The organism is Proteus sp. fly-1089 (assembly GCF_040138965.1).
Lineage (GTDB): Bacteria > Pseudomonadota > Gammaproteobacteria > Enterobacterales > Enterobacteriaceae > Proteus > Proteus vulgaris_B.
Window position 1 is genome coordinate 983,147 of sequence record NZ_JBEETS010000001.1, and the last position, 115,343, is coordinate 1,098,489.

The following is a 115,343-nucleotide window of genomic DNA, read 5'->3' on the forward strand; positions in this document are numbered from 1 at the left end:
AACCAAATAAGGAATTGGTTTGGTTAAATTGACTTGCAAAGTGTAGGGATCTATCGCTTTCACACCCAATGTTTCGGGGGATTTTTTACCACTAAGAATATCTGCAACATTTTCAACATAAGCATATTCGAGATAACTGGCATAAGGTGAACCAGTTTTAGGATCTACCAATCGACGCCAACTATAAACAAAATCTTCGGCTGTTACTGGCGTCCCATCACTCCATTTGGCATCTTCTCTCAAATAGAATGTCCACACCTTGTTATCATCAGTTTCCCAGCGCAACGCAACGCCTGGCATGCTATCGCCATTAGGCCCCACATAAGTCAGACCTTCTAATAAATTCAAAATAATATTACCTTCAGGCGCGCCTTCTACTTTATGGGGATCAAGTGACGAAACCTCAGTGCCATTATTAATAACAATATGTTGTTGTTTTGCCAGAATAGTGCCTTCAGGGGGAGTCACAGCATGAGAAAAAAAGGAGGTTAAGGCAAGTGAAATAATACCGACTGGAAACATCATCGTTAACACAGCTTTATTTTTCATGGGTACCTCTCCTAATAAACAGTAATTTATAGCGGGGTCGCTCAATTAACGATTTGCATCGCTGTTAAATTTTGATTGTAATAATGACTATTCTTAAACATTTTAAGATCTAGACAAGATAGAAAGTGATAACAACACGCTTCTTTTTTACACTTATCGTAAATTTTGTCAATTAATGCGATATTCTTATCACTTAACTTTATTTAGCCCTCAAAGGTTCTATCTTAGAAAAATAAAAAACAAATATCACAAGAGGTAAAACAACAAATAAACATTTAATTAACATCACGCAAGTTTTATAGATAGAAAACCTACGTAGCTCACAGAATTAATATAATCAGGAAGGTTTTTATCCAACTTACAGAACTTTATGGTGCGTTATAAGTAAAGAGTTTCTGTTTGAAATTAATTAAAAATAGCAATAAATTGAGCTTTAGATTGAATAATAATTCCAACCTAAAAATTACCGTAGATTATTAAACATTCACTTTTATTATTTATTTTTAATTTTTAATCTAATTGTTTAATTGAAATGAAATGAAAAAATATTTTCATATATATTTCTATGCATTAGATAAAAAACCTCTTTAATATACATATTGAATATTAAAGAGGTTTTTTTATTTTATAACGTCAACTTCAATTTTTTTCAGCTATTTAGCCGATTTTGATTGAAACCATTGTAGCTTATCATTCAACTTGACAACTTCTCCCACAATAATCAGCGCTGGACTTTCTATTGTTTCTGCCATCTGTGCTAGTTGATGTAATTGCCCAGTAATCACTTTTTGTGCTGTTAATGTTCCTTTTTCGATAATAGCAACAGGCATCGTCGCACACATGTTTTGACTGAGTAACATTTGCTGAATGTAATGGGCTTTAGTCAATCCCATATAAAAAACCAATGTTTGATTCTCTTGCGCAATACATTGCCACTGGGCTTCATTTAACCCTTTTCCATGTCCTGTAATAAAACGAACGCTTTGCGCATAATCTCGATGCGTTAAAGGAATACCCGCGTAAGTTGTACAGCCTGATGCTGCCGTAATACCAGGGATCACTGAAAATGGAATACGATGTTCAATCAAAGCTTCTAACTCTTCACTACCTCGACCAAAAATAAAAGGATCGCCTCCTTTTAATCTCACCACTCGTTTTCCCGCAGTGGCTTCTTTGATTAAAATTTGATTAATTTCGTCTTGAGGAACACAGTGAAAACCCGCTTGCTTACCAACATAAATGCGCTGCGCATCTCTACGAACAAGAGCCATAACCTCATCAGACACGAGTCTATCGTAAACCACTACATCTGCTTGCTGACACTGCTGTAAACCTTTAATGGTCATTAACCCAGCATCACCCGGCCCTGCGCCAACTAAAACAACACTGCCTTGAGGTTGCTGATTTTCAGATAACAGTGCGCTAATGCGTCGCTCAATACCATCGTCTCTTTGCGCTTCTATTTCAGCTTGTAATGATTTATCCGCAAAAAATTGCTCCCAAAAATAACGTCTTGCACTCATCGATGAAAAACGCTGTTTTATTTTATCTCGTAATTTTCCGGCAAGTTGTGCTAGCTCACCAAGATAATTAGGGAGGAGTTGTTCAATTTTTTCTCGCAAAATGCGGGCTAATACAGGTGCTTTTCCGCCCGATGAAATCGCCACCACAATGGGGGAACGATCTATGACAGACGGCATAATAAAGCTAGCTTGCTCTGGTGAATCCACCACATTACAAAATATCTGATTCTCTGTTGCTGATTGAAAAACCTGTTGATTCACTTGCTCGCTATCTGTTGCAGCAATAACAAGCCATTTACCAGATAAATGAACCTCATTAAATATTCCTGTAATACAGTTTAGTTTTTGCTCGGTATGCCATTGCATAAACTGCCTTGTAAATGAAGGGGCAATGACAGAAATAATAGCCCCTGCCTCCATAAGCAATCTGGCTTTACGTTCAGCAATCTCACCGCCTCCCACTAATAAACAAGGTTTATCTTTGAGCTGACAGAATATTGGAAAGTAATCCATATTCATTCCCCTATTTATTGAGATGATTTATTACGGCTGCGTACGCTAACAGTATTACCTTCAACCTTGACATCAAAATGTGTGATCGAAAAACGCTCATCTTCAAGGCAAAAACCATCCGTTAAACGAAAATGCTGTTTTTTTAGCGGGCTAACGATATACAACTCATTTTCATGTTCAGCAATTAATCCTCGTGATAGAACACTGGAATGTGCAAAGGGATCGATATTGCTTAATGCATATAAACGTGTATCAGAATAAGGGCGAAAAATGGCAACATGATCTTGCTCCACCAGCGCACAAACACCCGTTCCTGGTGTAATATCATCTAATTGGCAAACCGCTATCCATTGACTCATGATTGCGCCTCCTCAGTGACCAATTTGATATCAATACGTTCATGTAAACGTGCGGGACGGTGTTGGAATCGTTCTTTTACCGTTTGCACTGTCGGATCGGGCATTGGATTATTAATAAAGTGGGCAAAACGTTTTAATGCTTTTGGAGAATCAACCGTTTCTTTCCATTCACAAGCGACTCGTTCTTGTAAGGCTTTCAGTTCTTTTTCTAACTGCGTATTTAAGCCTAGCTTGTCATGAATAATAACATCACGTAAATATTCAATTCCCCCTTCTAAATTATCTAACCATACTGAGGTTCGTTGTAGCTTATCTGCGGTACGGATATAAAACATCATAAAGCGGTCGATATAATGCACTAAGGTTTCTTCATCAAGATCCGAAGCAAAGAGATCCCCATGGCGTGGCTTCATACCACCATTTCCGCCAAAATAGAGGTTCCAGCCTTTGTCGGTGGCAATAATACCGACGTCTTTTCCTTGTGCTTCAGAACATTCTCGGGTGCAACCTGATACACCAAATTTCATCTTATGAGGCGTTCTAATACCTTTATAACGATGCTCTAGCGCAACCCCCAAACCAACACTATCACCAACACCAAAACGGCACCAACTGCTACCTACACACGTTTTTACCATACGCAATGCTTTCGCGTAGGCATGGCCTGTTTCAAAACCTGCTGCAATTAATTTTTCCCAAATAGCAGGCAGATCCTGTTTATGAGCACCGAACATTGCCATTCGTTGTGAGCCAGTAATTTTGGTATACAAATTATATTCTTGAGCGATTTGCCCAATAGCTATAATACCAGCGGGCGTAATTTCACCACCGGGAGAGCGAGGAATAATGGAATAAGTCCCATCTTTTTGCATATTTGCAAGAAAATTATCATTAGTATCTTGTAGAGAAACTAAATCATCACTCAAGATGTACTCATTCCAACATGAGGCAAGCAATGACCCCACTGTAGGTTTACACACTTCACAGCCATAACCTTGACCATGTTTTGCCAGCAGTTCATCAAAACTTTTCAGACCTTCTACACGAATAAGATGATAAAGTTCTTGGCGTGAATAGTGAAAATGCTCACAAAGATGGTGATTAACTTCAATACCTTGTTTGGCTAATTCTGCATTTAAGACTTGAGTCACAAGAGGAATACAACCACCACACCCTGTACCGGCTTTAGTTTCAGCTTTAATGGCAGCAACTGTATGACAACCTCGTTCAATTGCTTGAATAATGTCGCCTTTTGTCACATCAAAACAAGAGCAGATTTGTGCTGTTTCAGGTAAGGAATCAACTCCGATTGCAGGCTTACTTCCTGCATGTGCCGGTAAAATTAAGGAATCTGGGTGCTCTGGTAATTCAATAGTATTGAGTGATAACTGTAGAAGATTGCCATAATCTTCGGTATCTCCCACTAATACAGCCCCTAATAAGTATTTATTATCTTCACTAACTATCAGACGTTTATAAATTTCTTTGCCTTCGTCCAGATAAATATAGCTACGGCACCCTACTTGATGTCCATGAGCATCACCAATACCACCGACATCGACACCGAGAAGCTTTAATTTTGCACTTAAATCAGCCCCTTGAAAGACAGAGTGATGGCCTAATAAATTATCGACGGCAACTTGTGCCATTTTGTAGCCCGGAGCCACTAATCCGAAAGTTTTATTTTGCCAAGATGCACATTCACCAATAGCATAAATATCAGGATCTGTTGTTTGGCAATAATCATTAATAACAATGCCGCCTCTTGGAGCAATATCTAAATTACATTGACGAGCCAGTTTATCTTTTGGGCGAATACCAGTGGAGAACACAATAAAGTCAACTTCAAGAAAACTACCATCTGCAAATTGCAGTGTTTTACGTGCATTTTCACCTGTCGATAATATTTCTTGTGTGTTTTTAGAGGTATGCACTTTCACACCCATACGTTCTATTTTTCGCTTAAGTTGCTCACCACCTAATGTATCAAGTTGTTCTGCCATTAAGGTTGGGGCAAATTCGATAACGTGAGTTTCAATACCTAAACTTTTTAACGCACCTGCGGCTTCTAATCCTAAAAGTCCACCGCCAATTACCGCGCCTTTACGGCTAATACGTGCGCAAGATTCGATGGCATTTAAATCTTCAATAGTACGATAAACAAAGCAATCTGGTGAGTTATTTCCCTTAATAGGGGGAACCCATGGATAAGAGCCTGTTGCCATCACTAACTTATCGTAACTGACACAACGCCCTGTATTGGTGTGTACCACTTTTTCTTCACGATTGATGGTTATCACTCGTTCACCAATTAATACTTCTATTTGGTGTTTCTCATAATATCCTTGCTTAACTAAAGAGAGCTCTTCAGCGGTGTGATGGGAGAAATAAGAGGAGAGATGGACTCTATCATATGCAACGCGAGGTTCTTCACAAAAGACGACAATATTAAATTCTTCATTGCCACCTTTATCAATCAATTCTTCGATATAACGGTGCCCCACCATACCGTTACCGATGATTGCGAGTGTTTTCTTGCTCATTTTTGCCTCAGATTTAAAGATTTCTAAGGCTAAAATACGAAACTACTCATAAGGAATATTGATGGATATCAAATACAGCTTAATCAATTCAGCTACTACAACTTAATAGTCAATCAATTACTACTAAAGGAGTATTTAGTTCTTCTCATCTTGCGGTTAATTATTCTTCTACCATAATTAATCTTAATTGCTTATAACCAAGCGTTATATGTAAGCGTAATTAAAACTTTGCGCATCGGTCACGTTTTGCCTAAGTTAATTTCACAAAGTAATAACTAATAAGTTATTAACATAACGATTTTAGCGACACCGTTTCAGGGAGCGTCTCATGAAAGCAAAATTATTATCATTATTCGTTGTGGGTGCCCTTTCCGTCCCGGCATTTGCAGCAACACCTGCTAATACATTAATTGTGGTTCAAGGGCTTGATGATATTGTCAGTCTTGATCCCGCTGAAAGTAATGAACTGTCTAGTATTCAGACTGTGCCTAGTTTGTATCAGCGTATTGTTCAACCTAATCGCGATAACCCTGAAATTAATGAACCGATTTTAGTTGAAAGTTGGCAAGCCAATCCTGAACAAAAATCTATCGTATTTAAAATTAAACCTGATGCAAAATTTGCATCAGGTAACACTGTTCGCCCTGAAGATATTATCTTCTCTTATCAGCGTGCGATCACCATGAATAAATCACCTGCCTTTATTCTAAATGTCTTAGGTTGGAAAGCAGATAACATTAATTCATTATTGAAAAAAATCAGTGATAATGAATTAGAAGTACGTTGGATAGCCGATGTCAGCCCTGATGTTGTGCTAAATATCCTCTCAACCCCAATTGCTTCTATTATTGATGAAAAGCTGGTTTCTGCTCACGTTAAAAATAATGACTTTGGGAATAGCTGGCTGAAAATGAATTCAGCAGGAAGTGGCGCATACAAAATGCGTGCTTATCAACCTCGCCAAGCGATTGTGTTAGAAGCTAACCCTCTCTCACCAACTGGTGCACCTAAAATAGAGAATATCATTATTAAAAACGTACCTGATCCAGCATCGCGTCGTTTGTTGATTGAAAAAGGTGATGCAGATATTGCTCGAGGGCTAGGTACAGACCAAACAGCAGCACTGTCTGGCAAAGCTGGTATTCAAATTTTAGATATTCCTTCCGCAGAGCAAGTTTATTTGGCTTTTAATACCGCAAGTGGAAACCCTTCGCTTAGTAACCCCGCATTTTGGGAGGCCTCTCGTTATTTAGTTGACTACAAAGGTATTACTGAAGATTTAATGCGTGGGCAGTATTTTATTCACCAAAGCTTTTTGCCTGTGGGTTTACCGGGTGCATTAAAAGATAATCCATTCACCTTTGATCCCGAAAAAGCGAAGGCAATTTTAGCCAAAGCAGGCATTACCAATGCTCGCTTTACATTAGATGTTGAGAATAAAGTCCCTTACATTACGGTGGCACAATCCATTCAGGCAAGCTTTGCTCAAGCAGGTGTACAAGTAGACTTATTACCAGCGGCTGGTAGCCAAGTGTATAGCCGTGTGCGCGCGAAACAACACCAAGCCGCGATTCGTTTTTGGATCCCAGACTATTTTGATGCACATTCTAATGCGAGTGCCTTTGCTTATAACGACGGGCAATCCAATACTGTTGCTTGGTTAAATGGTTGGAAAATCCCTGAACTAAGCCAAAAAACATTAGTGGCGCTGAATGAGGCAGACAAGACAAAGCGTCAATCACTCTATACTGAAATGCAAAAAGAGTTACAACGTAGTTCACCTTATGTCTTTATCGATCAAGGTAAAAACCAAATCGTCATGCGCGATAATGTTAAAGGTTATGCCCAAGGTCTAAATGCAGATATGGTTTATTATGACAAAGTAACTAAGTAACTAAGTAACTAAGTAACTAAGTAACTAAGTAATATTTTTTCCTAAAACCATCCACAGTCATGTTATTGTGGATGGTCTATTTTTTGCCATTTCACTAGGCTATTGCTGTATGAACACTGCTATGACGTTACCTATTCGTCTAAAAAGCCAGTTAATTACTTTTGCTCAAGGAATATTGACATTAGTACTTACGCTTTTTGGGCTTCTTGTAATTACTTTCACACTTTCTGCACTTTCCCCTGTTGATCCTGTTCTGCAAATTGTCGGTGATCATGCAAGCCTCGAAACATATAACCAAGTCAAACATGAATTGGGGCTGGATTTACCTCTCTATATGCAGTTTTTTCACTATGTAGAAGCATTATTAGAAGGACATTTGGGTACAGCGACATCAACGGGTCAACCCGTTCTTGATGATTTATTATTGACTTTCCCAGCCACTTTAGAGTTAGCAACAGTCGCATTGGTTATTGGTGCCAGTTTGGGCATTTTATTTGGTGTATTATGTGCTCGTTTTGTCGGTACACCTCTCGATTTTGTTTTACGCATTTTGACGCTATTAGGTAGCTCTGTTCCTATTTTCTGGTTAGGCTTAATTTTGTTATTAATTTTCTATGCCACACTGCAATGGACCGCAGGCCCCGGACGATTAGACGATATATATCAATTTACAATTGAACCTGTAACAGGCTTTGCGTTAATCGATACCTTATTAGCCGGTGATAAAGACGCTTTTTTTAACGCGTTATCACACCTTATTTTGCCCGTTTCTCTATTAGCTTATTTTGCCCTTGCCTCTATTACTCGCTTAACACGTTCGGCCTGTTTAAACGAAATGAATAAAGAGTATGTCACCTTAGCGAGAGCAAAAGGTATTGGCGAGTTACGTATTCTCTTTTATCACGTATTACCCAATATTCGTGGTGTATTAATGACCATTATCGCCTTGTCTTATACCGGTATGTTAGAAGGTGCGGTATTAACAGAAACGGTCTTTTCTTGGCCGGGAATTGGTCGATATCTTACAACCGCACTTTTTGCGGGTGATACCACAGCCATTATGGGCGGTACTTTAATTATCGGTTTATGCTTTGTCTTTATTAATAATATGACCGATATCGTTATTCGTTTGACTGATCCGAGGCTCCGCTAATGTCACCTTCATTTTTAAGAAAAATAGCGCGTTCGCCTTCCGCATTTATCGGTTTATCATTGCTTATTTTACTGTTAATTATTGCTATTTTTGCACCTTGGTTAGCCCCTTACGATCCCAATTGGCAACATGCGGCTCAACGCTTATTAGCACCCAACGCTGAACACTGGTTAGGCACAGATAATTATGGACGAGATATCCTTTCTCGTATTATTTATGGCACACGCCCAATGCTTGGTTTGGTGGGATTGGTGGCTATTATCACCTTACCATTAGGATTGTTGGTCGGGATTTTATCGGGTTATTACGGTGGATGGACTGAACGTATTTTAATGCGATTCACTGACGTTATAATGTCAATGCCTTCATTGATCCTAGCTTTTGCCTTTGTAGCAATGTTAGGCCCCGGTCTTCTTAATGGAGCATTGGCATTGGCTTTAACAGCATGGCCTGCTTATGCACGTCAATCTCGCAGTGAAATTCAACATTTGCGCAATAGTGATTACCTTGCTGCTGCTGAAATGATGGGAATAAAAGGTGTTCGTCTTTTATGGGGGCATATTTTACCGCTATGTTTACCGTCAGCCATTGTGCGTTTAGCGCTTAATTTAGCGGTGATTATTCTTGCTGCTGCCGGTTTGGGCTTTCTTGGATTAGGTGCTCGCCCTCCTATGGCGGAATGGGGAGCAATGATAGCAGAAGGTATGCCTGTTATTTTTGACCAATGGTGGGTAGCTGCTATTCCAGGGACAGCAATTTTGATCAGTAGTCTCGCCTTTAATTTATTAGGTGATGGGCTTCGGGATATATTGGGAGATACCCATGAATAAAACACCTTTAATTGAAGTGAAAAAACTCTGTATTGATTATCCAACGGCAAGAGTGGTTAATAACGTCTCTTTTACTTTAGGCCAAGAGCGTTTAGCTGTAGTGGGTGAATCAGGCTCAGGTAAATCAATGACAGCACGCGCATTAATGGGACTCGTGCGTCAACCAGGAAAAGTTAGTGCAGAGCAGCTCAATTTAATGGGAAATAATCTATTGAATTTTTCATCGAGCCAATGGAATAACACTCGAGGAAATACTATTTCGATGGTATTGCAAGATCCCCGTTATGCATTAAATCCGGTAAAAACCATTTATCAACAAGTGGAAGAGTCGGTAAAACGCCATCAAACACTTTCACGCCAAGATAGGCGACAATTGATTATCGAAATGCTGTTATCTGTTGGCTTTCCTGAGCAGAGTATTTACCGCTATCCCGGTGAATTATCAGGAGGAATGGGGCAACGGGCAATGATTGCTATTGCGCTAATTAATAACCCAACAATTCTAATTGCTGATGAACCAACATCAGCGCTTGATGCCCAATTACGCCATCAAATTCTTGAACTGATTACCACCCAATGTGAGCAGCGCAAGATGGGTTTACTACTCATTAGTCATGATTTACCTCTGGTTGCTGAATACTGCGAACGTGTAATGGTGATGTACCAAGGCGAACAAGTGGATGAACTCAATGCGAAAGCATTACCGACAGCCTCACATCCTTATACGCGGACACTTTGGACATGTAGACCTAATGCAAGTACTTATGGCACGCAATTGCCAGTATTAGATAGGACGCTTAATTTCAAGGGGCAACATCATGCTAATTGATATTCATGATTTACACGTTCAATTTGAGCAAGGCAAACAAGCAAAGCATGTTGTAAAAGGGATCAACTTACATGTCCAACAAGGTGAAACCTTCAGCTTAATAGGTCGTTCTGGTTGTGGAAAATCAACCGTTTTACGTGTCATTGCTGGATTATTGCCCCATTGGCAAGGTAGCATGTCACTTTTAGGGCAAACCATTAAACCACAACAACGTTTTCAAGGCGCATTGCGCCGTAATATACAAATGGTATTTCAAGATCCCTATGCCTCTTTACACCCCCAACACCGTATTGAGCGTGCTTTTTCTGAACCTTTGAAAATTCATCAAATTCCTTTTGATAACAGCACAATTGAACAGGCATTAGCTCAAGTCGGCTTATCTGCGGATGTAGCAAGCCGTTATCCTCACCAACTCTCTGGTGGACAACGCCAACGAGTTGCTATTGCAAGAGCCCTTTTGCTACAACCTCAATTGTTATTATTAGATGAGCCAACTTCAGCATTGGATATGTCAGTGCAAGCCGAGATCTTAAATCTGCTTAACACCCTAAAAAAACAGCATAATATGACTTATTTATTAGTGAGTCATGATGCCGATGTAATTGCTCATATGTCTGATAGAGCCGCATTAATGGAAAATGGCGAATTGACTCAACACTATGATAGAGAAGCGTTATCAAAAGGAATACATCGTCTTGATTAGCATGGAAGAAGTGATGCAATAAATAAAAAATCGCAGTATTAAAAAACACTGCGATTTTTAAAAATGCTACTGTGTTAACGATATTTAAACTAATAAGCCCGGAAAAATAGAACGCAAACCGGTCACAATAAACTCAATACCTAAAGACATTAATAATAAGCCCATTATACGGGTTACCACGTTAATTCCCGTTTGCCCTAAGTATTTCACTAATAGTGTTGCACTACGAAAAAGCAACCAACAGCAGAATGCAAAAAAGATACTGGTTGCGGCTAATCCCAAAAAGTTAGTAAAACCTTCCCAACGAGAACTCCATACAATACAAGAACTAATTGCCCCAGGCCCTGCCATTAATGGTAACGCCAAAGGTACAACAGCAACACTATTACGTACGGCAGATTCGTTTCGTTCTTGATTGTTTTGTTTATCTTCCCCTAAACGCCCATTTATCATGGTCATGGCAATTGTAACAATCAGCATCCCTCCCGCTATACGAAACGAGTCGATAGAAATACCGAAAATATTCAGTATAGAATCGCCGATTAACAGAGATGAAACCAAAATAATTGCAACGGAGCCATTTGCAATTAAATTTGTTTTGTTTCGCCCTGCATCCGTTTGATAACTCGTCATACTAATAAAAACAGGCAAAATACCAATTGGGTTTACAATCGCAAAAAGACCCACAAAAAATTTAATATAACCGGATAAATCCAGCAGTGCCCCCATGAAAAGCCCCTTCTTGGCTAATAAACATGCGAATTATTCTATAAAAGATAGAGTAACTCTAAAAAATCCGCGTTACTTTAAATCAATAAACCAGTTAATTCTATTAGTTAACAAGTTTTTACCTAAAATATTCTCTTGTAAACCGATAAAAACCTAGTGGTTTAATTTTATATCGAAATATGAGATACGACAAAAAAATCGTTGATGATTTTTCGCATATGATTATTATTCTCATTAACGGTCGTGCTGAAAGGTGTCAGCTTGTCAATTTTGTGATTAAGATCACGTTAATTAATTAGAAAGATGGTAAGCTGTTATCATTCGGAAAAAGAGGATAATTTTAAAAATATATTTATGTTTATTGTTGTTTTTTTTAAGTTTTTTAAGCAAATTAGGGCTTCTAATTATTATTACTGAAATAAGCACGATGTCATCTATCTAGACTATTCTTATTAATGATGATCAAAACGGCTAATTTGCTTAAAAAATTTAACATTTTATCAGGAGTCTCTTTATGTCTGTAACTAACGTTACTGAACTCAATGATTTGGTTGCTCGTGTAAAAAAAGCTCAGCGTGAATTTGCTAACTTCTCTCAAGAACAAGTTGATGCAATTTTCCGTGCTGCTGCATTAGCTGCCGCTGACGCCCGTATTCCTCTGGCAAAATTGGCTGTGAAAGAATCTGGCATGGGTATCGTTGAAGATAAAGTAATTAAAAACCACTTTGCCTCCGAATATATCTACAATGCATATAAAGATGAAAAAACCTGCGGGATCTTATCAGAAGATCTGACTTACGGCACAATGACTATCGCTGAACCTATTGGTATCATTTGCGGTATCGTACCGACCACTAACCCAACATCTACTGCGATTTTTAAAGCATTAATTAGCTTAAAAACACGTAATGGTATTATTTTCTCGCCACACCCACGCGCTAAAGAAGCAACAAATCGCGCTGCAGAAATCGTTTTAAATGCGGCGATCGCTGCAGGTGCGCCAAAAGACATAATTGGTTGGATTGATGAGCCATCAGTCGCCCTCTCTAACGCATTAATGCACCATGAAGATATCAACCTGATCTTAGCAACAGGTGGTCCAGGCATGGTTAAAGCTGCATATAGTTCAGGTAAACCTGCTATCGGTGTTGGTGCGGGCAATACTCCAGTTGTTATTGATGACTCAGCAGATATTAAACGTGCTGTAGCATCAATCTTAATGTCTAAAACCTTCGATAACGGCGTAATTTGTGCGTCAGAACAATCAGTAATCGTTGTTGATAGCATCTATAAACAAGTTCGTGAGCGTTTCTCTACTCACGGCGGTTATATGCTAACAGGTAAAGAATTAAAAGCTGTTCAAGATATCATCTTAAAAGACGGTAACTTAAATGCGGCTATCGTAGGTCAACCAGCAACAAAAATCGCTGAAATGGCCGGCATTGAAGTACCTGTAAACACCAAAATTTTAATTGGTGAAGTAAAAGAAACAACCGAAGCAGAACCATTTGCTCACGAGAAATTATCTCCATTATTAGCAATGTACCACGCTCAAACTTTTGAAGATGCGGTACATAAAGCAGAAAAATTAGTTGAAATGGGCGGTATCGGTCATACATCTTGCTTATATACAGACCAAGATAATTGTCCTGAACATGTTGCCTATTTCGGCGATAAAATGAAAACATCTCGTATCTTAATCAATACTCCAGCATCTCAAGGTGGTATTGGTGACTTATACAACTTTAAGCTTGCTCCTTCTCTAACCTTAGGTTGTGGGTCATGGGGTGGTAACTCCATTTCAGAAAACGTAGGGCCAAAACACCTTATCAACACTAAAACCGTGGCGAAAAGAGCAGAAAATATGTTGTGGCATAAGCTTCCTAAATCTATTTACTTCCGCCGTGGTTGCTTACCTATTGCACTGGAAGAAATTGCGACTGATGGTAAAAAACGTGCCTTTATCGTAACCGATAGTTTCTTATTCAATAACGGTTATGTCGATGAAGTTACTCGTGTACTGAAAAAATTTGGTGTTGAAACAGAAGTCTTCTTTGAAGTTGAAGCCGATCCAACATTGAGTGTTGTGCGCAAAGGTGCAGAACAGATGAACAGCTTTAAACCTGACGTGATCATCGCATTAGGTGGTGGTTCACCAATGGATGCTGCAAAAATTATGTGGGTTATGTATGAGCACCCAGAAACTCACTTCGAAGAATTAGCACTACGCTTTATGGATATCCGTAAACGTATTTATAAATTCCCGAAAATGGGTGTAAAAGCACAAATGGTTGCTATCACTACAACATCAGGTACTGGCTCTGAAGTAACACCTTTTGCGGTAGTTACTGATGACGAAACAGGTCAGAAATACCCATTAGCAGACTATGCATTAACACCTGATATGGCTATTGTTGATGCAAACCTTGTTATGAATATGCCTAAATCACTGTGTGCATTTGGTGGTTTAGACGCAGTGACTCACGCATTAGAAGCTTATGTTTCTGTATTAGCTAACGAATATTCTGACGGACAAGCACTACAAGCATTGAAATTACTGAAAGAATATCTGCCAGCAAGTTATCATGAGGGGGCTAAAAACCCAGTTGCTCGTGAACGTGTTCATAATGCGGCAACTATTGCTGGTATTGCTTTTGCTAACGCATTCTTGGGTGTTTGTCACTCAATGGCGCATAAATTAGGCTCTGAGTTCCATATTCCTCATGGTTTAGCTAATGCGTTATTAATTTCAAACGTTATTCGTTATAACGCAAATGATAACCCAACAAAACAGACTGCATTTAGCCAATACGACCGCCCTCAAGCTCGCCGTCGCTATGCAGAAATTGCTGACCACTTAGAGCTTTCAGCACCGGGTGATCGTACTGCGGCTAAGATTGAGAAATTATTAGCATGGTTAGAAGAAATGAAATCTTCATTAGGTATTCCATCTTCTATTCGTGAAGCTGGCGTTCAAGAAAGTGATTTCTTAGCAAGAATTGATAAGTTATCTGAAGATGCGTTTGATGATCAGTGTACTGGTGCTAACCCACGTTACCCACTGATCTCTGAACTGAAACAACTATTATTAGATTCTTACTACGGTCGTGAATTTAATGAACATCCCGTTGTGGAAGTAAAAGAAGAATCAAAACCAACTAAAAAAAGCAGTAAAAAATAATCGAGACACGCTGTGTTAGTCTGATCCTCAAATAATCGATTATTTATTGTTAATAAAAATCTGCTAATGAAGTGCCCTATAAATTTGGGCACTTTTAGTAATGCGATATGTAAGGCCTGATTTCGATATTTAACCGGAGTCAGGCCTTTTCATTTTGTTTTACCACTAAATCGTGGCTCAGCGATTTTTTAACCAGAAAATATAAATAATTACACTTAGCAACCATCTATCATTTTTTTATTAAGAATGAGGTTTAGAATATTTAAGCCTATATAGCTTTAAATGAGGCGCTAAGCCATTTTCTTTTTCAGCCACCCTGTTGCATTAACTACCCTAAAAAAAGTTGTCTGTGTAAATTACAGCGCTTGTCTAACTCACCACCTTTTTCATTAGTTAGTTAGCATAATTATTTTATTTTGAACCAATTATCTTTATTCGATGGTTCTAAAAAGGTATTAGGTATTTTTAAAACCAAGATCACCATTTTTTCGTTCATAGTGAGTTTTATTCTCATTAGGAAAGAAGAAAAATGAACATTTCGATCTATTTAGCTTTTAAATAACGAGCAAAATATATTGATGTGAAATATTTCCACATCAACGTTATTAATAATATTCACTTTATAAAGCACATAATTTCAATAAAATATTATCAAAATACTATATGCGTATTGATAAAGTAATACCTAACAAAAGGTCGTTATTTGTGCATTTGACGGTTCAACTTACTCCTTTAGGAGTATAAAAAGTGCGGTCTTTTTCTTGTATTAAAATTCATAGAGTAAGACATGCTATTTATTAGGTAATAATTCATGCAAACCAATAAGCATCATCAATAAGACTCGATATAAATATTTCATTATGTTAAGCATAGATAAAATAAATAGATTTATAGCCCATTACGACGATCTTTATTCAATTTCATTAAACTATGAATAATATTAGTGTATCAAATGTTTTTGCGTCTTATCATTTGTAAAAAACAATATCAGCATCACAAATTAGATACCCTACGTATATTTGATTATGTTTTTTTTGATTAATGATAATGAAATCTATGAAATGAATAATATTTCTCTTAAAAAAAGAATATTTCTTTACATAAGGACATCAGAAAGTCCAACTTTTGATATAAAAAAAGCCAATAAATTGGCTGAATTTAAAAAATCGATAAATATTTTTTAGTATTAAGTAATATAAACTTTTATTTGGACACTTATTTTAATCCCTCTTTCATCATTATAAATACACAAAAGAGGGAAAAGGAAAAGATTACTCTTGCTCGATACTCCCTTTTAGCGTTGCCTGAGTATAATGCTTACGGCAAACTGAAACATATTTTTCATTTCCGCCAATTTCAACTTGAGCACCATCGCTCAGCACATTTCCTTTATCATCTAAGCGTAATACTTTATTTGCTTTTCTACCACAGTAACAAACTGTTTTAAGCTCTACTAATTTATCTGCCCACGCTAATAAATAAGCACTACCCGTAAATAGCTCGCCTCTAAAGTCTGTTCTTAAACCATAAGTAAGAACCGGAATATCATAGGTGTCCGTTATTTCACAAAGTTGTTCTACATGAGCCTTACTTAAAAATTGGCATTCATCAATTAATACGCAATGAATAGGTTGTTTGTTATGCTCAGCAACAATAACATCGCGAATATTCATATCATCACTGAAGAGCAATGCATCGGCACTTAAACCGATTCTTGAACTAATTTTTCCCTTTGCAAAGCGTGTATCAATAGCCGCTGTGAAAATCAATGTACGCATTCCTCGCTCATTATAGTTATAAGAGGATTGCAATAGCGATGTTGATTTTCCAGCATTCATAGCTGAATAATAAAAGTAAAGCTGAGCCATCAGCTCTCTCCTTAAATAGTGTTTATTTTCACGGGCGACAGTCTAACATAAACAGTCTACAAGTTATCAATAACAAGTATTTATTACCTTTATTTCTATTCTAGATATACCATTCAAAGATGAGAGTCATTGCTAATGCTAATTTTTGCTTAAAAAATAAATAGCTTTAATAAGTACTTAACATATTAAAACACGCATTGATATACGTTTATTAAAGTATGAAAGTTAACCCCAACTCATTTTTTGAAAAAAGTCCGTTATTATAAAAAAATGAACAAAGCTTTCTATTCTTTTACATTAGCGCTATCATCAGTTAAAAGATGCATTTCCTTACTCATATTTCCTTTATTGACTAAAGATACCTCAATATTTATTATTTTTTTCGTTGAGATAATAGTTTAAAAAAAAGAAATTTTACGTAAGGTTTGTATTTAGGTATTGCAGAAATTTAAATAGCAATCTATTATTAGTATTACATCAGCCAACAACATTTATTTGAGACCAGGAAAATGAGCGAATCTTTAAAAATATTAAATAACATCCGTACTCTCCGCGCACAAGCAAGAGAAACTTCTTTAGAAACTTTAGAAGAAATGCTGGAAAAGCTCGAAGTTGTCGTTAATGAGCGTCGTGAAGAATTCTCATTAGAAAAAGCAGCTGAAGAAGAGCGTGTTCAGAAATTACAAAAATACCGTGAAATGTTAGAAGAAGCCGGTATTGACCCAACAGACTTACTTGAAGCAAGTGCTGTTAATAAAACTGGCCGTGCTAAACGTGCAGCTCGCCCAGCTAAATATTCTTACGTTGATGAAAATGGTGAAACTAAAACTTGGACAGGCCAAGGTCGTACACCAGCTGTAATCAAGCGTGCAATTGACGAAGAAGGCAAATCATTAGAAGATTTCCTTATCTAATTTAAGTCAATATTCTATTTGAAATACCCTTTTAATTATTTAAAAGGGTATTTTCTTGTTTACCCCTTATATTAAACAAGCGTTTAATTTTAATATGTGCTGATGTTGTTTGTATATAAGGTTGGGAGACAAAAATAAAGAGTGTAAAAATCACACCATTGACTTTTATTTATAATGAAAAAGGAGCTTTTATAGCTCCTTTTTTATTCGCTTCAATTAAGCCAACAGTTTTAGTTTCTATAATAACTTAAATACCAATCAACAAACTGTTTTACACCGTATTCTACATTTGTATTTGGTGAGAAACCGGTGGCCTGAGATAAATCTTGGCAATCGGCACAGGTAGAAAGGACATCACCATCTTGCATCGGCATTAAATTTAGTTTTGCTTTAATATTTAATGATTTTTCAATTGCCTTAATAAAATCCATCAGTTTTGTTGGTTGCCCATTACCTACATTATAGATTTTATAAGGTGCAGAACTGGATGATGTCTCGCCCTTCTCTACCGTCCAGCTTTCATCCGCTTTGGGAACAATATCAATTAAACGAACAACTGACTCTACGATATCAGCCACATAAGTGAAATCGCGTGTCATATTTCCGCCGTTATAAACATCAATAGGCTCACCAGCAAGCATTGCTTTTGTGAATTTAAATAATGCCATATCTGGACGGCCCCAAGGACCATATACAGTAAAGAATCGTAATCCAGTTGTAGGTAATTGATATAAATGCGAGTAACTATGAGACATTAGCTCATTAGCTTTTTTAGTTGCTGCATATAATGAAACAGGATGATCAACACTATCTTCCGTTGAGAACGGTTGCTTTTGATTTAAACCATATACAGAGCTTGAAGAAGAATAGATAAGATGTCCTACTTTATTATGACGGCATCCTTCTAATATATTAATGTGACCGACAATATTTGCATCAATATAGGCCATTGGATTTTCAATTGAATAGCGGACTCCCGGCTGAGCCGCTAGATGAATAACACGATCAAACTGATGAGTTACAAATAATTGAGCCACTTTTGTTGAATCAACAATATCAATTTTCTCAAATTGAAACTTTTCTAACTGTTGTAATTTAGCTAATCGAGCTTCTTTTAAGCGTACATCATAATAATCATTGAGATTATCTATTCCAACAACATGGTAACCCATTTCAATTAAACGCTGACTTAAATGAGAGCCAATAAACCCCGCAGCACCTGTTACTAATATTTTCATATTATCACTCAAATAACCCAATTAATTATTATTCACGTAAACGTTATCATGCTTAATATCACCTTGATTAAACATCATAACGCTTAACATCATCATACTTTACAAAAATCAGTATGGCTCAATACATGGTTGCATTGAGCCATACCTTAATCTCTTGTGATCACTTTATCTAGCATTTCTCACAAAATCATTTGTCTATAACACAATGTATTCGCAAGAACCATACAATAAAAACCGCTATACAAAATGATTATTACTCAGTGCCATTTCACTCTACTTTCAATGATTTTATCCATTGTGCGAAATCTTCACCAAACTCTTCGTGCTGTATACCGTATTCTACGAATGCTTTCATATACCCTAATTTATTACCACAATCGTGGCTTTTCCCTTGTAGGTGATAAGCCTCAACGTCTTCTTTTTCAATCAGCATCGCAATCGCATCTGTTAACTGAATTTCATCGCCCGCACCTGGCGCTGTTTTTGCCAATAATGGCCAAATACTTTCAGATAAGACATAACGACCCACGATAGATAAATTCGAAGGTGCTTCTTCTTTTTTCGGTTTTTCAACAACACGAGTAATTGGTTTGCTATCACCTGGGCATAAATGTTCTCCCATGCAATCAACAATACCATAGTTAGAAACTTCATCTTCGGGTACAGGTTCAACTAAAATTTGGCTTGCGCCAGAGCGCTCAAAATGGGAAAGCATCTCTTTCAGGTTAACTTTAGTTAAATCTGCACTATATCTATCTAAAATGACATCGGGCAGAATAACCGCAAAAGGCTCATCACCGATTAAAGGTTTTGCACATAAAATAGCATGACCTAATCCTTTTGCGATCCCTTGACGAGTTTGCATGATAGTGACATGACTTGGGCAAATACCTTGTACTTCTTCTAGTAACTGGCGTTTAACTCGTTTTTCTAAAATAGCTTCTAATTCAAAACTGGTATCGAAATGGTTTTCAATGGAGTTTTTAGAAGAATGTGTGACAAGAACAATTTCATTAATACCCGCCGCAATACATTCATTAACCACATATTGAATAAGTGGTTTATCAACCACAGGCAACATTTCTTTCGGAATTGCCTTAGTTGCAGGTAACATTCTTGTTCCTAATCCAGCAACAGGGATCACCGCTTTTCTAACTTTACGCACTGCTGATGACATTATATTTCTCCTGCAATTCGTACCGTTCTATTTTCAAATATGAATGGGTACATTAAAAAATAATCGCCAGAGTATACCAGCTAATATCTAAGGATAAACAGAGCCCTACCGCTTAATTGAGATAGTTCTTCATTTATGTTTAATATATGCACGATATTCTGTATTTCTTTAATCTAAATTTAACTTTTATAGATAGGGGAAAACATTAATTTAATCTGATTTGTATTATCCCAAATCTTACATTGCCAATTTGTTCCTTCACATTTTATTTGGTTAATATATAAAAGTTGCAAAGTACCTAAGGGAACACCGCTATTCAATTCGAATTTTTTACTCTCTGTTTTTATTTCAGCTCGTAATCCTGCTGATGCCAATAATATATTTTTTTTCTGTGTATGATAATACCCTAAAGTGATAGGAAACTGCCCTTTTACACCTATTTCATTCAGCATCTTATTAAGCTTATTCAACATGTTATACATGCTTGGAAGCGAACGATTTTTTTCTGATGATTTTAATACATCATTAAATACAACTCGTAAGAGTAAAGCGACCAAAAGCCCATTTTCGTCGTCCCGTGATATATCAACACAATAAAAAATAATTTGATCTTCTGATAAGGCGGCAATATCAAATAACAATCCCATTTTAGCAATATCATTTAGCTGACGATAATTAACACAATATCCCGCTACAACTTGTTTAACCTGAGGTTGCATCTGTTTTATGAACGACTGAATATAATGTGTATCTTTTCGCAAGCTATTCCAAAGAGGTTCTAAATGTATACCTTCTATTAATACTGATTCAAAAAAACCTGGGCATAATACTTCAATAACTTTTTGTTTTAATTTATCGAGATGTGTTATTGGCTTAAGAAAAATTTCTTGTGCCCCTAAACGCAACATATCATCTACTTCAGACATATTATCTGTACATGAAATAGCAATAACAGGAATAGCAAGTTTACGTTGTTCAAGGTGACATAAAAACGTAGGGCCATTCATAACCGGCATACGAATGTCACATAAAATAAGGTCGGGTAATAATCCCTTATCTAATAAAGATAACGCTTGGCTACCATTATCTGTTGTATAGACACACGCTTTTTCATGTGAGAAATATTCCGTCAGCATAGTGCGAAAAACAACCTCATCATCAATTATCAAGATTTTTTTACCCACTAAGGCTTTATTCATTGGTTACTCCAGTAACTATCGTTTCACATGCCGATTAATTAGCGATACATTACTAGTTTAGTTCAACATTGACGTTAATTATTCTCAATCATTACTTTTTTCAATCTATGGGAAATCGTCATACTAATAACGTGAGTTAGGACATTATTTTGTCGAATTTATGCCCCTGTAATAGCCAATTATTCTACTCTGATTGCTGTGAGCCTTACCATTTGGAGCAGAAAAATGCCCCAACAGCAGAAGCATTAATGCGGTCGCGTTATAGCGCGTTCGTTAAACATAATGCTAATTACTTAATAAAAACGTGGCACCCCTCTTGCCGTATTGCATCCTTGCATGATGAATTAACTTCAGGCTTCCCAAATACACAATGGCTTGGACTTAATATTATCTCATCGCAAGCAAGCACAAATAAAAATGAGGCATACGTTGAATTCTCGGCTTGCTTTATTGAAAGAAATGCCGATGATAAACAGTACTTACATGAACGATCCCGTTTTCTAAAAATAGATAACTGTTGGTTTTATATTGACGGTGTGAAACCAAAAGTAGGACGAAACGATCCCTGCCCTTGTGGTTCAGGGCGTAAATACAAAAAATGTTGTGAAAATAACATCAAATAATTGCAAACACAGAAGTAAAAGAAAGGATTTATCCATACATGCAACACCAAAATACTCAAAAAAAAATACTCCGTACTATTTGCCCTGATGCAAAAGGCCTAATCGCAAAAATCACCAATATTTGCTACAAACATCAATTAAATATTGTTCAAAATAGTGAATTTGTTGATCATCGTACTGGTCGCTTTTTTATGCGCACTGAGCTTGAAGGCATCTTTAATGATGAAACTTTTCTTGCTGATTTAGATGATGCATTACCGCAAGGTTCTCAACGTGAATTGAATACCGCAGGTCGCCGTCGCATTGTAGTTATGGTGACAAAAGAAGCACATTGCCTTGGCGATTTGTTAATGAAGAGCGCATTCGGTGATCTAGATGTAGAAATTGCCGCTGTTATTGGTAATCATGACACGTTAAAACATTTAGTAGAACAATTTGGTATTCCTTTCCATCTTGTTAGTCATGAAGGATTAACTCGTGATCAACATGATGAAAAGTTAATTGCACAAATTAATCAATACAAACCTGATTACGTTGTACTCGCAAAATACATGCGTGTATTAACACCTGCATTTGTACAAAACTTCCCAAATCAAATTATCAATATTCACCACTCCTTCTTGCCTGCCTTTATTGGTGCTCGCCCTTACCATCAGGCTTACGAACGCGGAGTCAAGATCATTGGTGCTACTGCTCACTACGTAAATGATAATTTAGATGAAGGCCCAATCATCACACAGAACGTAATTAACGTTGACCACACATTTTCTGCAGAAGATATGATGAGAGCTGGTCGTGATGTTGAAAAAAATGTACTTAGCCATGCTTTATATTGGGTACTTTCACAACGTGTCTTCGTTTATGGTAACAGAACGATTATTTTATAAGTTCTCAAACCATTAATATTGAATACATTATGATTATCTAAAAATAAACCGCGATACAAAACATATCGCGGTTTATTTTATCTTCTATTAACTTTCACGTTTTTACTTAAAATCAATACGATAGAGCATGAAAGCTGAACAAAATGAGCATTTTTACAGCAAACGATCTACTTTTAGTAAAATAGCGCTTTACAGATCTTCGGTATTTGGTATTATTGCGCCCGCTGTCACGGACAGCAAAACAATTTAATGTTGGTGGGATACCCAAGCGGCCAAAGGGAGCAGACTGTAAATCTGCCGTCACAGACTTCGAAGGTTCGAATCCTTCTCCCACCACCATCTCTTCTTAGCTTCATCCTAATAGACTTTTTATTCCATTTTTCCAATCAAATCAATAAAACGATTCAACACACTTGAGTGATACTTAGATTTATAAATATAACAGTTGTACAGCAGTGTAGGCTGAGTTAAAGGGATAAAACAGAGCTCTCCGTCATACTCATCTTTCAATGGGTTTTCATCTGTAACTAACAGAGAATGGTGCGTTTGAATAAAACGTAAACAACAATTAAGATCGTCCATCATTCTAACGCAAACAGGTTTCCCCCCATTTCTTATTTCACTCTCTAATTTTTTTATTTTAGCTGTTTTATATAATGCAGGATCACATAACCAAATATTTTCACTTAAGAGTTTATCAATATTTTTATTAACGCTATTAGCAATCTCTCGCTGACAACAAATCCCCAAATACTTATTGTCTATTTTATGAATAAGACTAAATTTTTCACTAATAATTTTTTCTGAACTTAATATTAATGTATTTCCATCATAGTCAGGTATTTCATCAAAGTTTTCTTTTGAGAATCGCATTATATTTATATGAGAATAATTTTTATTAGCTGCCTGATAAAGTTGTGTTAAATACTGGCTTTTCCCCCAATCATAATAAACATGAATACTATTATTAATAATACCTGAGGTATGTTTTTTTGTTATCTCTTTTTCCTGAAGATAAAGTGATTTTAAATCATTATAAAGCTCAAGCCCTTCTTGCGTTAAGCTCATACCGAACTTCTCTCGCTTAAATAGACGCTTTCCCAATACTGCCTCAAAGTCCTTTATAGACTTAGCGACTGGAGGTGTCGTTCGATTCATAACACGAGCAGCTTTACTTAATGAACCATTTTCAACTACGGCCATAAAGGCTTCTAATTTACGAGAAAAAAACATAATTCACCATTCCTTTGCTGTGTTGAACAAATAATTTCATTAATTCATTTAATGTAAATAGAATATAGATTAATTAATTTAAAAATTAATTTTATATAAATATAGTTTTATATAAATATCTCCTTACCTCCTTTTAATGAATACAATTTATAACTGCAATGCTATTTTTATTATGTCATTATTCTTCACATATAAAGAATAATAATACTTATATTCTTCTATCAAAGATTAGTTTATGTTTCCACTTTGTTTAATTAATAATTTTTATTATGCAATTAACTATTTTTATTAATTTATCGTATTTTCTTTGTTCCCTCTTTATTTTATCTAGCTTTATTTTTCTATTGATAAGCCGTGCCATGATTTAAGTGATTTACTTACATTCATTTTATGATCCTGATAGTATAAGGCATCCTATTATTCAATATATAAATGGTTACAGTCACATGAAATTTGTCTCTTTCAATATTAATGGTTTACGTGCTCGCCCTCACCAACTTGAAGCCATCATAGAAAAACACCAACCTGATGTTATCGGACTTCAAGAAACGAAAGTTCATGATGATATGTTCCCATTAGAAAGTGTGGGATCTTTGGGCTACCATGTCTTTTATCATGGACAAAAAGGACATTATGGCGTTGCCTTATTAACAAAAGCAAAACCTATTGCAGTACGTAAAGGCTTTCCAGGTGATGATGATGATGCTCAACGCCGGATGATCATGGCTGATATTGAAACACCAGCAGGATTACTCACTGTAATGAATGGATACTTTCCTCAAGGTGAAAGCCGTGATCATGAAACAAAATTCCCAGCAAAAGAAAAATTCTATGCTGATTTACAAAACTACTTAGCAACCAGTTTAAAACCAACCTCTCCCGTCCTTATTATGGGTGATTTAAATATTAGCCCAACAGATAAAGATATTGGTATTGGCGAAAATAATATGAAACGCTGGTTAAAAACAGGAAAATGCTCTTTCCTACCTGAAGAACGTGAATGGCTGGCAACATTGATGGGCTGGGGGTTAACAGATACTTTCCGCCAACAACATCCTCAAATAGATGATAAATTTTCATGGTTTGATTATCGTTCTAAAGGATTTGATGACAACCGTGGACTACGTATCGATTTACTCTTAGCCAGTCGTTGTTTAGCGGATAATTGTATTTCAACAGGAATTGATTACGATATTCGAGGAATGGAAAAACCATCCGATCATGCCCCTGTATGGGCTGAATTTAAAATCTAATCGTCTTTAATCATTATTCAAAAAAACACTTCCTTATTATTTAAGGAAGTGTTTTTTATTTATGCCTTAATTATCAGTCGTTGCAGCTTTACTCTGCGCTTTATTTTTTGTGCTGCTTGCTTTGTTACTTCCTTTAGTTACTGTCTTACGCTTTTTATTATGCACTGGCGTAGGAAGATTTCTGAAAGCTTGAATATTAGGGCGACGTTTTGCCTGAGTAATTAGCTCTACCAATGTATTATTTAATGGCATCATGAAATCTTGATATTTAAACTGCTTCTCACTAATTTGTGTGAGTATCAATTCCCAATGTGCAGTCATATCCGGTAAGGTTGCCATATCTGGCAATACATGAATTAATGCTCTACCCGCTGGCGTTGAATTAATGGCTCGTCCTTTTTTTTGCAAAAAACCACGTTTAAACAGTAATTCAATGATACCCGCTCTTGTCGCTTCAGTACCTAATCCATCCGTCGCTCTTAGGATTTTCTTAAGTTCTTTATCTTGAACAAAGCGCGCAATACCTGTCATGGCTGAAAGTAATGTTGCATCTGTAAAAGGCCTTGGAGGTTGCGTTTGTTTTTCAACAATCTCACCTTTTTCACACAACAGTTCATCACCTTTTTTTACTATAGGTAATGCAGAACCATCATTTTCTGAATCTTGCTCTTTGGCACCTAATAACACACGCCAACCTGCTTGAGCTAAAAATCGAGCTTTAGCAATAAATTTACCGTTTTCAATATCAAGTTCAATCACGCATTTGCGATAAACCGCATCAGGCATAAATTGCATTAAATATTGGCGAGCAACAAGATAATAAATATTTTTTTCGTTTTCATTTAATGAAATATTACCCGTTTTTGCAGTTGGAATAATAGCATGGTGCGCATCCACTTTCTTGTCATCCCAACAACGATTCTTTTTATCAATATCTAAGGTTTCTTGCGGTAATAAACTTCCATCATGCACGCTAATGGCATTAATCACCGCATGACGGCCTGCAAAATGTTCATCTGGGAGATAACGACTGTCAGAACGGGGATATGTGATTAATTTATGTGTTTCATATAATCGCTGACAGGTATCTAAGACTTGTTGTGCGCTTAAACCAAATCGTTTTGCGGCTTCAATTTGTAATGCTGAGAGCGAGAACGGTAACGGTGCGATTTCAGATTCTTGTTTATCTTGATAATCCGTAACATTGGCTGGCTTGTCTTTAATTCTATCAACAACATGCTCTGCCAGTTTTCGGTTTAATAATCGCCCCTCTTCATCTTGCCAAGGTTCACAATGCTCACTAGGCTGCCAAATTGCAGTAAAGCGTTCATCCGCGGGAGTCACAACATGCGCTCTTACTTCAAAGAAATCTTTAGGAACAAAATTTTCAATTTCTTCATCACGGCGAACCACTAAACCAAGCACAGGGGTCTGCACTCGCCCTACAGATAATACACCTTGATAACCATTGCGCTGACCTAAGAGCGTATATGCTCGAGTCATATTTATTCCATAAAGCCAGTCAGCTCTTGCCCTTGCTAAAGCGGATACACACAATGGAATAAATTCATGGTTATAACGTAGCTTATCAATAGCGCGCGTCACTGCTGCGGGGTTTAAATCATTAATTAAGCAACGACGCGCCTGTTTCCTTTGGTCTTCGCTGATATTTAAATAGTTAAGCACTTCATCAACTAATAACTGACCTTCACGATCGGGGTCACCCGCGTGGATCACTTCTTTTGCCTGCTTAAGTAGTGTCTTGATTGTTTCTAACTGCTTTTTTGCATCAGCTCGGGGCTTGAGTTGCCATTTTTCTGGAATAATAGGCAAATCATCTAACGACCAGCGGGCGTACCGCGGGTCGTATGCATCCGGCTCAGCTTGCTCAAGCAAGTGACCAACACACCATGTCACATACTGGTTATCACCACAAAGAATAAAGCCATCACCCCGTTTATGAGGTTTTGGCAATACATCAGCGATAGCGCGAGCAAGGCTGGGTTTTTCTGCAATAAATAATCTCATTACGTTAGTTAATCACTTCAATCAACGCTTTTCCTGCCACTGGCTCAGTTAACTCGCCGATAGAGGTTAGTTCTATATCAAAACGAGCAGCGACGTCTTTAACTTGTTCTACAGCTTCAGGTAATACAGCTAATAATAACCCACCTGAGGTTTGTGGATCGCAAAGTAATTTGCGTTGCATTTCAGTAACTTCACCAATCAAGTGGCCATAACTTTCGAAATTACGCCCTGTACCGCCTGGTACACAACCTTTTTCAATATATGATTCAACTTCTGGCAATCTTGGCACTTGTGAAAAATGAATGGTCGCTTGCACACCAGAGCCATCACAAATCTCACTCAAATGACCTAATAAACCGAATCCTGTAACATCGGTCATTGCAGTAACACCTTCGATATTAGAAAAATCAGCACCGGCTTTGTTCATACGACACATAATTTCTGTTGCTAAACCTTGGTGTTCTGGTTTTAACAAACCTTTTTTCTCAGCCGTTGTTAACACACCAATACCTAAAGGTTTTGTTAAAAATAACTGAGATCCTGCTTTTGCTTCACTGTTTTTCTTTACTTTGCTCACAGGTACGACACCCGTTACAGCAAGCCCGAAAATAGGCTCTGGTGCATCAATAGAATGTCCACCAGCCAGTGAAATTCCAGCCTCTTGACAAGCGGCTCGCCCACCTTCAATCACTTCACGTGCAATTTCGGGTGCTAATTTATCAATAGGCCAACCTAAAATAGCAATTGCCATGATAGGTTTTCCGCCCATAGCAAAGATATCACTGATAGCATTCGTTGCAGCAATGCGCCCAAAATCATAAGGGTTATCAACGATAGGCATAAAGAAATCAGTGGTGCTAATAATACCTGTACCATTTCCTAAATCATAAACAGCGGCATCATCTTTGGTTTCATTACCCACGAGTAAATGAGGATCATGAAATTTAGCTTGCTCACTGTGCAAAATAGTTTCTAAAACTTTTGGCGAGATTTTACAACCACAGCCTGCACCATGACTGTATTGTGTTAAACGAATTGCTTCAGACATAACATGCCATCCTTTTTAAAAATAAGTCACAAAATCAGTTAAGTCAGCAGGAGAAACCGTATTTGGCGCTTTTAAGGCTGGTGTACCTAAATACAGAAAGCCAATAATTTGCTCATGTTCACCACAGCCAAGTCCTTCTCTTACGACTGCATCATGAGTCCAAGAGCCTGAACGCCAAATTCCCCCAAATCCTTGTGCAACAGCGGCCATTTGCATTGCTTGTACACTACAACCAGCAGCAACCACTTGTTCCCATTCAGGCACTTTCGGATGATCTTTCACTTTTGCAATAACTGTGATGATCAAAGGGGCACGAAAAGGTGCATTTTTTGCTTTTTCTTCAACTTCTGGCCCTAAATTACTCACAACAGCCGCTTTATGTAGCAATTGGCTAAAACGCTCAATACCTTCGTTTTGCATCACAATAAAGTGCCAAGGCTTAAGTGCGCCGTGATCAGGCGCGCGCATGCCCGCTTGTAAAATAGTATTGAGGGCTTCACTATCGGGGGCTGGAGTAGTCAGTCGAGAAGCTGAACGGCGGTTCAAAAGCAGCGTTAATGCATCCATTTTTATTCTCCTGTCAGCATTTTATTTTAGCAAGATCCCATTCTTATGGGGATGGACAGTTCTTATCAATTCGCAGTATAACAAACTGTTATATTACCACCATCCACAGATTTAGGCGGGAATTTTTCCAAAAATCAGTTGTGTGGTTATTTAATCGTAATTTATTGTTCATAAAATGATTAATCTTAACTTACCTAAGTTAATTTAAGCTTATTTTGATCCTACTTTTCTTTTTAATTCGACTATTTCCTATATTACATTGATACCTTTTTATGTGACCTTTTTTAGTTATTTTCACGTAAGATAAATGTTTACTTAATAACACCTTAACCAAAAGGTTATCATTAATCGTTTCCTAAAAATCAATGACAGACATTCAATAAGAGCTATATTAGAATATTCCTTCATTGTTATTGCTATTCCCTCTATTGCTAACAACATATTTTGTTTTAATAGTATGAGATTATGTGGATGTAGCCTGCTTACCAATAATTCTAGCATGACTGTTTAGGATTAAAATTTAGCTTTACATGATGTGGAGATAATATGAATAAAATTATGGAGTTAATCGGCGCAATATTAAAGTTTAGTTGGCAAGCCATTAACTTTATCAGGAAATTAATCTTAAACGTTATTTTCTTTTTCCTTCTTTTTATGGTCTTTGGTATTTTCTTAATCACCAAAGAGGCACAAAAGCCGGTTGATTATGAAGGCGCCCTTCTTGTTGATCTTAAAGGTGTGATTGTTGACCAAACCGCAACACAAAATCCTTTAGGTGAAGTTGGACGTGAGCTTTTAGGTGTATCAAGTAGTCAACTTCAAGAAAATTCCTTATTTGACGTTGTTGATACGTTACGCCTAGCTTCTCAAGATCCGAAAATTAAAGGAATGGTATTAAAACTTGATGAATTCGCAGGTGCTGATCAACCATCACTAAATTATATTGGTAAAGCGCTTAATGAGTTTAAAAAGACGGGTAAACCTATTTTTGCAGTAAGTGGTTATTACAGCCAGCCTCAATATTACCTCGCCTCTTATGCCGATAAAGTATATCTCACGCCTCAAGGTGCCGTGGGTGTTTATGGTTTTGGTTTTCAAAACCTCTATTACAAAACGCTGCTAGAAAACTTAAAAGTCAGTACCCATATTTTCCGCGTAGGCACCTATAAATCTGCGGTTGAGCCATTAATGCGCAATGATATGTCAGCAGAGTCTCGTGAAGCTTCATTACGTTTAGTTCACGCACTGTGGTCTACTTATTTAACCCAAGTTGCAGAAAACCGTAGCATTACCAAAGACGATGTTTTCCCAGGTGCAAAAGAGATGATTGCACAGCTACGTAATGCTGATGGTGATAACGCCACTTATGCACTAAATCGTAAATTGGTAGATTCTGTCAGCTCATATGCCCAATTTGAAGCAGATATGACAGAAACCTTCCAGTGGGATAAAGAGAACAAGCAATTTAACAATATCAGCATTTATGATTATGCTGACACGCTAACCTCATCATTGCCTGCAAGTGATGAAGGAAATATTGCCGTAGTGGTTGTTCAAGGTGCCATTATTGATGGTGAAAGTATCCCCGGCTCTGCGGGTGGTTCAACTATTGCAAATCAAATTCGCCAAGCTCGTTTAGATCCGAACATTAAAGCGCTTGTATTACGCGTAAATAGCCCTGGTGGTAGTGTTTCAGCTTCAGAGCAAATACGCAGTGAAGTAGCTGCTTTTAAACAACAGAAAAAACATGTGGTTGTATCAATGGGTGGCATGGCGGCATCAGGTGGATATTGGATCTCAACCCCTGCAAATAAGATTATTGCCAGCCCTTCAACATTAACAGGTTCTATTGGTATTTTTGGCGTTATTAATACGTTTGAAAATAGCTTAGAGTCTATTGGTGTTTATACCGACGGTGTAACAACTTCATCCTTAGCCGGATTATCTGTCACTAATAAACTACCGGAAGAGTTTGCAGAGCTTTTACAGCTAAATATTGAAAGTGGTTATAAAACATTTCTTAATTTAGTGGCTGAATCACGCAAGAAAACACCGGCTCAAATTGATCGGATTGCTCAAGGTCGGGTATGGGTAGGAATAGATGCAAAAAATGTCGGTTTAGTCGATGAATTTGGTGATTTTGATGATGCTATTGATACAGTTGCTAAAATGGCAAAAATCGACCAACCGGTTATTGATTGGATGAAACCAGAATTAAGTCTGTCAGAACAGATCATAATGAGTTTATCCTCTAATACAAAAGCGCTTATTCCTGATCCATTACAAGCTTATTTGCCGGCACCTGTTTTAAAAGAAGTTAAAACACAAACAGAGTTTTATCGCAATATGAACGATCCGCTAAATCGCTATGCGTATTGTTTATCATGTGGTGATATTCAATAATCTTTTCAATCTATACACCTGCTCAGTTAGAGTAGGTGTATTCTTCTATTTTTTCCGACTTTTGATAGAATGATATTCTGATGAGTACTTTTTGTTCGTTTGTATTCAAGCTATTTTTAACACAATGATTTAAAGCAGATATTAGATAACCTCTATTTTCTTTTTTTTAGCACCCTTTCCTTTTTTTATTCTACAAACTCCCTATAATCAGGTATTTCTCACAGCTTAATAAGAGTGCTTGTCTGATGCAAAAGAAATCAATCTACGTTGTTTATACTGGCGGTACTATTGGTATGCAACATTCTGAACATGGCTATATTCCTGTATCAGGACATTTACAACGCCAATTAGCTAAAATGCCAGAATTCCATCGTGAAGAGATGCCTGATTTTACAATCAAAGAGCATCTTCCTTTAATTGATTCTTCAAATATCACACCTGAAGACTGGCAATCTATCGCTGACGATATTAACGAAAATTATCATAATTATGACGGATTCGTTATTCTTCATGGTACTGATACCATGGCATTTACGGCCTCAGCACTCTCTTTTATGTTTGAGAACCTCAGTAAACCCATTATCGTCACTGGCTCTCAAATTCCTTTAGAAGCGTTGCGCTCTGACGGACAAACGAATCTATTAAATGCGCTCTATTTAGCTGCACATCACCCAATTAATGAAGTCGCGCTTTTCTTTAATAACACACTGTATCGTGGTAACCGTACAGTAAAAGCACATGCAGATGGTTTTAATGCGTTTGCATCGCCGAATAGCGCCCCTCTTTTAGAAGCAGGGATTAATATTAAGCAATTTAAAATTAATTCATTTCCAAAAGGAAAAGGGGAATTTATTGCACATAATATTACACCTCAACCCATCGGGGTTGTCACAATTTACCCAGGCCTTTCAGATGAGATCGTTAAAAATATTCTGATGCAACCAGTGAAAGCATTAATATTACGTTCTTATGGCGTAGGTAATGCACCGTCACACCCAGCTTTACTTTCTACACTACGCGAAGCAACAGAGCGTGGCATTGTCGTTATTAATCTTACACAATGTATTTCTGGTCGAGTGAATATGGAAGGTTATGCAACAGGCCAAGCCTTAGCTGAAGTCGGCGTTATTAGTGGTTACGATATGACATTTGAGGCGACATTAACTAAATTGCATTATCTCCTTAGCCAACAATATGATTACACTGAAATTTGTCGCTTAATGCAACAAAACCTTCGCGGTGAAATGACATTAAACGATAACGACTAAGCTTAATAAAAGGGCAAATTTAGTGAAAAACTCTGCGCTATTACTGGTTGATATACAAAACGATTTTTGTACAGGGGGCGCTTTAGCTGTTAACGAAAGTGAGATAGTTATTCAAACAGCTAATCAGCTCATTAATGGTTTCAAGCAAACTAAAAGCCCAATTATTGCAAGTTTAGATTGGCATCCAGCCGATCATCTTAGCTTTGCTGAAAACTCAGGTACCGTTGTGGGTGAAATTGGTAAACTAAACGGGTTACCGCAAGTTTGGTGGCCAGTTCATTGCGTGCAAAACTCTCACGGCGCGGCATTCCACCCAGAACTCAATTACACACTGATTAACCATATTATTTACAAAGGCCAAAACCGCCTTATTGACAGCTATAGTGCTTTTTTTGATAACGACCATGAATATCAAACAGGCTTACATACCCTTTTGCAAACGCTTAATATAAAACATCTTTATATTCTTGGTATTGCTACTGATTACTGCGTTAAATTTACAGTACTGGATGCTTTACAGCTAGGTTATCAAGTATCTGTTATTACTGATGGTTGCCGTGGTGTCAATATTCAAGGTAACGACAGCCAAGTAGCGCTAGAAGAGATGCAAGCGAAGGGAGCGATATTAATAGATTCAGCACATTGGCTTAATCGTAACAATCAATAGGTTCGTAATAATTTGACCGTAAAAAACAGCAATAAATCATTAATTGATTTGTTGCTGTATGACTTTATCCGCAACTTTGCCAAAAAACTGTTTAGTTAAAGAATAGAATGGCGACAGACCATTTTGGTTATCACAAGAAACCAACTCTAAATAGCATAACTGCTCAAGATCCCAATTTTTCTCCAAATGCTCTTCATATAATTCGTCTAAATCATCCCAATGTTGTTTTCGTAAATTTATTAAAAAGTGGCAGTTTAGATTCAATAAATTAATTGTATATTCTGCTTTGTCTTTTTTATTTGGATCTAAATTTTTTTTGGGAACAATTCTACCATCAGATAAAAAAGCAAAGTAATGCTCACAATCATTCTGATAGCAAGATACAAAACGTGTTATATCAACACTTGTTTGCTTTGCAAGAGTATGCCCACCAAATATGTCCTCTTTTTGTAATTTTTTGAGGCAGTCGCTACTAAATACACTTGCTGCAAGATTTGATTCATCAAATGTGCGAGTTGGATTCTGACTTTTATTTTCAATATGTTCGATATGATATTCCAATCCGAGTTTATCCGCTCTTACCTCACTATAACAACATAATTGACATTGTTGCCTACATAATCTTTGTAAAACTTCCGTTTTATAGCTAAAAGATGACCAACGGCTTGTTGACTCTGCTTGTATAGTCGGTGGATTTTCATTTGCTTGCGTTAATCCATATACATTCAATGGTGACTGTTTGATGAATCTCATTGCTTCCCTTCTAAATCAGAGAAATGCTTCTGCCTACGAATACTTCTTTGTAGGCGTTGCAGTTGAGGATGGGATTTACCTAAAAGAAACGTTAACTCATTCAGCAATGATTGAACTAATTCAGTATGACTTTCTCCTTGATCGATCAGCTCAGTCAGTTTATTTAACATCTCTTTTTCTTTAATGGGTGGCTGAGGATCAACATGCATAACACTTTCAAGAACTTGATTGCTTGGATTACCATATGTATTAGCAAGTGGTTTTGATGCGATCGCTTCACCTTTATGATCCTCACCAATCACTCGGATACAATCCGAATGAACGGTACTAATAACTTGTGGGCTATGAGTTGTCACAATAAACTGAATATTGGGGAATGCTTCCATTAACGATGATAGTACCGTTTGCTGCCAAGTAGGATGGAGAAACATATCCACTTCATCAATGAGCACGATACCTGAAGTTTTAACTGCCGCCATCTCACCAAGGTGTGGGTTTAATTTAATACAGCGAAATGCAATATCCGAGATCATTGCTACCATATTACGTAAACCATCACTTAATAAAGAAAGCGGTATGTAACCTTGCTCGGGATGCAACATAACAAGTTGTTGCCCCATACTGGCTCTATATTGTAAATCATGCCAGCCTGTCAGCTTTTGAGTTAACTTATTAATAGAAGTTTGCACAACTTTAATTGCAGCAGAAAAATTTTTTTGGGCGACTTCATCTTGTGGTGTTAATTGGCTCTCTAATTGTGTTATTTGTAGCTCTCTGTGACTACGATAGACCCAACTATACCAAGTCAGAAACTGCTTATAACTTGATGTGGCAGTTAAACAGTTTTGATATCCCCAAAAACGAGAGTGAACACTGTTATCCAGTTTTTTATCTTGTGTTTCTGAACTGTATCGTCCTTGATACCATAATCGCCCAGTCCCTAAATACACGATCAGAGGCAAGTTAGTATTTTCTTGAGTAAGAGACTCTTTAACAATTTTAGAAGATTTATAAATCTCACTTTGATACTTTTTAGCGATATTAGTCAGGACTGTAGTAAGTTTGTCCCCTTTAGTCCCTGTTTTCGGCGTTACCTTTTCGCGAAACTGTAACCAAGATGCAGGTAATATATCGTCTTTTTGATTAGAAAATGCCTCTATTTCTGAAGGTAAGGCAGGTTCCATGTTTTGATCAAGGCGCCTTAATCGGACATCATCAATTTGTATTGTTGCAGCTTTACCTGTTTGACTGCCTAAATCAAAACCTTTAACAAAAGGCCACAGCGCAATACGAACAGCATCAAGAATTGTTGTTTTTCCAGCACCATTAGGTGCTATAAGGACGGTCATTTGAGGATGAAAAGTGACTTCAAGTTGCTCAAAACAACGAAAGTTTTTTATTATTACTTTATCAATTTTCATTTCATCCCCTCTCAATTTATCGTTTCTTATTCTCCCACAGATAAGAACTATTAAAAATACTCTTACCTATAATATAAAGGTCTACAACAATCTTATTTATACTATAAGAATTTAATCATCATCCATTGGCGTTAGCGTTGCTAAACGTTCAGATTGAAACTGAGCTTTTAATTCTTGTTTGCTCTTCATGGTAATTTGTCCATTAGTGCCTACTGTCATATGCTCAGGTGTGTGGTTATTTTTTGCTTGCCATAATAAAACAATCTGCATGCAATGTTCTTTTTGTTCATCAGTCAATGCAACGCCGTCAGGCCATTTGCCTAATTCAACTGCGGTTGAAATACGCTGATAAATTTCAGGGGTCACCATCGAAATAAGTTCATTAACTTCCATTGATTGCTCCATAAGCTAAATAATCACTTAAAATAGCTGAATCGTTTTTTCATTTGTTATTATTTTGTTAATTTAATAGCTATCAACCTTTCTGCTCTTCACCTGTCTCACTGTTTGTAAATGACAGTGAAGCTGAATTAACACAATAACGCTCCCCTGTAGGGGCTGGACCATCATTAAAAACATGACCTAAATGTGCATCACACTGCTGGCAACGTATTTCCGTTCTTTTCATATTATGAGAAAAATCATCAATATAGCGGATCGCATCACTATTAACAGGTTGGTAAAAACTAGGCCAGCCACATCCTGCATCAAATTTTGTATCTGAATAAAATAAGGGAGCAGAACAACATAAACAGTGATAAATCCCAGTTTGACGATTATGTAATAACTTACCACTAAACGGAGGTTCTGTGCCGTGTTGTTGCGTCACATAACGTTGCATTTCATTGAGTGTTGATAAATCAAGGTGATTGTTATTACTTGAAATATTCACTTTCTTTTCATTATCTGCCATATCGACCTCGTGCTCAGAAAAATGCTTTTTAAAACAACAGTGAATAATAACAAAGATTTAACAACAAATCTGGAAAATATAGTCTAAAATCATCAAGAGTAATCTTTAGTTTTTGAAATGTGATGAATTTCACATAACGGAGCAAAGGTAACTTCATTTATCGGCGTTGATCCCGATAATACACAGCGTAACATTTAGCTAAAACGACCAATCTTTAAGCGAAAAGTGTTTTTTTAATTGATTTTTTGCAATTATTGACACGATTCCGCTTGACGATTGGCGCGGTTTTGGTAACTTTAGAAGCAACTTTTTAATTCACTAAATTAAAGCTGGTGGAATACATATGACTATCAAAGTAGGTATTAATGGTTTTGGTCGTATCGGCCGCATCGTTTTCCGTGCTGCTCAAGAACGTTCAGATATCGAAATCGTAGGTATTAACGATCTGTTAGACGCAGACTACATGGCATACATGCTGAAATACGATTCAACTCATGGCCGTTTCAACGGTACTGTTGAAGTAAAAGATGGCCACCTCGTTGTTAATGGTAAAACCATCCGCGTAACTTCAGAAAGAGATCCAGCAAATCTGAAATGGAACGAAGTCGGTGCTGACGTTGTTGCAGAAGCAACTGGCCTGTTCTTAACTGACGAAACTGCTCGTAAACACATCCAAGCTGGCGCGAAAAAAGTTGTTCTGACTGGTCCTTCAAAAGACAACACTCCTATGTTCGTAATGGGCGTAAACCATAAATCATACGCAGGCCAAGATATCGTTTCTAACGCATCTTGTACTACTAACTGTTTAGCGCCTTTAGCTAAAGTTATCAACGATAACTTCGGTATCGTTGAAGGTCTGATGACGACTGTTCACGCAACAACTGCAACTCAACGTACTGTTGATGGTCCTTCTGCAAAAGACTGGCGTGGTGGTCGTGGTGCTTCTCAAAACATCATCCCATCATCAACTGGTGCTGCTAAAGCTGTAGGTAAAGTTATTCCTGAACTGAACGGCAAACTGACTGGTATGTCTTTCCGTGTTCCTACTCCTAACGTTTCTGTTGTTGACCTGACTGCACGTCTGGAAAAACCAGCTTCTTACGCGCAAATCTGTGATGCTATCAAAGCAGCAGCTGAAGGCGAACTGAAAGGCGTTCTGGGTTACACTGAAGATGCAGTTGTTTCAACTGACTTCAATGGCGAAGTTCTGACTTCAGTATTTGATGCTAAAGCAGGTATCGCTCTGAACGACAACTTTGTTAAATTAGTTGCTTGGTACGATAACGAAGTTGGTTATTCAAACAAAGTTCTGGATCTGATTTCTCATATCTCTAAATAATTAGAGCTTATAAAATCAAGATTTTGCTTAGAGCCACCTTTTAGGTGGCTCTTTTATTTTCCAGCCAGTCAGTTTATTGTATTGAAATAGTCAGTGACAGAAGGCCCAAAGATAATGAACGAGAAAATTTTTTCATTGCCGATTATTGAACAAATATCACCTTATTTAAGTCGTCGGCAATTAGGTGAACTTCCTATCCTTGTTATTTCACATCCTAAAGTTCGAGCAGCTATTAGCCTTCAAGGTGCACATTTAATTGCTTGGCAACCCGCACAAGAACACCCTGTCTTTTGGCTCAGTGAGGCATCACTCTTCACTCCCGGTGTTGCCATTCGTGGTGGCATCCCTATTTGCTGGCCTTGGTTCGCTTCAGCAGGTACACCAAGTCACGGATTTGCACGTATTCTACCTTGGGAATTTAGCGCCCACACAGAACAAGATGACGGCGTGCTTATTACAATGACACTAAAAGAGAACCAACAAACACAAAAATATTGGCCTCATCCGTTTACTCTAATTGCTCGTTTTAAGTTAGGGACAACTTGTGAAGTAGAATTAGAATCTTATGGTGATTATGACGCGACAGCCGCCCTTCACTCTTATTTTAATGTGAGTGATATTGATAATGTCTCTGTCACCGGCTTAGGAAGCCACTACATTGACACTGTGGCAGACAAAGAAGTCTATACTGATGAAACCGCATTACGTTTTAATGGACGCACTGACAGGCTTTATACAGAGCCTGACGATTTTAATCTTATTCATGATGATGGTTGGGATCGCACAATTGAAGTTCATCATTATCACCATAGTGATGTGGTATGTTGGAATCCCGGCGCAGAGCTTGCAAGTTCAATGAAAGATATGAGTGCAGGTGGCTATCGTAAAATGGCTTGTGTAGAAACTGCACGTATCCATCAACCGTTAAAACCAGATAATGTGCATCCTGGTCGTTTATCTCTAGTAGTGCGTGTTCGTAAAAATATTGCTGAAAAATAAATATTACTCACGTATTACACAAATAAAAAAGCTTCGAGGTTTAAATCGAAGCTTTTTTGTCATAAATGACCTATTTAAATATCTATAGCGTTATACAGTCATTAATTAGAATGTATAAGTCACACCAGTCCACACAATCGCAGTTACAGACTTATTCACCATTGGGCTGTCTTTGACTTCGCTTGGTAAATGGTCAACACGCCCCATAGCAAAGAAGTTCCATTTTTCAGCAAATTTGTAGTTAGCTGAAATCTCGAAATAAGGTCTCCAGCTATCATTTGGCGTGTATTCAGCTAAACCACTACGCTGTGATTCTGCATGAGTAATACCATACGCATAACGATTTTGCTTTTTGTTTTCCCAAACAATACCCGCACCCGGTTGGAAAGACCAATTACCTAATTCGAAAGGATATAAATAGGCGGCATCAGCGATAATACCGTTACTTTTACCCAGCATATCACCAGAAACAATCGCTCTTAAGCTACCCCATGATTCATGGTGTTTATAAGTAAAACCCCCCATCATAGTATCACGACGACGATTCAATTTTTTCATTTGCTCGTCATCACTATCACTTGGCTTATAAGCTTGAGGATAATAGTGTAAATCAACAGAAAGTTGATCTTTAGGGGTGTTCCACAAGTAATACCCCGCAGCTAACGTTGCGAAATAGAAGTTTTCTGATTGGTAGTTAACTTGTGGCACTGGTAATAAATAATCTTTTGATTTAGCCCCTTTATAGGGAGTGACTTGTGCTAAGACCGAGCCACCAATTGACCATTCTCCAGCAAATGCTGCTGGTGTGCTAAGTCCTGCAATAACGGCTAAAGAAATGATAATCTTCTTATTACTCACGATGATTTTCCATATTGTCATTAATAAAGTAGCAACCAAAAACCAATTTCAGTCACAATTAACTAATACTGATATTATTTTACCTATAATTATTTTTGTTTTGCATTAAATGTGTAGCAATCAGTGCTTGCCCTAATGCAATACCACCGTCTCCGGCTGGTAACATCATAGGGGCGAGTACTTTTTTATTGTTTAATTTTTTCTGAAACATATGTTTGAGCAATGTATTATTTAATACACCACCCGTAAGTACAATGGTGTCAATCTGATATTTATCTGCATATTGCAATGCAATATCGCCTAAACCTTCAGCTAATAGATAATGAAATAACCATGCTTTTTCACTGACATTAAGTTTTACACCTTCCCACTGCGACCAAAAAACCGACAAATCAAGCATACTGTTTTTTACCGGCATTAAATGCCCATATTGCTTAATGATTTCTGCCTGTTTTTCCTGATGGCACGCTAATGCTGCTGTTTGTAGATAACAAGCCGCTTCACCTTCCCAACTTATCTCTTTAGGGGCTAATCCTAATGATGCTGAAACCGCATCAAATAAACGCCCACAAGAAGAGGCTTTAGGTGAATTGAAACCACGTTCTACTGCCTTACTTAATATTTGCAAATCATTACTAGGTATCAATTGGGTGATAACACTACCTTGCCAATTCTTAGAAAAAGTAGCTAAATGTGCGAACCAGTTTCGCCAAGGTTGAATCGAGGCAAGATTACCTCCGGGCATCGCAACAGCCGGAAGCCCACCTATTCGTTCTGATTTTTGATAATCCACCCGTAGACACTCCCCTCCCCATAAAGAACCATCTTGCCCGAAGCCTAAACCATCAAGTGCAATACCTACTACAGCACCTTGCTGATGGGTATGACCATGTTCAGCAAGGCAAGAAACAATATGTGCATGATGGTGAAAAACTTCAATGACAGGGATATTTTGCGCTTGGGCGAATTGTTTACCCAGTTGATGGCTAATGTAATTCGGGTGTGCATCGATCGCAATTGCTTTAGGCGTAAAGCGATAAATTTGCTGAAAAAGATCTAATGATTTCATCAGTTGTTGACGCACACTTAAATCATCAAGATCCCCTAAATGAGGCCCCATAATGGCTTGATGTTGACGTAATAAACAAAATACATTTTTGAGATCACCCCCCATTGCAAGCACTGAGGGTTGTGGCTCAAAATCGTCAGGTAATGAAATAGCATCAGGAACATAGCCACGAGAACGGCGGATCATAACACTCTGCTTATCTTCAATACGCACTAATGAATCGTCAGCTCGCTGTATAATCTCTCTATTATGCATCAAGAATAGATCAGCAATCTCACACAGTTGCATTAAAGCATCTTCGTTACTTAACGCAGGAGTGTGACCAGATGCATTTCCTGATGTCATAACCAGTGGAATATTCGTGCCACGCGCTAATAAATGTTGCAATGGATTGGCTGGCAACATAACACCAATTTCAGTTAATCCCGGTGCAATAAGCTCCGAAAGCTTAGACACAGCAGTTTTAGGGACTAATACAATTGGAGCCGCAGTGCTTTGCAAAGTTTGGATAGCTGTTGGAAGAAAATCAGGATCTTGCTTATCTTCTTTAATTTGATCAATTCCAGTGATCATCACAGCTAACGGCTTCGCAGGTCGGTATTTGCGTTTTCGTAATAATGCAACGCTTTTATTATTACGTGCATCACATACTAAATGAAAACCACCAACACCTTTAACAGCAACAATTTTTCCAGCATGTAACGCTTCACAGGCTTGAGTTAATGCAAACTCTTTAATTGCTAACTCTTCACCCTGCTTATCTGCAAGCCAAATATAAGGCCCACACACAGGGCATGCATTAGGCTGAGCATGGAATCGTCTGTCTGCAGGATCTTCATATTCACGTTTACATTCAGGACAGAATGGAAATTCAGACATCGAGGTAAATGGCCTATCATAAGGCATTTTTTTTATGATAGTAAAACGAGGTCCACAGTGTGTGCAGTTAATAAAAGGGTAATGAAAACGACGGTTTTGGGGATCAAACAGTTCATCAATACATGCTTGGCAAGTCGTGGCATCAGGTACCACTTGTGTATCCATTTCGCCACCACCACTTTTTACAATAATAAAGTCAGTCGGTAACTGTTCCCATTGATAGGGTGATTCTTCTATACGTTCAATGCGCGCTAATGGGGGGCATTCGGCTTTTAATGCTTCGATAAACAATGTATTTTTAGGTGAGGGTGTTAAGTGCACTAATACACCTAAGCTGTCGTTACTCACTTGCCCTAATAAACCAAAACGATGGGCTAATTGCCAAACAAATGGACGAAAACCAACGCCTTGAACCTTACCTTTCACACGCAATGCAATGCCGTTACTCATAGGATCACCAAATCAAAATAAATTTAAGCTTATTCTAGTTTAGTGATTATCAACAACTTTCATTTAGATCAGAAAAAGTGGAATTAGGTAGATTTATCATCACTTCAACTGTAACTCTAGGAGCTATTGCACACAGTAATTCATAACCAATAGTGCCACAGGCTGTTGCAACATCGTCAACTGGGAGCTGTTCACCCCATAATTCAACGGGGTTACCATAAGTGACATCAGGGAAATCCGTAACATCAACGGTTAACATATCCATCGAAATACGCCCTACCAATTGTGTTCGATGCCCATTAACAATAACTGGTGTACCATCTGGTGCATGTCTTGGGTAACCATCTGCATAACCACAAGCAACAACCCCTATTCGCATATCACGCTCAGCAATATATCGACTGCCATAACCTATCTGCTCACCTTTTTTCACTTGTTGAATGGCTAATATCTCACTATTAAATGTCATTACGGGTTGTAAATCGAAATCAGCAATATCTTGCCAAATCCCCGAAGGCGAAACACCATATAAAATAATGCCTGGTCGCACCCAATCTTGATATGTTTCAGGGTAAAACAATGTTGCTGCCGAATTTGCTAAACATCGAGGTAATTCTTTGACCATTGCTTGATTAATTACCGCTTTTTGCGCATCCATATTCAGCCCTGTATCTGCATTAGCAAAATGCGACATTTGAATAATAGAACCGATGTTATTGATACTTTTAGCCCGGGCGATAGCTTGTTGATAAACATCAGAACGATAACCTAATCTATTCATTCCACTATTAAGTTTAAGATAGATATTAATGGGGCGATCTAATTGTGCTTTTTCTATGGCATCAAATTGCCAATCGGAATGCACTGTTGTTGTCAGAGAATAACGTTCTAATAAATAGACATCTTCAGGTTTAAAAAAACCTTCAAGTAAAAGAATGGGTCCAACCCATCCTTGCTCTCTTAGCATAATGGCTTTGTCTAATTCAATTAATGCAAAGCCATCTGTATGACTCAATGCTGGCCAAACACAGGATAATCCATGCCCATAAGCATCTGCTTTCACAACAGACCACACTTTGCTGCCCTTCACTCTCTCTTTGATAACAGACAAATTATGGCTTAAAGCATCGAGGTTAATGGTTACTTTTGTGGGTCTGGACATGTTTTTTCCTCAATTAATAAGCAGCATCAAGCTTTTGCCCTGGTAAGAGCAATTTAGTATTAAAGCCATCGATATAACGAAACACTGATAAATCATCAGCAGCAATCGCAGGTTTATTCCCTGAAATTAAATCAGCCAATAATTGCCCTGAGCCACATGCCATCGTCCAACCTAATGTGCCATGCCCCGTATTTAAAGATAAATTACGATAAGCCGTTGGCCCGACAATAGGCGTACCATCTGGTGTCATGGGTCTTAGTCCTGTCCAGAATGTGGCTTTTTCTATATCACCGCCACCTTGATAGAGATCTTGTACAACCATTTTTAATGTTTCACAGCGTGATTTTAAAACATCCAAATTAAAACCAACGACCTCTGCCATTCCACCAACACGAATTCGCTCATCAAAACGTGTTACCGCAATTTTATAGGTTTCATCGAGAATAGTTGATGTAGGTGCTCTTGAAGCATCAATAATCGGCATCGTGAGTGAATAACCTTTAAGCGGATAAACAGGAATGGCGACTTTATTTTTCAAAAATTCCGTCGAATAAGAACCCATAGCAACAACGTAATGATCCGCGGTAAGTAATCCATCATGGCATTGAACGCCCGCTACTTTATCACCATCAAACAATAAATGTTTGATTTCTTTATTAAATAAGAATGTAACACCAGCGTCTTCTGCCATTTTAGCGAGCTTTTTCGTAAAAATTTGGCAGTCACCTGTTTCATCATTTGGTAAACGCAAACCACCGGTGAGTTTATGACTAACATGCTCTAATGCAGGCTCTGCGAATTTAAGTTGCTCTGCCGTCAATAATTCATAAGCAACACCCTCTTGCTTTAAGATAGCAATATCATTGGCGGCATTATCAAATTGTTTTTGATCACGAAAAAGTTGAAGAGTTCCCCCTTGGCGCCCTTCATATTCAATTCCTGTATCTTGACGCAATTGACGGATACAATCACGACTATATTCAGCAATGCGCACCATGCGACTTTTATTCATAGTGTAATGTGACGCGTCACAATTACGTAACATTTGCCACATCCAGCGTAATTGGAAAAGTGAACCGTCCGGTTTAATGGCTAAGGGCGCATGTTTCTGGAACATCCATTTTACTGCTTTTAATGGAATGCCCGGAGCACCCCAGGGGGTTGCATATCCTGGCGATATCTGACCAGCATTGCCCGCACTAGTTTCTTCTGCTGCACTACTTTGTCTGTCAACAACAATGACTTCATGCCCTTGCTGCACAAGATACCACGCACTCGTTACACCAATAACGCCGCCACCTAAGATGATCACTTTCATGGCAAGACTCCAATAATTTACATTGATATAACATAAGAATAATATTCCATACACAAAAAGCCAATATAGAATAATCATCTAGGCGAATAAAAAAGCAAATTTTAGAGTTAAGTCACACTTGGCTATTGTTGAATAAGTTTTTTTCAACGAGAAATCGCTGAATTAACAATTAAAATCAACAAGATATGTATTTATCAATAAATTATAAGAATATTTATTAATAATTTAATTTATTTAAAAGAGAATTTTATCCGTAGAAAACCCGAACGCGGTTTTTATTAAAAACTAAACATAGGCGAAATATTAGATTATAATTTTTTAATTAACTAACTTTGGTAACTCTTTTTACTAAAATTAGCCTATTTAAAGCATTGCCTAAAATATGGCACTTTATTTTTTTAAAACATAAAAAAACCAGCATCACAAATCAATGAGGATACTGGCCTTTTCTATTATGACAAAAATTACAAAAAATTAGCGTTTAACTTCTTCCAAATCACTAGGAAGTGGTGATTGTAAGCTTTGCCAGATAATTCCACTATCTTTACCATATTGACGAACGCATTCCATTACATGCTCAACATCTTTCTGTTCACACAATGCAGCTAATTTTTTATAGAATGCTAAAGCAAGTTCTTTGGCTTGAATATTTGAAAAATAGTAACGACCAACACGCGTATATAGACCTTTCAAACCATTGAGGATAAGACCATAAATTGGATTACCTGATGCGAAAGCTAAGCCACGAAAAATGTTGTAATCTAATTCACTAAATTCATCAGCACTATTTTCTGTCGTTAGCTGATGATTTAAAACCTCAATACATTTTTCAGGATTGCTTCTAAATGCAGTGCGGATAAAAATAGCTGAAATATTGGTTCTTACCGCCAATAAATTATCAATTAATTGCGGTACGCGATCATGATCAAGACGAGCTACAGTTTCAAGAATATTAAGGCCAGATGTTTCCCAGAAATTGTTTACCTTTGTTGGCTTTCCATGTTGGATAGTTAACCATCCATCACGAGCAAGGCGCTGTAATACTTCTCTTAATGTGGTTCTTGTTACACCAATTAATTCAGACAGTTCACGTTCCGCTGGTAGGATAGATCCAGGGGGAAATCGATTATTCCAGATGCTTTCAACAATATACTCTTCCGCGAAACCTGCGGGGCTTTGAGCCTTAATAACCATATTTTTATTTCTTCCGAAGCGATTTTTCTGCTAATAATGAAAAAGATAATATCAGAATGCGTAATTTTGATATAGCTCAACCATCATTAAATAGTGAGTGGCATCATAAAACCTGATGTAGTTTTATCAATTTATTATTACTAACGCGCTTAATTTCACAGCAATTAACGCGTACTATGGTTAGATCGCGCGTGATTGCGCTTAAAATCTCTGTTTGGAGGATGAGAAACCTAATGGATATGAGTATAAGACAAGCACTACTGAAGAACTTTATGGGAAATTCTCCCGATTGGTATAAGCTTGCTATTCTTACTTTTTTAATTATCAACCCACTGATTTTTTTCTTTGTTGACCCTTTTGTCGCCGGTTGGCTATTAGTTGTAGAATTTATTTTTACACTGGCTATGGCGTTAAAGTGTTACCCATTACAACCCGGAGGACTACTTGCCATTGAGGCTGTCATTATTGGAATGACTAGCCCAAAACAGATTGGTCATGAAATTGCCAACAACCTTGAAGTTATTTTACTTTTAGTCTTCATGGTTGCGGGTATCTATTTTATGAAGCAATTATTGCTTTTTGCTTTTACCAAATTGCTTTTATCCATTCGTTCTAAACGAATGTTATCTATCGCTTTTTGCTTTGCAAGTGCCTTTTTATCTGCCTTTTTAGATGCTTTAACCGTTATCGCTGTTGTGATCAGTGTTTCTCTCGGTTTCTACTCTATTTATCATAATTTCGCCTCTAACCAAGCAGGAACAGAGCTAAATAATGATGGATTTATTGATACCGCAGAGAAAAAACAAACATTAGAACAATTCCGTGCTTTCTTACGTAGCTTAATGATGCATGCTGGTGTAGGTACTGCATTAGGTGGCGTAATGACCATGGTAGGTGAACCGCAAAACCTGATCATTGCAAAACATTTAGAATGGGATTTTGTGACCTTCTTTATTCGAATGTCACCTGTAACAATCCCTGTTTTCTTTGCAGGCCTTGCTGTGTGCTATTTGGTAGAGCGCTTTAAAATTTTTGGTTATGGCGCTGAATTACCTGATTTAGTTCGTAAAGTTTTAACTGAGTACGATAAGAAAAACAGTGAAAAACGCACTTCTCAAGAAAAAGCACAATTGATGGTTCAAGCATTAATTGGGATCTGGTTAATTGTTGCTTTAGCTCTTCATTTAGCAGAAGTCGGTATTATTGGTTTATCTGTTATCATTCTTGCAACTGCATTTTGTGGTATTACAGAAGAGCATGCGCTCGGTAAAGCATTTGAAGAAGCCTTACCTTTCACTGCGCTATTGACCGTTTTCTTCTCTATTGTTGCTGTTATTATTGACCAACAATTATTCGGTCCAATTATTCAGTTTGTACTCCAAGCTTCAGAGTCCTCACAGCTCTCTCTCTTCTATCTGTTTAATGGTCTATTGTCTGCTATTTCAGATAACGTTTTTGTGGGTACTGTATATATCAGCGAAGCCTTAACAGCGTTACAAGATGGATTAATTAGTCAATCACAATATGAACATATTGGTGTTGCTATTAATACAGGTACAAACTTACCTTCTGTTGCCACACCTAATGGCCAAGCAGCATTCCTATTTTTATTAACCTCTGCGCTATCTCCGCTTATTCGTTTATCGTATGGACGAATGGTAATAATGGCTCTGCCATATACTATTGTAATGACATTATTTGGTTTACTGGCAGTTGAATTCTGGCTAGTTCCTACAACACATTGGTTTTATGAAATAGGCTTAGTTGCTATTCCATAACAATAGTTCTACAGTTACACCACATAAATAGGACTTTTACTTGATAAAAGTCCTATTTTTTTCATTAAAAGAAGGTTGAATGTAAATATTTGTGAAATAACAAGTTTTAACTTTTTTTGCGCTTGATTTTTGGGCAAAATAGACACTTATTTTAATATTTAAATGGACATTATTATGCTGACTGCTCTTCGTCACTGGTCACAACGCCGTTTTTCATGGCTATTGCTTGCATTAACGGCAATAGGTCTTGAAGGTGCTGCATTGTATTTTCAGTACGGAATGGAATTAATGCCTTGTGTGATGTGCGTTTATCAACGCATCGCAGTATTAGGAATATTAGTTGCCGCATTCATTGGTGCAAGCGCACCCAAAATGGCACTCATGCGTATGGCAGGTAGTTTTTTATGGCTTTATTCAGCTTATCGAGGCATTGAGCTGGCTTGGGAGCATACGCAACTTATTCTTAATCCATCACCTTTTGCAACATGTGATTTCTTTGTCACATTACCTTCTTGGTTTGCATTACAAAATTGGTTCCCTGCTGTATTCCAAGCAACGGGTGACTGCTCTGTCAGCCAATGGCAATTCTTAACATTAGAAATGCCACAGTGGATGCTAATTATTTTCTCTGCTTACTTTGTTGTGGGTCTATTGGTCTTAATGAGCCAAATCACCAGTTCTTTTAAATCAAAAGAATAAAAAAACAGCCCTTAGTGTGTCGCTAAGGGCTATTTATCTTCGTAAAATAAGGCTTAAACATTAACTAAATAATATGTTTTAATTCAGTTTTAACCTGGAATACACGCACCGTCAATCAATGCCTGTTCACTACAGCGTTTACCATTAGCAAATTGACACACTGGTGTTTGCCCACCATGTAATTCATAGTTTAAAGAAGGTATCCCTCCTGAAAAAACACATGTTGCCTTAGCCGATTCATCTAAAGGAACACTAAGACTTGTTGCCGGTATTGTTCTGCTTTTATTCACTGCTTGTGTTGATGAATATTGTGTCTGAGTTGAACTACTGCATCCTGTAATAAAACCCAAGCCAGCTAACATAAACAGATAACATGTTGTTTTAAATTTTTTTTGCATCAAAGACACCCTAATGTCTGCTGTTATTCACTATTAGTGTGAAGCACTTTTTGAAAGTAAGTTTATGACTAAAACACCAGCAATAATCAATCCCATACCAATAATGGCTGGTAAATCAAGTTTTTGTTGATAAATAAAAACAGCCGCAACAGAAACTAGCACTATTCCTAAACCACTCCATATTGCATAAGCAATACCCAATGGCATAACCCTTACCACTTGAGAAAGTGCCCAAAAAGAAAAACAATAGCCAATGACAACAACAATTGATGGATATAATCGACTAAAGCCTTCAGAAGCTTTTAACATTGTTGTCGCAATTACTTCCGATATAATCGCCAATATTAGGTAAGTTAATCCATTCATTTTTTCGCCTTAATCTTATACAAAGTCAATTTTGTGAATTCTATCACAAGCCATATTAAGGATATTCATCTACAACAAATAAAAAAGGCATCTTTCATATTGAATAGACGCCTTTTAAAATAAAAATACTTATTTAGTGTTTGTGAAGCTGATTCTTTTTACGAGGTTTTCCCCCCATAGAAACGCGATAATGACTAAAAATAAAGCCACACAAAATAACAGCAATAATGCTTAATATCATGCCTGCATACCCCATGTTTGGCATACCCGCATGTAAGATAACTTGATTACCAATCAAAGCCCCAGCACCAATACCAATATTAAAAATACCGGAGTAAATAGACATCGCAATATCTGTTGCATCTGGAGCTAAATCAATCACTTTAACTTGCATACCAAGGCCGATACACATAAAGCCAATCCCCCAAAATATAATCAACACAATAAATGTCGTTAAATTTTGGCTGCTTATCATTAATAAGCTTAAGCAAGCAGTAAGTAAAATGAGTGCAAAGAATAAAAAAGATGTTGGCATTTTGGCGCTGTAACGACTAAATAGCACACTACCAATAATGCCAGCACCACCAAAAATAAGTAAAACTAACGTAGCAAAGTTTTGATCTAATTTTGCAATATCAATAACAAAAGGCTCGATATAACTATAAGCCGTAAAATGTGCAGTAACAGCAATAACTGTTAACAGGAAAATCCCCATTAATGGCCCACGTTTTAATAATACAGGTACACTTTTTAATGATCCTGAATGCTCGCTGGGTAATAAAGGCAAATAACGCATTAACGCAAACATGGTAATTAAAGCTAAAACACCAATTCCCATAAATGTTGCACGCCATCCTAACCATTGCCCAACAACACGCCCAATAGGTAACCCAAGAACCGTAGCTAATGCTGTTCCTGTTGCTAATAAACCTAATGCTTGTGCTCGCTTACCAGGAGGCGCTACTCTAATTGCCAATGAGGCAGTAATAGACCAAAAAACTGCATGAGAAAAAGCAACGCCTATACGCCCTGCAATCAACGATTTAAAATCCCATGCAATACCAGACAAAATATGACTTAAAATAAAAAGAATAAATAATATAATAAGTAACTTACGGCGTTCAATTTTACTTGTCATTATCATTAATGGTAATGACATTAAAGCAACCACCCAAGCATATATGGTGATCATTAAACCTGTTTGAGCTGGGATCATTCCAAAGCTTTCAGAAATATCACTTAACAGAGCAACCGGAACAAATTCTGTTGTATTAAAAACGAAAGCTGCAAACGACAATATTATTACCCTAATCCACGCTGTTTGGCGGCTTACTTCATTTATGTTTGGTGTTGTGATATTCATAATTAATCGATGTTTTCTTAAATAATATTGATGTATATATCATTGTTTTATAATATAAGCCTTCATATAACTCGCTTTGCCCACTTACTCTAAAGAGCTTAAATTTATTGGTAATAAAAAATGGCATAAATACAAAAAATGCGTTTTTTAAAAACAAAAAACAAACCAAGTTATAACTAAATTTGATAGCTAAAGCGAATCAGCTATCAATTTTAGCATATTCATCTTATGACTTTAAATCCCTAGTACAACTTCTTTTTAACGTTAACATATTCTCAGGATATTAAATTGTAGATATAAATATCTCATTCGCAATCTGATTAAAATAATAAAAATAAACAAATTCGAGTAAAAATAAGCAGGCTATTCATTGAATTATGATAAGAAATATTAATTTATTTATTCAAAATATTCTTATATTGAGATAAAAAACGAATAAAAACAGGAAGGATATATCAATTACTGGCTTAAATTATCAATAACTTGAATTGCTTGCTCGCAAGCTATATTTCTTGTGGGTGAAGTTGATTCATCAAAAGCATTTTTAATAGTAGCAATTTGTTCAACAGCCGTTCGAGGCAAAATTAAACGCCCATTAGAAAGCGCGCTATCAACCTCATTTAACTTTTGAGCTAATTGCTGACAACTACCATTATTCTCTTTTGATTTATAGACAGCCATAAGCGTATCGCGTTTTGCTTCTACAGTAGAAATTGTTTCGCTCATTTTTGATGATGAATTTTCAATGACTTCACGACCTTCATTCCAAATTTCAGCCGTTGTTTCTTTAAAAACAGACACCATTAAAATAGCAATAAAAATAGCCAACATGATTGTCAGTGATAAAAGTCCTCCTGCAATAATGAGTATCTGTTTCATCTTTAACTCCATATATTAGTTATCTCTGTTTTTAATATATATAGTTTAAATAAATCAGGTTCAATCTGGATTACGATTCTTTTTATTTTTTACATTTTATTACCGAGATATACAGTTCTAATTACTCTTATTTTTATAAAAAATAAGCACCTAATTGTAGGTGCTTATAATCAATATATAAATTTATCTTAATAAAAATTATTTCTTAGAACAACACGCAATATAATTTAAATGATGCCGATTTTCTCTAAAAAAACGAAACATGGATAAAAACCTTTCTCTATTCTGTTTATTTTTCAACCCATTTTTAATTATTTTTGCTGTTCTAAGTAAACCTTCATCACGGATTAAACCTGTAGGTGACATTAAACTCATATTGCCCGATTTTATTTTTACTTCTGAAAACCCAATATTAATAAACAAGTCATGCCACTCTTGCTTAAACATAGGAGCCACGTTCGATTTCACTACCCCAATTAAATTATCTTTATCTACGTCATTATTTTTTTTCATAATATCATGTGTTAATAACAAACCACCGGGTTTTAAAACACGATAATATTCTTTTACTAATTTAGCTTTAGCTTTATCCGCATACATTGTCAACATCGCTTCATTTAAAACAACATCAAAGCTATTGTCGGGAAAAGGCAGAGATAAGGCATTGGCTTTCGTTAGCTGAATCAGATGTGATAACTTCGCATTTTCAACATTACGTTGTGCATTAGCTAATGCTTTTTCATCCATGTCTATAGCAATAATATGACAACCATATTTTTGCGCTATTTCAATTGACGTTGTCGCCATATTACATGCAATTTCTAAAACATAGCTTGAGGATGTAAAATGCCCGTTATTAATTAACCAATCAGAAGCCTCTACGCCCCCCGGTCTTAAGCGTGTTTTTCCTAAACTAGCTAAAAAAGTATGACCTGCTTTTGGCTGCTCTTGAGATATAGATTGTGTTGTTGTTTGAGTTTCCATATTGCCACCATAAAGTTGCATTAATAATACAACTTTATAATAAAAAACATTTGATGGGAATAGTTATCATTACTTTTATCTTTTTTTATAAAGAAAATCTTAAAGGACACAATAAATAAATTTTTAACTGTAAGATGAAATTTATTGAAATAGAAAGAGTTAAACAAATTACTCTGTAATTGCGTCATTAAAAGTAAAGAATATTAAACTTTGGATAACAACATTGACCTTCCCCTAAGGGGAATCTTTAAAGTGATAACAATTTCACGATAAAGTAAAGGAAACTGTTATGAAAAAGATTTTACCTGCCACTATTATTTTAATGAGTGCTATTTCTTTTGGTGCAATGGCAAACAATACACATATGAATATGGATGCATCGCATAATAGCTCTCCAATGCAAAAAGAGCTCAATGAATCTATGAATAAAATGCATGCTGATATGGCAAAAGGAATGAACACTGATAATGCAGACGTTGCTTTTGCTGATGGCATGATTGCACACCATTTAGGTGCCATTGATATGGCTAAAATTGAATTAAAATATGGTACAGATCCTGAGATGCGCAAGCTAGCTCAAGCCATTATTGATGCTCAAGGCCCTGAAATTGAACAAATGCAAAAATGGTTAGAAAAAAATAAAACTAATAAATAATAGATTTATATGGGCTATGATCTTTCGGGTCATAGTCCATTTTATTTTTAACATTTCCTGCCAAATTTCCTATTCAAGCTAAATCAAATAATTGTCTAATATTCATCTCATACATTATAATTTTATTATTAGAGTAATATTCTTGGCTTTACCCTGTATGGAGTCTACATGAATAATAGAGAAAACATGGCGTTATTAACCCAAAAACTTGCCATGCAAATTGCAAAGTGGACTCACAATACGCATTATTTTGATACCCAAATTCCAGGATTAGCATTAACGCACTGGACTTCCCCTACCTCTATTACCAGTCATACACATAAATCAGGTATATGCTTAATTGCTCAAGGTGAAAAAAGAGTGATTTTAGGGGAAGAAAGTTTTATTTATGATGCCAACCATTTTTTAATTTCTTCCATCGAGCTTCCTGTAATGGCAAATATTATGAAAGCCAGTGAGGATAAACCTTTTTTAGGGCTTGTAATGGAATTAGATCTACAAGAAATATCTCAACTGATCGTTGATAGTGAATTAATATTTAATTTAAATTCAAGTGCTCAAAAAGGAATTGCGATTGGTGAATTATCAGAACCTCTATTAAATGCATTTATTCGCTTGCTCGATCTTCTGAATACCCCTGATAGTATTAAAATTCTTGCTCCAGGTATAAAACGTGAGATTTTTTATCGTTTGCTGATCACAGAGCAAGGTGAGCGATTAAATCAAATCGTTACAGCAGGTAGTCATAGCCATCAAATATCAAAAGCCGTTGATTGGTTAAAAAATAACTTTATAAAACCACTAAATATTAATGAATTAGCGTCATACACAGGAATGAGTAAATCTGCTTTTTATACTCATTTTCGGACAATGACATCAATGACACCACTTCAATTTCAAAAAAAACTTCGCCTCAACGAAGCTCGACGATTAATGTTAACTGAAAACTTAGGTGCAATAACAACAACATTTCGTGTCGGCTATGAAAGCCCGTCTCAATTCAGTCGTGAATATAGTCGATTGTTTGGAGCTCCACCTGCAACTGATATTAAAATGCTCAAAGAATCTAATAATGTTTGAATATAATCACTTTTCATAAGCTCAATCGTTTTATCTTTATTGCCTATTTATATTATTTATTATCACTTTTTTAGTTTTTTGGAAAATTAGGCAAGAGACTAAGAAGATCGGACATTCATATCTAAATGCGAAAACGATAGCATTTATATCAACAGAAAGAGACTATATCTCTTGAGGTTAAAAAAAGACTATACTTCAATGGGATAGCTATCAACTTAATATTGCAATAGGATATCAAAATGCAACTCGATTTCACTTACTACAATCCGACAACCATTCATTTTGGTAAGAACTCTCTTGCTAAATTAAATGATGAGTTATCACATTATGGCGAAACCATCATGCTGATGTATGGCCGTAATGCTATCAAATCTAATGGCCTTTATGACGAAGTCATGGCAATACTTAAACATGCAGGAAAAAAAGTAGTTGAGTTATCTGGTGTTATGCCCAATCCAACCTATGCGAAAATGATGGAAGGTGCTCAATTAGTACGTGAACATAATGTCAGCTTAATTTTAGCTGTGGGTGGAGGTTCCGTTATTGATTGTGCTAAAGGTATCTCTGTTTCTGCTTATTGTGAAAATGAAGATCCTTTCCAAAAGTATTGGGTTGAATATCAAGAAATTGAAAATAAAATTGTTCCTGTTGCATCAATTCTTACTATGGTAGGAACAGGCTCTGAAATGAATGGCGGTTCAGTCATTACGCATGAAGAAACAAAATATAAAATTGGCCGTGTTTTTCCTGCCAATGTATTTCCTAAGTTCTCAATTTTAGATCCAGAATATACCTTTACGGTTTCTCAATATCAAATGGTGAGTGGTGTATACGACACAATGTCCCATCTGATGGAACAATATTTTTCAGATCAAGGCGCAAATACAACCGATTATTTAATTGAAGGTTTATTAAAATCTTCTATTGATAATTTGCGTATCGCACTTAAAAATCCAACTGATTATGAAGCAAGAAGTAACCTAATGTGGAATGCAACTCTAGCATTAAACACTTTGACAGGGCTTTCAAAAACACAAGATTGGCAAGTTCATATGATTGAACATCAATTGGGGGCTTATACCGATTGCGCCCATGGAATGGGGCTTGCTGCAATTTCTCTACCTTATTATCGTTTTATCTATAAATTCGGCATTGAAAAATTTGTACGCTTTGCCACTCAAGTGTGGGGGATTTCTACTGAAGGTAAAACTCAAGATCAAATTGCACTTGAAGGTATTGATGCACTTGAACGTTTCATAAAAGAGTGCGGTATTGTAACTTCATTAGAAGCACTAGGTGCAACAAAAGAGATGCTACCAATAATTGCTCAATCCACAACAATTATTGGCAAAGGTTATAAAAAGTTAACAACTAATGATGTACTTACTATCTTGGAAGACTGTTTTTAATACGATTTAAATAAGCAAAAAAACGGACCTCATCGAGGTCCGTTTTTTATATGGTGCCCAGGGCGGGACTTGAACCCGCACAGCCTTACAGCCGAGGGATTTTAAATCCCTTGTGTCTACCGATTTCACCACCTGGGCTAAATTGTATTTACTCGTTACGAATAATATTGCTAATAAAACAAGGTAACAAATAAATTTAAAACATTTACATCTAAAACAACTAACTTAATATGTTTTCTTTCACTAAATGTGCAGTGGAAGAAAAAACGGACCTAAATTAAGGTCCGCATTTTATATGGTGCCCAGGGCGGGACTTGAACCCGCACAGCCTTACAGCCGAGGGATTTTAAATCCCTTGTGTCTACCGATTTCACCACCTGGGCTAAATTCTGTGGTGCGCCCGTAAATTCTTATTACTAAGATAAATACTGGTATGGACGACTTAACTACTACACAATGCCATTCATTAATGGACTTTTCTTTTGCACCAAACTCTTTATCTAAAAGAGATGGTGCCCAGGGCGGGACTTGAACCCGCACAGCCTTACAGCCGAGGGATTTTAAATCCCTTGTGTCTACCGATTTCACCACCTGGGCATTAATGGAGGCGCGTCCCGGAATCGAACCGAGGTACACGGATTTGCAATCCGCTGCATGACCACTCTGCCAACGCGCCTCAACTGCTCAATCTCATGAGAGATTGGAGCGGGAAACGAGACTCGAACTCGCGACCCCAACCTTGGCAAGGTTGTGCTCTACCAACTGAGCTATTCCCGCTTTACCGAACTTGCTGATTTACTTATTTATTTCTGTAAACCGTTGTGCCTTTCGATGCGTTGCATTCTACTGATTTCCTGAATCTAGTCAACACTATATTTGCATCTTTTTGACTGTTCGGTGAATTTTCAGTCATTTCGATCAAGCTTCACGCAAATCTGACCATGCAGCGCTCAAATATTGAAACATTGACCAAAAAGTCAACACGGTTGCGACATACAATAATGCAAATCCAAACCATTCTGCTTCAACCGTAGGACGCCATAATAACACAACTAACGATCCCATTTGTGCGGTTGTCTTCACTTTTCCAATCCAAGAAACAGCAACACTGTTGCGTTTCCCTAATTCTGCCATCCACTCTCTTAATGAAGAGATAATTATCTCACGAGCGATCATGGTTGCTGCTGGTAAAGTTATCCACCATTCATGATAATACTCTGTAATTAAAACAAGTGCAGTTGCAACCATTACTTTATCTGCCACTGGGTCAAGAAAAGCCCCAAAGCGAGTAGTTTGTTTCAATCTACGTGCTAAAAACCCATCAAACCAATCAGTTGCAGCGGCTACCATAAAAATAATAGCACATACTAATGGCGCATCTTTGAATGGTAAATAGAACACCAAAACAAAGAATGGGATTAAAGCGACACGAAATAGAGTTAGCCAAGTTGGGATATTTAGTTGCATAGCGTTCTACACGACCTAGAAAAGTGAGAGTTATTAATATGGTGCATCAATACACTTAGTGTTTCAACGCATTAAATATTTTTTCTGCTAATGCTGTCGAAATTGTGGGGACTTTCGCAATTTCTTCTACACTTGCATCTCGTAAAGCTTGTAGCCCCCCCATATATTTCAATAGCATTTGACGACGTTTAGGCCCTACACCTTCAATAGACTCTAATGAGCTAGTATTTTTCACTTTCGCTCTACGCTGACGATGCCCAGTTATTGCATGACGATGCGATTCATCACGTATATGTTGGATCAAATGCAACGCCGGTGAATCCGAAGGTAATGCCATACCTCCACCTTCAGGGACAAAAAACAAGGTTTCAAGTCCTGCTTTACGATCACTCCCTTTTGCAACACCAATTAATTTAGGGTGTGACTTATCCCAATCAACATCCAGAGAATCAAATACCTCTATTGCTTGTGCTAATTGCCCTTTACCACCATCAATAAAGATAATATCAGGAACTTTATTTTCTTCTAATGATTTACCATAACGTCGAGTGAGTACTTGATTCATCGCCGCATAATCATCACCAGGAGTAATACCACTAATATTATAACGCCTATATTCCGATTTTAATGGGCCATTCATGTCAAATACTACACATGAAGCCACAGTTTGTTCTCCCATAGTGTGACTAATATCAAAACATTCCATTCGTTTTATCTCTTTCATATCAAGAAGAGACATCAATGAGGCATAGCGTTGTGAAATTGTCGATTGTTCGACTTGTTTTGAAGCTAATGCTGTTGCTGCATTCGTTCTAGCTAATTTCAAATAACGCGCTCTATCACCACGAGGTTTAGTTTGAATTTGAATTTTTCGCCCTGCAATAGATGAGATAGATTCAGAAAGGATCGCTTTATCTTCCAAATTAAAATCGAGCAGAATTTCAGTCGGCAAGGTTCTAATAGCACTTCCTTGCAAATAAAATTGACCAATAAAAGTTTGAACTACCTCATCAAGGGAAGTATTTGCTGGAATTTTAGGAAAATAACTTCGGCTTCCCAATACTTTACCTTGTCGGAAAAAGAGAACATACACACAAGCAATTGCACCATTAAAAGCAACACTAATCACATCAAGATCATCACCAATATTGGCAACAAATTGTTTTTCCGTTACTTGTCTTACTGCTTGAATTTGATCACGAATACGTGCAGCTTCTTCAAAGCGTAAATCTTGGCTTGCTTCTTCCATACGAGTCACAAGGCCTTCAATCACTTGTGTATCATCACCAGAAAGGAAAAGCCTTACATAATTAACTTGTTGAGCATATTCTTCGTCTGAAACATAACCTTTCACACAAGGTGCCAGGCAGCGACCAATTTGATACTGTAAACAAGGCCTTGAACGATTGCGATACACACTATCTTCACATTGACGAATAGGAAATAGTTTTTGCATCAATGCTAAGGTTTCTCTTACTGCAAAAGAGTTAGGAAAAGGCCCAAAATATTCCCCTTTTGCATGCTTTGCACCACGGTAGCTAGCTAGTCTTGGGTGTTTATCCCCACTTAAATAAATATAAGGGTAAGATTTATCATCTCGTAATAACACATTATAACGAGGTTGATAGCGCTGAATGTAACTATGCTCTAACAACAATGCTTCTGTTTCTGTATGTGTAATAGTCACATCAATATTTGCAATACACTTAACCAATGCCTCGGTTTTACGGCTATTTACTTGCGCACGAAAATAACTCGAAAGCCTCTTTTTCAGATCTTTGGCTTTACCGACATAAATTACAGTATCTGTTGCATCATACATTCGATAAACACCTGGTTTATCAGTGACTCGACTTAAGAATGCTTTGGCGTCAAATTTGTCTTCCACTTTGTAAATGACTCTCTATCTCAATTAACCCATAACGTATTGCTATATGAGTTAATTCTACATCACCTGAGATTTTAAGTTTACTAAACATTCGATAACGGTAACTATTTACTGTTTTTGTATTGAGATTTAACTCATCTGCAATTTGTGTGATTTTTTTTCCTCTAATTATCATAGACATTACTTGCAGCTCTCTTTCAGATAAATGATGTAATGGATTCAAATTTTTTTGTAATTTAGCCAGTGCAATATCCATAGCAAACTCTTGGCTTAAATAACGCTGGCCAATGCATACTTGTCGAATGGCTTGAAGAATATTTTCACTCGAGGCATCTATGACCACAAAGCCTTCAATTCCTAATTGAAGAAGTGGTATAGATAAAATGGAATCAGTACTAGGTGAAATAACAATAATTTTAATTGATAAGAATGAACGTTTAATCCTTTTTATTGAATTAATTAATGAAACTGAAGGAGATGAGTAGATAATAATAAGATTAACAGAAAACTGACGACAATAGCGGAATGCTTCTGTCTCATCAGTCATGATTTTTCTAATATTGATTTTTTTGATTTGACTAAGAAGTGTTTTTATCCCCAAGCTAAATAACTCAGCCTGACTTATTATTATTGTGTTTATCAATAATTTTTCCTTTTTAGTTAAGGTGTTAAAAAATCTGTGTTTATTTAAAACTCAATTATCATATTGCATTGCTCATTAACATTCTAGTTTTTTACCAACCTTATCTTATTTTCATTAAATTAATATCATTAACTGTTCAGATATAAATAAAGACCCGTATAAACGAGCCTTTATTGCAATCAAAAATTTAAATACAAAAAATCAATAAATAGCACCAAGATTATTTATTAATCATATCCATAATATCTTTTTCTGTAAGCATCGGCGTTTTTTCTACAAAATTATAATAGTGAGGTTTATTATCTATATAAATTTGTAGAGTAAGCTTGCTTTCTTTTGTTTCAGAAAACAATCCTGCTGATACATAATAAATGTTGGCTTCTTTCAGATGATAAAAAAGATGAGAACCGCAATGCTTGCAAAATGCCCTCTCACCCCATAATGATGAATCATAACGTATGATATTTTCTTCACCTTCGATATTCAAATCTGACTGACAATCAATAGAAAATCCTGGGCCACCATTCCAACGTAAACACATACTGCAATGGCAAACACTGAGCTCAGAGATATTTCGTGTGGTTGACAATTTAACACCACCACACAGACATTGGCCTTGATGCATTGATACTTTCCTCTTCTTTTTAAATCATGCATAAATTTTTTAAGATTATATGCATGATTTAGTTCCCCAAATAAGTATTTTTAAACGCAAATATTCCTACGCTTTTGTCTTCTGATTTTGCTTTTTAGGCGGTAATGGTGAGAAATAACCGATTAACAAAATCAGTATAGCAACACCAATGAAGGCCAATGCTCTAAGTAATCCACTACTTAACGATGTATCAATTAAGAAGAGTTTAGCGATGACAACTGCTAATAACCCACCTCCAATAAACCAACTTGAACGTGATTTTTTGCGTGTTGCCATCATCATCGTCACTACTGCAGTAATTGCCCAGATAATAGCTAATACTGTTTGGATCACTTTAGAGTTAATGATCTCATACATTGTCCAGTCAATATCAGTAATAAAGGCTAATCCTCTTAATAAAATTCCATTAGCCCACCAGAAAATCATCGCGGGAATAATATAATTGTATAATGGAAAATTATTTTGTAATAGCTGTTGATATTTAGGAGACTGTTTCATTACTAAAATAAATTTATAGCCAACCCATATTCCAACAATTCCCATGAGATCCATCAAATTTAAAAGTGGTATAAATTTAACACCACTTTCAGTACCATTATTCATATTGGCAAAAATTAAAGAAAGAGCTAGTAAAGCTAAAACAGGTACTGTTATTACTAAATAAGTATTTAGATACGCTTTAATCCAATTAACTTTCATAACAAGTATAGTGCTTATTGCTATATATAAGCTTATGGAAAAAATAACACTGGCAAAATGCAGGCTTACATAAAGATAAGTAGTATCAATTAGCCAAATTATTTCAGTGAATAAGAACAAACCAATAAAAACAAGATGCATAACATGAATTAATGCTTTATTTAACCTTTGTGTAGGCAATAATGTATTAACCTTAAGTAAATAGAAGCCACTCGCAAATATTGCTATCCATACAATGGTACTTAACCAATTGTCAATTAATGATCCAGCTTGGAAAATGTACACTAACATAATCAGTGCTGACATTGGCCACAATAAAACAGAGCAACTCGCTAATTCAGAGAATTGTGTTTTTTTACCTACAAAATACATTCCCCAGCAACTAATAAGAATAAAAGCAAAAGTAATGGCTTTCGCACTCGGAGAGAACCAATATTCGCCATACTCTTGTAAAGTAAATACGCAATATCCCCAACTCACCGCAGCAATAAATAGAGTTACATATCCAATAGTACGGTTATCGATATTAATAAATTTAGCTCGATACCACAGTATCGCCACTGCAAATACAACAATCATTTGTGTTATAAACATTAGCCAATCACTTAACGAAATAACACGCATGTTAAATAGTAGAACAAAGGAAATAGCAACTAAAATAGTCCCGGCAATAGCTGGTTTCTTTTGTTGCTGTAAAACAGAAAACGCAAGGATCATAACGCCTTCAATTGCCCATACCATAGATGTCCATTCAGCAGAGAAAGCAAATGGTACGGCTAAAGTAGCAAATGTGGCTGATAGCATAAAGAAAGCAATAGCCAGTAATTTACCCTCTTCGCGATAGCGTTTAAGGACAAACCAACTCAATGCAAAATAGGCTAATCCATAAAGAGATGAAGCAATAGCAACACCGTATTCCCAATCTGATGCTAATCGGTGTTGGAAGATAAAACCAATTAATGGTGTACCGAATAATAATGTGGCATCAAAAGAAATATTGAGTCTCAGCTTATTTTTTAATGTTGAAAGTTCCGTTGCAACACCAAAAATCAACCAATTTGCAATTAAAAATAGCTGGCAAGGTAAATAATCGGCATGAGCGTAATTTGGTATTGCCCATATAAAACCGATACCAAAAGTAAAAACAAAACCAATAAGATTTAATAAACGCCAAACTTGCCAATGGCTAATAATAAGAATGCCAATGGAAAGAATAAGATAATAGCTAAACAATGCAATATAATTACCACTACCTGTAGACAATAAAACAGGTGCTAAATAACCACCTAATGAAGCTAATACCGCTAAACTAATTGCTCGATGAAGAACAGCTAAAATAACACTGACTATACAAATAAACACCATAATGGCTAACGCGATGCCAATAGGAATAAAATCATAAATTTTGGTCGCTGCAAAAATTGTGATATACAGCCCACCAATTCCGCCTCCTTGCAAAATAAGTGCATACATCAGATTTTTCTTTCTAAGCCACCAGCCGAGACCTAATAAGACCAAGCATCCTGTTCCAGCCATCATTAAACGTGTTGATGCTGAGACAAGCTCATTTTCAATACTGTATTTAAGTAAATAAGATAGACCAAAAAAGAGTAATAACATCCCTATTTTAGCTAACGGATTTCCTGTTACTACCCAATTCCAAATAAGTCCCAAAATCGATTTTTGTTGACGTTTTGGGCGAGGATTTAAAGCGGGTCTATATTGTGATGCGGGTCTGGCTTGAGCTATTGTTGTACCTAAATTATCAGTTTGAGCGCCAGATTGATTAGATCTCGCTACATTCACACTATTCTCTGGTAGTGGGGTGGGCGATATTTCATTTGGTGTGTTTTTTGGCTCGTTTTGATAACGATGGGCAAAACGACTCGTTGAAATTTTAGGTTGGTAAGGTTTTGGTTCCGGCTTAGAGCAGGTTGACTTATTGGTGTGTGGATCTTCCACATTAAGTGCTTTGCTAATAGAAGCATCTGCGATCGGGGGGTGTTCTTTAGGAGAAACTTTATCAAATGTCGTTTCTCTTGATACTTGTGCTTGTTGATAAACAGCTGGCTCTTTATTTTCAACCTTATTTTGTATTTCTTCTGTTTTGTTAATGAATGTACTTGTTTTAGGCTGATAATTTGATGCAGTTGATTTTGGCTCCCTTTTTATTTCACACGATAAATCGCCTATTTCATTTTTATTATCATCAAGCTCTGCACTCTCATTTGCAGAGCTATTTTTATTTAAAAACTTAAGTAATTTAGCTTGTTGTTCGGTAAGCTTTTCTTCAAGTTGCTTAATTCGATACAACAATGAATGAGTGTTTGTATAGGTATGATATTGCCAATACAAAGATACCACGACAAATATCGTAACAATGAGCGTCAGAAAATCATCCATCAACCTAATCCTTTTGCATAATACACCATGTAATTTAGTCTCTTAACCTTAGTTATACTTTAATTTTCACAGATTTATCTTAGTTTATTCCTAAATAATCAAATTCAAGAACTCTTGATTTAAACCTAGCACACAATTTCAAAAAAAAGGTATGATCTATCAACTCCCTTAATCTTCCATTTGTACTAAAAAACACACTCATAATATGAAATTAAATGACGAATTAACTAACGCAATTGCTTCTGTAACAGAAGCAGCGGCCATTGCAGCCATGCCTTGGATCGGAAAACAAAATAAAAACGCAGCAGATGATGCCGCCGTAAGTGCCATGAGAGCACGTTTAAATAGCTTAAATATCAATGGTGAAATCGTTATTGGTGAAGGCGAAATAGATGAAGCACCGATGCTTTATATCGGTGAACAAGTCGGTAATGGAAAAGGTGAAAAAATAGAAATTGCTGTTGATCCTATTGATGGTACTCGCATGGTAGCAACGGGTGAAAACAATTCTCTAGCTATTTTAGCTGCAGGTTTTGAAGGCAGTTTTCTACAAGCTCCCGATATGTATATGGAAAAATTAATTGTCGGTAAACAAGCTGCTGGTGTCATTGATCTGAACCACTGCCTAGAATATAACCTTGATGCTATTGCACAAACACTAAATAAATCACTTGAGCGACTTACGTTAGCTATTTTAGACAAACCTCGCCACCACGATATTATTAACGACCTTCGTTCCAAAGGGATCAATGTGATTACACTACCTGATGGTGATGTTCTTGCTTCTTTATATGCCACAATGCCAAATAATAGTATTGATGTTATGTACGGTATTGGCGGAGCTCCTGAAGGTGTTATTAGTGCTGCGATAGCTAAAGCACTTGGTGGTGATATGCAAGCTCGTCTGATTACACGTGACATCGCAAAAGGAAATACTGCAGAAAATAGAGAGTTTGCTGTCAGTGAAATTGCTCGCTGTCATAAAATGGGAACCGATGTAAATATCAAATTATCACTAGATACATTAGTTCGTAATCAAGATGTGATGTTTGCAGCAACCGCCATTACGGCAGGTGATCTTTTATCTGGTGTTAACCAACAATCCCAATATCTACAAACACATTCTTTAGTGATTAATGGTTCAACACATTCACTACGTTATATTGAAAATTACCATTTACGTTAATTTTTCAGTTTATCTCCTGCTCCTTGAGACATAAAAATGCGGCACTCGATTAAGGTGCCGCTAAATACTTCAAGGGGTATGTTTATTGTTATTTATTCGAACTCAGATTTAAGCCAATAAATTTGCTGGATTATCAACACATAACTTTTTGATAATAGAGTTATCAATGCCACGTTGAGCTAATAATGAAAGGAAGACATTCGGAACAAATCCCCAGCCATTCCCCCCATTTTTTGCCCACATTTGTTTTAAAAACACATCATGGCTTAATACAATTTGGCTACCATAACCTCTTTCAATTAAGGTTGCGACAGCTTCAACAGTATCCATAACACTTGGCGCAGCCCCTTCTTTAGGGAAAGAGATATCAAGGCCAATCATATCAAACTCAAGCCAAACACCGCGATCAAGCATTTTGCATTGATAATCAATATCTTTACCCGATGGATCAGAATGTGCTAATGAAATTTTTGCAGGGTTACAGCCCATTTCAGATAACAGAATATCTAAAACTTCATCACCACGACGTTGCCAGCCTGGCATATGAATATTCATAGAAGCATAAGGATTATTATTTTGAGCAATTGCCGCTGCACGTAAGCTATTTTTCTCACCGTCAGTAAAGAAAGGAGAAACCCCAATCTCACCAATCATTCCTGCTCGAATATCTGTACCATCAATGCCTACATTTAACTCGTCATCAATAATCTTTGCCATTGCCTCGATATCATCAGCAAGACGTTGACCTTCAAACTTTTCAATATAAAGCCCTGAAGAAGCAACAACATTGATCCCTGTTATTTCTGCAACTTGTCTTAGCTTTCTAATATCACGCCCAATAGATGAAGATCCCGTTGCATCAACGATCGTTCTGCCACCTAATTCTTTAAAGTTATTTAATTCAAAAATAACATCATCAATTGGTTTTTTATCCATATTATCGCAACAACAATAAGGATCGTATTTAAGCCCCCATTGAATATCGGCACTGACTTTTTTATCAACTAATACATGTGAGAATTCATAAAAAGGTTCATCAACAACACCAGAGAGATCATTAAACAGGTGTTCATGAGGTAATGTCAGTCCCATATCTTCTTTTTTAACTGGGCCTGTTACAGTTTGAATATAACCTTTCATCATGTTACTCCTATGCTTTCGCTGGCTTAGCGGCTCTGAATTCTGGGATTGTGGTTACAATCGCGCCCACTAACGCAAATAATGTACCGATGATTGTCACTAAATAAACGGTATTACCTAATGATGGTAATAACAGATCAATTAAGACAGAACCTAATAACTGACCCGCTGTAGATGCGACACCTAACATCAACAAGCCTAAACCGCGAACTAAAATAGCCATTAACGCGATAGACATCAGTCCTAAAGGACCGCCTAAATACATCCACCATGTTCCTGGTAATTCAAGTGTGATATGACCTAATGCCATACGAACAATTAAAGCAATCGTTAAAACAGTAAAGCCAACAATAAAGTTCCAAGTGATAGACACCATCATAGAACCTGTTGCTTCTGCGACTTTAGAGTTACCTGCTGGCTGCCAACCGGCTAATAGACCTGCAAGGAAAGGTAAGATTGCTAAATAAATGAATGAAGTTGAATGCCATTGCGGAGAAACAACAAATAGAGTTGCAACAACGGCTAACACTGCACCTAATACACGATATGGCGTGAAATATTTTTTCTCATCCACACCCACACCAAAACGGTCACATAACAAGCCAGATAATAACAGTGCTGAAATTAATGCTGTTTGGAAAGTAGCAATCCCCAATGCACTTGCAGAAGCGCCTTCAGAGAAAACAACCATCGCCCCACAAAGACCCGCAAACCAGTTCCATAATGGGATTTTGCGTGTTTTAATTAAACTTGGAATTGATGCGAATTGCTGACGGTACTGTTTTTTCGACATTATGATAAAAAACATTACCACTAAACCACTAGCAAAAGAGATAACCGCACTGGCGTTACCATCTTTTAAAACGTGTCCTAGCTGCCCATTCACCGCAGATTGCATTGGTGATAGCATACCTGCTAACACGGTTGCTAACATCAGCAAGGGTGTTGATAAATTTTTTGTACTCATAAGATGTTCCTTTTGGATTATTGGCTATGAGTGATTTCTTTTTTTATTTTTCAAGTAATCGGTTTTTTTATTAGCACAGAGCCGCAACCCTGCGCCTTTTTACTTTTTATGACAGTTATTCTGAATTCAAATTAACGTGCAATTTGCTTAAGAATATTGACCCACATATCCGCATAATGAGGCCATGCTAAAAACTCTTTACTTCCCCAGTGAGGAGAGCAGTCACTCATAAAGCAACCTGTTTTTCCTTTTTCGAATTGACCAAATACCAGCAATGGATCTTCACCAATATTTAATACGGTTTCTGTGTTTTCTTTAGCTGATACTTTGTTATAGCCAAGGAACATCGGCCATTCACCAAAGCCTTTTACCGATGCATGTGCTGCATTTACTGCATTTGCAAATACGCCTTCAGGTGCTTCAACACGATCGTCACCATCTAGCATTTCAACAGGCAGAACTTCTGCAAGTAATGTATTTTTGTAGTTTGCTTTAGCTTCAATACCCATAAATGACAAGTAACCACCAATCATTAATAAGCCACCGCCATTCGCTACAAACTCTTTAATTAATCCCAATGCATTAGGAATAACTTTCATGTTGTAGAAAGTATCGTTTTGCAGAAGGAACGTATTTGCACCAATATCACTTATGACAATGACATCGTATTTAGCCAATGCTTCTGCTGTTTGTGGAAAAGCAACCTGAACGGTATGAGCAGGCATATAATCGACTTCAACACCTTTCTCTCTTAAGCAACTTAATAAGAACGTAGAGCCTTCTTCATATTTGCTGGAAGTAAAGCTGTCGTAGCCTTTAGAGTGGATCATATGAATGTGCCATGACTCACCAATAAATAAGATTTTCATTTTTATTCCTCTTTCAAAAAAGATTATTTATTCAGGGGATTGGGTGACAATCTGTGAATATGTTGTTTGATTGATGCGATGCATGACATTAATATCTTCAGGCATTTCTGAAGCATTACTCGTCTCAACAGCTAATGATGAAAAAGCTGATGCATAGCGTAACGCATAAGAAAACTGCTTTCCTTTTGCCAATGAGGCCGCGAGCGCGCCATTAAAAGCGTCACCTGCCCCTGCGGTATTCTTTACCACTGCCGGATATGCCGGAGAGTAAATATACTTATATCCGTCATAAGCTAACGAACCTTTACTACCTAGCGTAATAACCACCTTATTTACGCCTTGTTGATAAATAGAAACTGCCGCATTTTTTGCAGATCCTAAGTCTAGAACTTCTATTCCAGATAATAAACTCGCTTCCGTTTCATTAGGTGTTAATACATCTATCATAGGAAGTAATTCATTAACTATTTTGTTATAAGGCGCTGGATTAAGAATAATAGGAATATTATTTTCATTTCCAATAGCAATGATTTCTTTTAATGCTTCAATGTTTGTTTCTAACTGTAATAAAATAATATCTGCATCAATAATTTTATCTTTCTGTATTTTTACTTCATCTGCAGAGATATCCATGTTAGCACCAGAATAAATAGAAATAATATTCTCTCCACTCTCTTCCGAAACAAAAATAGACGCAGTTCCTGTTTGGTAATTTTCAGTTTGATATATCGTTGATGTTTTTATTCTTGATGACGATATAAAATTAACTGCATAATCACTAAATTGATCAGTACCAATCTTCGTAATAAAATGTACTTGTGCATCGGCATAACTCGCTGCCAATGCTTGGTTACAGCCTTTGCCTCCTGGTGAGAAGATAAATTTATTTGATAATAAGGATTCCCCGGCTTCTGGCAATCTAGGCAAATAGCTAATCATATCAACATTAAATGAACCCAGTACGCACACCTTATTTATTGCTGTTTTATTTGCTAAATCGTTTTTGTCAATTTGATCATTACATTCTAGAAATTGTATAATTTCTTTCTTAGCGACTTTATCTAATGTCTCAAATTCTATAAAAGCGCCACCATGGCATCTTTTTATAATTCCTTTTTCAGCTAATGTATTTAAATCTGATCGTATTGTTTCTTTGGTAACATCAAGTTCTTTAGCCAAAACAGAAACTTTTACTGCACCATTACCTTTTATCAGATTAATTATTTTTTTATGACGCTCTGCTTTCATTTAATGTTACCTCTATGGCAACAACTTTAGTTTATTAGTTGTTATGGGATTGTGATTACAATCATATGTTATTTATTAAAAGCAAAAAAAAGCAGAAATACAAAAATAAAAAGCAAAAAGAAACAGAAATAAATAACGATAAACGTAAGATTATTTAATAAATAAATTAATATCTTGTTTCTTTTTAAGAAAAAACAAATGCGACAAATAATTCATTTTTAATTTATCTATCATAAGTAAATTTAATACTATATTTTTCTTATTGGCTATGGATGGTAATATGAATTAAAATAGAAAAATAAAAATTACTTTTTAAGATAAGTAGTTACGAAAAATTAATTTTATCTTTATACAAAAAAACAGTAATAATGCTTAAATTAAATACAATTTAATTGAATCGAGCAATGCATTAATTATTTTTATCATCATTATTTTCACAACATTCTTATAATAAAGAAAACTTAATCATTACATAGGCTGAAAAACCGTACTCTCTCTATAAGTTAGCGTCATTTAGTTAAGAAATACAAAAGCAATGCCCAAAACACGCTCAATATTCATCTTTCATTTTTGTGATCTTGATTACATTAAGTCAGATAACGAAGTTCTTTTTTAGGGGAAATAAAACTCATTTTTTGAATTTATCTTTTTTCTAGCGATTTTTATCAAAAAAATCCATTATGCTTTGTCTATTTAATACATCATTTAGTCAAACTTTAATTTTGTTTTGTAAATCAAAAAGAAATTTTATTTTTTTCATTAACTATCAATGAAGACTATTTGTTTTTTACACGCTCATTTTAAAGTGATTATCACTAGAATAAGAATAAAAGTAGATAATAAGATTAAAAAAATAAATAATCACAATATTTATTGCTGATTAATTTTGTCAGTTAACCTTTTCATCAGAAACATTTTGTCATACTTCTTTCCTCGCACTTCATCTATTTTATGCCTAAATTTATACATACAGTCAGACACAACATAAACTCCTGACAAAAAGTACAACGTAAAATAAGGATATATAAATGAAAATAAAATCACTTATCGCAATCTCATTATTAAGCGCTAGCTTTTCTCTTTTTGCCGCTGAGAATTCAACATCATCCACAAATATGGAAGCTCAAGGTGTTATTCAAGCTCAAAAAGAACTGAATAACTATGAGAAACTCATGATAGAAAAAGTCTGGGTAACGACTGATGCAATTGATGAAAAAGGCAATAAAACAGACGCAGATAATGCCCAAGTAAGTAATTATTTTGGCCTTGCTGAATATTATCCTAATGGTACTTTTATTATGTTTACACCGGAAGGTAAACAGAAAATGCAAGGTGATTGGTCTATGTCAGATGATGGCAAGATACGTACCTTAGTTGCTAAAGACACTGAAGGTAAGACGTTGTTTACCCGTGATGTAGAAAATATCACGATTAAAAATGATGAATATACTTATCGTATTTATCCAAATGCAGAAGATCGCAACACCTATTTCGATATTGTACATCATATTAAAAAATAAATTTAATACGTTGTTTTGCCTGCCAACAAATCCCTCATAAACAAGAAAAGGGCTATTTTGTAGAAACAAAGTAGCCCTTATTTTATGGTTATAGCTTACATCTCAAGTAACTACTTGAATAATGCTAAACACCAAAATTAACCAACTAAATTAAAGCAATGTTTGTGATTTCCCTTCAACCCAATAGATTACTTTATGTGCTTCTTCTGGTGTTGGAACTTCCAATTTACTTAACATACGATCCATTACTTTAATAGGTACAACTTCATTCCTTGCATTATTTTGCTTTTGCCATTGAGTATAAGGCACTTCAATGTAAACCAGTGTTATTTTTGCATTATAACGATAAAACAAAGAGATCAGCTGATCCCGCATTTTTCTTGTAATATTAGTAGCATTCCAAACAAAAGTTTTATGCTCTCGTAAATAAACTCGAGCTTGCTCTTTTGCTTGTTGTGCTATCCAACCATTAGCATCTCGATTATCAGGTTTAATATTATGTTGGCGACGTAGTTCATCTAGACTCACGATAGGAATATCTGCACAATATTGGCGAATATAGGTATCTTTTCCCATCCCAGGTAACCCACAAAGTACAGTGACATCACTTCCTTTTTCAGGATAAGGCTCATAATTAAAATCAGCACTATTCTCTGTATGAAAATAATGAAAACAGGCTTTATTTGAAGAGAACGGAGCAGGTTTGCGCCAACAATTTAACTCTTCACAATAAAGTGTAAATAACGTAATTTTGTCAAAAAGTCCCTCTTTATCATCACAATCTCGTCCTAAAACATCCGCCTTAGCCAGTAAGGCTAGCAAATAACAATCCACTCTTAACGATGCTGCAAGTAATGCTTTTTTAGGATCGGGCTTATCCATTACCCACAAAGGCAATCCATGAAAGCGAACTAAAGCTGCAATTTGCTCTCTATCAGCAAAATTTAACGGTACTTTCTCAAAAAGAAAACGACGAGTTGTTAATTCACCTTTACGCGCATGACCTGGAGAAATAATACGCCCTTCTTCTTCTCGTGTTGTAGAACGTTTTTCTACATCATGAAGGAGTGCCGAGATCCATAAAATTTGTTGTTCTCTTTCTGTCAGAGTTCCATATTCAGGTAATGATTTAACTGAATTGATTACTCTTTGTGTATGTATCGCCACATCACCTTCTGCATGATGAATGGGGTCCTGTATAACCCCCGCCATATCACTAATTTCATCATACAGTTCACAAAGGTGCTCCCATGACATCTCAGTGTGTAATTTCTTATGAAGCATCATTGAAATCCCTGTATTTTTTCCCAGATTAACGGAGCACGTCGCCAGTTTTTTTTCCAATGGGCATCCGTTTTTACATGATCTTTTCTGACATATTTAAAAACACGATGAGAGAAATCATTTAAAGAAAATGACTGTATATCTCGTGTCACAATACCTTCCATTGGGCTTGGTTTTTGCGTTAAAACATCTTGAGATTGAAAAAAACTTGCCTGTTTGGCTTGTGAAACAATCATATTTTCAAACTCTGTTTTATCCTGACATTCAGGCAGTTTAATCTCTGGCACAGTAGGAAGATCAAATAAAGAAGCATAAAACTGCACTTCTTCCCAACTTAGCCATTTATCTTTATAACGAACTGCAAACACATAGAAATATTCTTCTAAGTGTGCATATTCAATAGAATGAATGGCATATAGATTTTCACCAAAAATATCTAATTCACCTAAATCGTTTTTCATCATTTGCCAACGTTGACGCAATTGAGATGTCCATGCCGATTGCGTTGGTGTGGCATGAGACCGCGCAAAAACCCCCATTTTATTTAGGCAATTATTTTCTCCATCCAACTTTTCTGTATGGATAAGATGTTTTATTTGGCAAATATCCTGCCACCATTGCGCATTTATACGATCGTCGTTTGTTGTGCCTGGTGAAAAAGGATAGTGATAGGTTCTATCATATTTTTGTGATTGATTATTCATTATTTTGTACTCATTAAGTAACAGAGGTTCTACCAAATTTAAATAGTTATTCGGTAAGTGAATTTTCTGTTTCTGCACCATGACTTCAGTGCCTTAATGTGTATTACATAACTACAACCTAAATAATCAAAAGTGAGAGGAAATAAATCTAGAGGGATATTACCTGTAAGTTTAAAAAAGAGCTAGATATTTAATCTTCAAATTTATTTGTCTTTCTGTATTAGTAAAGACTTGAAAAGAGGCTAATCATAACGTTTATTGAGGATAAAGAATTACATTTTCAGAATTAATTAAATTTTCAGGAAAAATAAGTGGAATATCTGAAATAAACGGCATATCTAATATTTGAGTTCCAGTTGAAATAGATACCCCCGCCTTTAGCCATGCATCAGCAACTAATTCTGTACAATAAACGCCTTGCTTAGGATAAATACTAAAGTTCTCCCCCACGCGATTTAATGCAATTTTTACGGCATTGCTTCTAGCTTCTTCGCTTCCTTTTACTTGATAAAAGCGAACAGTGTTAGGTTTTGCTCGACTAATAAAGAAGTCTATATTATCAATGGTAACTCCATCTTTTATATCCATATTCTCACTTGGTGTTGAATGGATCACTTTAATACCATTATCCGAAATCCATACCATTCCTACGTGACTAAATCCACTTCTATCGACTTGCTTAATTATTTCACTAATCGCTTCATCACCTTCTCGAAAAATTAAATCACCATTTTTTAAATCAAGAGGCAAAGCGAGCGCATAAAATGAACTCGCTAAAAATAAAGATAAAATAGTAAAGGCACGGATCATCACTTGAAATTAACTTTCCATTTACCATCAACATTAATCATCTCTTGTGCTTGAGTTTTTTCCACACCATCTTTTAATGTAGTTTTTAATGTCACAATTGCACTATTTTTATCTTCACTATATTCAACGCTGATAATTTCAACTTTGCTCAGGCCACCTTGCTTTTTAACTTGCTTACCGGTTTCCTCTACAATCATTTTAAACTTATTATTAAATTGTTCAGCTCTTGGATCTCCTTGCATTTCGCTTAAATGAATTAATGAAATAACTTTATCACCATTCCCTGCAGCAACCGCTTCAACAAATGCAACGGCCGCCTGCCCCGGATCATCTGTTTTATCACTACATGCTGATAGTGTTATTATTACAAATATTAAAAATAGGGATCCCATGACTTTTTTTAACATAATTTATCCTTACCTTAGCATGCCATTTTTCAACCAATGAAACTTATACAAAATATATCTAATATTAAGATATAAGATAGTTAATATATTACTTAATAATTAACTCAATAATGAACAATATTTTAACTTTTCCTCTGATAAATTATACGTGATAAAAATAAATTTCGGCATATTTTTATGTCATTATTTACTTTAAAAAAGAAAGTAATTTAAAATACTTTTAACTATTCATAAAAGGAGTATTTTAAACTCTTACAAATAACTGGCTAGTTATAGCATAAAACAACTTATCTTTATTATAAATCAATAAATTAAATTGACATCATTCTATCCATCTATCTAATTTTATTTTCTTTTTAATGACACTATTAAGAATAGAGATTAGAATACTAAGCATCATTATTTTGGAGAGTTCTTAAAAAGAAAATTATTCTCTATTTACTATGGTAATTACTTTAATTAGAACTAAATGTAATTCTCCCTAATTTATCCACTTAACCAGCATCATTTATATTAATATTTTATGAAGTGCATCAATCAATACAATAATAACAATATTACAACATTAGGTTATGTTAAAAAACAATTCTATTTGTTTTCACTCTATATTTCCTCGTATTAGTCCCTATTGTTTGAGCTAATTGCCTATAACACATCACTCATAAATACAAACAAACACTAGAAAAATTGTGATCAATTACACCTTTTTGCATCATTAATCCTATTTAAGACAAATAGAAACTGCTTTTTTATCAACAAATAGGTAATCTAGCTGTCTGATTTTGATGACCAAACATGAATAGTTAAAAGGATATTTTATGTTTACTTCACAGCTCATGCTGGTCGGTTACGTGTTATTGGTAAGCCCTTGTGGAAATGATTCTTGCGATGCCGTTCCTGTTACAGAAACTATTTATACTAAAGATGAATGCACCACTCGGCTTAACTACTTAAAACAAAAAAGACCTGACCTTATTATTTTCTGTGGAGAAGTCTTAAGAGATCCTGATGTTACTGATGAAAATCCTTATCTCACACCACCAAACAGTACAGATGATGTTTTCCAAATTAAGTAGTTAACCTATTCTTAATTTTATTATCAAGATAAAATACAATTTAATTTGTTTTCTTTTTACGATATACTCTTTGTACTTGAATATGTAAGGACACGTATTAGGAGTCACTAATGTCTATTGCGAAACGTACCAAAGACAAGCGCATTGCGTTAGGTTTAACACAATCAGAACTTGCTACTTTAGCAAATACAACACAACAATCTATCGAACAACTAGAAAGTGGTAAAACTAAACGCCCTCGTTTTTTACCTGAATTAGCAAAAGCATTAAATTGTGATTTAGCTTGGCTATTAGAAGGTGAAGAGCAACCTGATATTACTTCTGAAATTCCACCTGAAAATGAATGGCAACCTGTTAGTGAATGGGATAGCAATACCCCTTTAGATGCTGATGAAGTAGAAATCCCCTACTTTAAAAGTATTGAACTTGCAGCTGGTGATGGTTGTTGTACTAACGAAGATCATAACGGATATAAATTGAGATTTTCAAAAAGTACATTACGCCGTTATGGCGCTTCCTCTCAAAATGTCATTTGTTTTTCTGTTTATGGGGATAGCATGTCACCCGTTATCCCAAATGGATCAACGGTCACTGTTGATACAGGCAACACACGCATTGTTGATGGTGGTATTTATGCTATCGAACAAGATGCCTTATTCAGAATAAAACTGCTTTATCGTCAACCAGGCGGCAAATTAATTATACGTAGCTATAATAAAGACGAATTCCCTGACGAATCAGCAGAAACTGATTCTGTAAAAATTATGGGGCGTATTATCCATTGGTCAGTAATGGCTTGGTAATCAATAATCAAGGCAATAAATTTAACATATTGAATTTTCAGTAATAACTTGTCCTTTAGACAATAAAACCGTTTTATCTGCTAGTGCTCTGATTTCTCGAGGTTCATGAGTAACCATGATCATCGTTATTTCCTTAGATTTTAAGGAATCAATTAAATCCCAAAGCTGATAACGCGTTTCCCAATCCAAACTCGAAAAAGGTTCATCCAGTAGTAAAAGTTTGGGTTGGCTAATAAGAGCTCTTGCCAATGCCACGCGTTGTTGTTCCCCTCCTGAAATTTGATGAGGATAACGTGTAGCAAGACGTTCAATTCCCATCAGATCTAATATCGACCTTTCTCTCTCCTTGCTTCGCTTCTGTTTTGCACCATATTGTGCTAGCCATAAATTTTGGGTTACAGTCATAAATGGAAATAAATAAAGCCGTTGATTTAAATATCGACAAGAACGCAACCACACTGGCTGTGTATTAATATTTTTATTTGCAAGATAGATATCTCCAGAGTACGAAGTGTATCCCGCTATTGCATTTAAAAGTGTTGTTTTACCACTTCCAGATGTACCACTTATTCCTAAGCAAGTTCCTTTCTCTACCTTTAACGAGACGTCTTTTAATATACCCGATGTTAATGAACGAATTTCTAACATGATGTCTTCCTTTCTCGCTGTAAACGGTGCAACGCAAATAATAACGTAATCGCGATAGCGATAAGAACGAGTGCACAACCTATTGCCAAAGTGAAGTCTCCACTGGCGATATTTAGATAAATAGCCATGGGTAACGTCTCTGTTTTTAATCTTGTTGCGCCAGCTAACATTAATGTAGCGCCAAATTCACCTAAGGCTCTAGAAAATGCAATGATGCTTCCACTCATTAAAGCTGGCCAACATAATGGTATTTCAATCAAGAAAAATGTTTTTGTTGGCGTTAATCCTAAATTTTGCGCCGTTTGAATATAAGCGGGATCAACAGACTTAAAGGCAGAAAGGCTATTTCTCATAATAATCGCACTAGCGACATAAGTTTGAGCAATAATAATACCTATAGGTGAAAAAAGAGAACGAGATAATTCAGGAAAAACCCCCGTTAAAGGCCCCTGGTTTCCTAACAATAATAATAATCCGATACCGATAACTAATGGAGGAGTAACCAAAGGTAAATCTAATAACGCATCAATAAAACGATGTCCTTTAAAAGGAATTCTTGCCATTGCCCATGCAGCAGGTACACCTAAGATAATTGCTAAGCATAAAGACGTTAATGCCGTACTAAGTGACATACCAATAGCAAAATGAAATTCAGGATCAGTAATGACTTGTATAAGCTCAACATATGAAAGTTGGCATATTAATGCGATTAGTGATCCTAAGATCAGAAATAACAATAAAAAAAGTGGAATTAATGCCCAACGAAACACGTTATTTCCTTTTTTAAAAATAAAACTTATTTTGCTGTAATAATGAAAAAAGCCACCAGTGAGTTGGTGGCGAAAAAACACAATTTATGTGAGAAAAAATCTATGGTTTCGAAATTACAGGAAGAAAACCATAATCAGTAAAAGCTTTTATTCCCTCTGCGCGTGTAAAATAATCAGCAAGTAATTGAGCTTCTTTGGGATTTGCTGATGTTTTTAAAACCGCCAAAGTTGCTACTTCTTCAGGGTTACCTTCAGGCACTGGAAGTAAAATCAATTTATCTTGGTTTTTCATTGCATCTGCGTATCCAATAATGGCGGCATCCACTTCGCCATTAAGTAAATACATTAATAATTGTTTAATCGTTGCTGTGCGTACAATTACTTTGTCGCGTAATTTATCACCTTGACCTGATGCATCAATAAGTTGTTCACCACTTTTTCCTAATGCTATAGCTTTAGCATCACCCATACCTAGCTTTAATGAACTATTCGCAAGATCTTCTAGCGTTTTAATATCGCCCACTTTATCTTTGCGTACAGCAATTACGGGAATATGGCGAACAATAGAATATTGGTTAACAACCTGCCCTTCTTTATCTAACTTTTCCACGTAATCTTGTGAGCCAGGAAAAAATAAATCTCCCTGCTTAGTTAAATTAAAACGTGTTAATATTTGACCTGAACCGCCATATTCAATAGTGACTTTATTTCCAGTTTCTTTTTCAAATACAGTAACAACTTGTTCTACTGGTTGTTTTAAACCAGCACCAGCATAAAGATGAAGTTCAGTTGCCAGTGTATTATGACAAATTAATCCTAGTGCTAGCCCTAAACTAGCGAGTAATTGGCGTTTCATAAAATAGGTAACCCTAACCATCGTTATATAATTTTTTATATAATGAATGATATAAGAGTTTAAGGCAAGAGGCTCATATAAAAAAAGAGAAAAATGTTAACAACTTATCATTTCTACCTTTTTATTTATCTGTGAGTTTTACAAAAGAAGCTGATCAAAATGAACACTTTAATATATTCATTTTTATCAGAAATAAGTAGATTATAAAATGGTAACTCGCCAACAAATCCCCGTCTTCACGAGGATTTAATTATTAGCTTTCCAACTCTAATAGTGCCAAGGCGGTCACTTCATCAATGACAATATCAGTAGCGTAACCTCCTTTTATCACCCCTATTGTTGCTTGAATATTTTCCACACCTCCGGCGATAAAGAGTCGCTGCGGTATTTGTCTTAACTGAGCTAAGCTTATTCCCATTATCCTAAGGTCAATATCAGAAACCAAAGGATTGCCTTGCGCATCATAAAAGCGTCCGCAAATCACCCCTACAGCACCCAAATCACGGTATTGCGCCATTTCACCACTGGTTAACACACCAGTTGTCACAAGAGGATTATCATCCAATGTATTACCCACAACAAAAAGTGCCTTATTACATTGATTTAGCGCTGAAAAATTACGTCTAATAATAGGCTCCGCTTGAAGCTCCATTGCTAAACGAGCACTCGAAACGACAGCAGGTACATGTAAATTAATACTGCACCCTGATAATTTATTTGCAATTAACGCAGCCGCTTCTGCCGTTTTAAAATCAGGTTGTGGCGCGACAGCCCCTATCATTTGTAGTACGGTGACATTCTTTAGTGATTTGGGTGGAAGATAATTACCTAACTTATAAATTGTTCGTCCCCAAGCGACACCTAAAATATCATCATCACCCATTATTTGAGAAAGATACATCGCCCCTGCTTTCGCTAGTCTTTCTCTGTTCATATTTAATGTATGTTGCGATTTATTTTTTTCTTCATCAGGTAAAATAAGCACATTATTCAGATCGAATTTTGCTTTTATTCTAATTGCATAATCAATCGTAGAAAATACTGATGAATCTAAGCTAATATTTACGAATCCTTTTTCTCTAGCTAAATGCAAATATTTCACGACTGTGACTCGGGAAACACCCATAATATTTGCAACTTCACTTTGACTGAGTCCGTCCTGATAGTAAAGCCACGCAGCATAGAGAACGGGATCATTATCAAATAAACTCGCGTTCTTTAGCGAATTATTATCCATTTTAAACCCCACAAATTTTTATAAATCTTTTGACTAATTAATTTATTTTATATTAGAGATATTATTGAAGATAAAAATATCTTTGCTTAAATTAAGCCTTATAACACAAATAGATACATTCTATTAATCTACTAATAATATCGGCACCCTGATATTTTTCTTTACTACAAGAACCTCATAATACGTAAAAAGCCCTTAATAATGCCGTAAACGGTTCATAACGAGAAAGTTTTTTTTGAAAATACCGTTTTATTTCGAGAAAAATAAAAATATTAGCTTTAAGTTTTAAAAAGTTTTATTTTGGTAAAATTAAAATCACCCAAACCTTATCATCAATGTTAATAAATAGATTAATATCAAAAGGAAAAGTAATGATAATCGCATACTCAACCGCACCAAATGAAATGATTGCTAATGAAATCGCTCACTATCTCATCAATGCAAAACTGGCTGCCTGTGTAAATCTGATACCCCATGTAAAATCGATTTATCGTTGGAATAACGAAGTTATTGAAGATAGTGAAGTGCTTATGATGATTAAATCCGAAAAAAGCAAACAACACGTTTTAATTGATGCGCTTGCCGAAATACATCCTTATGACACTCCTGAGGTTATTATAATACCGATTGAAAATGGTTTTAAAGGTTATCTTAATTGGATATACCAATCGTTGAATTAAAATAACATTAGCTTTCATAGCAATTTTTTAAATTATTTTTACGGGGGTGATAATAATTTGTAAATAAAAACACATTAGCATCTCAATTCTTAGACAAGTGTAGTCACGTTAATATTAAATATATTTTCTTATTATCAATGAGCATCTTTAAATATTTACATATAAGTAATTATATGCATTCAATCTTTTATAGAAACAATCTTGAATATTATCTTGTTTATAAAAAATCATGAAAAATAACTATTTTATATTTTCATTCTCTATTTTTTAAAAACAGAAGATAAACAGTCTTAAATTCTAATTTAATAAATTTACCAACATCTTATTCTCGTTGTTATCTGCTATACTCAATACGCTTTCTCTAAATTACACATGAAAAGGAGTGAGTTGTGAAAACAAACAGAGTCGCAAGACGTATTTTAGGTTTACCTTATAATTTAAGTCGGTCTAAAAAGAAAGTGCGTTTTTCCATTATTGCCTCTACTGATGCGGAGAACTTACCTACTGAGCTAAAAAATATGGCTCTAGTCTGTTTAAAGCAAGATTTTAGAAAAAAAGCAGAGAATAAACGTATATATATGAAGCTGACAGATGCTTACCCAGAGTATCTTGCGACTAATTAAATTTTTATACGTTAACGCTATTTTATAAATAGTTATTAGACTAATTTATAACTAAATTATTAATAAATAGCATATCCCTTACATTATGTAAGGGATATTAATCTCTTGATTAATTTATTCATCTATAGTTTATAAAGTTCTTTTCTGATATTTATCAGTGCTGATTTTGCTAATTGGAAATTAATTTCTTCAGGTAAACAACTTAATTTAAATGCATTTTGAATATCTCTTATCAGAATTTCGCTACGCCGTAACAATTCATCATAACTAAATTGACCGGATTTAATTGCTAATAATTCATCTCTATTATCACACCAAACTTTTACTTTATTTTCTTGTGCAATACCTAATGCAACATACAACAATCTAAATGTATGCATCATATTTTTACTATCGTAACTTCGACCGTGATCAATATTTTGCTGGTAACGTGCATCATTACGTTGCTCAACCCACCGCCAGTAATCGTTGTATTGCTTACGATATGCGCTATACCCTTCCTTATTAAAACTCAGATAACCCTGTACTTTAGCTTCTTTTGGAATACTGCTTAACAATACATCATTGCTATTCTCTTTTTTAATGATCCCCTGAAAAAGAGAAGTATTATCATAATACATTGCATATAAATCTTGAGCATGAGCCAATTTAGCTAACCCCAGTTGCTCTTGTTTCCAGTGACGGCGATCTAACCAAGAATTAACTTGTATTGTTTTTCCATCTTCAATCACATAACAAAAATCTAGAATAGACTTTAATTGCTTTTCGACTGGATTGACGATCTTTTTATTTAATCCTTGAGATTTCTTAATTTGTCCTTCAGCATAATGAACAAATGTTTGAATGCAGGTTTTAGATAAAAACCACTCTGGCTTTATTAATGACATTAATGGGTGTCGATAAATAATGACTTGTTCTGGTGAATTCAATAATTCTAAAATATTTGGATTCGAAGCACATAACAGTTCAATAAATCGACCAAGTTCATAATAGACTATATCATTGGTTTTATTGCTAACTTGTGGTGTGTACTCCAATCCATAGAAAAGATCTTTAGGGAGGTAAAACACGCCTTTAATATCTGTATCCGATGTTTCTGTCGCAAGATTATGCGAACGGCTTCCTGCAATGCTTTCAAATAAAAGGTAAGGCTTTATGTCTTCAATTGTCAGTTTCATCTAATTTTTTCCTAAACCAATTATTTAAAACATCATTGTCTGGTATTTCTCGCTTTGCTAATTGCACATCTGTTGCCTGCCATAAAAAAAGGATTAGATGTTGCATCGTTTCCGTTGGTATCCAAGTAAAATGCTCATCTTTGTCTGATTTAAACTCCACTAATTCTTTGATAGCTTTTTGTTCTTCGATAGTTAAAATTTTTATCAGCTTATCCAATTCCATAGGCGGAATGTTGCTCGTTTTCACTGTCCAATAAGCGGATAAAAGAGAGCGTAGCATATAGAACCATTTTTTTAATTTTATTGGTTTTGCACTAATCTCATTTTTAGCGTTATTTTCAGGAGAATATCCACTCACAACTTTAGCAATTCCTCTGTAATGATGAACAATCACTTTTGGTTGATAATAGAGTTTTGCAAACTCAAATAACTCTTTTTGAACATTAGGATATTGTTGATAAATTATTGGCGATTGGAGCCACTCTAATAATATACAATTCGATTTACGTAATAAATGTAGAGCTTTAGTAATATCCCAAGCGCCTACATCAAACCAGCTATTTTCTATCCATTCGAAGGTTTCTTTAGGTTTATCAATAGAAAGATAAGCATTGCGAGGCTGTATAAAAATACCTCGTACATCATAATCACTATCTGTTGAGGCAAATCCCCAAGCTCGACTACCACTTTCAGCAACATAGAGTAGTTTTACCTGATACTCTTGCTCTATCTGTGGAAGTTTTTTTAAAATCTCATTATGCATGATGTCCTTATCTCCTATTTGTATTTTTATTTGAATTCTATTATTAACATACTTATGTTAGATTAGACAATCTGTATGAAATTTAATTATGTATTTAGCATGATATACGAATAAATACTTGCTTAATTTTCATAACATATGTAAAAACAATACGACTAAACTTTTACCATTAAGTAATATATTATGCCTATTCTTTATTCATCAGGATTAAGTAATCTAGAAATTTCCATATTAGAATCAAATTATTCAATATCACTCCCTCATGATTATAAATTATTTTTAACAACTTATAATGGTTATAGGATCTCATCACCTGATTATTGTGATTTGCCTTACGATAACGTGGATGATGGCTTTATTACTTTTGATGTTCTTTTCGGTTCAAAGATATTAAGCTTATCTTTATGATTTTTTTATTAATAGATTAAAACTGTCATTAAAATTAACACTTTTACTGAAAAATATATTATTACAAGATTTAAAATTCAAATAATTTTTTTATAAATATACTTTTAGCTAAAAAATATATCACTTCTCCATACTTATTAATAATAAAATAAAGCATAACAACTCAAATAAAAAACATCATACATTGTTATGGTTATTGTCAATATTATAATCATTTATTGTTTGACATTACCCTAAGGTTAAGCCTGACAATACATATTATTATTTGGTTTTTCGTTTAATAAAGCAAAAGTGTAATACGTCAAATTTTAAGGGATTTACTATGCAACACGTCACATTGACTCAACGTCAATCTGTATTATCTTATACACTTGCATTTATATTTATAATAGCAATGATTGCAATAGCGTCATTTTTTGACGATCGTGAAATTATTTTACCCGAGATTGCAGCAATGGCCGTTGCTTTATGGGTGTATCGTGAACAAAACTGGATGCGTCATCCTGAAAAAATCTTTATTTGGCCAACAATTACGGCTTTATTAGGTTTTGGTATTAACTTACTATCAATCCCTTTTACGACAAAATTAATTCTCATCCTTGCAAGTATGTTACTTTTTTTCTTATTATTTCGTTATAGTCTAGCACCTGCATTAGCCACGGGTTTTTACCTATTGTAACTAACGCTACCGAAATATCTTTTATTATCTCTATATTAGTCACAACATTTATTTTAATGTTTCTTGTTATATTTGCTAAATTTAAAATAACACCTGATCGCAATGTCACTCTTCAACCTAAATTAATGGGAATATATGCAGTTATTGTATTAATTAGTATTGGAGTAGCATCTATATTTAATTATGCACATTTAGCCGTTTTACCGCCCATTGCTGTTGTTATATATGAATCGCTATATATGAAAATGTATTCTTTACGTATATTACTAAAACAAACAATAGTATTGACACTACCAGCAACAATTGGAGTACTTCTATATTTCTATGTCGTCAATTGGATTGCCGTTATTTTGCTTACTATGCCTTTAATGTGGTTATTACTTCGTCTTTTTAATATGAGAATTCCGGCTGTCTATGCATTCCCGCTATTAGCTTATGTTTTCTCACAAGAAGCATTACCATTATTGCCCATCGCATCCTTATTAGTTTCATTATTATCACTAGGATTAGTGTTAGGTTATAGAAAAATGCAAGGTACTACGATGCCCATTATGCAACAAAAATAACTGATATCGATTTTGATACTATTTGATAAACAAAAAAGCCACCAGTAACATACTGATGGCTCTTGGTTTTTTAACCTTTATCAACTATTGCTGATAAACGGTATTTTATTCCCACTCAATCGTTGCTGGTGGCTTACCACTGATATCATAGACAACACGGGAAATTCCACCTACTTCATTGATAATGCGATTAGATACACGACCTAGGAAGTCATACGGCAAATGTGCCCAATGCGCAGTCATAAAGTCCACGGTTTCAACCGCACGTAATGAAACAACCCAGTCATATTTACGACCATCACCCATTACACCAACTGAACGCACAGGTAAGAAAACGGTAAATGCTTGGCTTACTTTGTTATATAAGTCAGCTTTATGTAGTTCTTCAATAAAGATAGCATCAGCACGACGCAATAAATCACAGTACTCTTTTTTGATCTCACCTAAAACACGAACCCCTAAACCCGGACCTGGGAATGGATGACGATAAAGCATATCGTAAGGTAAACCTAACTCTAGGCCAATTTTACGCACTTCATCTTTAAACAGCTCTTTTAATGGTTCAACTAAACCCAGTTTCATGTCATCCGGTAAACCACCCACATTATGGTGTGATTTAATCACATGGGCTTTACCTGTTGCTGATGCTGCTGATTCAATAACATCTGGGTAAATAGTACCTTGTGCTAACCATTTAACTTGTGGCTGTTTGAGTGCCTCTTCATCGAAAATCTCAATAAAAGAATGGCCAATGATTTTACGTTTTTTCTCTGGATCACTTTCGCCTTTCAATGCAGTCAAGAAGCGATCTTCTGCTTCAACATGGATAATATTAAGGTCAAATTTGCCTTTAAACATTTCCATCACTTGTTCTGCTTCATTCAGACGCAGTAACCCATTATCAACAAATACGCAGGTTAAACGTTTACCAATTGCACGATTTAATAGTAATGCGGTAACAGAGGAATCAACACCACCTGATAACGCTAAAATAACGTGATCATCACCAATTTGCTCTTTTAAACGAGCAACGGTGTCTTCAATAATTGCAGCCGAAGTCCACAAAGCATCACAGCCACAGATATCTAGCACAAAACGTTTTAAAATCGCTAAACCTTGGTGTGTATGGGTCACTTCTGGGTGGAATTGAACACCATAAAAGCGTTTTTCTTCATTGGCCATAATAGCAAACGGGCAGGTTTCAGTGCTTGCTATTGTGATAAAATCTGAAGGAATAGCAGTGACTTTGTCGCCGTGACTCATCCATACATCTAATAATGGTTTGCCATCTTCACTTACTGAATCTTGAATATCGCGGAATAACGCGCAAGTCTCACGAATTTCAACTTGTGAATAACCAAATTCACGCTCACCAGAAACTTCGACATCGCCACCTAATTGCATCGACATCGTTTGCATACCATAACAAATACCTAATACAGGAACACCGGCATTAAATACGTATTCTGGTGCACGAGGGCTGTTATCTTCTGTCGTACTTTCAGGACCACCAGACAAAATAATACCATTAGGATTAAATTCACGAATTTGCTCTTCGGTTACATCCCATGCCCAGAGTTCACAATAAACACCGATTTCACGAATACGACGAGCAATAAGCTGCGTATACTGTGAACCGAAATCAAGGATAAGAATGCGATGATTATGGATATTTGCTGTCATTTGTGGTGAATTCCAAAACAGATAAAGTCATAAAGTTGAAAGGCTTGCTCAGTATTATTACAACAAGCCTTTCTCGGAATAAATTACATACCTAAGCGATAATTAGGTGATTCTTTTGTGATAGTAACATCATGAACATGGCTTTCCTGAATACCCGCACCACTGATGCGAACGAATTCAGCTTTAGTATTTAATTCTTTAATGGTTGCGCAACCTGTTAAGCCCATGCATGAACGTAAGCCACCCATTTGCTGATGAACGATAGTTTTCAATAAGCCTTTATAAGCAACACGGCCTTCAATACCTTCTGGTACTAATTTGTCTGCGGCATTATCAGTTTGGAAGTAACGGTCTGATGAACCTTTAGACATTGCACCTAATGAACCCATACCACGGTATGATTTATAAGATCGTCCTTGGAACAGTTCAATTTCACCTGGAGATTCTTCAGTACCTGCAAACATTGAACCAACCATAACGCAAGCCGCGCCCGCAGCTAATGCTTTCGCGATATCACCAGAGAAACGAATGCCACCATCAGCAATAACAGGAATGTTGCGATCTTTTAGTGCTTCTACCGCATCTGCAATAGCAGTAATTTGCGGTACACCAACGCCTGTTACGATACGTGTTGTACAAATTGAGCCTGGGCCGATACCAACTTTAACCGCACTTACACCAGCATCCGCTAATGCTAAAGCACCTTCTGCAGTTGCAACATTGCCACCAATAATAGGTAAGTTAGGATATAAAGCACGAGTATCGCGAATACGTTGTAGTACACCTTCAGAATGACCGTGAGAAGAGTCAATAAGTAAAACATCAACGCCAGCAGCAACTAATGCAGCCACGCGCTCTTCATTACCGGCACCCGCACCAACAGCTGCACCAACACGTAAACGGCCATGCTCGTCTTTACAAGCATTAGGTTTACGTTCTGCTTTTTTGAAATCTTTTACAGTGATCATACCTTTCAGGTGGAAGTGGCTATCAACCACTAACGCTTTTTCTACACGTTTCTCATGCATTTTTTGCATAACGATATCGCGTGCTTCACCTTCTTGTACTGTCACTAAGCGTTCTTTTGGCGTCATTACCGCAGTAACAGGTTGGTCTAAATCAGTTACAAAACGAACATCACGGCCAGTAATAATACCGACTAATTCGTTATCATTAGTCACAACAGGATAACCCGCAAAGCCATTGCGTTCTGTCATTGCTTGAACTTCACGCAGAGAAGTTTCTGGTGTTACGGTGATAGGATCAGTGACAACACCACTTTCATGTTTTTTCACGCGACGCACTTCTTCAGCTTGGCGTTCAATAGACATATTTTTGTGGATAAAACCAATTCCACCTTCTTGAGCTAATGCGATAGCTAAAGGCGCTTCAGTCACAGTATCCATTGCAGCAGAAAGCATAGGAACATTTAGGCGGATTGTTTCAGTCAGTTGAGTAGACAAGTCGGCAGTATTAGGAAGAACAGTGGAGTGTGCAGGAACTAACAAAACATCATCAAATGTAAGTGCTTCTTTTTTAATTCGTAACATAGCAATATCTCACCAAGGCGGCTTTTAGGAAATAGAAAATATTGCCGCGGAATTATACACACCGTAATCGGTTGCTTCTAGCTTTTTTTCAAAATTTTTATTGATCCTGCCGCGAACTTAGGTAGTATCAATCAATTAAGTCTTTGTTTTAAAATTTGATCTGGCTCACATGACACTATCAATAAACAATAATATTTTTACTGTTAGCCGTCTAAATAAGACCGTTCGCCAATTATTAGAAATGGAAATGGGTCGCATTTGGATCAGCGCTGAAATTTCTAATTTTACTCAACCCTCTTCTGGTCACTGGTATTTTACGCTAAAAGATACTAACGCCCAAATTAGAGCTGCGATGTTTCGTGGTCAAAATAGCAAAGTCACTTTCCGACCTCAACATGGTCAGCAAGTCTTAGTGCGAGCAACAATCACATTGTATGAACCTCGTGGTGATTACCAACTGATTGTTGAGAGTATGCAACCTGCTGGTGACGGGCTTTTACAACAGCAGTTTGAGCTATTAAAACAAAAACTCAGTGCAGAAGGTTTATTTGATGCTATCCATAAAAACCCCCTACCATCACCTGCAAAACAAATTGGTGTTATCACTTCATCAACAGGCGCTGCACTACACGACATTTTAAATATTCTTCGCCGTCGTGATCCATCTTTACCTGTGCTTATCTATCCAACGGCAGTCCAAGGTGCTGAAGCACCTATGCAAATTGTTCGTGCTATTGAACTTGCTAACCGTCGTAAAGAGTGCGACGTCTTAATTGTTGGCCGTGGCGGTGGTTCATTAGAAGATCTCTGGGCATTTAATGATGAACGCGTCGCTCGCGCTATTTTTGCCAGTAAAATTCCTATTGTAAGTGCTGTTGGTCATGAAACGGATGTGACCATCGCTGATTTTATTGCTGACCTTAGGGCGCCAACACCTTCTGCAGCAGCAGAACTCATCAGCCGTAACAAGCTTGAGCTATTGCGCCAATTGCAATCACAACAACAACGCCTTGAAATGGCAATGGATTATTACTTAGCGAAAAAATTACGCGCAATAACACAACTTCATCATCGCTTACAGCAACAGCATCCTCATTTACGTCTTGCCCGTCAGCAAAATGTATTGTCTTCAACACAACAGCGTTTAGTTTCTAGTTTTCAGCGACTATTACAAGCCAAACAACATCAACAAATACAACTACAAAAACGCCTTAATTACCAAGAGCCTAGTTCCCAAATTCAAGCATTACTTCGTCAACAACAACTGTTGATTTACCGTATGCGAGAAAGTATTGCACAGCAACTATCCCGTCAACGTGAACAGTTCGCTATTAGTTGTTCTCGCTTAGAAAGTGTGAGTCCTCTCGCAACACTTTCTCGCGGTTACAGTATTAGTGAAACAGAATCTGGAGAAGTGCTGAAAAACACCAAACAAGTGAAAGTGGGTGACCCATTAAAAACGCGTGTTGAAGATGGTTGGATCACCAGTGAAGTAGTGAAAACACAAAAAATTAGAGCAAAACGTAAAATAACTGCTAAAAATAACGATTAAGTTAAACCAAGTAATTTAAGCTTTATATAAATATAAAAGAAAAACGGCATCAAAATAATATTGGTGCCGTTTTTTATTATCTATATTTTAAGATAATCATTACGTTATATTAAAAACGCACTTCTCCTGCAAAAAGGTAGCTTCGTCCTCGAGCAGTTTGAGTATTACTTCCAGGCTCTTGCATCATTGGCGCTGAATTACTTCTATCAAGCGCATTAGAATAGTTTTTATTCATTAAGTTATGCACTGCAAATTTCAAAGAAATATTCTTATTAATTTTGTAATTACTATAAAGATCAATAACCGTTGGAATATTATCTTGTTGCACCATAGGGACTTTACCCGTATCAAAATCAACACCTTCAGGTGAAGATTTACGTGATTTCCCTGTGATTTGGATCACAGTACCTAGTTCTAATGACTGGTCATCAAAGAAGCGAACACCGGTATCAATAGAGGCATAATATTTAGGTAACTCAGAGGCGGGAGTTTGCCCAAAATCGGTGCTGGCAATCGAAGTCGGTTGAGATGTGCGCTGATCGCTATAAGAAAGGTTTGTGTAAAATATCCCTGCATCATAATTTGCTTGAAGTTCATAACCACGTAAAGTTACAGGCTCAAGGCTATTGGTATACAAGAAAATATTGCCATCATATTCAATTCCCGCGTAATCCTCATCCGTTAAAGAGCCGTCATTTTTACAACGTACACCGCCTTTACATACAAAATAAGAATCACTAGAGATGTAATCTTTAATTTTTGTGTGATACCACAATCCTTTAAATCGTAAACTATCACCTTCAATAATTAAATCTGGACGATAGCTATTAAAACCAATTTGAACAGTATCGGCCTTTTCACTTTTCAAAAATGGATTCATTGAAGCGCCACCTTCATTGGCAAAAAAGATCTCTTGTGAGGTAGGTGCTCTCATTGTTTGTGCATAACTGACAAACGGCTGAAATTCAGGAATAATTTCAGCGGAAAGTAACATGCCTGGATCCCAATTTCTATCATGACGATTAATATTCATTTCACCTTCAGGGAAACAGGCAGCAGTTGGATCACAAGCAGGTTTACGCCCTTTAATATGATAATCCACATAATTTAAATTGAGATCTAACGTATAAATGTCATATTCAAATTTCATTTGTGAGAAGAAACTGGTTAAATCATTTTTTCCTTTAGGTGCAAAGGAGTTATATTCAATCATATTTTGTGATTGCCATGGATCACTAGAAGGTGCAGTAACATTACGTTTGTATTCTGTTGACATTAATTTAGAGCCCAGCGTTAATGCCATATCTAATTCACCATAATTAAAGCGACTGGTATTTTTCGCCACTAATGAATCAGATATATTTTTAGCATTTGCTTCTCGCAAACTTACAAGAGAATCGCCCTCAAACTTTTGTGATGCTTGGCTATGGCTAAGCAGAATTTCACTATCAAATAAATCATTTAAAGGTGTATAGCGATATTTTGCATAGTAATCTTTGGCATCAATTTTGCGACGATTAAAATTGTTGTTATAAAAACGACCACTTAATTCTATTTCATGAGAATCATTCGGCTTTATATTTATTTTAGTGAGTTCTGAGTGTGGTCTCTGATTAAATTCTTTACTTGTCGCAAATTCTTCACTATTAAAACCCGCACCATTTTTATAAGACGATTCTATTTTGTGCCCACTCAATGCAAGCATTGCACCAATAGTACCATTATCATTAAATAAAGAGCGTTGTCCGGCAAAAGCGACCATGCCGTTATAACCTAATCCATTCGTACCACCAGCTGCTTTACTTCTTACACCCCATGAATTCCCTTTAAATAAGATATCCTCGACACCAATTGTTTTAAAATTGGCACTACCTGCTAAAGCATTGATACTATTTTCACCATCTTGTTGACCACGAGAAATATCAATTTTAATAATAAAATTCGGATCAATCATCGTATTAAATTGATTATAGGGTTGTGCACCATGAGCATATTGACTAGGTGATGTGCTATACATCGTTTGCGTGACACCATCCACCATCATATTAACGCGACCAAAACCACTAAGTCCGCGAATATTGACACTAACACCAGGTTGGCTTACATCCATTTGAGTATACGTACCTGGCGTTGAGCGTAATGTTTGTTCAACAGATTCGAGATTGTTAATTTCACCAATAGAGCTATAAGCACCAGGTTTTCCCAATGCTTTTTGTTCTGGTGTCTCTTTTTGTGCTGATGAAACTTTTAAACTACTAAATTGAACTGCTTTATCTGTTTCAGATGCGAGGACAAGATGATTAACACCCGAAAATAATATAAGAGTGCCAAGTATTTTCCTTGTAAATTTCATAATAAACCTATTCTTTATTTTTATTTAAATAGGCTCACGTTGCTTTATATAAAAATTAAAATAAGAAAAAACATAATTATTGTTATATAAAATTTAAATAATAGCGCTGCCTCTCTTAAAGAGAGACAGGCTAATTTTATTAAATTTATTTATTATTACTTATTAATCTAATTAATATTTTGATCTTTAAAATAGACTTTCGGTTGTTCTAACATCAGAATAAAAGCATATTCTTTTGCAGTATCACGTAAACGATTAAAACGTCCTGATTTACCACCGTGTCCTGCACTCATATTAGTATCAAGTAATAATAAATTATTATCTGTTTTTAATTCACGTAATTTAGCAACCCACTTTGCAGGCTCCCAATATTGTACTTGTGAATCATGTAATCCTGTAGTGACTAATAAATGAGGATACGCTTTCGCAACCACATTGTCGTATGGACTATAGGATTTTAAGCGGAAATAAACGTCTTTATCCGCAGGATTTCCCCACTCTTCATATTCCCCTGTCGTTAATGGAATTGAAGCATCGAGCATTGTTGTCACAACATCAACAAATGGAACTTGTGATACGACGCCACGGTATAACTCTGGCGCCATATTCACAACGGCCCCCATTAATAATCCACCCGCACTGCCGCCCATGGCATAAACGTGTTTAGGCGCTCCGTAACCTTCAGCAATTAGATATTTAGTAGCATCAATAAAGTCAGTAAAAGTATTAACTTTATGCTCCATTTTACCTTGGTTATACCAACGCTTGCCTAGTTCACCACCCCCACGCACATGCACAATTGCGTAGACAAAACCTCTGTCTAATAAACTTAAACGAGGTGAACTAAATGATGGATCAATGCTACTACCGTAAGAGCCATAACCATAAATTAAGATAGGATTTTCACCTTTCTTAAATAAGTCTTTGCGATAAACCAATGATACAGGCACTTCAACACCGTCTTTTGCTTTTACCCAAATGCGCTCACTTTCATACAAATCACGTTCAAAGCCTTTTACTTCTTGCTGTTTGAGCAGTTGCTTTTGATGTGTTTGCATATTCCATTGATAAGTTGAAGATGGTGTTGTCATGGATGTATAACCAAAGCGAAGCTCTTCACTATCTGCTTGAGGGTTAAATCCTAACCATGCCATATAAACAGGATCGTCAAATGTGACATTAGTTGATTGACCTGTTTTCCAATCAATCTGGCGCAATGATACTAGGCCTTGTTTTCTTTCTTCTACAACTAACCAGCGATTAAACAGATCAAAACCTTCTAAATCGACATCTTTTTGTGGTGCAATGACGGTTTCCCAAGGCTTATCAATTGATGCAGTTTTATAAAGACCAAACAATTCACTTTCATGATTCGAACGAATATAGAATTCGCCATTAAAATGGTCGATATCATATTCTCGGCCTTCTTGCCGCGCAGAAAAAATCACCATTGGTTTTTCTGGTGCATTCGCATCAATTAAGCGAGACTCTGACGTTGTTGAGCTTTCAATTGACACCAAAATGTAATCTTCAGATTTGCTTTTACCCATCCATGTATAAAAGCGATCGTCGTTTTCTTCAAAGATTTTAACGTCTTGTTGACGATCAGTGCCATATTGATGGCGATAGATTTGATAAGGCAGTAGCGTTTGTGGATCTTTATCAACATAAAATAGTGTTTTGCTATCATTTGCCCACACTAAATTTGCCGAGATATTCGTTAACACATTCTCTTTCCATGCGTTATCCGATAACTCTTTATAAGCTACATTATAGTTTCTTCGCCCTTCTTTATCTTCAGCAATCGCTATACGTTTATTATCTGGGCTGATAGTCAGATCACCTAATTGATAGAACTCATGCCCTTTAGCACGTTCGTTTCCATCAACAAGAACTTCCCATTCACCCTCGCTATTAACTGGTTTACGCTGATAAATAGGGAAATCTTTACCTTCTTGGTAAATAGTACGATAAGTATAGCCATTATAAATATAAGGCACAGACTCATCATTTTGAGCCATGCGGCTCACCATTTCATTAAAGAGTGTTTCTTCTAATGCCTTACCTTCTTTCATTACGGATTCGGTATAGGCATTTTCAGCATTAAGATAATCAAGCACTTTAGGATCTTTGCGTGAATCATCTCTTAGCCAATAATAATTATCGGTACGTGCATCGCCATGTTCTGTCATCACATGAGGCACTTTATTCGCTTTTGGTGGCGTCACTAGGGAGTCCTTTTGATTTTGAGCCAATGCAGGTGTTGCTGAAATTAACAAAGCCATGATCGCACTCGTTAATTGCAACGTCATCCGTTTTTTTGTTGCGACTAGCATAACGTTTTATTTCCTTTTTAACCTGTCGTTAGAACGTTAGTGTAGAAAACTCAATTGGCATTTCAACCATTATTTTACCTTTCGACAATAACTCTATAGGCGGTATCGGTAAGGGCTCAGCACGTTTGAGTACTCTTTGTGCTTCTCTATCTAAAGAACGCACGCCACTACTAAGAATTAATTCACTCGATATGACATAACCTTGTTCATCAACAATAAAGCGCACTTTAGAAATACCCGTTCTGCCTTTGCTTTTTGCCTCTTCAGGATAGGCTTTATAGCGATTAAGATGCCCTTTTGTTTTAGCTTGCCATAATGCTAATGCGCTTTCTGAGCTGTCTGAATCACTGTCATAATTTGCACTAACATCATTGGATTGCTGTCTCGCCGCGGAGCGACTACTTGAAGGTGCTGATTGGCTAGACACATTTTCACTAATAATAGGTGCTGGTTTTACTGGTGATGTAACAGGTGTGACTTTAGCTGTTTGCTCTACATTGACCCTTTTCTTAGGTTTTTCGATAAGAATATCAGCATTTTCACTCACAATCAGATCAGGTTGTTTTTCAGCAATATCTTGCTCTACCTTTTTATGACTTGCCACCGCAAGTTGTTGATCCATTCCAACAACCTGTTTTTCATCACTGAGCGCTTGTACATTTTCACTCAAACTCATCATCACAGCGAGTTCAGGCTCTTGTATTAATACCGTATTCTCTTTATTGAAATAAAAATAAGCCATGACAAAAACAGCATGTACACCGATAGCAAAAATTAAAGCTTTAGAACTACAAAGCTGGAATTTTGGCATTTGATCCATACAAGAGGAAATAAGCATAATCGTGTTATCAATAAATTAAGGTAATGCAACAGGTGTTATCCAAAGATAATCGGCATGAACTGAAGTGACATCACTTCCCTCTTCCGTCATTATCACGACAATCACGTGTTCATTCGGTGCTAAATCAGCAACATGCAAAGGAACACCCATTACCTTTGTGGCATGGAAAGAGCCTGCAATTAAAAGCGCAGGAGTAGGAGCGTTTAATAAACTTTGTGCCATTGCGCGATCTCGCAATTGCTGAATAATCGTCATTTTTTCTGCTTGCGTTTTATCAAGCGCGCCACCATGAGAAAGTTCGATGGTTTTTTGAATAAGTTGGCGAACGGATGCATCAGTTGAATGTACCCCCTCAATAATAGGTGGTTTTTTATATGCACTAGATATTTCACTACGGTCGATATTGGCAGCTAATAAAGGATAATCTGCACTTAGCCCTGCTTTAACAATATCGCCATACCATTTCCAAGGCCAACCGGAATTCCATTTTAATGCCGCCATTAGACGTTCATCCCGTAGATATTCAGAACCTGAATAACGTTTTTTCGTACTATCAACTAAGGATTGCTGACTTGGCGTTAGCATCTCTAGTAAAACCGATCCTTGAGGACGTTTTTTAGCTAATTCAGTCATTAACCAATATTCAATATCATGATGATAAGCATTGTCATGTTTCTCACCAATGATCACACGAGGTTGATTTGCTAATCGAGCTAGCAGAGTATCTGACGTAATAGATTGCCCAGTCTGAGTATCAATGATGTTTGCCGACTGAATAATTGTCAGATCTACAGTTGATACAGGTTGCTTTTCTATCGAATGACATGCTGAAAGACTTATTAATGAAACTAGTAGTAAGATCCTTTTTGATATTGAGAAAAACATAATCATCCTATTAGTTATATATACTTATTTCACTTGGATGCATAGGTTAATATTATTGCTAATAATTATCAATATCATTATTATATTAATTTGCATTTAGTGCTTTATGTGAATTTCGTGAATATAAAAAAAGCGCCTCAAAAAGGCGCCTTCTATATATAATTCAGCTAATTATAAGAATTAATTTTGAGATTGGGCTTGAGCCTCAACAACAGCTAATGCCACCATATTTACGATACGACGTACTGATGCAATTGGCGTTAAAATATGAGCCGGTTTAGCGACCCCCATTAAAACTGGCCCCACTGTCACACCATCAGAACTCGTTACTCGTAATAAATTATAGCTAATACGTGCCGCTTCCATCATTGGCATAATAAGTAAATTCGCAGAACCTTTTAATGGACTATCAGGCATCACATCACGGCGAATAGACTCTACTAATGCAGCATCGGCATGCATTTCACCATCAATTTCTAATTCAGGTGCGCGTTGTTTGATAATTTCTAACGCTTTTCTAAGTTTGATTGATGATGGACTATCAAAGGAGCCAAAACTTGAGCGAGAAACTAGCGCAGCTTTTGGTTCAATACCAAAACGGCGAATGGTATCCGCTGCCATCAGAGTAATATCCGCCAGTTGTTCGGCAGTTGGATCTTCATTAACGTAAGTATCTGTAATGAAAGTATTACCACTTGGTAATAACAGTGCATTCATTGCTCCTGCCGTTTCCATACCTTCACGTAAACCAAATACATTTTTATAGATTTCGAAGTGCTCTGCATAGCTCCCTACTGTACCGCAAATCAAGCCATCAGCTTCACCTCTACGTACCATAATGGCACCTATAAGCGTTGGATTACCAATCATTGTGCGACGAGCTTGTTCTTGAGAGACACCTCGACGTTTCATAATTTGGTGATATTCTTGCCAATATTCTTTGAAACGTGGGTCGTTTTCATTGTTCACTACTTCAAAATCTTTGCCAGCTTGAATATGTAAACCCAGTTTTTGAATACGCATTTCAATAACACTAGGCCGACCAATTAAGATTGGAGTTGCTAAACCTAATGTAACGAGTTCTTGTGTGGCATGTAATACGCGGTTTTCTTCACCTTCAGCTAAAACAATGCGTTTTTTCTCTTTTTTCGCTTGAGAGAAAATAGGCTTCATAAATAAGTTAGTTTTATAAACAAACTCATTAAGATGTTCGATATAAACCGAGAAATCTTCAATTGGACGTGTTGCAACACCTGAATCCATGGCTGCTTTTGCAACTGCAGGTGCAATTTTTACAATCAAGCGTGGATCAAACGGTTTTGGAATAATATATTCTGGACCAAAAGAGAGCTCTTGATCACCATACGCTGAAGCGACCTCTTCGTTTTGCTCAGCCAGTGCAAGCTCTGCGATAGCATGCACACATGCGAGTTTCATCTCTTCATTAATCGCAGTCGCGCCAACGTCTAATGCACCACGGAAAATGAATGGAAAACACAATACGTTATTAACCTGATTTGGATAATCTGAACGACCCGTACAGATAATCGCGTCAGAACGCACTGCTTTTGCTAATGGCGGTAAAATTTCAGGCTCGGGATTTGCAAGCGCAAGAATAAGTGGATCGCGCGCCATTTTTTTAACCATTTCTTGTGTTAATACACCAGGCCCTGAACAACCTAAGAAAATATCGGCATTATTAATAACATCATCTAATGTACGCGTACCATTGTCTTCAATCGCATAGGCGGCTTTGGTTTCTGCCATATTAGCTTCACGACCACGGTAGATAACGCCTTTTGAGTCACATACTGTGATATTTTCACGTGTTAGTCCTAAAGCGACTAATAGATTCATACACGCGATAGAAGCTGCACCCGCCCCTGATACCACTAATTTTACTTTGCTAATATCTTTTCGAATAATACGTAAACCATTGAGGATCGCGGCAGTTGAGATAATCGCTGTACCATGTTGATCATCATGGAAAACAGGGATATTCATTCTCTCACGCAATTTTTGCTCAATATAAAAACACTCTGGTGCTTTAATATCTTCGAGGTTAATACCACCAAAAGTAGGTTCTAATGAAGCAATAATATCAACAAGTTTATCAGGGTCCGTTTCATTAACTTCAATGTCAAAAACATCAACACCAGAAAACTTCTTAAACAAAACGCCCTTACCTTCCATTACAGGCTTACCAGCTAAGGCTCCAATATTTCCAAGTCCAAGCACTGCTGTACCATTTGAAATCACCCCAACAAGGTTACCTTTAGCGGTATAGCGATAAGCAGCTAGAGGATCGGCTGCAATTTCTAAACAAGGTGCTGCAACACCCGGCGAATAAGCTAATGCCAGATCACGTTGGGTAATTAACGGTTTTGTAGGTGTTACTGTGATTTTGCCTGGTACGGGAAATTCATGAAAATCTAGAGCGCTTTGTTTTAATTTGTCTTCCATCTTCATATCCTTTGTATCAATAGGGTAAGGGCTTCGTTAGTATAATGGTAATGGAGCGTTAAATCATGACGGCTACGACACTTTTTTCAATTTAATAAACTAGAACGCACTGATCTTTTTTGCTTATTTTTATCGCAACAAAAGCTTATAAAACAACCTACTCAGCTATTTTAGGTATTGAATGATATTAATAGTGATCACTTAAAATAAAAACAGCTATTAAAAACAGCCCCTTGGGTTCGATTAAAAGACGTTTTAGTCATTTGAATACGAATGAAAATGACCATCTAAGATCAATACACTCTAGATTTATTATATACAATTAATACCTAGTTATAGGTATATTATTAACGTCATTTAATTTTCCCTACTGTAATAAACTCGAACAGAAAAAAGACAATGTTTGTTTATTATTTATCAGATATTAAATTAACATTTAAAATAATTAAATTTTTTATATTATTTAAAAAAACAATAACTATTTTCGCTTGTTGATTATTTTTCAAATAGGCACATCTCCATACAACTCATTGTAACGATAAAGATTTTATAGAATTAGGTTTTTTGTTAAGCGTTTTGGTTATTTTCTTTTTTACCCGTAACAATAATTGGTGTAATATTGCCAACCGTCAATTTTATTTTCTTATTGTTTTAATAAGATGTCTGATTCTAATTTTTATTCCTCATTTGGAATTTACTTTTTTATTTTCTACTTTTGGAAAGATTACGCACATTATTATTTTTTTTTAGGGAGAGGGGTTATGCCTAGCTACTCAATTATGATAGTGGATGATCACCCTATCATGAGATATGGATTACGGCTATTGTTAGAAAAAGACAAGGATTTTGTCGTAGTAAGCGAAAGTGGCAATGCTCAAGAGGCTGTAACCGCTGCAAAACAATTAAATCCAGATTTAATTATGATGGATTTAAATCTACAAGGGCGTTCAGGTATTGATACTATTCGAACACTTCGACGTTCTGGTTTAACATCTTACGTTCTTGTTTTATCCGTTTCTGATTCACGCAACGATGTTTATGCCGCATTGGATGCAGGCGCAAACGGTTATCTTTTAAAAGAATGTGAATTAGATATGCTGTTACTAAGCTTGCGTAAAGCGGCTGTTGGGCATCCTGTTTATAGCGAGCGTGTTTGGCAATATATTCAACTTAGACAAAACTATTCTGATCCACTTTCAGCTCTTACGAAAAGGGAGCTTGATGTCCTTCATGAAGTGTCAGTTGGTATGAAAAACAAACAAATTGCTGAAAACTTATTTATTTCTGAAGAAACAGTGAAAGTTCATATTCGTAACATTTTAAAGAAACTGCAAGTTACTTCTCGTTTAGCTGCCAGTCTTATTCTTATTAAGCACCAGTATTAAACGTTTTACCCCGACACAGGGTCGGGGTAATCAGAGTTATTATTGAATATTTTGCTTAAGTGTGTATTGAATCATTAATTACTCAATGGGAACAGGATAACTTAATACTTTAAAATGGTTATCTGGCATTTTTTCAATATTTAACTGATAAAGCTCTCGATTAATTCCATTTATGACAATATCAAGTTCACTAAAAGCTGATTGTATTTCTTCATTAGTTGCCCACGAAGGAATACCTTTTACACCATAATAGAAATAAATTTTACTTTTCCCTGATCCTATCGGTTGGATCTCTTTTATTTGGCTAATAAACAGATGGCCATAGCAGAAGTCTTGGTAAGGTTGCCACGCTTTGCGTCCTTTTTCACTGAGATTGAACACCCATTCTTCTCCATTTGCTGTTTGTTCAATCAATCCCGCCTCAACTAATGCATGCATTCTTTCTAACACCCAAGGTGCATCATCTTCATTGCTATATACAGGCCATTTCCCTTCGCCCAAACACAATAAATAATCACTGTTAAAAAAAGCTTCTAAGGCTATTCTATACTCATCAACTTTTTGACTGTCATTTTCTTCATCTGCCCAGCTAAAAGAAGAAAGTAAAAGTAATATAAGACTCAGTGAAATACTTTTCATATTCTCTTTTACCAACGGAAATCTTTATTCGTATTTGTATTACTCTACGCTACACAATTCGTTACACTAACGTGACAGTTTAATATCCGATATATTTTATAATGTAAATAGGATTTTTCACTACAACAAAAGCTGTTACTTTGGAATTGTATAACACTCATTCTCATCAATACTAATATTACGTATTGTCATATAAGGAAAATATCATGTCCACGACAAACCTGACATATACCATGTACGGCATAAAAAATTGCGATACAATCAAAAAAGCACGTAAATGGCTAGATGATAATCATGTTCCTTACGCGTTTCATGATTACCGCAAAGAGGGTTTGACGGAAGCATTATTACGCACCTTTACAGAAAATTTAGATTGGCAGACACTTGTGAATAAAAGAGGAACAACTTGGCGTCAATTATCTGATGAAGAAAAAAATGCAATCACGGATGTTACCTCCGCTATTTCACTGATGTTAGATAAACCCGCTATCATTAAGCGCCCTATTCTTGTCTCATCAGATAACCGCTTTATTGTCGGTTTTAATACCAATGACTATTTAACCTTTACAGGAGCCTAATATTTATGTCCTGTCCTGTTATTGAACTTGCACAACAATTAATTTCACGTCCTTCGATAAGCCCTGACGATCAAGGTTGTCAACAATTGATTATTGATAGGCTAGCTCCTCTTGGTTTTACTATTGAAAGAATGCCTTTTGGTGAAACAGAAAATTTATGGGCTTGTCGTGGAGGTGAGGGAGAGACTCTAGCCTTTGCTGGTCATACAGATGTGGTTCCTACTGGTGATCCAGCATTATGGGAACAACCACCGTTTGAACCGTCAATACGTGATGGCATGCTTTATGGTCGCGGTGCTGCTGATATGAAAGGTTCTCTTGCAGCAATGATTATCGCAGCAGAACGTTTTGTACGTTCTTATCCCGATCATCGTGGACGACTGGCTTTTTTAATTACCTCTGATGAAGAAGCAAAAGCAGCTGATGGTACGGTAAAAGTTGTGCAATCTTTAATGTCACGAGGCGAACGGCTTGATTATTGCCTTGTCGGTGAACCCTCGAGCCAACATCAATTAGGTGATATGGTAAAAAATGGCCGCCGAGGTTCAATAACAGCGAATTTATTAATTCAAGGTGTACAAGGGCATGTTGCTTACCCTCACCTTGCAGAAAATCCTATTCATACTGCGTCCCCTTTTATTCAAGAATTAGTCAATACGGTTTGGGATGAAGGCAACGAATTTTTCCCAGCGACAACCATGCAAATTGCTAATATTCATGCGGGTACTGGCAGTAATAATGTTATTCCTGGTGAGTTGTTTATCCAATTTAATTTCCGTTTTAGCACCGCAATTACTGATGAAGAAATTCGTCAACGTACAGAGGCTTTGTTGCAAAAACACCAACTTCGTTACCATTTAGAATGGTCTTTATCTGGTCAACCTTTTATTACTGGTCAAGGTAAATTGCTTGAAGCGGTTCGTTATTCTGTCAAACATTATACCAATTTAGATCCAGAGCTCTCCACCAGCGGAGGCACTTCTGATGGACGATTTATAGCTCAAATGGGAGCGCAAGTTGTTGAGTTAGGCCCTGTAAATGCAACTATTCACAAAGTGAATGAATGTGTTAATGCAGCAGATCTACAGCAACTTAGTCGAATTTATCAGCGAGTGATGGAGCAACTTATTTTATGATAACGCCTTTAATGCTAACAGGTCGCTCTACTGAGCATTTAGTCACTTTATCCGGTCAACACCGTTTACAATTTAATGCAGCAAAAGCCTTTTTAGCCTTGCAACAACAGGCAACAAAAGCCGGCTTTAAATTAATGCCAGCCAGTTCTTTTCGCGATTTTAATCGCCAACTAGCAATATGGAATGGTAAATTTGAAGGCACTCGTCCTGTTTTAGATGCACAAAGCAAACCAATAGATATTCATTCATTATCAGAAGGCGAACGCTGTACCGCGATTTTAAAATGGTCAGCGTTACCTGGTGCAAGTCGCCACCATTGGGGAACCGAAATTGATATTTATGATCCCTTTCGCTTGCCTGAAGGACAATCGTTACAGTTAGAACCTTGGGAGTATGAGGACGGAGGCTATTTTGCAGAGCTTAATGAGTGGTTAACGGAGAATATGTCAGCATATGATTTTTATCGCCCTTTTACTCATAAAGAGAGCTATATTGCTTACGAACCTTGGCATATCAGTTATTGGCCTCTATCTCATGAAGCCTCACTTGCTTACACGCCTGAAATTCTTAAATCAGTGCTAGAGGAAGAAGATATTCATGGTAAACAATGGTTATTAGCGGATCTTGACGAGATATTTTCACGTTATATTGTTTTGCCTGAATAAAATTATTTCTCACATGGGGCTTCTTGTTGATCGTTTACAGGAAGTCTCCACATAAAAATTAACAAACAAGCTAGGATTATGAGTAATAATATTCTGACCCATAGCATCGATACTAACCACAGTGAAATCGCAAAAGTAATTAAAATCACTAAAATAGCTTTAGGTTTCGCCCCTTTAGGCATAGCGCGATAAGCTTGCCAATAACGTAAATAAGAGCCAAACCAAGAACGGTAAAGTAGCCAATGATGAAAGCGTGTTGATGAGCGTGAAAAACACCATGCAGCAAGTAATAAAAAAGGTGTTGTGGGTAATACAGGTAAAATAACACCCAGCGTGGCTAATCCAACACATAACCAACCTGCTATAATCAATAATATCCGTTTCATACTGTACTTTTCCAACTTATGCTGTATCTGGTTATTTTATAGCGTTAAATAAAAAAGATCCTCATTCTCAATAACGATTTTAAAACAGAAGGTTTATTTATGCACTGGTTTGCTGACTATTGGTGGATTATTTTAATTCTTTTAGTGGGAATTATTATTAACGCAATTAAAGATATGAACAAAATCGATCCTAAACAATTTCTTAAAAATAAGCGGAAATTGCCCCCACACCGTGATTTTAATGATAAATGGGATGATGAAGATGATTGGCCTAAACAAAATCAAAACAAGAAGGATGAGAACAAGTAGCTAACCACTGTTGATAATGCGATGTTAATTGAGGATCTTTTTCAGTCATTAATTTCGCGCATTGTTCTCTTAGTTGCTTAGTTAAGACTTTTTTTCCTGATAAAGAAAATTCAGCCACACACTGCTCAACTGTTTTATTTTCTACAAAAAAAGCCACTAATAACGGGTAGTGTTGCTCATAACCTACCAAAAAGTTGGCAACACTCTCATAAACAGTAAGTACCGGACGATGAGCAAATGCAAAACCTGCCATCATTAACCAAGTGTCTTGTGATGTAGCAATATGATGGGGTAGCAATTTCGTTGATAAACAGATACCTGTTTGCTTTTTTATCTGCTGATATTGCAAAGCAAAAGCGCTTAAAGACGAGTGCAATAACTGTTCACCTTTTTCTGTTAGTGGATAAATGGCCATTGCTGCATAACATCCACTACTAGCCTCTTTATGCACCCCTAATCGTACTATTTGAAAGCCACATTTCATCCAAAACTGTGCTAAAACTTCGGTGTAACCAAAGCTCACTGAAAGGTAATCAATAGCCTGTTTTTGACTCTCGATTACAATATTAGTCATTAAAGTTGCAGCAATTTTTTGGCGCTGATATTGAGGTAAAACGGCGATTCGACTAATGCGCAATGAGGTTAAACACACCGCATCTGGTGTTAAACCATAGGTGACTAATGATTGAGCAAGTAGATTACCTCTAGGCCTACGAGTACCTAGCCATACATCATAAGCAAGTTCGAAAGGTAATCCCCCTTCTTCAATACACCACACGGCACCCACGATTTTTTTATTGATTGTCGCTGACCAATAATGCTGTTTTTGACCATCAAGTAAACGCCGTAGATCCAACGGTGTTGTTCGATAATGCGCACTAGTAAGTAGTTGATAAAACCCATGTAGCTGTGGAGTATTATTATGCCAATTTCCTTGAAGCTTCTGGATATCGACTTCACCTTGTTGCTGACGTTCAAAATCATGCTCAGGCTCATCAAGTAATAACAACTGATTAAGCCAATTTTCTAATGGACAATCTTTAGCCCAGCGGATTGGTGTTTGTAATTGATAAGTGCGTAAATGAGGAATATTGCCTCCTAATTTAAGCATAAAACCACGCCCTGTCCCCTCATAACCTTGTACTGTGGTTGTCATTAACACATTAGGAAAATAACCACATAGCACTTCTAATTGTGCAATTGGTAGAGAAGCAGCTTCATCAATAATCAACCAATCACTTTGAATTTCATTATTTTTGCACAGTGCTAATAAATTATCAGGAGAGTAATATGAAATAGCTTTGTTGGTATGGGAAGATAAAACATCAGTGCTATTCTTAGCAGGTGCACAAACTATCACATTACCTTGATATTGCTCGATAAACATACCAGCAAGCGCAGATTTTCCACGCCCTCGTGGTGCAATAACACTCCAAACACCAGATGTCGATATAAGCAAATTATCTAAAATCACTTGCTGTTCTGTGGTTGGTTCACCCTGTGGAAGTACCCAAGGTTTAGCTTTTTCAATCATTGTAGGCAACTTTAATACTGTTGATTGTTGCCACACAATCACTTGCTCATCACCTAATGTGATATCTTTTAGCCATACCATAAAGTTCGGTGTTGAAAGTGCACCTTGAGCATCATTCCAGCGCTGACTATCGTTATCTATGTAGCTATCCCAACTTTCAATATTGGGTAAACACAGGATCAATAAACTACCGGCTTTTAATGTGCCCGTTAACATGGCTAAAGCATCAGTATTAAATCCCTCATTAGCATCAAAAACAGCATGTAGAAACTCTCGTCCTAACAGACGAATAGCGTGCTCTGGTAAAATAGCATTAGGCTGGCAAGATGAAATCGTTATCCAATCACCTTGGCATAACTGGGTAATTTGCTGGATCTGTTCTGTTTGCCATGTAGGTTCGCCCGCTAATAGCAGTAATTGACGCAGCCCAAATCGCGCTAACTTTTGCTGGTATTGATGCAAATGAGAGAATGACACCGCTAGGATTTGCCAATTAATAATGAAAGAATACCAGCTGCAATTAATGGCCCAACTGGAACACCACGGAAAAGCGCTACTCCAATAACCGTTCCCACTAATAAGCCGGCAACCGTTGACGGCTGGTTATTCATTAAAGAAACGCCTCTAGCCCCCAGCCAAGAAACAGCGATACCAATAGCAATCGCTAATAGTGATTTCCAGTTTAAGAATGAATTAAGAACTTCTTGTCCTGATATACGCCCTGTTGCAATGGGAGTCATTACGCCGATGGTAAGAATTAAGATCCCTATGGTCATACCATATTTTTCAACAACAGGAAAATATTGATTTAATGGTGTTATTTTAATGACTAACAAAGCCAGCATGGCTAACGTCACAGTCATATTATGACTAATAATGCCGAGCCCAGCGAGAACCAGCAAAATTAATAATGAGGGATCAACATTGCTCATGTTTGTTCCTAACCCTTTCTCTTTATAGTGTTAATTGTCTTTTATTTACCAAAGAATGGTATTAGTTCAAAGACGAAGAAGCAAATGTATCGCAAGATTTAATATTGCCACTGTTATACCCACGCATAAACCAAGTTTTACGCTGTTCTGCTGTACCATGTGTAAAACTGTCAGGTACAGCATAACCTTGCTGTTGTTGCTGTAATTTATCATCGCCGATAGCTTGCGCTGTTTTAATTGCCGTTAATAAATCACTTTCATCAATACGGCCCTCACCTGCAATAAAATGCCCCCACATTCCAGCAAAACAGTCAGCTTGTAGTTCTAATTTTACAGATAAACGATTTGCTTCTGCTTTTGAGCGAGCCATTTGTTGTTTTTCACGCATTTGGGTTGTAATACCTAGCAAATGCTGAACATGATGACCAACTTCATGAGATATAACATAGCCTTGGGCAAATTCACCACCACCACCTAAGCTATTTTTCATTTCATTATAAAAGGAGAGATCAAGATAGATTTTTCGATCCGCGGGACAATAAAATGGCCCCATTATTTTTGTGCCCGTTCCACATTGTGTTGTCGTACTATTGCTATATAGCACAAGTTTAGGATCACTATATTGTTTTCCGGCTTGTGCAAAAATTGTTCGCCAGAAATCTTCTGTACTGGCTAAAATAACACTACTAAAATCAGCTGCTTCATTATAGAGTGCGGTTTGTTGCTCATTACGTTGTGGTGCTTGATTATTGCCACCTGTTAACGTGTTAAAATCAAATCCCATAAAGCTAGCGATAACTAAAACAATAATTATTACAAAACCATATTTAGTACGCAGTAAAAGTGCAATTAATCCTAATGGGAGATTGCCACCACCAGATGCAGAGGAAAGTTGCCCTCTTCTGTCTTCTACATTATTACTTTTTCGGCGATCATTCCAACGCATAACATATCCCCACGGTTTTAATAGGCCAATTTATCTTTATTATGAGTAAATTTATCACTTGATTTGAGATAATAACAAAAAATTGTCACCTCTATTCTCTATTTTTTGAGAGCAAGGTAATAGAGACTATTAGAGAAAATAACTCAACACACTTTAGTCATTTCATAATAGAATTCTTATTCCTAATCATCATATTTTTTGTTAACACATTGAGATCTTAATGACTCGGACCCAGCGCTTACTCACTTTATTACAAATTCTAAAAGAAAACCGTTATCCGATAACTGCTGAGGCACTCGCTAATAAATTACACATAAGTGTACGGTCGATTTATCGTGATATTGAATCTCTACGTGATCAAGGTGCTGAAATTACGGGCGAAGCGGGTATAGGTTATCAATTGAGATCAGGATTATTACTTCCTCCATTAACCTTTGATATCAATGAATTGGAAGCCCTTATCTTAGGATTGCGTTGGGTTGAAAATAATACAGATAATGAATTAAGCTACTCGGCATTACGTGCGATTAATAAAATTAATGCCGTAGTCACAACACAGCATCAAACATTACTGGAGCAAAACACATTATTTGTACCTACAAATCGAATTATTGAAGTTAACCACACTATTGCTAAAGATTTACGCTTAAGTTTGCGTGAAGAGAAAAAAGCGAAAATTGATTATAAAGACGCTCAAAAACAATTAAGTCATCGTATTATTTGGCCGATTGCGGTTGGCTATTTTCAAGACTCGCAAGTCATTGCTGCATGGTGTGAATTACGCCAAAGTTATCGCCATTTTAGACTCGATAGGATTATTTCTTATGATGTATTAAGTGATAATTTGCCTTATCCAAAAAGTTATTTGCTCGATAGATGGAAAAAAGAGATCCTCAAAGATGCTCCTGACAATAACTGACACTCAACTTCCGTAATATCTTCCTTGCTGTTCCTCGTTTAGCGATTTCAGTTTAAACAAACATTATGTCAATCAACACAGTAAGGAAACATCATGAGTGAACTTATCCTTTATACTAATACAATGTCTCGCGGCAACACAGTTGAGCTTTTCTTAAAGATATTAAATGTACCATATCAGCGCATTGAATTAGCTTATGGCGAACCAATGCATAGTCCTGAATACCTTGCAATTAATCCGATGGCGAAGGTTCCAGCATTAGTTGATGGCGAATATATTGTCACAGAAACTTCCGCAATTTGTGCTTATTTAGCGGATAAGTTTATTGAGAAAGGATTTGCACCTGCACTAAATTCTCCAGAAAGAGCTGTCTATTATCGTTGGTTCTTTTTTACCGCGGGCCCTATTGAAGCAGCATTTACAGTCAAAGATCTCGGTGTAGAGTTGAATGAAGAACAACAAAAGTCCTCTGGTTTTGGTTCATTTGAACGTGCCTTTCATTGTTTAGAAACGGGGCTAGCCAGTGCCAATCCTTATATTTGTGGCAAAAATCTGACTGCGGTTGATGTGTATGTGGGCTATTTCCTAATTTTCTTATGCAAATATGCACTCATTGAACCAACACCATTAATTAATCAATATATTGATAACCTTGCACTTAATAATGAAATTAAACAATTATTAGCTAACTTAGGATTACGATGAGTATTCTTATTATTAAACGTAATTTTATCAATATAACTGCTTAATCATGTTCTTTTAATACTCTTTTTGCAATTTTGAAAAAACAAAAGGTCAGTTTTTAAGCTGACCTTTTTTATTATATTGTTTTTTCTTTACGTAATCGTTTGCGTATTTAGTCTAAAGAAACACCAATTCGGCGTGCAACTTCTTCGTATGCTTCAATTAATCCGCCTAAACTTTGACGGAAACGGTCTTTATCCATTTTATCTAAGGTATTTTTATCCCATAGACGGCTACCATCAGGAGAGAATTCATCACCCAATACAACTTTACCGTGGAATAGACCAAATTCGAGTTTAAAATCGACTAAAATAAGCCCTGCTTTATCAAACAATTCGCTAAGGACATCGTTTGCTTTATAGCTAAGACGTTTCATTTCTGCGAGGTTTTCTTTAGATACCCAATTAAAGGTTTCACAATAAGATTCATTCACCATAGGATCATGACGCGCATCATCTTTTAAGAATAAATCAAAAATAGGTGGGTTTAAAAGCATACCTTCTTCAACGCCTAAACGTTTAACTAATGAGCCAGCCGCACGATTGCGGATAACACATTCAACAGGCACCATATCGAGTTTTTTGACTAGCACTTCATTATCAGAAAGCAAACGTTCCATCTGCGTTGGGATACCCGCTTCTTCCAGTTTATTCATAATGAAATGGTTAAATTTATTATTTACCATGCCTTTACGATCAAACTGTTCAATACGTTGGCCATCTAACGCTGATGTATCATTTCTGAATTCAAGGATAAGAAAATCAGAAGATTCAGTGGTATAGACTGTCTTGGCCTTTCCACGATACAACTCAGCTTTTTTCTGCATCTGACACACTCCAAAGATGTGATAGGTTTAACAAGAAATTTGCTTCCCATACTCTACTCTAGATTAGATAAAAAAGCTTTTAAAACGTGAGAGCTATCACTAAAAAATCTTGAAGATAACACATTGATAACAGCACTATTTATAGAGAATAAAAGTGCATTATTATCTTTCATATTTAAAACAATAACAATTAACCATTAAAAGTAATAAAGAGAAATTCTATAATAAGGTAAGAATATAGCGGATATAAAAAATCAAAATAAGAATATTTTTAGTTTATATCACTGTATCATCTCCTTTTTAGAGTTATATTATTTTCAATAATTAATTCATTTTTTATTACACCTATATTGAGTTGTTTTGAATAAAAAAACCAAATTAATTTCTTTTTTATTAGAAACTAATTTGGTTATATTTCTTATTACTAAGTTTCAACAAGATATTTTTATTCATTTAACTTTGTATTTTTTAAATATACCTACGAATAAAAATGGTATAAATTTTTTATTACATAATGAGACAATAGATTTCATAAGCAAACCAACCTAATAAGGCGCCTGCTGGTAAATCAATTAAATAGTGTTGTTTGGTAAACATACAAGATAAAGCAATAAATAATGGGAATAAGAAAACCCAAGGCCCTAATGTTGCATATGCAAGACAAGCAGTAAGTGTTGCAACTGAAACGTGCATACTAGGGAAGCAGTTTGATGAGTCATCAAAGTGTTGAACAAACTTAAGAAATTTCTCTGATGCTGTTTTTCCTGGGTTAATGGTTCGCCAATGTGCAGGGGTTGCAACAGGAAATACTACAAAGAAAAACATTTGCATGACTAACAGCACTATATAACTAAAAACAATCATAATAAATTGTCTTGAGTCTTGAATAATCCAGTTAAGATATAGAATTGCGGGATAATATAAGAAACTATAAATCCATGACCACCAAGGCCAGAAAGGAATTTTTTCATCAACAGGTGAATTAATTACTTTCACTTCTCTCAATGTATATCGTTGAGTAAAAAAATAAAATTGATAAACACCTACAATAAGTATCCCACTTAATATCAAGTGAATAATCATATCACCCGCACTCATAAATACTCCTTCATATAGTTAGAGAATGCTTTGTTATTTTTATTAAGAACAAGAATTGACGCAATATTACATAAATTTAAGAGCATTGCATTAAGATTAATATTATTAACAACACCAAATTAAACACTATCATTAAAAGAGCATTCAATTAATGACGAATTTAATAATGAATTTCTATTTAAATCTCCAAAAATAAAAATAAGTAGAGATTTCTGCCGATTAAAAACACAAAAAAAACCGCACAATTAATGTTGTGCGGCTTCTCTTTATTTTATAAAGCGGAATACCTATTTCACAGGTTTACTGAAAGCGGCTTTCAACGCTGCAACCATTTGATCATTCTGTGATTGTGTTAATGGTTTACCTTTATCACTGATAAATTGTAGGCTACTACGGTTATTTAAATCACCCACTTGTAATTTATAATCCGCTTCTTCTACAGTTGGTCTATCAACACCTAACGAGCTCCAGTTTGCGCTACTCATTCCTTTATAGGTCACTTCAACTGAACCTTTAGAACGAGTGCGGTCGCCCATTTTCATTCCCACGCTTTCTAATACGATTGGTAATCTATCCCAAACAACATCGAATGGCGCACGTACAATAATCACTGGAAGCCCTGCATTATCACTGCCACTCTGGACATCAATAATACCTTGAAGATTACTTGTAGCTGTATTTTCGCTTAAATTACGCATACGGTTTAAACCATCAACCAGCTCATTAAGCATTAAAATATTATAACGTTTTACTTCAGCTGGATCAGTAACGTCTGTTTCGCCTTGGCGTAAACCTTCGTTAGTCACTGTTAATGAAATTACATTACCCGCTTGAGCTATGACTAAGCGTTGACGTGTTTGGAAAGGCACGTTTTCATCTGCACGTAGCCATGTTATCCAATCAGTATGAATTTCTTTTTGCCCTGCATCACTTTTTACAATAGCAACGCCTTTATCCTTTAAGATAGCCGTTACTTGCTCATACAGTGTTGTATTTTCAGGAGTGCTAGGTAAGAACAGTTTGCTGTTATCTGCATTATTTTCACTACGTGAACCACTTAATAAGTTCAGAGCTTGAGTCGGTGGACGAATATCAAGCGCTAAGCCTACTGGCTCAGTTTTTTTAGGGGTTGGAATATCATATTCCCCATTTTGCAAAGGCAACACCATACCCGCCGGAATAGCTAAATTCTTTAGCCCTGCCGTCTCTAAATAAGACTCATCACCACTGACCTGACGTTTATAGCGCTGATCACTTGAACAGGCTGCCAGTAGAACCACCAGCGACAGACCCGCGACTTTCATAATCTTTGATTTATGCAATAGTGTTGCCATTAAAATTCCCTAAGTTTTACAGTATTCCCGCTGTTAACAGCGCTTTCTCGACAATTTGCTGACCTGATGATGTCAACGGAGTCATAGGTAAGCGCAATGTGGCGTCTTCAATCAATCCAATACGTTGACACGCCCATTTAGCTGGGATTGGATTAGGTTCAACAAATAACTGATGATGCAAGTCCATCAGCCGTCGATTAAGTTCACGTGCTTTTGCAAACTCACCCGCATTTGCTAATCGACATAATTCTACCATCTCTGACGCAGCAACGTTAGCAGTAACCGAAATAACACCATGGCCGCCAAGTTGCATAAAGTCTAATGATGATGCGTCATCTCCGCTTAATAAGATAAAACTATCATCATTAACCAACTCTTGGATTTGACTAACCCTACTTAAGTTCCCTGTCGCCTCTTTAATTGCCACAATATTATCCAACTTGGCTAAACGTGCAACTGTTACTGGCAATAAATCGCATCCCGTGCGTCCTGGCACATTATACAGGATTTGTGGTAGTGCGGTGCTTTCAGAAATCGCTTTAAAGTGCTGATACAAGCCTTCTTGTGAAGGTTTATTATAATATGGCGTCACACTTAAACAACCTGCAATACCTTTGTTTTCAAATTGTTGTGTAAACCAAACAGCTTCAGATGTTGCATTAGCACCCGTACCTGCAATCACAGGAATACGTCCATCTGCCATATCTAATGTCATTAAAACAACATCAACATGTTCGTCATGACTTAATGTTGCAGACTCACCAGTTGTACCGACAGAAACAATGGCAGCACTGCCTGCATTAACATGATAGTCAACTAATTTACGTAAACTAACCCGGTCAACATTGCCTTTTGCGTCCATTGGTGTAACCAATGCCACCATACTGCCTGTAAAATTAAATTCGTTATTCACCATAATCATTGCTCCGAGATAGACGTATACTCAATGGTACTCATTCATTGCTCTATTGAAAACTACTTAACTCTAGGTTTCTAATGAAATTTGCTAATATTCTTTGATATGAATTAAAGAGATATAATAATTGAAGATAGTGAGCAAGGGATCTTGGCAGAAATCAAAATTTGTGTTTACCTGTTAAGAATAAACTGAAAGTCAAAAGGAACCTCATTTTGCCCATACCTGATAAACATTTTCTCGTCATTACTGCATTAGGCGCTGATCGCCCAGGTATTGTTGATACCATTACACAATTAGTCAGCCAATGTGGATGTAATATCGAGGACAGCCGACTTGCGATGTTTGGTCAAGAGTTTACGTTTATCATGCTACTCTCAGGTGGCTGGAACGCTATCGCACAGCTAGAAGCGTTGTTGCCGATTAAAAGTGCGGAACTTGATTTATTGACCGTCATGAAAAGAACCAAAAATGGGGCTCCCATTACCTATCCTTCAACCATTGCAGCGAAGGTTGATATTGAAGATGCGCCCGGTATTGTAGAACGCTTTACTAATTTGTTTAGCCAGCATAATTTTAATCTTGCTGAATTAATTTCTAAAACGCACCCGTCAGAAGATGGCACACCTGCCCGTTTAGAAATACAAATCACGGCGCATAACCCATTAGATGATCACGGTCTTGTTATTAATGAGAAATTCAATCAGTTATGTACAGAGCTAAATGCTCAAGGCACAATAAGTATCGTAAATAGTCTGATGATGAAACAGTAAAAAATGGAGAATGACCAAATGAACCCATTAAAAGCCGGTGAAAAGGCGCCTCAATTCAGTCTGCCCGACCAAGATGGAGAAATAATTAATTTATCTGATTTCGCTGGTCAACGCGTGCTCGTTTATTTTTATCCTAAAGCAATGACACCAGGCTGTACGACACAAGCTTGTGGCTTACGTGATGAAATGGATACATTAAAAAAGGCCAAAGTCGAAGTATTGGGTATTAGCACAGATAAATCAGAAAAACTTTCCCGTTTCGCTGAAAAAGAGATGTTAAACTTCACATTACTTTCAGATGAAGATCATAAAGTTGCAGAAGAATTTGGTATTTGGGGAGAAAAGCAATTTATGGGAAAAACTTACGATGGTATTCATCGTACTTCTTTCTTAATTGATAAAAATGGCGTTATTGAACACGTTTTTGATAGCTTTAAAACGACTAATCACCATCAAATCGTTCTCGAGTATCTCGCCCAGCATCCGTAAATAAATACCTATATTGATTAGACAACAGACAGTTTTCACTGTCTGTTTTTTTGCTAACTCAATACTATCTTTAACTTTTCTTTATATTTTGCTCATTTGCAATTTCATCGGGTAATGCATGCAATACTGCTTTTATCAATGTTGCTAATGGGATAGCGAAGAAAACTCCCCAAAATCCCCACATACCACCAAATATAATCACGGATAAGATAATAACTAAAGGATGCATGTTTACTGCTTCAGAGTACAAAATCGGTACTAATAAGTTGCTATCTAATCCTTGAACAACAAGATAAGCGATAAATAACGCCCAAAAATCAGAGCCTAATCCCCATTGAGAAAGTGCAATAACAATCACAGGGATCGTCGCTAAAACAGCACCAACATAAGGCACTAAAACAGAGATACCAACAATAACAGCAAGCAGTACGGAATAACGTAGATCGAAGAAGGCAAAAACAAAATAAGTAAAGATGCCAACAATAACCATTTCTGTCACTTTACCGCGAATATAGTTGGTTATTTGCTGATTCACTTCAATCCAAACTTGTGCTGCCAGTATTCTATTTTTTGGTAACACACGACGTACGGCATTAAGCATTTGTTGCTTATCTTTAAGCAAAAAGAACGTCATTAAAGGAACAAGAATAAGATAAATAGAAAGTGTGATAACGCCAATTAATGAAGCTAAAGACACCTTTAAGACAGATTCAGCGACTGTTGAGAACTTACTACGTAAGTTTTCTGCCATCATATCAACAATACCCGCATCCATTAATGCGGGGAAACGATCAGGCAATTCATGTGCAAATGCATTGAACTTGTTGATCATATTTGGGATATCAGAAACTAGCGTCATCCCTTGTTGCCAAACTGTGGGTGCTAAAATCAAAATAACGATGGCACTAATACCAACAAAGAGTGTCAGAATGATTGATACCGCCAATATACGAGCGCATCCTAATTTCTCAAGTAAATGAGTTGGCCACTCTAAAAGATAGGCAAGTACAATTGCCACTAACAAAGGAGCGAGTATGCCACTGAAGAAGTACAGAATTAAAAAGCCTGCAATTAAGATAACTACAAGGGCGATAACTTGTGGATCAGCAAATCGGCGTTTGTACCATTGAACAAGCAAGTCCAGCATGAAAATAAAGATCCTTTATAATAATCAGAACAATAGAGTTATACGCATTCATTCATATAAACAATAATATTTTGACAGATTTTACGTTAGGTTTTGCTATCATACACATTAATTATTAATTTTTCGTTAAGATAGCCATCAGGATATAGTTGTATGAAACTCAGACTTAAAAAACCATTAGTCGCGCTTCTTGTTTCTGCGTTGCTATCAACATCAGTATTGCCAACACATGCTGCGATTGATATTGAAGACTCTTTGCCTGATATGGGAACCACTGCAGGTTCAACGCTAAGTATTAACCAAGAAATTGCTATGGGAGATTACTATACTCGCCAACTGCGAAATAGTGCACCATTAGTTTTTGACCCTCTGCTTTCTAACTACATTAATAATTTGGGGCAAAAGCTGGTTTCTAATGCTAGCTCAGTCAAAACACCCTTTCATTTTTACTTAGTCAATAATCCCAATATTAACGCCTTCGCTTATTTTGGGGGAAACATTGTTTTACATTCCGCACTCTTTCGCTATAGCCGAAATGAAAGTGAGTTAGCCTCTGTTATGGCTCACGAAATCACGCATGTTACTCAGCGTCATTTAGCACGAATGCTGGAAGACCAAGCAAAAACAACCCCTCTTGCACTTGCTGGGGTATTAGGTTCTATCCTGATATTTATGGCAAATCCCAATGCAGGTCTTGCAACCTTTACGGGAAGTTTAGCGGGGATGCAGCAGAATATGATCACGTTTACGCAAATGAACGAGCAAGAGGCTGATCGTATTGGAATTCAAACACTCTATCGAGCCGGATTTGACCCCAAAGGAATGCCTGATTTTATGCAAATTCTTGCTGATCAAGTTCGCTATAGTTCTAAACCGCCTGAAATGTTATTAACACACCCCTTACCGGATAGCCGATTATCTGATGCAAGAAGCCGAGCTAGCCAATATCCGGCACGCCAACTTCCTCAGTCAGCAGATTTTCTGTTCGCTAAAATGCGTGTGTTAGCCATGCTAAATAAAAATCCCACTGCGGATAATGCATTTCAAACCACGCTTGATCAGTTTAAGCAAGGTACTGCGATTGAAAAATTAGCCGCTAATTATGCGCAAATACTCATTTACTCTCGTGATCGTAAATTTGATGACGCAAGAAAATTACTCACTCCAATGTTAGAAAAAGAACCTAATAATATTTGGCTTATCGATGCAATGACAGATATCGATTTAGAGCAAAATCGGGCAAGTGATGCTGTCGCAAGATTGCAATTGGCATTAAAACAAAACCCTAATAACAACGTTATTATTGCCAACTTGGCTAATTCTTATATACATAATAAACAATATAACGAAGCTAATCGTCTGCTTTATCGTTATACCTTTGATAATCCAAATGATCCTATTGGCTGGCAGTTAATGGCAGAAAACTCAGCTAAACAAGGTGATAGAGCCCATGAATTAGCGGCTTATGCTGAAGATTTAGCACTCCGAGGTGACTTTGAAACAGCGATCCGTTATTTAGGTGATGCAAGCAGACAAGTTAAACTGGGCAGTAACGACCAAGCACGCTTTGATGCGCGTATTGACCAGTTAAGAAAAATACAG

Annotated in this window: 102 protein-coding genes and 6 tRNA genes (2 of these 108 running past the window's edge); 40 read left to right on the forward strand and 68 right to left on the reverse strand. The window is 36.4% G+C overall.

The window, feature by feature from the left end; all coding sequences use genetic code 11:
- The 4 genes from ABN080_RS04600 to nirB all read right to left on the reverse strand — a co-directional run.
- Positions 1-549: the 5' end (the start) of an ABC transporter substrate-binding protein gene (locus ABN080_RS04600; RefSeq protein WP_197269110.1), read on the reverse strand. Its footprint begins 1,089 nt before the window's first position; the window shows 549 of its 1,638 coding nt (coding positions 1-549); its start codon is at positions 547-549; its stop codon lies off the left edge, out of view.
- A 653-nt stretch (positions 550-1,202) separates the two neighbouring features.
- Positions 1,203-2,585: a siroheme synthase CysG gene (gene cysG, locus ABN080_RS04605; RefSeq protein ID WP_349440483.1), complete on the reverse strand. Its 1,383-nt coding sequence runs from the start codon at positions 2,583-2,585 to the stop codon at positions 1,203-1,205.
- Positions 2,586-2,599: 14 nt separating this feature from the next.
- Entirely contained in the window at positions 2,600-2,944 is a 345-nt protein-coding gene (nirD, locus tag ABN080_RS04610) for a nitrite reductase small subunit NirD (protein ID WP_349439083.1), read from the reverse strand.
- Positions 2,941-5,487, reverse strand: coding sequence for a nitrite reductase large subunit NirB (gene nirB / locus ABN080_RS04615; RefSeq protein ID WP_349440484.1), 2,547 nt, complete (start codon positions 5,485-5,487; stop codon positions 2,941-2,943). Before nirB ends, nirD begins: the two co-directional genes overlap by 4 nt.
- Before the next feature lie 328 nt (positions 5,488-5,815).
- On the opposite strand from nirB, the gene ABN080_RS04620 reads away from it, so the two are divergent.
- From ABN080_RS04620 to ABN080_RS04640, 5 genes are all read left to right on the forward strand, one after another.
- Entirely contained in the window at positions 5,816-7,381 is a 1,566-nt protein-coding gene (locus tag ABN080_RS04620; protein WP_349440485.1) for an ABC transporter substrate-binding protein, read from the forward strand.
- Positions 7,382-7,490: 109 nt separating this feature from the next.
- Positions 7,491-8,534 carry an ABC transporter permease gene (locus ABN080_RS04625; RefSeq protein ID WP_349439088.1) on the forward strand — a complete coding sequence of 348 codons (1,044 nt, stop codon included), beginning with the start codon at positions 7,491-7,493 and terminating at the stop codon, positions 8,532-8,534.
- Positions 8,534-9,364, forward strand: coding sequence for an ABC transporter permease (locus ABN080_RS04630; protein ID WP_349440486.1), 831 nt, complete (start codon positions 8,534-8,536; stop codon positions 9,362-9,364). Before ABN080_RS04625 ends, ABN080_RS04630 begins: the two co-directional genes overlap by 1 nt.
- Positions 9,357-10,193, forward strand: a complete 837-nt coding sequence (locus ABN080_RS04635; RefSeq protein ID WP_349440487.1) for an ABC transporter ATP-binding protein — start codon at positions 9,357-9,359, stop codon at positions 10,191-10,193. The genes ABN080_RS04630 and ABN080_RS04635 overlap by 8 nt, the downstream gene beginning before the upstream one ends.
- The gene (locus ABN080_RS04640; protein WP_371032474.1) at positions 10,180-10,896 is read left to right on the forward strand and encodes an ABC transporter ATP-binding protein; all 717 of its coding nucleotides are present in this window, start codon (positions 10,180-10,182) and stop codon (positions 10,894-10,896) included. Before ABN080_RS04635 ends, ABN080_RS04640 begins: the two co-directional genes overlap by 14 nt.
- A gap of 84 nt (positions 10,897-10,980) precedes the next feature.
- Here the strand turns inward: ABN080_RS04640 and ABN080_RS04645 are convergent, their stop codons facing one another.
- On the reverse strand, positions 10,981-11,625 hold the full coding sequence (locus ABN080_RS04645; protein ID WP_072068299.1) for a YchE family NAAT transporter: 645 nt from the start codon (positions 11,623-11,625) through the stop codon (positions 10,981-10,983).
- A gap of 514 nt (positions 11,626-12,139) precedes the next feature.
- Between ABN080_RS04645 and adhE the strand changes: the two genes are divergently transcribed.
- Positions 12,140-14,806, forward strand: coding sequence for a bifunctional acetaldehyde-CoA/alcohol dehydrogenase (gene adhE, locus ABN080_RS04650; protein ID WP_349440488.1), 2,667 nt, complete (start codon positions 12,140-12,142; stop codon positions 14,804-14,806).
- Between the two features lie 1,271 nt (positions 14,807-16,077).
- Here adhE and ABN080_RS04655 read toward each other — a convergent pair.
- Positions 16,078-16,674: a thymidine kinase gene (locus tag ABN080_RS04655; RefSeq protein WP_072068301.1), complete on the reverse strand. Its 597-nt coding sequence runs from the start codon at positions 16,672-16,674 to the stop codon at positions 16,078-16,080.
- Between the two features lie 509 nt (positions 16,675-17,183).
- Between ABN080_RS04655 and hns the strand changes: the two genes are divergently transcribed.
- Entirely contained in the window at positions 17,184-17,588 is a 405-nt protein-coding gene (gene hns, locus ABN080_RS04660) for a histone-like nucleoid-structuring protein H-NS (protein ID WP_072068302.1), read from the forward strand.
- A 230-nt stretch (positions 17,589-17,818) separates the two neighbouring features.
- On the opposite strand, the gene ABN080_RS04665 is transcribed toward hns, so the two are convergent.
- The 3 genes from ABN080_RS04665 to rssB all read right to left on the reverse strand — a co-directional run bounded on the left by ABN080_RS04665 (position 17,819) and on the right by rssB (position 21,202).
- Positions 17,819-18,826, reverse strand: coding sequence for an NAD-dependent epimerase (locus ABN080_RS04665; RefSeq protein ID WP_196554114.1), 1,008 nt, complete (start codon positions 18,824-18,826; stop codon positions 17,819-17,821).
- Between the two features lie 268 nt (positions 18,827-19,094).
- Complete coding sequence (gene galU / locus ABN080_RS04670) at positions 19,095-20,003, reverse strand: UTP--glucose-1-phosphate uridylyltransferase GalU (RefSeq protein WP_349440489.1); 909 nt, start codon at positions 20,001-20,003, stop codon at positions 19,095-19,097.
- Positions 20,004-20,182: 179 nt separating this feature from the next.
- Positions 20,183-21,202 carry a two-component system response regulator RssB gene (gene rssB, locus ABN080_RS04675; protein ID WP_109407653.1) on the reverse strand — a complete coding sequence of 340 codons (1,020 nt, stop codon included), beginning with the start codon at positions 21,200-21,202 and terminating at the stop codon, positions 20,183-20,185.
- A gap of 149 nt (positions 21,203-21,351) precedes the next feature.
- Between rssB and ABN080_RS04680 the strand changes: the two genes are divergently transcribed.
- The 3 genes from ABN080_RS04680 (at position 21,352) to ABN080_RS04690 (ending at position 23,051) form a co-directional block, all read left to right on the forward strand.
- Positions 21,352-21,825, forward strand: a complete 474-nt coding sequence (locus ABN080_RS04680) for a YchJ family protein (RefSeq protein WP_340893176.1) — start codon at positions 21,352-21,354, stop codon at positions 21,823-21,825.
- A gap of 38 nt (positions 21,826-21,863) precedes the next feature.
- The gene (gene purU / locus ABN080_RS04685) at positions 21,864-22,712 is read left to right on the forward strand and encodes a formyltetrahydrofolate deformylase (RefSeq protein WP_198624260.1); all 849 of its coding nucleotides are present in this window, start codon (positions 21,864-21,866) and stop codon (positions 22,710-22,712) included.
- Between the two features lie 254 nt (positions 22,713-22,966).
- Positions 22,967-23,051: transfer RNA gene (locus tag ABN080_RS04690), tRNA-Tyr, on the forward strand.
- A 30-nt stretch (positions 23,052-23,081) separates the two neighbouring features.
- Here the strand turns inward: ABN080_RS04690 and ABN080_RS04695 are convergent.
- Entirely contained in the window at positions 23,082-23,945 is an 864-nt protein-coding gene (locus ABN080_RS04695) for a LysR family transcriptional regulator (protein WP_349440490.1), read from the reverse strand.
- Between the two features lie 446 nt (positions 23,946-24,391).
- Here ABN080_RS04695 and xthA point away from each other — a divergent pair, with 446 nt between their 5' ends.
- The gene (xthA, locus tag ABN080_RS04700) at positions 24,392-25,198 is read left to right on the forward strand and encodes an exodeoxyribonuclease III (RefSeq protein ID WP_349440491.1); all 807 of its coding nucleotides are present in this window, start codon (positions 24,392-24,394) and stop codon (positions 25,196-25,198) included.
- A 66-nt stretch (positions 25,199-25,264) separates the two neighbouring features.
- Here xthA and ABN080_RS04705 read toward each other — a convergent pair whose 3' ends face one another.
- Genes ABN080_RS04705 through ABN080_RS04715 form a run of 3 tightly spaced genes read right to left on the reverse strand, consistent with a single transcriptional unit; the run spans position 25,265 to position 28,841 of the window.
- Positions 25,265-27,226, reverse strand: a complete 1,962-nt coding sequence (locus ABN080_RS04705; protein ID WP_349440492.1) for a DNA topoisomerase III — start codon at positions 27,224-27,226, stop codon at positions 25,265-25,267.
- Between the two features lie 4 nt (positions 27,227-27,230).
- Complete coding sequence (selD, locus tag ABN080_RS04710) at positions 27,231-28,274, reverse strand: selenide, water dikinase SelD (protein WP_197269103.1); 1,044 nt, start codon at positions 28,272-28,274, stop codon at positions 27,231-27,233.
- A gap of 15 nt (positions 28,275-28,289) precedes the next feature.
- Entirely contained in the window at positions 28,290-28,841 is a 552-nt protein-coding gene (locus ABN080_RS04715; protein WP_197269102.1) for an NAD(P)H nitroreductase, read from the reverse strand.
- Between the two features lie 546 nt (positions 28,842-29,387).
- Between ABN080_RS04715 and sppA the strand changes: the two genes are divergently transcribed.
- The 3 genes from sppA to pncA all read left to right on the forward strand — a co-directional run bounded on the left by sppA (position 29,388) and on the right by pncA (position 33,179).
- Positions 29,388-31,244, forward strand: a complete 1,857-nt coding sequence (gene sppA / locus ABN080_RS04720; RefSeq protein WP_349440493.1) for a signal peptide peptidase SppA — start codon at positions 29,388-29,390, stop codon at positions 31,242-31,244.
- A gap of 245 nt (positions 31,245-31,489) precedes the next feature.
- Positions 31,490-32,512, forward strand: coding sequence for an asparaginase (gene ansA, locus ABN080_RS04725; RefSeq protein ID WP_196554107.1), 1,023 nt, complete (start codon positions 31,490-31,492; stop codon positions 32,510-32,512).
- A 22-nt stretch (positions 32,513-32,534) separates the two neighbouring features.
- Positions 32,535-33,179 carry a bifunctional nicotinamidase/pyrazinamidase gene (pncA, locus tag ABN080_RS04730; RefSeq protein WP_349440494.1) on the forward strand — a complete coding sequence of 215 codons (645 nt, stop codon included), beginning with the start codon at positions 32,535-32,537 and terminating at the stop codon, positions 33,177-33,179.
- Between the two features lie 39 nt (positions 33,180-33,218).
- Here pncA and ABN080_RS04735 read toward each other — a convergent pair whose 3' ends face one another.
- The 4 genes from ABN080_RS04735 to msrB form a co-directional block, all read right to left on the reverse strand.
- Entirely contained in the window at positions 33,219-33,932 is a 714-nt protein-coding gene (locus ABN080_RS04735; RefSeq protein WP_196554105.1) for a retron system putative HNH endonuclease, read from the reverse strand.
- Positions 33,929-35,353, reverse strand: a complete 1,425-nt coding sequence (locus ABN080_RS04740) for an AAA family ATPase (protein WP_196554104.1) — start codon at positions 35,351-35,353, stop codon at positions 33,929-33,931. The genes ABN080_RS04735 and ABN080_RS04740 overlap by 4 nt, the downstream gene beginning before the upstream one ends.
- Before the next feature lie 111 nt (positions 35,354-35,464).
- Positions 35,465-35,746, reverse strand: coding sequence for a YeaC family protein (locus tag ABN080_RS04745; protein WP_036912841.1), 282 nt, complete (start codon positions 35,744-35,746; stop codon positions 35,465-35,467).
- A gap of 82 nt (positions 35,747-35,828) precedes the next feature.
- Entirely contained in the window at positions 35,829-36,266 is a 438-nt protein-coding gene (gene msrB / locus ABN080_RS04750) for a peptide-methionine (R)-S-oxide reductase MsrB (RefSeq protein WP_072068316.1), read from the reverse strand.
- A gap of 343 nt (positions 36,267-36,609) precedes the next feature.
- Between msrB and gapA the strand changes: the two genes are divergently transcribed.
- A complete protein-coding gene (gapA, locus tag ABN080_RS04755; protein ID WP_072068317.1) occupies positions 36,610-37,605 on the forward strand; it encodes a glyceraldehyde-3-phosphate dehydrogenase in 996 nt (331 codons plus the stop codon).
- A 114-nt stretch (positions 37,606-37,719) separates the two neighbouring features.
- Complete coding sequence (locus tag ABN080_RS04760; RefSeq protein ID WP_197269098.1) at positions 37,720-38,604, forward strand: D-hexose-6-phosphate mutarotase; 885 nt, start codon at positions 37,720-37,722, stop codon at positions 38,602-38,604.
- Between the two features lie 105 nt (positions 38,605-38,709).
- On the opposite strand, the gene ABN080_RS04765 is transcribed toward ABN080_RS04760, so the two are convergent.
- The 5 genes from ABN080_RS04765 to fadR form a co-directional block, all read right to left on the reverse strand.
- Entirely contained in the window at positions 38,710-39,462 is a 753-nt protein-coding gene (locus ABN080_RS04765) for a MipA/OmpV family protein (RefSeq protein ID WP_109407664.1), read from the reverse strand.
- A gap of 79 nt (positions 39,463-39,541) precedes the next feature.
- A complete protein-coding gene (hypF, locus tag ABN080_RS04770) occupies positions 39,542-41,860 on the reverse strand; it encodes a carbamoyltransferase HypF (RefSeq protein WP_349440496.1) in 2,319 nt (772 codons plus the stop codon).
- A 49-nt stretch (positions 41,861-41,909) separates the two neighbouring features.
- Complete coding sequence (alr, locus tag ABN080_RS04775) at positions 41,910-43,022, reverse strand: alanine racemase (RefSeq protein WP_197269096.1); 1,113 nt, start codon at positions 43,020-43,022, stop codon at positions 41,910-41,912.
- A 13-nt stretch (positions 43,023-43,035) separates the two neighbouring features.
- Positions 43,036-44,340 carry a D-amino acid dehydrogenase gene (locus ABN080_RS04780; RefSeq protein ID WP_349439094.1) on the reverse strand — a complete coding sequence of 435 codons (1,305 nt, stop codon included), beginning with the start codon at positions 44,338-44,340 and terminating at the stop codon, positions 43,036-43,038.
- A gap of 474 nt (positions 44,341-44,814) precedes the next feature.
- A complete protein-coding gene (gene fadR, locus ABN080_RS04785) occupies positions 44,815-45,534 on the reverse strand; it encodes a fatty acid metabolism transcriptional regulator FadR (RefSeq protein ID WP_072068321.1) in 720 nt (239 codons plus the stop codon).
- 233 nt (positions 45,535-45,767) lie between these two features.
- On the opposite strand from fadR, the gene nhaB reads away from it, so the two are divergent.
- Positions 45,768-47,312, forward strand: coding sequence for a sodium/proton antiporter NhaB (gene nhaB, locus ABN080_RS04790; RefSeq protein ID WP_072068322.1), 1,545 nt, complete (start codon positions 45,768-45,770; stop codon positions 47,310-47,312).
- A gap of 174 nt (positions 47,313-47,486) precedes the next feature.
- Positions 47,487-48,011 (forward strand): disulfide bond formation protein DsbB, encoded by a 525-nt coding sequence (gene dsbB / locus ABN080_RS04795; protein ID WP_109407670.1) that lies wholly within the window; start codon positions 47,487-47,489, stop codon positions 48,009-48,011.
- 89 nt (positions 48,012-48,100) lie between these two features.
- On the opposite strand, the gene ABN080_RS04800 is transcribed toward dsbB, so the two are convergent.
- From ABN080_RS04800 to ABN080_RS04820, 5 genes are all read right to left on the reverse strand, one after another.
- Positions 48,101-48,409, reverse strand: a complete 309-nt coding sequence (locus tag ABN080_RS04800; protein ID WP_349440497.1) for a putative hemolysin — start codon at positions 48,407-48,409, stop codon at positions 48,101-48,103.
- Positions 48,410-48,442: 33 nt separating this feature from the next.
- The gene (locus ABN080_RS04805; protein ID WP_349440498.1) at positions 48,443-48,775 is read right to left on the reverse strand and encodes an SMR family transporter; all 333 of its coding nucleotides are present in this window, start codon (positions 48,773-48,775) and stop codon (positions 48,443-48,445) included.
- Positions 48,776-48,908: 133 nt separating this feature from the next.
- Positions 48,909-50,138 carry a sugar transporter gene (locus ABN080_RS04810; protein ID WP_349440499.1) on the reverse strand — a complete coding sequence of 410 codons (1,230 nt, stop codon included), beginning with the start codon at positions 50,136-50,138 and terminating at the stop codon, positions 48,909-48,911.
- Positions 50,139-50,597: 459 nt separating this feature from the next.
- Positions 50,598-51,017 carry a hypothetical protein gene (locus ABN080_RS04815; RefSeq protein ID WP_196554097.1) on the reverse strand — a complete coding sequence of 140 codons (420 nt, stop codon included), beginning with the start codon at positions 51,015-51,017 and terminating at the stop codon, positions 50,598-50,600.
- 198 nt (positions 51,018-51,215) lie between these two features.
- On the reverse strand, positions 51,216-52,001 hold the full coding sequence (locus ABN080_RS04820; RefSeq protein WP_196554096.1) for a class I SAM-dependent methyltransferase: 786 nt from the start codon (positions 51,999-52,001) through the stop codon (positions 51,216-51,218).
- Positions 52,002-52,290: 289 nt separating this feature from the next.
- Here ABN080_RS04820 and copM point away from each other — a divergent pair, with 289 nt between their 5' ends.
- The 3 genes from copM to ABN080_RS04835 all read left to right on the forward strand — a co-directional run bounded on the left by copM (position 52,291) and on the right by ABN080_RS04835 (position 55,145).
- Positions 52,291-52,656 carry a CopM family metallochaperone gene (gene copM / locus ABN080_RS04825; protein ID WP_196554095.1) on the forward strand — a complete coding sequence of 122 codons (366 nt, stop codon included), beginning with the start codon at positions 52,291-52,293 and terminating at the stop codon, positions 52,654-52,656.
- Between the two features lie 168 nt (positions 52,657-52,824).
- Positions 52,825-53,736, forward strand: coding sequence for an AraC family transcriptional regulator (locus tag ABN080_RS04830; protein WP_072068330.1), 912 nt, complete (start codon positions 52,825-52,827; stop codon positions 53,734-53,736).
- Between the two features lie 239 nt (positions 53,737-53,975).
- A complete protein-coding gene (locus ABN080_RS04835; RefSeq protein WP_349440500.1) occupies positions 53,976-55,145 on the forward strand; it encodes an iron-containing alcohol dehydrogenase in 1,170 nt (389 codons plus the stop codon).
- Between the two features lie 51 nt (positions 55,146-55,196).
- Here ABN080_RS04835 and ABN080_RS04840 read toward each other — a convergent pair.
- The 10 genes from ABN080_RS04840 to ABN080_RS04885 all read right to left on the reverse strand — a co-directional run bounded on the left by ABN080_RS04840 (position 55,197) and on the right by ABN080_RS04885 (position 62,900).
- Positions 55,197-55,283 (reverse strand) — tRNA-Leu (locus ABN080_RS04840).
- A 158-nt stretch (positions 55,284-55,441) separates the two neighbouring features.
- Positions 55,442-55,528: transfer RNA gene (locus tag ABN080_RS04845), tRNA-Leu, on the reverse strand.
- 127 nt (positions 55,529-55,655) lie between these two features.
- Positions 55,656-55,742: transfer RNA gene (locus ABN080_RS04850), tRNA-Leu, on the reverse strand.
- 5 nt (positions 55,743-55,747) lie between these two features.
- Positions 55,748-55,821, reverse strand: a tRNA-Cys gene (locus ABN080_RS04855).
- 25 nt (positions 55,822-55,846) lie between these two features.
- Positions 55,847-55,922 (reverse strand) — tRNA-Gly (locus tag ABN080_RS04860).
- 141 nt (positions 55,923-56,063) lie between these two features.
- Positions 56,064-56,612, reverse strand: a complete 549-nt coding sequence (gene pgsA / locus ABN080_RS04865) for a CDP-diacylglycerol--glycerol-3-phosphate 3-phosphatidyltransferase (protein ID WP_072068332.1) — start codon at positions 56,610-56,612, stop codon at positions 56,064-56,066.
- A 55-nt stretch (positions 56,613-56,667) separates the two neighbouring features.
- Positions 56,668-58,500: an excinuclease ABC subunit UvrC gene (gene uvrC / locus ABN080_RS04870; RefSeq protein WP_349440501.1), complete on the reverse strand. Its 1,833-nt coding sequence runs from the start codon at positions 58,498-58,500 to the stop codon at positions 56,668-56,670.
- On the reverse strand, positions 58,484-59,143 hold the full coding sequence (locus ABN080_RS04875) for a LuxR C-terminal-related transcriptional regulator (protein ID WP_349440502.1): 660 nt from the start codon (positions 59,141-59,143) through the stop codon (positions 58,484-58,486). Before ABN080_RS04875 ends, uvrC begins: the two co-directional genes overlap by 17 nt.
- A gap of 220 nt (positions 59,144-59,363) precedes the next feature.
- Complete coding sequence (locus tag ABN080_RS04880) at positions 59,364-59,768, reverse strand: GFA family protein (protein WP_349440503.1); 405 nt, start codon at positions 59,766-59,768, stop codon at positions 59,364-59,366.
- Between the two features lie 96 nt (positions 59,769-59,864).
- Positions 59,865-62,900 (reverse strand): DUF2339 domain-containing protein, encoded by a 3,036-nt coding sequence (locus tag ABN080_RS04885; RefSeq protein WP_349440504.1) that lies wholly within the window; start codon positions 62,898-62,900, stop codon positions 59,865-59,867.
- A 205-nt stretch (positions 62,901-63,105) separates the two neighbouring features.
- Here ABN080_RS04885 and glpX point away from each other — a divergent pair, with 205 nt between their 5' ends.
- The gene (gene glpX, locus ABN080_RS04890) at positions 63,106-64,086 is read left to right on the forward strand and encodes a class II fructose-bisphosphatase (RefSeq protein ID WP_349440505.1); all 981 of its coding nucleotides are present in this window, start codon (positions 63,106-63,108) and stop codon (positions 64,084-64,086) included.
- A gap of 108 nt (positions 64,087-64,194) precedes the next feature.
- Here glpX and ABN080_RS04895 read toward each other — a convergent pair whose 3' ends face one another.
- The 4 genes from ABN080_RS04895 to ABN080_RS04910 form a co-directional block, all read right to left on the reverse strand.
- Positions 64,195-65,226 carry a phosphotriesterase family protein gene (locus ABN080_RS04895; protein ID WP_196554092.1) on the reverse strand — a complete coding sequence of 344 codons (1,032 nt, stop codon included), beginning with the start codon at positions 65,224-65,226 and terminating at the stop codon, positions 64,195-64,197.
- A gap of 10 nt (positions 65,227-65,236) precedes the next feature.
- The gene (locus ABN080_RS04900; protein WP_072068338.1) at positions 65,237-66,193 is read right to left on the reverse strand and encodes a DMT family transporter; all 957 of its coding nucleotides are present in this window, start codon (positions 66,191-66,193) and stop codon (positions 65,237-65,239) included.
- Positions 66,194-66,324: 131 nt separating this feature from the next.
- A complete protein-coding gene (locus ABN080_RS04905; protein WP_196554091.1) occupies positions 66,325-67,062 on the reverse strand; it encodes a glutamine amidotransferase in 738 nt (245 codons plus the stop codon).
- A 27-nt stretch (positions 67,063-67,089) separates the two neighbouring features.
- Entirely contained in the window at positions 67,090-68,310 is a 1,221-nt protein-coding gene (locus ABN080_RS04910; protein WP_072068340.1) for a PfkB family carbohydrate kinase, read from the reverse strand.
- Between the two features lie 1,028 nt (positions 68,311-69,338).
- On the opposite strand from ABN080_RS04910, the gene ABN080_RS04915 reads away from it, so the two are divergent.
- Positions 69,339-69,830 (forward strand): DUF4822 domain-containing protein, encoded by a 492-nt coding sequence (locus tag ABN080_RS04915; RefSeq protein WP_349440506.1) that lies wholly within the window; start codon positions 69,339-69,341, stop codon positions 69,828-69,830.
- Positions 69,831-69,980: 150 nt separating this feature from the next.
- Here ABN080_RS04915 and ABN080_RS04920 read toward each other — a convergent pair whose 3' ends face one another.
- The 4 genes from ABN080_RS04920 to ABN080_RS04935 all read right to left on the reverse strand — a co-directional run bounded on the left by ABN080_RS04920 (position 69,981) and on the right by ABN080_RS04935 (position 73,035).
- The gene (locus tag ABN080_RS04920; protein ID WP_349440507.1) at positions 69,981-71,117 is read right to left on the reverse strand and encodes an AAA family ATPase; all 1,137 of its coding nucleotides are present in this window, start codon (positions 71,115-71,117) and stop codon (positions 69,981-69,983) included.
- Complete coding sequence (locus tag ABN080_RS04925; protein WP_349440658.1) at positions 71,114-71,818, reverse strand: RNA ligase family protein; 705 nt, start codon at positions 71,816-71,818, stop codon at positions 71,114-71,116. Before ABN080_RS04925 ends, ABN080_RS04920 begins: the two co-directional genes overlap by 4 nt.
- 255 nt (positions 71,819-72,073) lie before the next feature.
- A complete protein-coding gene (locus ABN080_RS04930) occupies positions 72,074-72,628 on the reverse strand; it encodes a YiiX/YebB-like N1pC/P60 family cysteine hydrolase (RefSeq protein WP_349440659.1) in 555 nt (184 codons plus the stop codon).
- Complete coding sequence (locus ABN080_RS04935) at positions 72,628-73,035, reverse strand: DUF4878 domain-containing protein (protein WP_196554087.1); 408 nt, start codon at positions 73,033-73,035, stop codon at positions 72,628-72,630. The genes ABN080_RS04930 and ABN080_RS04935 overlap by 1 nt, the downstream gene beginning before the upstream one ends.
- 818 nt (positions 73,036-73,853) lie before the next feature.
- Here ABN080_RS04935 and ABN080_RS04940 point away from each other — a divergent pair.
- Together ABN080_RS04940 and ABN080_RS04945 are read left to right on the forward strand one after the other, a co-directional pair.
- Positions 73,854-74,111, forward strand: a complete 258-nt coding sequence (locus ABN080_RS04940) for a hypothetical protein (RefSeq protein WP_196554086.1) — start codon at positions 73,854-73,856, stop codon at positions 74,109-74,111.
- A 110-nt stretch (positions 74,112-74,221) separates the two neighbouring features.
- Entirely contained in the window at positions 74,222-74,914 is a 693-nt protein-coding gene (locus ABN080_RS04945) for an XRE family transcriptional regulator (RefSeq protein ID WP_196554085.1), read from the forward strand.
- Between the two features lie 21 nt (positions 74,915-74,935).
- On the opposite strand, the gene ABN080_RS04950 is transcribed toward ABN080_RS04945, so the two are convergent.
- The 4 genes from ABN080_RS04950 to ABN080_RS04965 all read right to left on the reverse strand — a co-directional run bounded on the left by ABN080_RS04950 (position 74,936) and on the right by ABN080_RS04965 (position 78,425).
- Positions 74,936-75,562, reverse strand: coding sequence for an ABC transporter ATP-binding protein (locus ABN080_RS04950; protein ID WP_349440509.1), 627 nt, complete (start codon positions 75,560-75,562; stop codon positions 74,936-74,938).
- On the reverse strand, positions 75,556-76,332 hold the full coding sequence (locus tag ABN080_RS04955) for an ABC transporter permease (RefSeq protein ID WP_349440510.1): 777 nt from the start codon (positions 76,330-76,332) through the stop codon (positions 75,556-75,558). Before ABN080_RS04955 ends, ABN080_RS04950 begins: the two co-directional genes overlap by 7 nt.
- A gap of 100 nt (positions 76,333-76,432) precedes the next feature.
- On the reverse strand, positions 76,433-77,188 hold the full coding sequence (modA, locus tag ABN080_RS04960; RefSeq protein ID WP_349440511.1) for a molybdate ABC transporter substrate-binding protein: 756 nt from the start codon (positions 77,186-77,188) through the stop codon (positions 76,433-76,435).
- Positions 77,189-77,441: 253 nt separating this feature from the next.
- Complete coding sequence (locus tag ABN080_RS04965) at positions 77,442-78,425, reverse strand: sugar-binding transcriptional regulator (protein WP_115349905.1); 984 nt, start codon at positions 78,423-78,425, stop codon at positions 77,442-77,444.
- Positions 78,426-78,796: 371 nt separating this feature from the next.
- Here ABN080_RS04965 and cutA point away from each other — a divergent pair, with 371 nt between their 5' ends.
- Positions 78,797-79,105: a divalent-cation tolerance protein CutA gene (gene cutA, locus ABN080_RS04970; RefSeq protein WP_349440512.1), complete on the forward strand. Its 309-nt coding sequence runs from the start codon at positions 78,797-78,799 to the stop codon at positions 79,103-79,105.
- Between the two features lie 389 nt (positions 79,106-79,494).
- Complete coding sequence (gene sra / locus ABN080_RS04975; protein WP_196554080.1) at positions 79,495-79,728, forward strand: stationary-phase-induced ribosome-associated protein; 234 nt, start codon at positions 79,495-79,497, stop codon at positions 79,726-79,728.
- A gap of 122 nt (positions 79,729-79,850) precedes the next feature.
- Here sra and ABN080_RS04980 read toward each other — a convergent pair whose 3' ends face one another.
- Both ABN080_RS04980 and ABN080_RS04985 read right to left on the reverse strand, forming a co-directional pair.
- Positions 79,851-80,906: a DNA polymerase beta superfamily protein gene (locus ABN080_RS04980; protein WP_349440513.1), complete on the reverse strand. Its 1,056-nt coding sequence runs from the start codon at positions 80,904-80,906 to the stop codon at positions 79,851-79,853.
- Positions 80,890-81,669, reverse strand: coding sequence for a nucleotidyltransferase domain-containing protein (locus ABN080_RS04985; RefSeq protein ID WP_349440514.1), 780 nt, complete (start codon positions 81,667-81,669; stop codon positions 80,890-80,892). Before ABN080_RS04985 ends, ABN080_RS04980 begins: the two co-directional genes overlap by 17 nt.
- A gap of 730 nt (positions 81,670-82,399) precedes the next feature.
- Here ABN080_RS04985 and ABN080_RS04990 point away from each other — a divergent pair.
- Together ABN080_RS04990 and ABN080_RS04995 are read left to right on the forward strand one after the other, a co-directional pair.
- Positions 82,400-82,756, forward strand: coding sequence for a hypothetical protein (locus ABN080_RS04990; RefSeq protein WP_349440515.1), 357 nt, complete (start codon positions 82,400-82,402; stop codon positions 82,754-82,756).
- A 239-nt stretch (positions 82,757-82,995) separates the two neighbouring features.
- Complete coding sequence (locus tag ABN080_RS04995; RefSeq protein WP_349440516.1) at positions 82,996-83,322, forward strand: hypothetical protein; 327 nt, start codon at positions 82,996-82,998, stop codon at positions 83,320-83,322.
- A 105-nt stretch (positions 83,323-83,427) separates the two neighbouring features.
- Here the strand turns inward: ABN080_RS04995 and guaA are convergent, their stop codons facing one another.
- Both guaA and guaB read right to left on the reverse strand, forming a co-directional pair.
- The gene (guaA, locus tag ABN080_RS05000) at positions 83,428-85,005 is read right to left on the reverse strand and encodes a glutamine-hydrolyzing GMP synthase (protein ID WP_196554075.1); all 1,578 of its coding nucleotides are present in this window, start codon (positions 85,003-85,005) and stop codon (positions 83,428-83,430) included.
- 83 nt (positions 85,006-85,088) lie between these two features.
- Positions 85,089-86,555, reverse strand: coding sequence for an IMP dehydrogenase (guaB, locus tag ABN080_RS05005; RefSeq protein WP_072068398.1), 1,467 nt, complete (start codon positions 86,553-86,555; stop codon positions 85,089-85,091).
- A 169-nt stretch (positions 86,556-86,724) separates the two neighbouring features.
- Here guaB and xseA point away from each other — a divergent pair, with 169 nt between their 5' ends.
- The gene (xseA, locus tag ABN080_RS05010; RefSeq protein WP_196554074.1) at positions 86,725-88,107 is read left to right on the forward strand and encodes an exodeoxyribonuclease VII large subunit; all 1,383 of its coding nucleotides are present in this window, start codon (positions 86,725-86,727) and stop codon (positions 88,105-88,107) included.
- A 109-nt stretch (positions 88,108-88,216) separates the two neighbouring features.
- On the opposite strand, the gene ABN080_RS05015 is transcribed toward xseA, so the two are convergent.
- The 5 genes from ABN080_RS05015 to maeB all read right to left on the reverse strand — a co-directional run bounded on the left by ABN080_RS05015 (position 88,217) and on the right by maeB (position 96,985).
- Complete coding sequence (locus ABN080_RS05015) at positions 88,217-90,460, reverse strand: TonB-dependent receptor (protein WP_349440517.1); 2,244 nt, start codon at positions 90,458-90,460, stop codon at positions 88,217-88,219.
- A gap of 167 nt (positions 90,461-90,627) precedes the next feature.
- The gene (locus tag ABN080_RS05020) at positions 90,628-92,796 is read right to left on the reverse strand and encodes a S9 family peptidase (protein WP_349440518.1); all 2,169 of its coding nucleotides are present in this window, start codon (positions 92,794-92,796) and stop codon (positions 90,628-90,630) included.
- A 28-nt stretch (positions 92,797-92,824) separates the two neighbouring features.
- Positions 92,825-93,607: an energy transducer TonB family protein gene (locus ABN080_RS05025; RefSeq protein WP_349440519.1), complete on the reverse strand. Its 783-nt coding sequence runs from the start codon at positions 93,605-93,607 to the stop codon at positions 92,825-92,827.
- Between the two features lie 45 nt (positions 93,608-93,652).
- Positions 93,653-94,522 carry a ChaN family lipoprotein gene (locus ABN080_RS05030; RefSeq protein ID WP_349440520.1) on the reverse strand — a complete coding sequence of 290 codons (870 nt, stop codon included), beginning with the start codon at positions 94,520-94,522 and terminating at the stop codon, positions 93,653-93,655.
- Between the two features lie 180 nt (positions 94,523-94,702).
- Complete coding sequence (maeB, locus tag ABN080_RS05035; protein ID WP_349440521.1) at positions 94,703-96,985, reverse strand: NADP-dependent oxaloacetate-decarboxylating malate dehydrogenase; 2,283 nt, start codon at positions 96,983-96,985, stop codon at positions 94,703-94,705.
- 761 nt (positions 96,986-97,746) lie between these two features.
- Here maeB and ABN080_RS05040 point away from each other — a divergent pair.
- The gene (locus ABN080_RS05040) at positions 97,747-98,370 is read left to right on the forward strand and encodes a response regulator (RefSeq protein WP_072068404.1); all 624 of its coding nucleotides are present in this window, start codon (positions 97,747-97,749) and stop codon (positions 98,368-98,370) included.
- A gap of 78 nt (positions 98,371-98,448) precedes the next feature.
- Here ABN080_RS05040 and ABN080_RS05045 read toward each other — a convergent pair whose 3' ends face one another.
- The gene (locus ABN080_RS05045; RefSeq protein ID WP_349440522.1) at positions 98,449-99,009 is read right to left on the reverse strand and encodes an SEN1982 family lipoprotein; all 561 of its coding nucleotides are present in this window, start codon (positions 99,007-99,009) and stop codon (positions 98,449-98,451) included.
- 206 nt (positions 99,010-99,215) lie between these two features.
- Between ABN080_RS05045 and ABN080_RS05050 the strand changes: the two genes are divergently transcribed.
- From ABN080_RS05050 to ABN080_RS05060, 3 genes are read left to right on the forward strand one after another with little or no spacing between them, the layout of a single operon-like run.
- Positions 99,216-99,587, forward strand: a complete 372-nt coding sequence (locus tag ABN080_RS05050) for an ArsC family reductase (protein ID WP_072068406.1) — start codon at positions 99,216-99,218, stop codon at positions 99,585-99,587.
- Between the two features lie 5 nt (positions 99,588-99,592).
- Positions 99,593-100,723, forward strand: a complete 1,131-nt coding sequence (dapE, locus tag ABN080_RS05055) for a succinyl-diaminopimelate desuccinylase (protein WP_072068407.1) — start codon at positions 99,593-99,595, stop codon at positions 100,721-100,723.
- Positions 100,720-101,388 (forward strand): M15 family metallopeptidase, encoded by a 669-nt coding sequence (locus ABN080_RS05060; RefSeq protein ID WP_197269076.1) that lies wholly within the window; start codon positions 100,720-100,722, stop codon positions 101,386-101,388. Before dapE ends, ABN080_RS05060 begins: the two co-directional genes overlap by 4 nt.
- A 2-nt stretch (positions 101,389-101,390) precedes the next feature.
- On the opposite strand, the gene ABN080_RS05065 is transcribed toward ABN080_RS05060, so the two are convergent.
- Positions 101,391-101,774, reverse strand: coding sequence for a DUF454 family protein (locus ABN080_RS05065; protein ID WP_072068409.1), 384 nt, complete (start codon positions 101,772-101,774; stop codon positions 101,391-101,393).
- A gap of 99 nt (positions 101,775-101,873) precedes the next feature.
- Between ABN080_RS05065 and ABN080_RS05070 the strand changes: the two genes are divergently transcribed.
- The gene (locus ABN080_RS05070; RefSeq protein ID WP_109847325.1) at positions 101,874-102,083 is read left to right on the forward strand and encodes a YpfN family protein; all 210 of its coding nucleotides are present in this window, start codon (positions 101,874-101,876) and stop codon (positions 102,081-102,083) included.
- Here ABN080_RS05070 and ABN080_RS05075 read toward each other — a convergent pair.
- The 3 genes from ABN080_RS05075 to ypfJ all read right to left on the reverse strand — a co-directional run bounded on the left by ABN080_RS05075 (position 102,046) and on the right by ypfJ (position 105,495).
- A complete protein-coding gene (locus ABN080_RS05075) occupies positions 102,046-104,094 on the reverse strand; it encodes a tRNA(Met) cytidine acetyltransferase TmcA (protein WP_349440523.1) in 2,049 nt (682 codons plus the stop codon). The two genes, ABN080_RS05070 and ABN080_RS05075, sit on opposite strands and share 38 nt — an antisense overlap.
- 2 nt (positions 104,095-104,096) lie before the next feature.
- Positions 104,097-104,549, reverse strand: coding sequence for a DUF441 domain-containing protein (locus ABN080_RS05080; protein ID WP_006533030.1), 453 nt, complete (start codon positions 104,547-104,549; stop codon positions 104,097-104,099).
- A 61-nt stretch (positions 104,550-104,610) separates the two neighbouring features.
- Complete coding sequence (ypfJ, locus tag ABN080_RS05085; protein WP_349440524.1) at positions 104,611-105,495, reverse strand: KPN_02809 family neutral zinc metallopeptidase; 885 nt, start codon at positions 105,493-105,495, stop codon at positions 104,611-104,613.
- Positions 105,496-105,715: 220 nt separating this feature from the next.
- Between ypfJ and ABN080_RS05090 the strand changes: the two genes are divergently transcribed.
- The gene (locus tag ABN080_RS05090) at positions 105,716-106,414 is read left to right on the forward strand and encodes a helix-turn-helix transcriptional regulator (protein WP_349440526.1); all 699 of its coding nucleotides are present in this window, start codon (positions 105,716-105,718) and stop codon (positions 106,412-106,414) included.
- A gap of 93 nt (positions 106,415-106,507) precedes the next feature.
- Positions 106,508-107,119, forward strand: coding sequence for a glutathione S-transferase family protein (locus ABN080_RS05095; protein ID WP_349440527.1), 612 nt, complete (start codon positions 106,508-106,510; stop codon positions 107,117-107,119).
- A gap of 151 nt (positions 107,120-107,270) precedes the next feature.
- On the opposite strand, the gene purC is transcribed toward ABN080_RS05095, so the two are convergent.
- The 4 genes from purC to dapA all read right to left on the reverse strand — a co-directional run bounded on the left by purC (position 107,271) and on the right by dapA (position 111,332).
- Positions 107,271-107,984, reverse strand: coding sequence for a phosphoribosylaminoimidazolesuccinocarboxamide synthase (gene purC / locus ABN080_RS05100; RefSeq protein ID WP_072068417.1), 714 nt, complete (start codon positions 107,982-107,984; stop codon positions 107,271-107,273).
- Positions 107,985-108,491: 507 nt separating this feature from the next.
- Entirely contained in the window at positions 108,492-109,082 is a 591-nt protein-coding gene (locus ABN080_RS05105) for a phosphatase PAP2 family protein (protein ID WP_196554064.1), read from the reverse strand.
- A 287-nt stretch (positions 109,083-109,369) separates the two neighbouring features.
- Positions 109,370-110,416 (reverse strand): outer membrane protein assembly factor BamC, encoded by a 1,047-nt coding sequence (gene bamC, locus ABN080_RS05110; protein ID WP_197269074.1) that lies wholly within the window; start codon positions 110,414-110,416, stop codon positions 109,370-109,372.
- 16 nt (positions 110,417-110,432) lie between these two features.
- Positions 110,433-111,332, reverse strand: a complete 900-nt coding sequence (dapA, locus tag ABN080_RS05115) for a 4-hydroxy-tetrahydrodipicolinate synthase (protein ID WP_023581903.1) — start codon at positions 111,330-111,332, stop codon at positions 110,433-110,435.
- A gap of 215 nt (positions 111,333-111,547) precedes the next feature.
- Between dapA and ABN080_RS05120 the strand changes: the two genes are divergently transcribed.
- On the forward strand, positions 111,548-112,105 hold the full coding sequence (locus ABN080_RS05120; protein WP_072068422.1) for a glycine cleavage system transcriptional repressor: 558 nt from the start codon (positions 111,548-111,550) through the stop codon (positions 112,103-112,105).
- 18 nt (positions 112,106-112,123) lie between these two features.
- Positions 112,124-112,594, forward strand: a complete 471-nt coding sequence (gene bcp, locus ABN080_RS05125) for a thioredoxin-dependent thiol peroxidase (RefSeq protein ID WP_072068424.1) — start codon at positions 112,124-112,126, stop codon at positions 112,592-112,594.
- A 70-nt stretch (positions 112,595-112,664) separates the two neighbouring features.
- On the opposite strand, the gene ABN080_RS05130 is transcribed toward bcp, so the two are convergent.
- A complete protein-coding gene (locus ABN080_RS05130; RefSeq protein WP_349440528.1) occupies positions 112,665-113,741 on the reverse strand; it encodes an AI-2E family transporter in 1,077 nt (358 codons plus the stop codon).
- A 153-nt stretch (positions 113,742-113,894) separates the two neighbouring features.
- On the opposite strand from ABN080_RS05130, the gene bepA reads away from it, so the two are divergent.
- Positions 113,895-115,343 carry the 5' portion of a beta-barrel assembly-enhancing protease gene (bepA, locus tag ABN080_RS05135; RefSeq protein WP_349440529.1) on the forward strand. It continues 24 nt past the right edge of the window, so 1,449 of the gene's 1,473 nt are visible here — the first part of the coding sequence; the start codon lies at positions 113,895-113,897; its stop codon lies beyond the right edge, outside the window.

Excerpts from the sequence above, each read along its gene's own strand:
- ABN080_RS04965 (WP_115349905.1), bottom strand. The coding sequence starts at position 78,425 with ATGGATAATAATTCGCTAAAGAACGCGAGTTTATTTGATAATGATCCC.
- ABN080_RS04815 (WP_196554097.1), bottom strand. The coding sequence starts at position 51,017 with ATGAAACAGATACTCATTATTGCAGGAGGACTTTTATCACTGACAATC.
- ABN080_RS04715 (WP_197269102.1), bottom strand. The coding sequence starts at position 28,841 with ATGGATGCATTAACGCTGCTTTTGAACCGCCGTTCAGCTTCTCGACTG.
- hypF (WP_349440496.1), bottom strand. The coding sequence starts at position 41,860 with ATGAGTAACGGCATTGCATTGCGTGTGAAAGGTAAGGTTCAAGGCGTT.
- ABN080_RS05060 (WP_197269076.1), top strand. The coding sequence starts at position 100,720 with ATGATAACGCCTTTAATGCTAACAGGTCGCTCTACTGAGCATTTAGTC.
- ABN080_RS04800 (WP_349440497.1), bottom strand. The coding sequence starts at position 48,409 with ATGCAAAAAAAATTTAAAACAACATGTTATCTGTTTATGTTAGCTGGC.
- ABN080_RS04805 (WP_349440498.1), bottom strand. The coding sequence starts at position 48,775 with ATGAATGGATTAACTTACCTAATATTGGCGATTATATCGGAAGTAATT.
- xseA (WP_196554074.1), top strand. The coding sequence starts at position 86,725 with ATGACACTATCAATAAACAATAATATTTTTACTGTTAGCCGTCTAAAT.
- nhaB (WP_072068322.1), top strand. The coding sequence starts at position 45,768 with ATGGATATGAGTATAAGACAAGCACTACTGAAGAACTTTATGGGAAAT.
- ABN080_RS04760 (WP_197269098.1), top strand. The coding sequence starts at position 37,720 with ATGAACGAGAAAATTTTTTCATTGCCGATTATTGAACAAATATCACCT.
- ABN080_RS05050 (WP_072068406.1), top strand. The coding sequence starts at position 99,216 with ATGTCCACGACAAACCTGACATATACCATGTACGGCATAAAAAATTGC.
- guaA (WP_196554075.1), bottom strand. The coding sequence starts at position 85,005 with ATGACAGCAAATATCCATAATCATCGCATTCTTATCCTTGATTTCGGT.
- rssB (WP_109407653.1), bottom strand. The coding sequence starts at position 21,202 with ATGAATAAAGCCTTAGTGGGTAAAAAAATCTTGATAATTGATGATGAG.
- ABN080_RS04915 (WP_349440506.1), top strand. The coding sequence starts at position 69,339 with ATGAAAATAAAATCACTTATCGCAATCTCATTATTAAGCGCTAGCTTT.
- ABN080_RS05030 (WP_349440520.1), bottom strand. The coding sequence starts at position 94,522 with ATGTTTTTCTCAATATCAAAAAGGATCTTACTACTAGTTTCATTAATA.
- ABN080_RS05080 (WP_006533030.1), bottom strand. The coding sequence starts at position 104,549 with ATGAGCAATGTTGATCCCTCATTATTAATTTTGCTGGTTCTCGCTGGG.
- dsbB (WP_109407670.1), top strand. The coding sequence starts at position 47,487 with ATGCTGACTGCTCTTCGTCACTGGTCACAACGCCGTTTTTCATGGCTA.
- ABN080_RS04900 (WP_072068338.1), bottom strand. The coding sequence starts at position 66,193 with ATGAGTACAAAAAATTTATCAACACCCTTGCTGATGTTAGCAACCGTG.
- dapE (WP_072068407.1), top strand. The coding sequence starts at position 99,593 with ATGTCCTGTCCTGTTATTGAACTTGCACAACAATTAATTTCACGTCCT.
- ABN080_RS04630 (WP_349440486.1), top strand. The coding sequence starts at position 8,534 with ATGTCACCTTCATTTTTAAGAAAAATAGCGCGTTCGCCTTCCGCATTT.
- cutA (WP_349440512.1), top strand. The coding sequence starts at position 78,797 with ATGATAATCGCATACTCAACCGCACCAAATGAAATGATTGCTAATGAA.
- xthA (WP_349440491.1), top strand. The coding sequence starts at position 24,392 with ATGAAATTTGTCTCTTTCAATATTAATGGTTTACGTGCTCGCCCTCAC.
- fadR (WP_072068321.1), bottom strand. The coding sequence starts at position 45,534 with ATGGTTATTAAGGCTCAAAGCCCCGCAGGTTTCGCGGAAGAGTATATT.
- ABN080_RS04820 (WP_196554096.1), bottom strand. The coding sequence starts at position 52,001 with ATGGAAACTCAAACAACAACACAATCTATATCTCAAGAGCAGCCAAAA.
- ABN080_RS04740 (WP_196554104.1), bottom strand. The coding sequence starts at position 35,353 with ATGAAAATTGATAAAGTAATAATAAAAAACTTTCGTTGTTTTGAGCAA.
- ABN080_RS04620 (WP_349440485.1), top strand. The coding sequence starts at position 5,816 with ATGAAAGCAAAATTATTATCATTATTCGTTGTGGGTGCCCTTTCCGTC.
- ABN080_RS04635 (WP_349440487.1), top strand. The coding sequence starts at position 9,357 with ATGAATAAAACACCTTTAATTGAAGTGAAAAAACTCTGTATTGATTAT.
- ABN080_RS04880 (WP_349440503.1), bottom strand. The coding sequence starts at position 59,768 with ATGCATCAAGGCCAATGTCTGTGTGGTGGTGTTAAATTGTCAACCACA.
- alr (WP_197269096.1), bottom strand. The coding sequence starts at position 43,022 with ATGTCCAGACCCACAAAAGTAACCATTAACCTCGATGCTTTAAGCCAT.
- ABN080_RS04745 (WP_036912841.1), bottom strand. The coding sequence starts at position 35,746 with ATGGAAGTTAATGAACTTATTTCGATGGTGACCCCTGAAATTTATCAG.
- maeB (WP_349440521.1), bottom strand. The coding sequence starts at position 96,985 with ATGGAAGACAAATTAAAACAAAGCGCTCTAGATTTTCATGAATTTCCC.
- ABN080_RS05130 (WP_349440528.1), bottom strand. The coding sequence starts at position 113,741 with ATGCTGGACTTGCTTGTTCAATGGTACAAACGCCGATTTGCTGATCCA.
- modA (WP_349440511.1), bottom strand. The coding sequence starts at position 77,188 with ATGAAACGCCAATTACTCGCTAGTTTAGGGCTAGCACTAGGATTAATT.
- ABN080_RS05065 (WP_072068409.1), bottom strand. The coding sequence starts at position 101,774 with ATGAAACGGATATTATTGATTATAGCAGGTTGGTTATGTGTTGGATTA.
- ABN080_RS05070 (WP_109847325.1), top strand. The coding sequence starts at position 101,874 with ATGCACTGGTTTGCTGACTATTGGTGGATTATTTTAATTCTTTTAGTG.
- bamC (WP_197269074.1), bottom strand. The coding sequence starts at position 110,416 with ATGGCAACACTATTGCATAAATCAAAGATTATGAAAGTCGCGGGTCTG.
- ansA (WP_196554107.1), top strand. The coding sequence starts at position 31,490 with ATGCAAAAGAAATCAATCTACGTTGTTTATACTGGCGGTACTATTGGT.
- ABN080_RS05105 (WP_196554064.1), bottom strand. The coding sequence starts at position 109,082 with ATGAGTGCGGGTGATATGATTATTCACTTGATATTAAGTGGGATACTT.
- copM (WP_196554095.1), top strand. The coding sequence starts at position 52,291 with ATGAAAAAGATTTTACCTGCCACTATTATTTTAATGAGTGCTATTTCT.
- ABN080_RS05015 (WP_349440517.1), bottom strand. The coding sequence starts at position 90,460 with ATGAAATTTACAAGGAAAATACTTGGCACTCTTATATTATTTTCGGGT.
- ABN080_RS04835 (WP_349440500.1), top strand. The coding sequence starts at position 53,976 with ATGCAACTCGATTTCACTTACTACAATCCGACAACCATTCATTTTGGT.
- ABN080_RS04705 (WP_349440492.1), bottom strand. The coding sequence starts at position 27,226 with ATGAGATTATTTATTGCAGAAAAACCCAGCCTTGCTCGCGCTATCGCT.
- ypfJ (WP_349440524.1), bottom strand. The coding sequence starts at position 105,495 with ATGCGTTGGAATGATCGCCGAAAAAGTAATAATGTAGAAGACAGAAGA.
- ABN080_RS04665 (WP_196554114.1), bottom strand. The coding sequence starts at position 18,826 with ATGAAAATATTAGTAACAGGTGCTGCGGGGTTTATTGGCTCTCATTTA.
- selD (WP_197269103.1), bottom strand. The coding sequence starts at position 28,274 with ATGTCTGAAGCAATTCGTTTAACACAATACAGTCATGGTGCAGGCTGT.
- pgsA (WP_072068332.1), bottom strand. The coding sequence starts at position 56,612 with ATGCAACTAAATATCCCAACTTGGCTAACTCTATTTCGTGTCGCTTTA.
- ABN080_RS04940 (WP_196554086.1), top strand. The coding sequence starts at position 73,854 with ATGTTTACTTCACAGCTCATGCTGGTCGGTTACGTGTTATTGGTAAGC.
- cysG (WP_349440483.1), bottom strand. The coding sequence starts at position 2,585 with ATGGATTACTTTCCAATATTCTGTCAGCTCAAAGATAAACCTTGTTTA.
- ABN080_RS04985 (WP_349440514.1), bottom strand. The coding sequence starts at position 81,669 with ATGCATAATGAGATTTTAAAAAAACTTCCACAGATAGAGCAAGAGTAT.
- bcp (WP_072068424.1), top strand. The coding sequence starts at position 112,124 with ATGAACCCATTAAAAGCCGGTGAAAAGGCGCCTCAATTCAGTCTGCCC.
- hns (WP_072068302.1), top strand. The coding sequence starts at position 17,184 with ATGAGCGAATCTTTAAAAATATTAAATAACATCCGTACTCTCCGCGCA.
- ABN080_RS04735 (WP_196554105.1), bottom strand. The coding sequence starts at position 33,932 with ATGAGATTCATCAAACAGTCACCATTGAATGTATATGGATTAACGCAA.
- ABN080_RS04695 (WP_349440490.1), bottom strand. The coding sequence starts at position 23,945 with ATGTTTTTTTCTCGTAAATTAGAAGCCTTTATGGCCGTAGTTGAAAAT.
- ABN080_RS05095 (WP_349440527.1), top strand. The coding sequence starts at position 106,508 with ATGAGTGAACTTATCCTTTATACTAATACAATGTCTCGCGGCAACACA.
- ABN080_RS04990 (WP_349440515.1), top strand. The coding sequence starts at position 82,400 with ATGCAACACGTCACATTGACTCAACGTCAATCTGTATTATCTTATACA.
- gapA (WP_072068317.1), top strand. The coding sequence starts at position 36,610 with ATGACTATCAAAGTAGGTATTAATGGTTTTGGTCGTATCGGCCGCATC.
- ABN080_RS05020 (WP_349440518.1), bottom strand. The coding sequence starts at position 92,796 with ATGCTAGTCGCAACAAAAAAACGGATGACGTTGCAATTAACGAGTGCG.
- ABN080_RS05090 (WP_349440526.1), top strand. The coding sequence starts at position 105,716 with ATGACTCGGACCCAGCGCTTACTCACTTTATTACAAATTCTAAAAGAA.
- guaB (WP_072068398.1), bottom strand. The coding sequence starts at position 86,555 with ATGTTACGAATTAAAAAAGAAGCACTTACATTTGATGATGTTTTGTTA.
- ABN080_RS04625 (WP_349439088.1), top strand. The coding sequence starts at position 7,491 with ATGAACACTGCTATGACGTTACCTATTCGTCTAAAAAGCCAGTTAATT.
- ABN080_RS04920 (WP_349440507.1), bottom strand. The coding sequence starts at position 71,117 with ATGATGCTTCATAAGAAATTACACACTGAGATGTCATGGGAGCACCTT.
- purU (WP_198624260.1), top strand. The coding sequence starts at position 21,864 with ATGCAACACCAAAATACTCAAAAAAAAATACTCCGTACTATTTGCCCT.
- ABN080_RS05040 (WP_072068404.1), top strand. The coding sequence starts at position 97,747 with ATGCCTAGCTACTCAATTATGATAGTGGATGATCACCCTATCATGAGA.
- ABN080_RS04780 (WP_349439094.1), bottom strand. The coding sequence starts at position 44,340 with ATGAAAGTGATCATCTTAGGTGGCGGCGTTATTGGTGTAACGAGTGCG.
- ABN080_RS04810 (WP_349440499.1), bottom strand. The coding sequence starts at position 50,138 with ATGAATATCACAACACCAAACATAAATGAAGTAAGCCGCCAAACAGCG.
- ABN080_RS04945 (WP_196554085.1), top strand. The coding sequence starts at position 74,222 with ATGTCTATTGCGAAACGTACCAAAGACAAGCGCATTGCGTTAGGTTTA.
- msrB (WP_072068316.1), bottom strand. The coding sequence starts at position 36,266 with ATGGCAGATAATGAAAAGAAAGTGAATATTTCAAGTAATAACAATCAC.
- ABN080_RS04905 (WP_196554091.1), bottom strand. The coding sequence starts at position 67,062 with ATGAAAATCTTATTTATTGGTGAGTCATGGCACATTCATATGATCCAC.
- purC (WP_072068417.1), bottom strand. The coding sequence starts at position 107,984 with ATGCAGAAAAAAGCTGAGTTGTATCGTGGAAAGGCCAAGACAGTCTAT.
- ABN080_RS04895 (WP_196554092.1), bottom strand. The coding sequence starts at position 65,226 with ATGAAAGGTTATATTCAAACTGTAACAGGCCCAGTTAAAAAAGAAGAT.
- glpX (WP_349440505.1), top strand. The coding sequence starts at position 63,106 with ATGAAATTAAATGACGAATTAACTAACGCAATTGCTTCTGTAACAGAA.
- sppA (WP_349440493.1), top strand. The coding sequence starts at position 29,388 with ATGAATAAAATTATGGAGTTAATCGGCGCAATATTAAAGTTTAGTTGG.
- adhE (WP_349440488.1), top strand. The coding sequence starts at position 12,140 with ATGTCTGTAACTAACGTTACTGAACTCAATGATTTGGTTGCTCGTGTA.
- galU (WP_349440489.1), bottom strand. The coding sequence starts at position 20,003 with ATGTCATCAGCAGTGCGTAAAGTTAGAAAAGCGGTGATCCCTGTTGCT.
- ABN080_RS04655 (WP_072068301.1), bottom strand. The coding sequence starts at position 16,674 with ATGGCTCAGCTTTACTTTTATTATTCAGCTATGAATGCTGGAAAATCA.
- ABN080_RS04995 (WP_349440516.1), top strand. The coding sequence starts at position 82,996 with ATGAAAATGTATTCTTTACGTATATTACTAAAACAAACAATAGTATTG.
- ABN080_RS04885 (WP_349440504.1), bottom strand. The coding sequence starts at position 62,900 with ATGGATGATTTTCTGACGCTCATTGTTACGATATTTGTCGTGGTATCT.
- ABN080_RS04935 (WP_196554087.1), bottom strand. The coding sequence starts at position 73,035 with ATGTTAAAAAAAGTCATGGGATCCCTATTTTTAATATTTGTAATAATA.
- ABN080_RS04930 (WP_349440659.1), bottom strand. The coding sequence starts at position 72,628 with ATGATCCGTGCCTTTACTATTTTATCTTTATTTTTAGCGAGTTCATTT.
- dapA (WP_023581903.1), bottom strand. The coding sequence starts at position 111,332 with ATGGTGAATAACGAATTTAATTTTACAGGCAGTATGGTGGCATTGGTT.
- ABN080_RS04830 (WP_072068330.1), top strand. The coding sequence starts at position 52,825 with ATGAATAATAGAGAAAACATGGCGTTATTAACCCAAAAACTTGCCATG.
- nirD (WP_349439083.1), bottom strand. The coding sequence starts at position 2,944 with ATGAGTCAATGGATAGCGGTTTGCCAATTAGATGATATTACACCAGGA.
- nirB (WP_349440484.1), bottom strand. The coding sequence starts at position 5,487 with ATGAGCAAGAAAACACTCGCAATCATCGGTAACGGTATGGTGGGGCAC.
- ABN080_RS04925 (WP_349440658.1), bottom strand. The coding sequence starts at position 71,818 with ATGAATAATCAATCACAAAAATATGATAGAACCTATCACTATCCTTTT.
- ABN080_RS04645 (WP_072068299.1), bottom strand. The coding sequence starts at position 11,625 with ATGGGGGCACTGCTGGATTTATCCGGTTATATTAAATTTTTTGTGGGT.
- ABN080_RS04980 (WP_349440513.1), bottom strand. The coding sequence starts at position 80,906 with ATGAAACTGACAATTGAAGACATAAAGCCTTACCTTTTATTTGAAAGC.
- ABN080_RS05025 (WP_349440519.1), bottom strand. The coding sequence starts at position 93,607 with ATGCCAAAATTCCAGCTTTGTAGTTCTAAAGCTTTAATTTTTGCTATC.
- ABN080_RS04910 (WP_072068340.1), bottom strand. The coding sequence starts at position 68,310 with ATGAAAGCAGAGCGTCATAAAAAAATAATTAATCTGATAAAAGGTAAT.
- ABN080_RS05045 (WP_349440522.1), bottom strand. The coding sequence starts at position 99,009 with ATGAAAAGTATTTCACTGAGTCTTATATTACTTTTACTTTCTTCTTTT.
- ABN080_RS04950 (WP_349440509.1), bottom strand. The coding sequence starts at position 75,562 with ATGTTAGAAATTCGTTCATTAACATCGGGTATATTAAAAGACGTCTCG.